This is a genomic window from Amycolatopsis nivea, from assembly GCF_004522235.1.
GTDB lineage: Bacteria > Actinomycetota > Actinomycetes > Mycobacteriales > Pseudonocardiaceae > Amycolatopsis > Amycolatopsis nivea.
The window spans coordinates 1-115,343 of the sequence record NZ_SDLT01000024.1 but is presented as its reverse complement, the minus strand read 5'-3'; the positions used below and the strand labels follow the sequence as shown (position 1 = coordinate 115,343).

The following is a 115,343-nucleotide window of genomic DNA, read 5'->3' as shown; positions in this document are numbered from 1 at the left end:
CCGGAACCGCGCCTTCCTGACTGTCCTCAGTGGACGTCGACGAACGTGGGGTTCCCGTACAGCCACAGGTCTTCGTACGGATTCGCCTGCCCGATCACGTCCACCGCCGGCTCGATCCCGCCCGCGACGTGCCGCTTCCCGTCCGTCCCGCGCACCCGGACGTAGAACGGCTCCCGCACGTTGCGGAACGTGTGTTTGAACGTCACCCGCCGTCCCGCGTAGCCGCGCGAAGGTGTGAACGACTCGACCACTCGCGTACCCGGCGCAGTTATCGTGTCGCGATCCGCCGCCGGGCCGGTGACCGGGCCCGAGATCAGGTCCAGCCGGCCTAGGCGCGGCACCGAACCCGACCCGTTCGGCCGGTATGCGGTCACCGCGGAAACAACGACCATCACCGTCGAGCCCCGGCGCACGCGCAGCCGACCGCCGAACGTCGCGCAGTCGCCGCTGCCGTGCACGCCGACTTCCAGCTGTTGCACCAGACCGCCGTGGGACAGCCAAATCCGGCCCGCGCGCAGGCCTTCCAGCACGCCCTCGAAGCCCGGCCGGGACACGCCGACCACGGTGCGGCTGAACTCGCCGGGGTAGAAATCCGCGTACGGCGCGGACAATTGCGGGACCCCGCTGTCGACCGGGTCCGGGTACTTGCCGGTCTGCTCGTACCAGCCGTCCGGCACCGCCGGGCGCACCAGCTGGTCGCCGCGGTTGTAGTGCGAATCGGAGTTCGTGGTGATCCACCACGGTTTTCCTTCGGCCAGCAGGGAGTCCCACAGCCCGCCGACCTTCGCCGTGGTCCAGTCCCAGCCGCCGAACGTGCGGTACGCCTCGGCGGGGAAGCCGGGCCACGAGTCCGCGCCGGGATTGTTGGCGTAGCCGCCTCGCGCACCGCCATTGCCTTGCGGCTTGGGGAATCCGTCCGCCTGCGCGCCGGGCGCGCCTTCCATGCCGATCACGATTCCGGGTGCGGTGTCGCGGTAGTTGCGCAGTTCGTGCGGCGACACGCGGCCGTTGCGCAGCGGGTGGTTGATCAGCACGACTGGTGCGTGGATCCGGCGCTTGCGTTCCTGCTCGGCAAGCCACCGCAAACCCTTGAGCGCCAACGCTTCGTGCTCCGGGCTGGACGATTCGGAACCCGTCAGCCGCCAGTCGAAGCCGCGCTCGAACTCGCGCAGCACGGTGGCCTGGTCGCGTCCGGCCTGGAAGAACAGCGTCGCGTGCTCTGCGCCCGGCACGTTCCACTCCATGCCTTGCCACAGCAGCAGATCCGGATGCCTCCGCTGCGCGGCGAGCACGTCGCGGCTGGTCGGCTCCACCGACGACTTCTCGTGCGTCGCGTGCCCGTGATCAGTGAAAACGATCCACTTCGCGCCGTGCTCGCGCGCGCCGGACGCGATCCGGTCGATGGTGTACATCGCGTCGTACGAGTACTGGCTGTGCGTGTGGTGATCGCCGACGACCCACTGGTAGCGGCGGCCGAACAGCCAGTCGAGATCGATCCCGAGGTCGAGCCCCAGATCGAGGCCCGCCGCGTCGGCCTGGCCCGAGGCGAGCACCGGGACCCCGGCCGCGACCGCGCCGGCCAGTCCCGCGCGCTTGAGGAATCCGCGACGGCCGACGCCGTCCGGGTTCGTGCTGTTCATCCTGCTCCTGACCTGCTCCGATGATTCGGCAGGACGCTATGGGGCAGTGGTGAACGGCTGGTGCTCAGAAGGTCACGAAGCGCTCGATGTGTCCGGGTTCACGGCGGAGCCGCCCTGCATGGAACAGGGCGGCTCCGCCGAGGCGTTACGCCGGAACTGAAGCGACTCCCTGGGAGAGGAACGGCTTGCCGTTGACCCGCTCGGACACGCCCGCCCGGTCGAGGTACGGCGTGATGCCGCCCAGCCAGAACGGCCAGCCCGCGCCGAGGATCAGGCACAGGTCGATGTCCTGGGCCTCCGCGACCACGCCTTCGTCGAGCATGATCCGGACTTCTTCGGCGATCGCGTTCAGCGCGCGGTCGCGGACCTGCTCGGCGGTGGACGGCTGGTCGCCCTGCGTCCACAGTGCGGCGACCTCCGGGTCGACCGACGGCGTGCCGGTCGCGTCCCAGGTCCAGACGCCCTTCTTGCCCGCCTTCACGAACTTGTCCAGGTTCTCGCTCACGGTGAAGCGGTCCGGGAACGAGCCGTGCAGCGTCTCGCCGACGTGCAGCGCGATGGCCGGGCCGACGAGCTGCATCAGGTTCAGCGGCGACATCGGCAGGCCGAGCGGCTCGAGCGCGGAGTCGGCCACGTCGAACGGCGTGCCCTCGTCCACCGCCACCAGCACCTCGCCGAGGAAGCGCAGCAGCAGCCGGTTCACGACGAACGCCGTCGCGTCCTTCACCAGCACGCTCGACTTCTTCAGCTGCTTGCCGACCGAGAACGCCGTCGCCAACGCCGCGTCGTCGGTCTTCTCGCCGCGCACGATCTCCAGCAGCGGCAGCACGGCCACCGGGTTGAAGAAGTGGAAGCCGACCACGCGCTCCGGGTGCTGCAGCTTCGACGCCATCGCGGTGATCGACAGCGACGAGGTGTTCGTGGCCAGGATCGCCTCGGGGGAGACGTGCTGCTCCAGCTCGGCGAACACCTGCTGCTTCACGCCCAGCTCCTCGAACACGGCCTCGATCACGAAGTCCGCGTCGGCGAACGCGGCCTTGTCGAGCGAGCCGGTGACGAGCGCCTTCAGGCGGTTCGCGCCGTCCGGGGACACGCGCTTCTTGGCCAGAAGCTTGTCGATCTCCTCGTGGACATAGCCGACGCCCTTGTCGATGCGCGCCTGGTCGACGTCGGTGAGCACCACCGGCACCTTGAGGCGGCGCACGAACAGCAGCGCCAGTTGGCTGGCCATCAGGCCCGCGCCGACGATGCCGACCTTGTTCACCTTGCGCGCCAACGACTTGTCCGGCGCACCGGCCGGCCGCTTCGCCCGCTTGTTGACCAGGTTGAACGAGTACAGCCCGGCGCGCAGCACGTCCGACATCAGCAGTTCGGCGAGCCCGTCGGTCTCCGCCGCGTAACCGCGGTCGAGGTCGTTCTCCCGCGCCAGCTCCAGCAGTTCGACGGCCTTGGTCGCGCCCGGCGACGCACCGTGCGTGCGACCGTCCACGATGGACTTGGCCCGTGCGATGGCCGCGTCCCACTCCGCGCCGCGGTCGATTTCCCGGCGAGCCGGGGTGATCTCGCCGTTGACCACCTTGGCCAGCCACAGCAGCGACTGCTCGAGGTAGTCCGCGGAACCGAAGACCTCGTCGACGATGCCGAGTTCGGCGGCCTTGCGCACGTTCAGCATCTTGTTCTGCGCCAGCGCGTTCTCGATGATCACGGTGACGGCGGCGTCCGGGCCGATGAGGTTCGGCAGCAGCTGCGTGCCGCCCCAGCCCGGGAACAGGCCGAGGAACACCTCGGGGAACGCGATCGCCGCGGTGTTCTCCGACAGCGTCCGGTAGTGGCAGGACAGCGCGAGTTCGAGCCCGCCGCCCATCACCGCGCCGTTGACGAACCCGAACGTCGGGATCTTCGACTCGGTGAGCCGGCGGAACACGTCGTGCCCGGTCTGCGCGATCTCGCGCGCCAGCTTCGGGTCCGACACCGCTTCGACGCCGGAAAGGTCCGCGCCGACGGCGAAAATGAAGGGCTTGCCGGTGACCGCGATCGCGGCGGGCTCGGCGGCGAACGCCTCGTCCAGCGCGGTGTTCAGCGCGACGAGACCCTGCGGGCCGAAGGTGTTCGGCCGCGTGTGGTCGTGGCCGTTGTCCAACGTGATCAGTGCGACCGGCTTGTCCAGCCCCGGGACCTTGACCAGGTTCGTGACGGCGTTGGTCACGACCTCGTCCGGGAACGCGGCCTTCGCCTCTTCAGCGGTGAAAGTCATTACTTCGCCCCCTCAGAGCCGTTGTAGGCCGGGTTTTCCCAGATCACGGTGCCGCCCATGCCGATGCCGATGCACATCGTGGTGAGGCCGTAGCGCACGTCGGGGCGCTCGGCGAACTGGCGCGCCAGCTGCGTCATCAGCCGCACGCCGGACGAGGCCAGCGGGTGGCCGCACGCGATCGCGCCGCCCCACTGGTTGACCCGCGGGTCGTCGTCGGCGATGCCGAAGTGGTCGAGGAACGCGAGCACCTGCACCGCGAACGCCTCGTTGATCTCGAACAGGCCGATGTCGTCGATGGACAGGCCGGTGCGCTTGAACAGCTTCTCGGTGGCAGGCACCGGGCCGATGCCCATGACCTCCGGCTCGACGCCCGCGAACGAGTAGCCGACCAGCCGCATCCCGATCGGCAGGCCCAGCTCGCGCGCGGTGTCCTCGTCGGCGAGGATCGCCGCGGTGGCGCCGTCGTTCAGCCCGGCCGCGTTGCCCGCGGTGATCCGGCCGTGCGGGCGGAACGGCGTCTTCAGCTTCGCCAGCTGCTCGACGGTCGTGCCCGGGCGCGGCGGCTCGTCCTCGGTCGCGAGGCCCCAGCCCAGTTCCTTGCTGCGCGTGGCGACCGGAACCAGCTCCGGCCCGATCTTGCCGGTCTTCACGGCCTCGGCGTAGCGCTCCTGGCTGCGCGCGGCGAACGCGTCCGTGCGCTCCTTGGTGATCTCCGGGAAGCGGTCGTGCAGGTTCTCCGCGGTCTGGCCCATCACGAGCGCGGTCGGGTCGACCAGCTTGTCCGCGACGATCCGCGGGTTCGGGTCGACGCCCTCGCCCATCGGGTGGCGGCCCATGTGTTCGACGCCGCCCGCGATGGCGATGTCGTACGCGCCGAAGCCGATGCCGCTCGCGGTGGTGGTCACCGCGGTCATCGCGCCCGCGCACATCCGGTCGATCGCGAAGCCCGGCACGGACTTCGGCAGCCCGGCGAGCAGCGCGGCGGTGCGGCCGATGGTCAGGCCCTGGTCGCCGATCTGCGTCGTCGCGGCGATCGCCACCTCGTCCACTCGCTCGGGCGGCAGCTCCGGATGCCGCCGCAGCAGCTCGCGGATGGCGTTGACGACGAGGTCGTCCGCCCGGGTCCCGGCGTACATGCCCTTGTCGCCCGCCTTGCCGAAGGGCGTGCGTACCCCTTCGACGAAGACGACATTGCGCACCCCTCGCGCGGTGGGCGCGAGCGGCGGCGTTGCTGGTGCGGCCACGAATGCTCCTGAAGTCGAGAGTGTTCCTGTCCCGCACCCTAGCCCTTGTTACCGGTGGGTAACCAGGGGAGTGGCCCGGTCGAGTGGGGGACGGCACACTCCCGGGTTCGCGGGGCAGCCCTGATGGCCCGGCCACGGCTGCTGCTTGCGGAGGCGTTTGGTCCGAAGCATCCGGATGCCGTCGAAGCATCCGGGTGGTTGACGGAGGATTGAACGGCGCAGCAGGCAGACTGTCCAAGTGGGACTCTTCCGCACGAAGCCAGAGCCGGCCGACGAGGTCGCCGCGCTGCAGTCCGCCCTCGCGAAGGCGCGCAACCCGAACAGCGTGCCGAACCTGCGTAGGCGGCTTCTGCTGGGTCAGTCGCTGGTCAAGAACGAGGACTGGCCCGCCGCCGAACGGCACTACGCGGACCTGGTGCCCGCGTTGACGGACGTCTTCGGTCCGCGCGAGCCGAACACCCTTGCCGCGTGGGCGAATCTGGCGTGGTGCCAGACGTCGCAGGGCCGTCCGGCAGAGGCGATCCCGCTGCTGGAACGCACCGCGGAGCTGTTCGAGGAAACGTGGGGCGCGCGCCAGCCCGCGACCTTCAAGACCCAGCTGTTCCTCGCGGAAGCCTATGCCGTGGCGGCGCAGTACGAAGACGCGCTGGCGGTCCTGGACGCGCATGTCGGCTACTGCGCGGCTGAACTCGGCCCGGCGCACCTTCGGACGAAAGCCGGACGACGGCGGAAGATCGCCCTGCTGCGCGCACTCAACCGCTACGAGGCAGTCGAACAATTGCTGTCGGACGAGGATGCGCTCTGCGAGACCGACGAGCAACGGGACGCGATCCGCGGTCTCCGTTTGGTGGTGCAAGCCGAAACCGGGGATCCGGAGGCGGCGATCGCTCCGCTGCGCGAGTTGTACGGGAAGCGGCAAGCTCTGGCGGAAAGCCTGGCGACCGTGCTGCTGAAAGCGGGGCAAGCCGCCGAGGCAGCCGACCTGCTCCGCGAGCTTCTGGTTGAAGCGCGAGGCCGAGGCGCGCTGCTCCTGCGCGGCACCCTCGCGCAAGCCTGCGTCGAGAGCGGCAACCTGGACGAAGCGGAGCACTCCGCGCGAACCGTGCTGGCCGCCGGTGCCTGGCCAGCCGGACACCCCGTGGTACTCGGCCTCCGCGCGACACTGGCCCGAGCCGCCGCCCAACGCGGCGACCGAATGGGTGCTGTGGCCGAGCTGGAAGCCGTGGTGTCCGGCTTCAAAGCGGTTTTCGGCGATGCCCATCCGCGCACCGTCCAGGCAACCGGCTGGCTGAAGGAGTGCTGACGGCCGCGGGCCCGAACCCGCGGCCGTCGAAGGATCACTCCGCCGATTCGTCCTCCGGACGCACCGGAACCGGCGTCCCGTCCCGCAAATGCGGTTCCCGCAGCCGGAAGATCTCCTCGAACTCCCGCATCCGCGCCGCCCGGTAGTCGGGCACCCCGGCCTGGTCGAAGCGGTAGAACCCGGCTCCGTCCTGGAGGCCGCGCCGCTGGCCGGTCATGTTGTCCTCGACGATCGCGGGCGCCTGGAACCGCTCGCCGAGTTCGCCGGTCAGGTAGCGCGAGGCGTAGTACAGGATGTCGCCGCCGCCCCAGTCGATGAATTCCAGCGGGCCCAGCACCGAAAACCGCGGCCCGAGCCCGGCGCGCACGGCGAGGTCGATCTCGGCGGCTCCGGCTACCCCTTCCTCGACCATCCGCGCGGCCTCGTTCATCAGCAGCGCCTGCAGCCGCGGCACGATGTACCCGGCGGCGGGCCCGCACACCACCGGCACCTTGCCGATTTCGCGCAGCAGTTCCACGAGCCGGTCGACCGCGGCCGGGTCGGTGGCGTCGCTGCGGCTGACCTCGACCAGCGGCATCAGCTCGGCCGGGTTGAGCCAGTGCGCGTTGACGACCCGCTCCGGCCGTTCGGCGAGTTCCGCGATCTGCGTGACCAGGAAGGTCGACGTCGTCGAGGCCAGCACCGCCGACTCCGGCACCTGCGAACCGAGCCAGCCGAACACCTCGCGTTTGACGTCCATGACCTCCGGCACGGCCTCGAACACCACGGTCGCGTCGGCGAGTTCCTTCGCCGAACGGTCGCCGAGCGTCAGGCTTTCCAGCGCGTCCGCGTGGCCGAACATCGCGCGGAGCCGGTCGGCGAGACGCTTGCGGACCTCGTCGCGCCGGAGCTGGCGTTCCTCCTCGGTGCGGTTCTTGACGTCCGCGAGCAGCACCGGATGTCCCGCCGCGAGGAAGGCCAGCGCGATGCCCTCGCCCATCCGCCCGGCGCCGACGATGGCGATCACGACTGGACTCCGTCCCGCAGCAGCTCGGTCAGCCCGGCCCGGTCGAGATCCGCCAGGCCGAGGTTCTCGAAAGTCCGTCCCTCGGCGTAGAAATCGCGGCCGGTGATCGCGGAACCGAGCGCCAGCAGGCCTTCCGCGACCGGCGTCGGCACCCCGGCCCACCGGCCCGCGGACACCAGCAGCGACAGCCCGAGCCGGGTGTCTTCCACCATGTAGCGGTGCGTGTGGAGGTCGATCTTCTCGCGCCAGTCGCCGCTGTCGGTGAGCCGCTCGTGCGCCGAGCGGCCGTACATCCACTCGTCGCCGTCGGCGGCGTAGTGATCGGCCAGCGGGAAGTGCGGCGCGCCGTAGCCGAACGCTTCGCGCAGCGCGACCCGCTCGGCGTCCAGCGCGTCGGTGACGCTGCGGATGGACGGCTGTGTGCCCTCGTTGTGGATGTCCCAGGCGGCGAAATGCTCCAGCGGACCGGCGTTCATCGTGATCAGCGGCGGGTGGATGATCGGGCCCGCGTTCATCAGCGCGCCGCTGAGCCCGTCGCCCGCGTCCTCGACGCTCGGGTACGCCTCGCGCAGCGTCTTGAACGCGCTTTCCGCCAGCCGCAACGGGAAAACCCCGGTCGGCAGCCGGGTCGCGTACCCGCTGATCACCACTTCCGCGTCCCCGTGCCGGCGCGCGAGATACGGCAGCGTCCCGGCTTCGGCGAACGCGATCTCCGCACTGCCGCCCGCCGCCGCGACGGCCTTGGCGAACACCATCGAACCGAACGTGCCCGGCGGCATGAACACCACCTGGCCCTCGGTCAGCAGCGGAGCGAGCTGAGGAGCCAGGTCGTCGTGCGTCGTCGACGGCAGCGGGATCACGACCAGGGCCGCGTCGCGCACCGCCTCGGCGAGGTCCGCCACCGGGTTGATCTCCCCGGCGCCGTCGCCCACCGGCACCGATCGGGAACCTCGGTAATCCCGGACGCTCACCGCTCCGGTCGCGCGCACCGCTTCCAGCGCCTCGGCGTTCCGCCGCCACCAGCGCACTTCGTGGCCGTTCTCGGCGAGCTCCGCCACCGTGGCCCAGGAACCGTGTCCGCCCCCGAGAACCGCGATCTTCACTGTCATGTGCTCCTGTCTCGTACTGGTGTGCTGTCGCACTTTCTCACGGATCGACCAGGTCGGTCTCGGCCCACAGCCGATCTTGCTGCTCGCGCACGATCGCCCCGAACTCGCCCGGCACGATCGTCCGGTACGACCCGGATTCGACCGCCACCCGAACGATCGTCTCGACCGCCTGCGCCGGATCGCGTTGCATCGCGAGGAAATCCGAAAAGTCGTGCTCCGAGGCAGGTGCGTTCTCGACGAGTTTTTCGTTGAATCCCGTGGAAAACGGCCCGGGCTCGACGACCCGGACTTCGATCCCGTGCGGCCGCAGTTCCTGGCGAACCGCCTGCGCCATGGCTTCGAGGGCGAACTTGCTCGCCCCGTACGGACCCGCCCCGGGCGCGACGAACAGCCCGGCCACCGACGTCACGAACACGATCCGCCCGCCGCGCCCGGCGGCGACGAGCCGATCGGCGACCAGTCGCGTCAGCTCGAGCGTGCCGAAGACGTTGACCTCGAACGTCTTCCGGACCACGGCGGAATCCGTGCGCAGAAGCGGACCTTCCGCACCGAATCCGGCGTTGTTGAGCAGAACGGACGCGTCGAGCGCCGCCGCTGCCTCGCGATCAGCCGGATCGAGCAGATCGAGCCGGGAGACCTCCGCGGCGAGCCCGCGCTCGGCGAACGCCGCCCGCGTCGGCTCGATCTGGTCGTCCCGTTCGACGGTGGCGAACACCCGATGCCCGCGCGCCGCGAGCGTCAGTCCCGCTCCCAGCCCCAGACCCGATCCCGCCCCGGTGATCACAACTGACTCGCTTGGCCGACCCACGCCCGCAGTGTCGCTTGCGCCGAGGCCCGGCCTCAATCAGACTTCCGCCACATGGAAGCCAGACCCACCGCGGCGGCGCGGCTGCTGTCGGTCCTGGACTGCTTCAGCCCGCGGACGCCGGTCCTTTCCCTGACCGAAATCGCCCAGTCCGCGAGCCTGCCGTTGAGCACGGCACACCGGCTGGTCGGCGAGCTGGCCGACTGGGGAGCGCTGGTCCGCGACGAACGCGGCGGCTATCACCTCGGCCTGAAGCTGTGGGAGCTGGGCTCGCTGTCGCTGGCCAGGGCGTCGATCCGCGAAATCGCCCTGCCGTACCTGGGCGACCTGTTCGACGCGACCGGCGAAAACGTGCACCTGTCCGTGCTGGACGGGACTGACGTCGTGTTCCTGGCCAGGCTGGCCGGACACCGTTCGGTCGGCATCCTGACCACGACCGGCAGCCGCCTTCCCGCGACCACCACCGCCACCGGCCGCGTCCTGCTCGCGCACGCCGCCGCCGACACCCGCGAATCCGCGCTGACCAGCCCGATCGCCGCGGAAACCCCGCACACCACGACCGACCCGGAAACCCTGCGCGCCGAACTCGCCGACATCGCCCGCACCGGCTACTGCGTCGCCGATCGCCAACTCGCCGACGACGCGGTCGCCGTCGCAGCCCCGATCCGCGACGCAACGTCACGGGTCACCGCCGCGGTCGCGGTCGTGGGACGCCGGGAGACGACCTCGGTAGCCCATCTGGTGCCCGCGGTGGTCACCACGGCGACCGGCGTGGCGCGGTCGCTCGGCTACCGCCGACCGACGCGTCGCCGTACGTGAGGTCTCACCTAGAGGTCTGAACCACCCAGCGCAGGTCAGGAAGCCGTGCTGTGCAACGCCTTGCTCAGCACCGCCGCGGTCAGCTCGACCTGCCACGGCCGCGCCCCGCCCGCCCGCAGCGCGTCCGCGACCGAGTCCTCCGCGAGATCGGCCGGGGGACGCCAGCAGGTGCGCCGGACCAAATCCGGCAGCAGGAGGTTCTCCACCGGCAGCTTGCGGTCCTCCGCGATCGCGGCCAACGCGGCACGCGCGGCGGCCAGCCGGGCGGCGGCGTCGGGGTCCTTGTCGGCCCAGCGGTTCACCGGCGGCGGACCGTCGTTGGGCTGGCTCGGGCTCGGCAGCTCGCTCGCCGGCAGCGCTTTGGCCGCCTGGAGGTGCCGCAGCCAGCTGGCGGTGTACTTGCGCTGCACGCGTCCGCTGAACACCGGCAGCGCCTGCAGCTCCTCGACCGTCTTCGGGTCGGAGGTCACCGCGTTGACGATCGCGCTGTCGGGCAGGATCCGGCTCGGCGCGCGGTCGCGTTTGCGGGCCAGTTCGTCGCGGGCCTGCCACATCTCGCGCACCGCGGCGAGGCCGCGCGGACTGCGGATCTTGTGCACCCCGGACGTCCGGCGCCACGGTTCGGCGCGCGGCGCGGGCGGGGGAGCGGTGCGCACGGCCTCGAACTCCTGCTGCGCCCACTCCAGCTTGCCCTGCGCGGCCAGCTCGGTCTCGAGCTTCGCGCGCAGTTCGTTGAGCAGCTCGACGTCGAGCGCGGCGTAGTTGAGCCAGTCGATCGGCAGCGGACGCTTCGACCAGTCCGCGGCGCTGTGGCCCTTTTCGAGGGTGTACCCGAGCAGCAGCTCCACGAGCGTGCCCAGCGCGACGCGTTCGTACCCGGCCAGCCGTCCGGCCAGCTCGGTGTCGAACAGCGAGCGCGGCCGCAGGTCCAGCTCCGCCAGGCACGGCAGATCCTGGGACGCGGCGTGCAGCACCCATTCGGTGTCGTTGAGGACGTCCCGCAGCGGGGCGAGGTCGTCGGCGAGCGCGATCGGGTCGATCAGCACCGTGCCGGAGCCTTCGCGGCGCAGCTGGACGAGATAGGCCTTGGGCCAGTAGCGATAGCCCGACGCCCGTTCGGTGTCGACGGCCACGGCGCCCGAGCCCGCGGCGAGCCGCGCGCACGCCTCGGCGAGCGCGTCGGGATCGGCCACGACCGGTGGGGTGCCCTCCGCCGGTTCCCTGAGCAGCACCGGCGTTCGGGAGTCCCCGGAGGGGTCGGTGGTCTCGTCTCCGGTCCGGGCTCCGTCCGCCTGTGCAGTTCCCATGTCCGACGACCCTACGGGACGGGCGGACCGCGCCTGGTCCGCCCGCCCCGCAGGGACGGGGTTCGTCGTCGTCAGCGGATCACGCCGGCTCGCATCGCCAGCGCGACCATCTGCGCCCGGTCGCCCGTGCCGAGCTTGCGCCCGATGCGGGACAGGTGGGACTTGACGGTGAGCGCGGAGAGGGAAAGCTCCTCCCCGATCTCCTTGTTCGACTGCCCGTCCGCGACGAGCTGGAGCACCTCCACCTCGCGAGCCGACAGCTCGCGCGGGGTGTTGTCGGTGCCCGCCACTCGCGTGCCGGTCGCCAGGACCGGGGCCACGCTCGGGTCGGCGTAAACGCCGCCTTCGAGAACCCGGCGCACGCCGTCGGTGACCACCACCGGCGACGCCGACTTCAGCAGGTACGCCTGAGCTCCGGCCTGGAACGCGGAGCGCACCGCGTACGGGTCGTCGGAGGATGCCAGGACCACCACGCGCGGCCAGCCGTGGCTACGGAGTTCCGTAACCAGTTCGATTCCGCTGCCGTCCGGCAGTCCGAGATCGAGGATCGCCAGGTCGCACGGGCCGGTGGCCTGTGCTCGCGCCCTCGCCTCGGCCACCGTGGCGGCTTCGTGGACAGTGCCCGCACCCATTTGTGCGAGTCGTGCTGCGATTGCCTCCCTCAACAGCGGGTGGTCATCGACCACCAACACGGAAAAAAGCTCTTCCCGCGGGTGCGGAACCATGCTCGCCGGCAAGGCGCCGGCTGGCGTGGATCGGACGGCCTGAGATAAGCCGACGGTAGCCACGTCACTACCTCCCTGGAGTCGGTCGTGCCCCCCGACCGGCACCGGGACCTTCGGCCGTTCAGCCGCGCCAGCTTTAGACCGAAAGTGGTGTCGTCCCAGGCACTGTAGCCGTCCGGACGCCGTTGCGGGGGGATCGAATGGGTATCTATCCGAAACAGTTCGTCACTCAGCGAGGTCGTTGTAACACGATCGGACTAACGATCGAAGTCTTGTTAACAACTGACGACCGGGCTGCGATGCACCTGAGTTACCGGCAATGAAACGGGCGTGCAGATGGCCCGTGCACCTGCGGGTGCTCGCGGAGCCGGGCCGCCGCCCCCGCGATCCGGATCCGGAAATGCGCCCCGGCCGGGGCAAGATCATTTTCTTTCATGTTTTGTCGCCCGCGCCGCGCGGCCGCCCGCTCCTGGCCGGAGTGCCCGGAAAGGGCCCGGAAACCGCGTCGGAGCTGGTTACCGGGGGTTCACTGCCTGTGATCACGCCCGGCCACGAACGTGCAGCATCCGGAGCAGCGCCCGCTGCGGTCCACGATGGACGGTCGGGAGCGGACGCCCGGAAGCCCCGCCGAAGATCCCGCCGGAGCGCCGCGGGGGCCCGGATCCGCCCGGGAAGGCGCGTTCGTGCGCGTGCAAGCGCGGCGGAGACGCTGCCCGACCGGGTGAACTTAGGAAATCAGGAGCTCTGCCGCTGCTCGAACAGCGTGACGCCCACCGGAGGCAGCCCCACGACGCTCGCCATCACCTGGCAGAACGCGAGCCCGTGCGGCCCGAGCGCGCCGTCGGTGGGGGTCCAGGACGCCCGCAGCTCGAGGTCGTCGGTGCGGGCCGGACCGGAGATGTCGCCGAACCGGGCCGAGGACGTCTCGGTGACGGTGCCGCCGAGCGCCTTCCACGACGCTCCGGAGGCCTCCAGCGCGTCGGTGAGCCACGACCAGCCGACCGCCGGGAGGAACGGGTCCGTGGCCAGCTCGCGGTCGAGCTCGGCGCGGACGTACATGACCAGCCGCAGCACGCCGTCCCAGCCCTCCTGGCCGTCCGGGTCGTGCAGCAGCACCAGCCTGCCGGACGCCAGCACGTCTGCGGGCCCGGAAACGTCGCAGCTCAACGCATAGGACCACGGCGCGAGCCGCTGCGGCGCACGCATCGTCTCCAGGCGGATCTCCGGGCGCGGCCGGACGGCTTGCAGCGCCGCGACGGCTTCGCGGAAGAGATCGGGCACTGGCGTCATCGCGGTCACGCTCCGACTGTAGGGCGGCGACACCCGGTTGCGGACGCAGGCGCGCCGAGCGAGACCGACCCGCGACCCACGGGACCGCTTCGGCTGCCCTCCGCCTCCCCTGCGCGGGGCCGCGGCATGTGGAGGTCCGTGACGGAATCAGACCACGGGACGGCTCCGGCGGCCTTCCGCTTCCCTTGCTAGGGGGAGAGGGAATCAGATTCCCCAGAGTTCCCCTCGTGGATTCCCCAGAGTTTCCCCCCGTGGACCTAATCAGCGCGCCGTGCTGGGCGGACCCTCGTTCTGGGGTAGGTGCTGCGCTGTGCTGGGCGGATTCTTGCTCTGGGGCAGATGCGGTGCCGGGTTGGGCGCGTTCCCCCAGGGCTCGCCTCGCGGATCTGCGCGGCCGTGCTGTGCTGGGCGGACCCTCGTTCTGGGGTAGGGGCTGGGTGCGTCTCCAGAGTCCCCCTCGCGGACCTGATCAGCGCGCTGTGCTGGGCGCACCTTCGGTCTGCGGTAGACGCAGCGCCGGGGCTGGGCGCGTTCCCCAGGGTTCCCTCGCGGATCTGCTCGGCCGTGCTGTGCTGGGCGGACTCTCGCTCCGCGGAAGACGCAGCGCCGAGCCAGGGAGCGTTGGGCACGGGGCGGCCCGGGACTGTCGGGCCCGCGTGGGACCATGGGGTTCGTGCCTCAGGTTTCGTCCGCGCCCGTCGGCGCTCCGTCCGTTTCGCCCCGTCGCGCCCTGCCCGGGTCGGCCTTCCTCGCCGCCGCGCGCGGGGAGCGGCCCGCGCACGTTCCGGTGTGGTTCATGCGCCAGGCCGGTCGTTCGCTGCCGGAGTACCGCGCGCTGCGCGAGGGCGTCCCGATGCTCGACGCGTGCTTCGACCCGGAGATGCTCGCCGAGATCACGATGCAGCCGGTCCGCCGGCTGGGCGTCGACGCGGCGATCCTGTTCAGCGACATCGTGGTCCCGCTCAAGGCGGCGGGCGTCGACATCGACATCGTCCCCGGCACCGGCCCGGTCGTGGCCTCGCCGGTGCGCGACGCGGACGCCGTGCGCGCGCTGCCGAAGCTCGAACCGGAGCAGGTCGGCAAGGTCGCCGAGGGCGTCCGTCTGCTGGTGGAGCGGCTCGGCGAAACGCCGCTGATCGGGTTCGCCGGCGCGCCGTTCACGCTGGCCAGCTACCTGATCGAGGGCGGCCCGAGCCGCAACCACGAGCACACCAAAGCCCTGATGCACTCGCAGCCCGAGGTCTGGCACGACCTCGCCGCGCGCCTCGCCGACATCGCCGCCACGTTCCTGCGCGCCCAGCTCGACGCGGGCGTCGACGCGGTGCAGCTGTTCGACTCGTGGGCCGGTGCGCTGTCCGAGCGCGACTACCGCGAGTTCGTGCTGCCGCATTCGACCCGGGTGCTGGCCGTGGCCGGCGAGTACGGCGTGCCGCGGATCCACTTCGGCGTCGGCACCGGCGAACTGCTCGGCGCGATGCGCGAGGCGGGCGCGGACGTGGTCGGCGTCGACTGGCGGATCCCGCTCGACGTCGCGGTCCACCGGCTCGGCGGCAAGGTGTCCGTGCAGGGAAACCTCGACCCGGCGCTGCTGTACGCGTCGTGGCCGGTCCTGGAGGCCGAGGTGCGCCGGATCGTCGAAGAGGGCCGCGCGGCTCGCGGACACGTCTTCAACCTCGGCCACGGCGTGCTGCCGAGCGTCGATCCGGAGGTGCTGAAGCGGGTCGTCGACCTGGTGCACTCGCTGTGAAACACGTCGCGGTCGTCGGCGGCGGGATCTCCGGGCTGGTCGCGGCGTACCGGGTGCGCCGGCTGCTCGGCGACCGGGTGACGATCACCGTTTTCGAGAGCACGCCCGCGATCGGCGGCAAGCTGCGCACGGCGGAGGTCGGCGGGGTCAGCTACGACGTCGGGGCCGAGGCGTTCCTCGCCCGGCGGCCCGAGATGGTTTCGCTGGTCGAGGAGGTTGGCCTCGCCGATCACCTGGTGCATCCGACGAAGGCGCGCGCCAAAATCCACGCCGGCGGTTCGGTGCAGAGCCTGCCGCCCGGCACCGTGATGGGAGTCCCGGCGTCCGCGGACTCGGTCGCGGGCGTGCTGTCCGAGGACGGCCGGAGCGCGGTCGAGAAGGAACGCTCGCTGGGCCCGGTCGAACTGGGCGAGGGCGACGTGCCGCTCGGGCCCTTGCTGCGCACGCGCTTCGGAGATGAGCTGGTAGACCGGCTGGTCGACCCGCTGCTGGGCGGCGTGTACGCGGGCGGTGCCGACGGCCTCGGCCTCCGCGCGACGATGCCTGGCCTGGCCAACGCGATCGAAAGCGGAGCAGGTTCCCTCACCGAGGCCGCAGCGTCGCTGCTGCCGAAAACGCCGGGCACCGCACCGGTTTTCGGCAGCCTCACCGGCGGCTTGCGAGGCTTGCTCGACCGATTGCTGGAGCTTTCCGGTGCCGAACTGCGCACCTCGTCGACGGTCCGCGCGCTGACACGGACGCCGTCCGGATGGCGTCTCGAATTCGGTGCTGCCGCGCCAGCGCACGCGCCTGCCGACAGCCCGGTGGACGCGGACGCGGTGCTGCTCGCCGTGCCCGCGCCAGCCGCCCGGAAACTGCTCGATGGGGTGGTCCCGGCGGCTTCGACCGCGTTCGGCGAGGTGGAACTGGCGTCGATGGCAGTCGTCGCGTTCGCGTTCCCGCCCTGCACTGAGCTGCCGGACGCGTCCGGAATCCTCATCGGCGCGGGGGAGCGGGACGCGGAAGGCGTGCCGTACGCGTCCAAGGCGTTCACGTTTTCGTCGAACAAGTGGGCTCACCTCGGTGCAGCCGGACCGGTGCTGGTGCGCGGTTCGGTCGGCCGGTTCGGCGAGCCCGGCGCGCTGAACGGCGACGACGATGCCCTGGTCGCAGCAGTCCGCGCGGACCTGGCCCGGCTCGCCGGCGTCACTGCGAAGCCGATCGACACCCTGGTGACTCGCTGGGGCGGCGGCCTCCCGCAGTACGGCACCGGCCACCTGGAGCGGGTGACCCGGATCGAGAAGGCAGTCGCGGATGTCCCGGGCCTGGCAGTGGCGGGCGCCACGCTGCACGGCGTCGGCCTGCCCGCGTGCGTGGCCACGGCCGACGCCGCTGCCCGCCGGATCGCGGAGCAGCTCTTCGTGTGACGGAGCCCCATGGCGATCGCCGGGCGAGGAGTGCCAGGATGGAGTCATGGCGCGGCTGAATTACAACGAACTCAACGACACGATCCGCTACACCACGTGGTCGGTCTTCCGGATCGAACCGGGGAAGTTGGGGGAGGACCGCGGCGCCGCGGGCCGGGAGACGGCCGAGTACCTCGACGGGCTCGAGGCCAAGGGCGTCGTCGTCCGGGGCGTGTACGACGTGTCCGGCCTCCGGGCTGACGCGGACTACATGATCTGGTGGCACGCCGAGGAGATCGAGCAGGTCCAGGCCGCCTACACCGGGTTCCGGCGCACGCCGCTCGGCCGCGCGTCCACGCCGGTCTGGAGCCAGACCGCGCTGCACCGTCCCGCCGAGTTCAACAAGAGCCACGTGCCCGCGTTCCTGGCCGGCGAGGAATCGCGCAAGTACATCTGCGTGTACCCGTTCGTCCGGTCCTACGACTGGTACCTGCTGCCTGACGAGGACCGGCGCAAGATGCTGGCCGACCACGGCAAGGAGGCGCGGGACTACCCGGACGTGCGCGCCAACACCGTCGCGTCGTTCGCGCTCGGCGACTACGAGTGGATTCTCGCGTTCGAGGCCGACGAACTGCACCGGATCGTCGACCTGATGCGCCACCTGCGCAACACCGAGGCGCGTCGCCACGTGCGCGTCGAAATCCCGTTCTACACCGGCACGAAGGTGCCGCCCGCCGAACTCGTCGCGGCTCTGCCGTAACCGCCGGTGCAGGACGTACTCGCCGGGGCCTGGCAGTCGCTCGCCGGGGAACCGCTGCCCGCCGTGTCCTTGACCGGCGACGAATCCGTGCTGCCCGGACACTTCCGGGTCCCCGCCATGGCGACCGCGAGCATCGCCGCGGCCACCCTGTCCGCGGGTGAGCTGCTGCGGCTGCGCGGCATCGACCCAGGCACGGTGTCGGTCGACACCCGGCACGCCGCCGCGGCGTTCCGCAGCGAGCAGTTGCTGCGCATCGACGGCGAGCCCGGACCGAGCCCGTGGGGCAGGATCGCGGGCGACTACCGCGCCGCCGACGGCTGGATCAAGCTGCACTGCAACACCTCACGGCACGAGGCAGCGGTCTGCTGGGCGCTCGGCGTCCCGGCAACCCGTGAAGCCGTAACCAAGACCGTGGCCGCGAAATCCATGGCAGAGGTCGAATCCGCCGTGGTGACCGCAGGCGGCGCGGCAGCGTTGATGCGCTCGCGCGAGGACTGGCTGGCACACCCGCAAGGCCAGGCCGTCGCGAACCTGCCGCTGGTCGAGCTGAACCGAATCGGCGACGCCCCAAAGCGCACGCTGTTCGACTCGGACCGTCCGATGGGCGGCGTCCGCGTGCTGGAACTGACGCACGTCCTCGCCGGACCCGTCGCAGGCCGCGTGCTGGCGGCGCACGGCGCGAACGTGTTGCACGTCGGTGCCGCACACCTGCCGCGAATCCCAGTCCTGACCATGGACACCGGCCAGGGCAAGCGTTCGGCGTTCATCGCACTCGACACCGAGGGCGGCCGCGCGAAGCTGAAGAAGCTCATCGCCCGCGCGGACGTCCTGCTCCAGACCTTCCGCCCCGGCGCACTCGCCCGCATCGGCTTCGGCCCGGAAGAGCTCGCCGAACTCCGCCCAGGCCTCGTGGTCGCGGATATCTCGGCATACGGCTGGACCGGCCCGTGGGCCCGCCGCCGCGGCTTCGACAGCCTCGTGCAGATGTCGTCCGGCATCGCCGAGGAGTACGCCACCGACGCCCCGGTGCCGCTGCCCGCGCAAGCACTGGACCACGCCACCGGCTGGCTCACCGCCGCCGCCATCATGACGGCCCTCCGCCGCACCGTCACCGACGGCGGCACCTGGCACGCCCGCCTGTCCCTCGCCGGCACCGGACGGTGGCTGGATTCCTTGGGCCGCAAGGATCCGGAACCGTCCGAAGTGGACTACACGGACGTCCTCGAGACGGTCGACAGCGACTTCGGCCGGATGACCCGCGTCCGGATGGCGGGAGAGCTGCCGGGCGCGCCGCCGCACTGGGACCACCCGTCGCACCGGCCTGGCGCGGATACGCCGGTGTGGTCGCCGGTCGTGGCTCAGCCGGTCTCGTAAGCGACGCCGGACCCGGCGAGCGGCCGCGCTGGCGACGCGGATACCGGTGTGCTGCACCGGCCTCGTGCGCGGCTTCGGCGAGCTGACTCGCGTGCGGATGGTCGGCGAGTTGCCGGGCGAGCGGCCGCACTGGGACCACCCGTCGCACCGGCCTGGCTCGGACACGCCGGTGTGGTCGCCGGTGGTGCCTCAGCCACTCTCGTAAGCGGCGCTAGCCTCGGCGAATGGCCGCGCTGGCGACGCGGACACCGGTGTGCTGCACCGGCCTCGTGCGCGACGTCGGCCAGGTGACCCGCGTGCGGATGGCCGGCGAGCTGCCGGGTGCGCCGCCGCACTGGGACCACCCGTCGCACCGACCCGGGGCGGATCGCCGGTGTGGTCGCCGGTCGTGCCTCAGCCGGTCTCGTAAGCGACGCCAGACCCGTTGAGCGGCCGCGCTGGCGACACGGACACCGGTGTGCTGCACCGGTCTCGTGGGTGCCGCGTTCCGCAAGAGCGCCGTGGTGGTTTCGCGTGGTGCCGCCGGTGTGGTGAGCGCCGTCGGCCCCGCGAGTGTCGCGTCGGTCCGGCGAGCGCCTTGTCAGCCTCGCGTGACACCTGCCAGTCCAGCGAGCACCGCCAGCTCCCGCGCGCCCAGGTCTGCGGTCGTCCCGCCAGTCCCGGCTCGCACGCCGGTCACGCGAGCGCTGCCGTGCCCACCCCCAGCCTCCTGTAGCACCGCCAGCGAACGCCGCCCGTGAAGCAGCGGCTAAATCGGCATAAGCCCTCCTGTAACCCGCTTGTCCGGATAAGCCGCCAGCCCGCCCACCGCGACCAGTTCAGCCGGTCCTGCGCCGCCACCCGCAGCCGCCTGCTGTTCGGCCCGTGCGAGGACCGTCGCCCCCGCAGTCGTCGGCGGCAGCGAACTGACCTTCCGTTCGCCGAACTGCTTGGTGATCCGCTGGCTGCCGGCGAGACAGAGCCAGAGCGTCAGCGCCACCTCGCCGAAAACAAGCACCACCATGGCGTTCAGATGAGACCGGCCCACGTCGTAGACCAGCCGCCCCACCCCGGCCGCCAGCACGACCACGGCCACCGCGGTGAGTGTGTACCCGAGACCCGTCAACGGCCTGCGCCTGCTGACCAGCCGCCGCTGGACGAGATCGGTTTCGAGCGCCCGGATCGCAGGCTTGAGCACCGACGATCGCGCGACCCACGAGGCGAGACGACCGCGACCAGCCGCCTGATGCACGGCTTGCTCAAGCGGCGGCGACGCTGGCGGCGGACCAGCGGCGACGATCTCGCCCAGCGACCCGACCTGCAGCTGGCCGCGCGCGAACAGCGTCGCGATCACGGCCTCGACCAGCCGAGGCCGCCCGCCCGCCAGGTACGCGACGTCGTAGACATCGCGCGGCACGGCGGCCGACTCCGGCGCGGACGCCTGTGTGGCCAGCTTGTCCTTGCCAGTGGCCAAAATGCTCGCCAAACCCGCGGCGGTGGCGACGTAGACGAGCAGCATCGGGCTCACCGCGGCCCAGAATCCGTTCACGACAGGTTCCCTCCCTCCCGGCTCGGCAGAGATCGGATAACACCGCCGTAACCAGACATGTCGTCAGCGTAGCCAGCACCACCGACAAAAACCGAACGGGCTCAGCGCCGGAACCACCTGCGCCGAGGTTTGGGCAGGTCACCGCGGGCGATGAGCCACTCCGCAAACGCGTCGGCATACTCGCGCGCCCGGATCGAAGTCGTCTTCGGACGCTCCGCCGCATACGCGTCGAACAATGGCCGATAGCGCGGACCCAGCGCCTCGGGCAGGTCCGGCCGCAGGTAAGCCACCAGCCGCCGTCGCTTGGCGAGCAGGACGTCCGCTTCGATGCGCAACCGCGAGGCATCGAAGCCGGACGGCGCCTCGGACCCGGTCAGCAAGCTGTCCAGCAGCGCAGCTTGCCGAGCAGCCAGTTCTTCCCGGCTCACAACGTCACCGCGGTCCGCAATGCGACCAGTTCGGCGGCGAGTTCGGAATCGGTGGGATAGTCGTCGTCGCGCTCCAGGAGAACGCCCGGCGGATCCGTGCGACGGCGAAGTTCGGCAAGCAGCTCCAGCACCTCCGGCAGCACCGGATGCGCGTGCGTGTCGTGGTAAACCCCGTCGCGTTCCACGCCGCCCGCCATGTGCACGTACGCGAGCCGTTCCCACGGAATCCCGTCCAGGAACGCCACCGGATCGGTGCCCACGTTGCGCGCGTTCGCGTAGAGGTTCGCGACATCGATGATCAGCAGGCAGCCGGTCCGCTCGGTCAGCTCGGTGAGGAATTGTTCCTCGGTCAGCTCGTTGTCCGGCCACTCCAGCAGCGCGGCGATGTTCTCCAGCGCGAACGGTACGTCCACAATGGACTGTGCGAGCCGGACGTTGTCCACCAGCACGTCCAGCGCCGCACGCGAGCGCGGCAGCGGCATCAGATGTCCGGAGTCGAGCCCGCCCGCGCGGACGAAGCACACGTGGTCGCTGACCAGCGGCGCGTCGAGAGCCCGCGCCAGTTCGGCCAGGTGCTCCACCCGCGCGGTGTCCAGCGGCTCGGCCCCGCCCAGCGACAGCGACACCGCGTGCGGCAGCACCGGCATCCCGCGATCCTTCAGCGCCAGCAGGCTTTCCGGCAGGTGCGGGGCGTGCAGATTCTCCGCGACCACCTCGACCCAGTCCACGCCCGGCAGCCGCGCGATCGACAGGTCCAGTTCCGGCCGCCAGCCGATGCCGATCCCCAACCGGTCAGCCACCGCACCCACCTCCGCCTCCACACCCGCTGCCACCGCCGCAGGACGATCCACCGCCGGACGACGTTCCCGCACCGCTCGTCAACGCCAAGCTTGTCGCATGGTCTGGGTACTGCGCGAACCCGCCCAGCGCGACCAGCGAAGCAGCACCGAACAGCAGCGCGCCGGACTGCGCCCGCTGCGTCACCGGGTCGGTCCGCACCGCGACGACCAGCGCGCGCCCGGCTTTGGTCGGGCGGACTTTCGGCCGCCTGCGACCGGCCACCGCCAGGACCGCCAGAATCGCTGTGATGGCCAGCAGGACGTTCAATCCCGCAGTCGGCCGGTGCAGCCCGGATCCGTTCACTGAGCGCGCCAGACCGACTGCGAACAGGGCGACGTAGACCAGAACCACTCCGGTCGCGAAGGAGGCGGAGGCGACCGTAACCAGACCGCGTGTGCGGAGGTCGTTTCCGATGCTCCGTACCGCTTCCGCGGTACGGAGCATCGAAGCCGTGTGGGGCCGCTTCCGCACGGCCTCGCAGACCGCCTGCTCAACCGGCTCTGTCGGCGCTCCGGAGACGGCCGTGAGCTGGCCCCTCCTGTCGACCCGCAGCAGCCCGCGCTCCAGCAACGCCGCGATCGCCGTGTCGACCGTGCGGTGAGGGCCGCCGACGAGGCAGGCGAGCTGGTAGACGTCGAGCGGACGGTGCACGTCCGCGGGCGCTTGGCGCAGCAGCGGCCAGACCAGCTGCACCGCCAGCGTCAAGGCCAGTGCGGAACCGTAGACCGCCAGGAACTGCGGGCCGGAGATCCCCCAAGGCTCGTGCACGGCGCCTTCCTCCTTCGTCTATCCGCCGCAGCCGCCCCCGCCGCCGCAACTGCTGCCTCCGCCGCACGAAGACCCGCTGCTGCACGAGGAACCGCCACTGCTGCACGACGATCCGCCGCTCGACCCGCCGCCCCCGGTCCAGCTGCCGCCGCCGCTGATCAGCGCTGTGCTCATCTCCTCGTCCGGGTACAGCGCGATTCCGCCGAGCGCGACCACCGCCGCGGCGCCGACGAGCAACGCTCCGTTGCCGTTCCGGTTCGTGGCAGCGAACTCCTCAGGCCGCTCCTCGGCAGCCTTCGCGTCTTCGCGGGCGCGCACGACGATCGCGTGACCCGCGTCGGTCGGGCGGGAGGTCTTCGAGCCCTTGCGGACCGCGTAAGCGATCAACGTCAGGGTCCCGGCCACGACGAGCAACCCGATCAGCCCGCCGATCGGCCGGTCCAGCTGCGCTCCGTTGACCGCGCGGATGATCCCGATCAGCAGCAACACGGCGTACGCGGCCACGATGCCGGCGCGGAAGCCGTCCAGTCCGTCGCCGGCGACGAGCAGCCCGCGTCGTTCGAGGTCCGCGCGGATCTTCTCCACTTCCGGCTGGACCGCCGGCGACTTGCGCACCATGGCGACGGTCGCCGTTCCGCCCTGCGCGGCGTCGTGCACCGCGCGTTCCAGCCTCTTGCGAGCCGGTCGCTTGCCGATCGCGCTCAGCTTGCCCTTGCTGCTCACCCGCAGGAGTTCCTGTTCCAGCAGCGTCGCGATCGCGGTGTCGACCGTGCGGTCCGAGCCGCCGGCCAGGTAAGCGAGTTGGTAGACGTCCGGCTGCAGCGGCGCCTCGACGGTCGCGGGCGCGTTCCCTCGCCGCGACCGCGCGATCGACGGCCAGCTGATCTGCACCAGCAGGACGACGGCCAGCGCCAGGCCGAAGATCAGCAGGAATTGCGGGCCGGAAATGCCCCACGGTTCGTCCACGGCTTCCCCCTCGTTTCAGCGTTGCCGGAACCCTAACCGGCCGGTCGCCGGAGGCTGTCGGCAGAACTGACGCACTCGATGTCCGGTTCGTTCCCGGCTCAGCTGTTCCCGCCGCCGCAGCCCCCGCCGCACCCGCCGCCGCATCCCGACCCGCACCCGGAACCGCCGCATCCGGAGCCGCAGCCCGCTCCGCCGCCGCAGCCAGACCCGCAGCCCGTCCCAGCGGCCCAGTACCCCGCCGGTCCGGCGAACCCGCCCGCGGCTCCCGCGATGGCCGCCCCCGCCCGGCGGGTCGCCGGGAGCCCGCGGAGCAGGGCGACCCGCAGCTCGCGATCCGGATGGTTCGACAGTCCGCCGACCGCGACGCTCCCGGTCAGCCCGCTGATCAGGCTCTGATCCGGCCACGCCGCTTCGGCGGCTTCACGTCCGGCGTCGGTCGGCCGGATCCGCCGGGCCGCCCGGCGACGGGACAGCGCGGCGAACACGAACCACGCGGGCAGCAGAACCGAAATCAGCACGTAGCCGTTCAGCCCGCCGACAAACGCCGCCACACCGGCCGCCGCCAGCACCGCTTCTTCGATCGCGGTCCACTTCCACGCTCGCCGCAGCGCGTGGCCGTCGACCAGCAGTCCGCGCTTGGTGAGGTCGTCGACCAGTTCGCGGACCGTGTCGCCCCAGACGAGACCGCGCAGCACCGTCGCGATCCCGACCCCCGTGCCGGTCAGCTCGGCAGCTTCCCTGCTCAGCGCGTCCGACGGCTCGGTCGGCGTGCGATACAGCCGTCCCACGGAATCCGCGCGCAGTTGCTCCCGCTCCAGCATCGAGGCGACCGTCGTCTCGGCGACGCGGAACGGTCCGTTCGTCAGCAACGCGACCTGCGCCGCGGACGTCAGCCGGGTTTCGGGATGCCTGCCCCGGTGCAGCCGCGCGGCGGTCCGCCGTCCGAGCCACCAGCAGACCAGCGCCAGCACCAGGATCAGCGCGGCCGGCATCGCGCGTTCGATCGTCCAGTCCATCACGGTCCCCCTCCGGATGAACAAACCACGTTACCCGCCTGCCCGGGGTTGCCGCCGGACGAAAAACCGCCCTCCCCGGGAGCGGGAAGGGCGGTTTCGGCGGACCTCGGCGTCAGTCGCCGGAGTCCTCGACGAGCTTCAGGGAAATCGAGTTGATGCAGTACCGCTGGTCGGTCGGGGTCGCGTAGCCCTCGCCCTCGAACACGTGCCCGAGGTGGCTGTGGCACGAGGCGCACAGCACCTCGATGCGCCGCATGCCCATGGTGCGGTCCTCGCGCAGCAGCACCGCGTCGGAGTCCGCCGGATCGTAGAACGACGGCCAGCCGCAGTGGCTTTCGAACTTCGTGTCGCTGCGGAACAGCTCCGCGCCGCAAGCCCGGCACTCGTACACGCCGGTGGTCTTGGTGTCGGTGTACTCGCCGGTGAACGGCCGTTCGGTGCCGGCTTGCCGGAGCACCGCGTACTCCTCGGGGGCAAGCTGCTCCCGCCATTCCTGGTCGGACTTCACCACGCGCGGAGTGGTGCCGACGACGGGTTTCATACCTTTCACCCTTCCCACGTTACCTGGAGAGAAAAGCGACCGTGTGCAGCGCGATGTCCCAGGCGGTGACCAGCAGCCCGAGCACGATCAGCACCACGACCAGCGCGGACACCCAGTAGCGGAGCCCGCCGGTGCGGTTGCTGGACTCGGCGAAGTCGGCGACCTGGTCCAGGCACGCCTCGACGGTGAAAGTCGGCCCGGTGCGCTCCATCCGGTCGAGATGGGCGGCGAACGCACGGGCCTCCGGGTCGTACGGATCCAGCCCGACCAGATCCTCGTGGAACCGAGGATTCCAGCCCGGCGGCAGAGCTCCGTTCTCGGCCATGCTTCAAAGGTAGGCTATTCGTCCCGCTGGACCCACCTCTGCGGCGAGTGTCACTGCGCTGGCGCGCCGCTTCCGAGGCGAGGGTCGCTGTTGATCATCAGCGCGCCGTCCTCCGTGGCGATGACCTGCACGACCTTCTGCGTCTGCGCGCCGTTTTCCGGAATCAGCGTGATCTGAACGTCGGCGGAGCCGTCCGGGTTGTTCTGGCGTTTGTAAACGCTCGCGTTCCGGTAGGTGTTCAACTTGTTCTGTGCCCAGTACGAGGCGAACGCGGCCTGATCGCCGAAGGCTGCCTGCGCCGAGGGGGTCAGCATCGCCCACGCCTCGGGTTTTCCCACAGCCCCGTAAAAATCAATGACCCGATCACCCGCTGGCCCCCACTGCACGGTGCCGTTGGACTTGACCGGCGGCGCAGAGGAACTCGGCGTGCTCGACGGAGACGCCGGAGCGGAGGAGTTCGGCGCGGGCGGCTGCGCGTTCGACGAACTGCCGCCCTTGTCCCGACTGCTGCTCAACACGAGAAACACCACCAACGCCACCGCAACGACCGCCGCGGCACCGCCAGCGAGGAACGCCATCTTCTTCTTCCGCGCCGCAGCAGGCGAAACCCGATCCCCCGACCCGGCACCGGAGTAGTTCGGCGCAGCAGCAGTCGGCGTAGGCCGCACAGCGGGCTGCGGACGCGGCGGAGTGTTCGCCGGGGGAGCGGGACGCGAAGGCGCACCCATCGGCATGAACGCAGCAGTCGGCGTCCGAGGCGGGTTAGACGGAGCCTTCGGCGCAGCAGCGGCAGCCGCCGCCGGAGCGGCCGTACGCGCCCACGGCGGACGGGATCCATTGCTCCCCGGACCGCGATTCCCCGACAGCAACTGCTGCGGCGCGGCCGGTTCCCCGGTCGCCAGCTGAGCCAGCCGCTCCCGTGCCTCGGCCATGCTCGGCCGCTCGGAAGCCTCGCTGCGCAGCAGGCTCATCAGCAACGCGGTCGCCGGACCGGCCTGCGTCGGCGGGTTGACCTGGCCGTTCGCCGCCGCGTAAAGCAGGGCGAGCTGGTTCGTGGTGTTGCCGTACGGCGTCTGCCCCTCGATCGCCTGGTACAGCGTCGCGCCGAGGGCGAAGACGTCCGAGCTGGGCACCGGGTCGGCGCCGCGGGCCAGCTCGGGGGCGAGGTACGCCGGGGTGCCGCCGATGAGGCCGGTCTGGGTGAGCGTCATGTCGCCGGCCGCGCGCGAGATGCCGAAGTCGGTGATCTTCGCGGTGCCGGTTTCGTCGATGAGGATGTTGCCGGGCTTGACGTCCCGGTGCACGATCCCGGCGCGGTGCGCGGCCACGAGCGCCGCGGCGACCTGTTCGCCGATCCGCGCGACCTGGCCGACCGGCAGCGTGCCCTGTTCGGACAGCACCGCGGACAGGCTCGGGCCGTTGAGGTACTCCATCACCAGGCACGGGTCGCCGCCGTGCTCGGCGACGTCGAACACGACGATCGCGTTGGGGTGCTGGAAACGGGCCGCGTTCTTCGCCTCGCGCATCGCGCGCTGGCGCATGTTGTCGCGTTCGGCCTCGGAGACGCCCGGCTGCGGCAGGATCTGCTTGATCGCCACCGACCGCTCCAGGCGCACGTCCACGGCACGCCACACCACGCCCATGGCACCGCTACCAATGTGCTCGACGAGGCGGTAGTGCCCCGCGATCAGCTGCCCGGTGTCGATGACGCCCGCTCCTGACGAAAGTCCCGTGATCGTGGTCGTGCGCAGCGCGGATACCCCTCGCGCACCCGAACGAGTGTAGCGGTCGGAAGTACCTGCCCGCCGTCAGCCAGCCGGTGCCGACGGCACGGGCGCCTCCGGCTCGGCGGCGGGGACGCGCTTCCGCAGCACCCGCACCAATCCTGCCGCGCCGAGCGCGGCGAAGACCGCGTAGCAAGCCAGCAAAGCGGGCGGCGTGTCGCCGGTCAGCGCGTCCGCGAAAACGACCACCGCGATGGTTCCGGGGACGCTCCCGAGCGCCGTTCCGGCAAGGTACGGAACGAGTTTCACGGACGAAACGCCGCACAGGTAGTTCATCGCCGAAAACGGGACGACCGGGATCAACCGCAGCGACGTGATGGCGAGCACGCCTCCGTCGGAGAGCCGGTCGTTGACCGCCCGCACCGGCGCGCGGTGGAGGTGCCGCAGGATCAAGTCGCGGCCGAGCAGCCGGGCCAGCCCGTACGCCAGCCCGGCGGCGATCGTGGTGGCCGCCAAGGCGATGACCACCCCCGCGACGCTCCCGACGAGCAAACCGGCGGCCAGATTGAACACCGTGCGCGGGATCGGCGCGACGGTGAGCAACGAGTAAGCCACGAGGAGCACCAGCGGAGTCATCGATCCGGTCTCCGCGGCCCAGGTGCGCAGTTGCGCCGGTCCCGGAATCGGCAGCCACAGCGCGGCGGCGCCGAGAAGAGCTAGCACGACCAGGGCGGCGATCAGCTTGGTTCTCCCGGACACCCCGCCACGGTACGGCACTCGCGGCTACGGTGGCCGCATGGCCAAAAACGGCGATCCGGTCGAGTACCAGGTGGGGGAGCGCACCGTCCGGGTGTCGAGCCCGGACAAGGTCTACTTCCCCGAACGCGGCATTACGAAGCGGCAGGTGGTCGAGTACTACCTCGCCGTGGCCGATCCGTTGCTGCGCGCGATCGGCGAGCGGCCGACCACTCTGAAACGCTACGTCGACGGCGTCACCGGCGAGTGGTTCTACGCCAAGCGCGTGCCCAAGGGTGCGCCGGACTGGCTCGAGACCGCTCGGATCACCTTCCCGTCCGGCCGCACCGCCGACGAGGTCTGCCCGACCGAACCCGCGGTGTTCGCCTGGGCGGCCAACCTCGGCACGTTCGACTTCCACCCGTGGCCGGTCCGCCGTCCTGACCTGGATCATCCGGACGAGCTGCGGATCGACGTCGACCCGCCGGAGCGCGCCGGGTTCGCCAACGCCGTCGAGGTCGCCGGCGTCGTGCGCGAGGTGCTCGCCGACGCCGGGCTCGCCGGCTACCCGAAGACCTCCGGCGGCCGCGGCGTGCACGTGCTCGTGCGGATCCGCCCGGAATGGGACTTCATCGCGGTGCGGCACGCGGTGATCGCGCTCGGCCGCGAGGTCGAACGGCGGATCCCGGACAAGGCGACGGTCTCCTGGTGGAAGGAGGAACGCGGCGGTCGCGTCTTCCTCGACTACAACCAGGCGGCCCGGGACCGGACGGTCGCCTCCTCCTGGTCGGTGCGCGGCACCCCGCGCGCGACCGTGTCGACCCCGCTGACCTGGGACTTGCTCGCCGACGTCGACCCGGACGACTTCGACGTCCTGACCGTCCCCGGCTTCCTCGCCGAGCACGGTGACCTCCACGCGCCGATGGACGAGAAGGCGTTCGGGCTGGAGACGCTGCTGGAGTGGTACGAACGCGACGACCGCGACCTCGGCGGTGCGGAACTGCCATACCCGCCGGACTACCCGAAAATGCCTGGCGAACCGAAGCGGGTGCAGCCGAGCAAGGCCCGATCCGACCAGGCGTGATCGTCCGATCGCCGGGCGTGTTCACTCTCGGTGATCAACATTGCGGGGAATTTCGCGAATGTTTCCGCAGGTCGTACTGGTTTTTCCGAGGTCGATTACCGTGAGGTGCACCGCTAAGCGGTAACGCGCCGGGGTCGAGGTGCGACTATTGCCGGAACCGGAGGGGAGCCGGGACCGGAGGAGGGAGACGTCGTGGACGACCTGATCGCGTTCCTGGCCGCGCGCGTCGGACAGCGGCAGGCGCTGATCATGCAGGCGGTGCAGAAGGGCAAGGCCGGCGAGTCGCTCAACCGCGGCGAGGCCAAGGTCGGGCTCGAGGAGCGGGTCCGCTCCCTTGGCGACCTCGAACTCGACGTGGTCAACCAGATGATCAACGAGATCGAGGCGACGCGGCGGATCATGCTCGCGCATCGGACCACGGTGTCGGAGAAGGTGCCTGGGTTTCCGTTGTACGGCAGCGAGTATTGGTGTGAGACCTGTCATGTGCCCGCGGATGAGGCCGGGTCGAATTGGTGTTTGACGTTGCGGTTGCTGGCGTTGCCGTATGCGGACCATCCGGATTACAGCGAGCGGTGGAGGCCTTGAGCGGGCTCGGCTCGTCGCCTGGCGGCGACATTGCTTTTGAGGGTTGCGTGGGGCACCCCGAAGCTTGATTGTGCTGACGGTCGGTGGGTGCTTGTCAAGGCGGGAAAGATGCCTTGACAAGCACCCACCGACCGCAGATGAGCTTCGTATCGGGGTGCGGGGGAGGTGTGGGTGCCTCGATGGTTGGGTGCACCGGCTGCGGTTTTAGGGCCGTGAGGGGAACCCTGAGGGAATCAGGGACCGTGAGGGTGGCCCTCACGGACGGTCGTGGGGGCGGGGAATTCGCGCTGTCCGGATGGCGTTGCCGTGGGCGTGGACGTTCCGATTTCCGTGCTGGACCGGTCGCCCGTGCGGCGAGGGCGGGGGACCGCGCAGGCGATCCAGGACACTGTCGCGTTCGCGCGTGACATCGAAGCTCTCGGCTATCACCGGTTCTGGGTTTCCGAACACCATGGCGTACCTGGGGTCGCCGGGTCTTCGCCTGCGGTGCTCGCGTCCGCCGTCGCGTCTGCGACCTCGCGTATCCGGGTCGGGTCCGGGGGCGTGATGTTGCCCAATCATCGGCCGCTCGTGGTTGCTGAGCAGTTCGGGATTCTGGAGTCCTTGTTCCCTGGGCGGATCGATCTCGGGATCGGGCGTTCGGTCGGGTTTATCGAGCCGGTGCGGCGTGCGCTCGGGCAGGGCAAGGATGCGGCCGACGGCTTCGACGGGCAGGTTCGCGAGCTTCTCGCGTTCTTCCGGGGCGAGCACGACGGGGTACACGCGATCCCGGCCGAGGGGTTGTCGGTGCCGGTGTTCTTGCTTGCGACTGGTGCGGGTGCGGATCTCGCGGCTGGGCTCGGGTTGCCGTTGGTGATCGCTCCGGCGCATGGGCAGCGTGCGATGGTCGAGGCGATTTCGCGGTACCGCGAAACGTTCCGGTCCGATGTGGACGATCCCTATGTCGTCGTGTCGACAGCGGTCGCGGTGGCGGACACCGCGGAGGAGGCTCGGCGGCTGCTGGTGCCCGAGGCTTGGTCCACTGTGTACTCGCGCAGCCATGGCGTTTTCCCGCCGCTTTCGCCTGCGGACGAGATTTTGGCGCTGCCGATGACCGACCGCGAACGCCGTCGTCTCGATGACACCTTGGCCGGGCAGATCAGTGGCACCCCGGACGAGGTCGGCGCACGTCTCGCGGATCTGGTCGAGTCGACCGGGGCGGACGAGTTGCTCGTCAGCACCAGTACTTACGAGCCGGCGGCGCGCGTCGAATCGTTTGCCGCGCTTGCTGAGTTGACTGCGGCGGAACGGCTTTCGGTCTAGCCGAGGACGATCGGCAGCTTCTCCGTCAGCGACCCCAATGCCGCTTTTTCCTCGTCGGTTGCGGCACGGCGGCCGGTCGCTACCAGGAGCGCGGTCTGGTCGTCCAGGGTTGGCGGAAGTGGCGAACCGAGGGCAGTCTCGACGGTTCGCCGGGTCGCGGCCAGGCAGTCTGCGTCTGGACCGTCCACTCCGGACAGATGCATGACGAGGTCCAGGTGGTGCAACGTCGCTTCCACGACGTAGGTCTCGAAATAGTCCGCGACCGTGAGCACGTAGTCGCGGGTTTCGACCTTCGACGCCGGGTCCGCGAGCGCGGCGGCGCGTCCGGCTGCCTGGGCGAGGTCGTCGAAGTGGTGCGCCAGCCAGGCGGTGGAGCCGTAGCTGAGCGCCGCGCGGCGGGTGAACAGGCCTTCTTCGTCCATGCCGGTCGGCAGGTCGGTGCCGAGTTCCCAGTATTGCGCGGCGGTGTGCGTCGGCTCGCCTTCGGCGGGGGTCGCGAGCGTGATCAGGATGTCCTGCGCGTCGATGACCAGGTGGAACACCAGATCCTGCACCAGCCAGCCGGTGCATCCCGACGGGGCCAGCCACTGCCCGCCTTCAAGCGATTTCACGGCGTTCTGCAGCGCGTTCCAGGAGCGGAAGAAGAGGTCCACGACGGCACTTTAGCGATCACGAACCCCCGCGGCATCCGATTTACAGCCGCAGCAACAGTTCAGTGAGCAGCCGCTGAGCCGGATCAGTCAGGTCGATCCCGGACACCTCCGACGCCCGCCGCACCCGGTAGCGCACGGTGTTCGGGTGGATGTTCAGCGAGCGCGCGGCCGTGCGGACGTCGCCGAAAGCGTTCAGGTACGCCAGCACAGCGGGGATCAGGATGTCACCGTGATCAGCGTCGTGGGCACGCAGTTGCGCGAGCCGCGGATCACGCAACCGGGGCTGATCTCCCAAGTAGGCCAACACTTCCGACAGCAACACGTCCGCCCGGACGTCAGCCAGCGACGCGACGTCGGACGGCCAATGCCCGCGCGTCATCGCCATCAGCACCCGATCGGCGTCGCCGCGCGACAACGCTGCGTCCGACAGTCTCGGCACGACCCCGCCGAGCGCGGCGCGGACCGGGGCGTCGAGGTGTTTCCGTGCCGCACCAACGATTTCCTTCGCCAACGCCAGCACCGGCGCATCCGAGTGTTCCGGCAGATCCGGGAGCAACGCGTACACCCGGCCGCCGAGCACGCTCACGAGCGCGGTCCGCCGATAGGCCGCGGTGTGCACGGCGATCAGGTGCACCAATTCTGCCCGGCGCAGCAACCGGTCCGAAGCGGCCGTCGTCTGCTGCCGGGAAAGCGTGAACGCCAAAACCTGTGCTGGACGCGCCGGATCGGCCCCGATGTCGTCTGCGACCGACTCGGCGTCGACGCGTCCTTCCAGCAACCCGGCGAGCAAATCCTCGCGCAGCCGAAGCTGCGGATCGGGCAGGGTCCGGGCGCGGATCAGTTGCGGGGCAAGGGTTCTGCTCGCGCCGAGCAGCGCCACCTCGGCTTGTTCGGTCAGCGGCTGCGCGCCTTCCTGGACCCAGATCGTGCCGAGCGGCTGCGATCCGGCGTGGATCCCGGCGGCGATGCGGCGGCGGATTCCCAGTTCCGGGCGTTCGTCCACGCGCACGATTCCTTCACCGGCCCGCAATCGCTGGTAGACGCCCCATTCGCGGAGGATCGCGAGGTACCGCTCCGGTCCTTCGCGGCCCAAGATCGACAACCGCCGCAGTTCGTCGACCTCGTCGCCGGCTCGTGAATACGCCAGGACGCGGCTCGCGGTGTCCTCGATGCTGACCAGGCCGCCGGTGAGCGTCGCGACCGTCTGGGCAAGCGCGAACAGGTCGCCGAGCACCTCGCCGGTCTCCGCTTCGCCGCCCGCGCGGGCCGCGTCGACGACCCCGCGCGCCAGCGCCTCGACCTGCTCCCACCGCGCCTCCGCGCCGACCGTGAGCAGCGCGACGCCGGCGTCCGCCGCGACGTCGGTGCCCCCTTCGCCCTTCACCGCCACCGCGGCCGCTCCGGCGCGTCCGGCTGCCCGGATCGCCGCCGCTGCCGACCGGCCGCGCGCGCCGATCACCAGGACCAGGTCGCCGGGGTGCGTTTCGGGCGGGTCCTCGGGATCGAGGATCACCACGTCCTGCACCGGAACGCCCAGTCCGCGCGGCGCGACGAGCACCCGCACGAGCGGTTCGCCGAGCGTCGCGAGCACGTGCCGCAGCGAGGCGCCGGCGAACGGTTCGGCGGCCGTCATCGCGTAGGCCGATCGGACAAAACCATATGGGCGATTCTAGCCGCTTGAACAAACCCCTGAACGCCGTGCAGCGTTATCTTTCGGGCATCCGACGAGTAAGCCAACAAGGGAGCCGCCGTGGACGCCGTGACCCAGACCCCCGCCCCGAAGAACGAGCCGGTGCTGACGTACGCGCCGGGCAGCGCCGAGCGCGCCGAGCTGGAGGGTGCGCTGAAGAAACTGGGTCAGGCCGGTCCCGTCGACCTGACGGTCACCGTCGGCGGCGAGCAGCGCGCGGGCGGCGGCGAGAAGATCGACGTTGTCCAGCCGCACAACCACGGCCACGTCCTCGGGACCATCCAGAGCGCCACGAAGCAGGACGCGACCGACGCGATCGCTGCCGCCGCGAAGGCCGCTCCGGAGTGGCGCGCGCTGTCCTACGACGACCGTGCGGCGATCCTGCTGCGCGCCGCTGACCTGCTGAGCGGCCCGTGGCGCTCGACGCTGAACGCGGCCACCATGCTCGGTCAGTCGAAGACCGCGACGCAGGCCGAGATCGACTCCGCGTGCGAACTCGCCGACTTCTGGCGCTTCAACGTCGCCTTCGGCCGCAGCATCCTCGACCAGCAGCCGGTCAGCTCGCCGGGCGTGTGGAACCGGATGGAGCACCGTCCGCTCGAGGGCTTCGTGTACGCGATCACGCCCTTCAACTTCACCGCCATCGCCGGCAACCTGCCCACCGCGCCCGCCCTGATGGGCAACACCGTGCTGTGGAAGCCGTCGCCGACGCAGAGCTTCGCCGCGCACCTGACCATGCGGCTGCTCGAAGAGGCCGGCATGCCGCCGGGCGTGATCAACCTGCTGCCGGGCGACGGCAAGGCCGTCTCCGAGGTCGCGCTGACGCACCGCGACCTGGCGGGCATCCACTTCACCGGCTCCACCGCGACCTTCCAGCACCTGTGGGGCACTGTCGGCGCGAACATCGCCGGCTACCGCAGCTACCCGCGTCTCGTCGGCGAGACCGGCGGCAAGGACTTCGTGCTCGCGCACCCGTCGGCCGACATCGACGTGCTTCGCACCGCGCTTGTCCGTGGCGCCTTCGAGTACCAGGGCCAGAAGTGCTCCGCCGCTTCGCGGGCGTACGTGCCGCGCAGCGTCTGGGAGCAGCTGAAGGACGGCCTTGCGTCCGAGACCGCTGCGCTCTCGTACGGCGACGTCACCGACCTGTCGCACTTCGGTGGCGCGGTGATCGACCGTCGGGCCTTCGACAAGCACGCCTCGCTCTTCGAGCGCGTTAAGAACGACAGCGAGGTCGAGATCCTCGTCGGCGGCACTGCGGACGACAGCGTCGGCTACTTCGTGCAGCCGACCGTCCTCGTGTCGACGAACCCGAAGCACGAGATCTTCAGCACCGAGTACTTCGGCCCGATCCTGTCGGTCTACGTGTACGAAGACGCTGACTTCGACGCCGTGCTGCAGCTGGTCGACGAGACCGCTTCGTACGCCCTCACCGGTGCCGTCATCGCGAACGACCGCACGGCCGTCGCGAAGGCTTCGCAGGCGCTGCGGTTCGCCGCGGGCAACTTCTACGTCAACGACAAGCCGACCGGCGCGGTCGTCGGCCAGCAGCCGTTCGGCGGGGCGCGCGCCTCGGGCACGAACGACAAGGCCGGCTCGGTCTTCAACCTGCTCCGCTGGACGAGCCCGCGCTCGATCAAGGAGACGTTCGTGCCGCCGACCTCCGTGCGCTACCCGCACCAGGGCTGAGAAGGAGACACCGTCATGCTGCGTGCCCCGTTGCTCGCCGCCGCTCGTTCGCAGCGGATGCGTGCGCTCGTCGAAGCGGTACCGGTCACCCGGTCCGTAGTGCGCCGGTTCGTGTCCGGCTCGGCTACCGCCGACGCCGTGCGCGCCGCACGGGAACTGGCCGCCGACGGCCGGAAGATCACCATCGACCACCTCGGCGAAGACACCACCGACGCCGCACAGGCCACCGCCACCGTGCAGGCGTACGAGGAGTTGCTGACGGCGCTGTCCGAACAGGGCCTCGCCAAGGGCGCGGACGTCTCGGTAAAGCTGTCCGCGGTCGGGCAGTTCCTGCCGGGCGACGGCGAAGGCGTCGCGCTCGAAAACGCGCGGAAGATCTGCGCGGCGGCCGAAGCGGTCGGCGCGACGGTGACGCTCGACATGGAGGACCACACCACCACGGACTCGACGCTCGGCATCCTCCGCGAGCTGCGCGCCGAGTACCCGTGGGTGGGCGCGGTCCTGCAGGCCTACCTGCACCGCACCGAGCAGGACTGCCGCGAGCTGTCCGGTCCCGGATCGCGCGTGCGGCTGTGCAAGGGCGCTTACGCCGAGCCGGAGTCGGTGGCGTTCCAGGACAAGTCCGAAGTGGACAAGTCCTACGTGCGCTGCCTGCGCGTGCTGATGGAGGGCAAGGGCTACCCGATGGTGGCCTCGCACGACCCGCGGATGATCGCGATCGCGGGCAAGCTCGCCGCCGACGCCGGACGCACGTCCGGCGACCACGAGTACCAGATGCTGTACGGCATCCGGCCCGAGGAGCAGAAGCGGCTCGCGGCCGAAGGCGAGACGATGCGCGTGTACGTGCCCTGCGGCGACGAGTGGTACGGCTACTTCATGCGCCGGCTGGCCGAGCGTCCGGCGAACCTCGCGTTCTTCCTGCGCGGGCTCGTCACCCGGTCCTGAAACGCTGCGAAGGCCCGGCACCCTGGTGGGTGCCGGGCCTTCGTGTTTCCCCGGGTTGCGCCTGTGGCAGCGGGCTCAGGCCTGCTCGGCTTCTTGCGCGGCGGCGGCCTTGCGTACCTCGTCCATGTCGACCTCGCGGGCCTGGCGGATGAGGTCCTCCAGCGCGGCTTCCGGAAGGGCGCCGGGCTGGGAGTAGATGAGGGTCTTGTCGCGGATCACGGCGAGCGTCGGGATCGAGCGGATGTTGAACGCCGCGGCGAGCTGCTGCTCGGCTTCGGTGTCCACCTTCGTGAAGGTGATGTCGCTGTGCTTTTCCGACGCCTTCTCGAACACCGGCGCGAACTGGCGGCACGGGCCGCACCAGCTTGCCCAGAAGTCGATCAGCACGAACTCGTTGTCGGTCACGGTCCGGTCGAAGTTGTCCGCGGTCAGTTCCACTGTGCTCATGGGTGGTCCAACGAACGAACCGGGTGGGGAATTCCCCGGGGCGCGGTAGCGTCCTGGTGGGTGTCCGACGTTTCCTTGGAGGTTGATGTGGCTGACGGGATCTTGGGACGGATCGACGAGCTGATCGCGCAGGAGAAGGAACTGCGCGACCGGGCGATCGGGGTCGGGCTGTCCTCGGACGACCGGGAGCGGCTCCGCCGGGCCGAAGAGGAGCTCGACCAGTGCTGGGACCTGCTGCGGCAGCGCCGGGCCAGGGTCGAGTTCGACGACGATCCGGACGAGGCTTCGGTCCGGTCGGTGGGCGAGGTCGAAGGATACCGGCAGTAGGCTTTTCAAAAGCTAACGGTTAGTTTTTGGCAACCGGTCGGATTTTGTGACTGATAGCATCCGCGGATGACTGAGCCGTCCGGGCGGCGCGAGCGCAAGAAGGCTGCGACCCGCCAGAAGATCGCCGACACCGCGCTCCGGCTGTTCCTCGAGCGCGGGTACGACGAGGTGGGGATCCGGGACATCGCGGCCGAGGCCGACGTCGCCGTGACCACGGTCTTTTCGCATTTCGCCTCGAAGGAAGCGCTGGTCTTCGAGCAGGACTCCAACTTCGAGGAAAACCTGCGCGGCGCGGTCGAGCGGCGCTCGTCGGCGGAGGCGCTGATCCCGGCGTTGCGCGACGAGATCCAGGCGCTGGTGCGGCATTGCACCGCGGACAGCGTCGCGCCGGTCTGGCGGATGATCGACGGGTCGCCCGCGCTGCGGGAGTACGAGGAATCGATGCGGCTGCGGCACGCGGAGTCGCTGGCCGCGGCGATGGCGGCCGATCCCGGTCTCGAGCGGACTCCGACGGCGTGCCGGGCGATCGCGCGGTTCGTGGTCGACGCCTACTCGGTGGCTCGCGAGGCGGCTGACCCGGAGGCCGCGGTGGACGAGGTTTTCCGGATGGTCGAGGCGGCCTGGGCGGCTGCCAGTCCTGCTGTGTCCCGTTAGGACCGTCTCCCGCGCGTTTGCTGCCTTTCTGGTCGCGAGTGGCGGAATTCGGTGCGCTGTCGGCGTTTTCGGCACTCCCGGTGAAAATCTCGGTCTCATGTGGGTGAGCGGATCCCGCCGGGTCTAGCGATGCGCTGTCGAACAGGTGTTCGAGATACTGGATGGGTGTTCGAGACGACTTCGGCGGGACAGCCCCGGTTCCGCCACCTCAGACCTCAGCGGGGATTGCTCAGCCGGATCAGCGGGCTGGTGCGCGGCTGGCGGCGCTATCTCGGCGAGAGGGAGCCGTTCGACAGACGCGCTGCGCACACCACGCGGCGCGAGCGGCTCCGCGCCCAACCTGTTGCTCGGCGACGCCGCGATCACCAAGCGGCCGCACCTGCGGCTGATCACCAAAGAGCAGGCCGACTGCGCGTACTCCGTCTCGCAGGTCGCCGGCCAGGCCGGTCCCTAGGCCGGGCAGAGAGTGCCGTTGTCCGGAATCTTGCCGTCGATCAGGAAGGCTTGCGCGGCTGCGGTGACGCAGGAGGACTGGCCGACCGCGCCATGCGCGACGCCTTGCCACGTGACGGTCACGGCGCTGGGCATCTGGTCCGCGGCCCGGGTCGTGCCGATCTGCGGCGTGACCGGGTCGGTGGCGGTAGCGGCCACCAGCATGGGCGGGGCGCCTGGCGCACCGGCGGGAGGCAGCGCCTCGCGGCGGACCGGCCAAGCGCCGCACCAGGCGAGTTCCTGGGCGACCGCAGCGCCGAACTGCGGGTACTTGGCGCGCATGTTTGCGGCGGCGCGGTCCAGTTGATCGGCGGGCAGCCGCGTGGTCGAGTCGTTGCATCGGGTCGCGATGGTGCCGCCGATGCGCGACGTGCGGCCGCGGACGTCCGCGACGATCGGATTCGCGAAGCTGGCCAGCGCGGTGACGTCACCGTTCTTCGCGGCGTTCAGCGCGTCGGCGAGAGCGGGCCAGTTCGACCGGTCGGCGAGTCCTTGGTACACCGCGTAAGTCGCCACGCCGGGGCTCATCGTCACGCCGTCGTCAGTGTCCACAGGGGACGTACGGAGCCGGTCGGTCACGGTCTTCAGCGCGACCTTCGCATCGCCCATCAGGCAGTTGCGGGCGGCGCAGTCCGCGGAGAAGGCGTCGAACGTCGACTGTGCGCCGGCGGCCACCGCATCGAGCACCGCCGCCCGGTCGGCGCCCGGGTCCGGGATGCCGTCCAGCACCATGCGGCCGACCTGCGCCGGGTAGCGCACCGCGTACTCCGAAAGCACCTTCGAGCCGTCACCGCGGCCGAGCGCGTTCAGCCGGTCAAGGCCGAGTTGTTTGCGCAGCTGGTCGAGGTCCCCGGCGGTACGCCAGCTGTCCAGCGCGGTCTGCGCGGTGTCGAGGTCGAGCGCGCACTGCTGACCGGCCCGGCGAGCCGCGTCGAGCACCTCGCCGAGACCGCCCTGCGCCGGGTCCGCGCCCAGCAGGTCCGAACGCACTTCCAGCGGCACGCACTGCACGCCGCCGGACAGCCCGGTGCCGCGCCGGTCCACGCCGATCAGCGAGAACTTCTTGAGGAACTCCGGCGGAAGCCGGGTCGCCAGGCGCGCGGCGAACAGCGAGCCCGGCTCGCCGCCGACGTCGTTGACCACCACGAGCGGGATCGGTCCGTCGCCCGCCTTCAGCACGAAGATGCGGGCGAGCAGGTGCTGCGAGTCCTCGGGCGCGTCGAGCGGGGACGTCATGCGCGCGCAGCTGACGTGCAGCGAATCGGGCAGCGCCGGAGCGGCCATCCGCTGCCGGGTGTCCGCGTCGCAGTTGGCCCATCGCAGGGCGGATTTCTTGGGCTCGGCCAGCGGCGGCAACGGCACCGCGGCGGTGCTCGGGGGCGGCGCGGTGGTGGCGCGCCCGTCGTTGTCGATCACCGCGGGGCGCACGGAAGGTCCGCTGGTGCACCCGGCCAGCATGAGCACTCCCAGCGTCGCCGCCACCAGCCGGGCGCGCGTACGGGAACGGCTGGGGGAACGGCGGTGCACGGGCTGGTCCTCACGTCTGCTCGGCGGAACTCTCGGACGAGCTTGGCACGCGTGGTGTGGGAAGCCAGTGAGCGGGTCCTGCGGCGTGTCCGGTCAGCGGGTCCGCACGACCTCGCCCCGGAACACCGCCGACAGGTCGTACCGGGCAGGCTCGTCCAGCTGCGAGTAGCCGCACGACGACGGCTCCCGGTCCGGCCGCCAGCGCGCGAACTGGGCGGTGTGGCGGAAGCGCGACGGATAGCCGCCCTCCGTGTGCTCGTACGAGACCTCCACCACGCGCTCCAGCCGCAGCGGCACCCACGGCTGTTCCTTCGACCGCCAGCGCGTGATGCCGCCCGGGATCCGCTGGCTCTCGCGGACCGCGTCGCCCAGCCACGGATGCCCTTCGCCGTCCGTGATCAACGGGGCCAGCTCCTGAGCCAGCTCGCGGCGGCGCGCGACCGGGAACGAACCGACCACGCCGACGTGGTGCAGCAGCCCGTTCTCGTCGTACAAGCCCAGCAGGAACGAGCCGACCGCCTCGCCCGGCTCGCCGTCCACGTGCCAGCGCAGGCCTGCCAGCACGCAGTCCGCGGTGCGGGAATGCTTGTACTTGAACAAAACCCGCTTGCCCGGCGAATACGGCTCGTCCAGCGGCTTGCCGATCACGCCGTCCAATCCGGCCCCTTCGAACAGCTCGAACCAGCGCCGAGCGGTCTCCGGATCGGTCGTCGCCGGCGTCAGCGCGATGCCCGGCAGGGATTCGAGCCGTTCGCGGCGCGCCGAGGTCGGCTCGTCCACAAACGACTCGTCGCCCAGCGCGAGCACGTCGAAAGCCACGAACTGCGCCGGCGATTGCTCGGCGAGCAGCTGGACGCGGCTGTCCGCCGGGTGGATGCGCTCGGTCAGCGCGTCGAAATCGAGCTTGCCGTCGCGGGCCACCACCAGTTCGCCGTCGAGCACGACGCGCTCCGGCAAGGATTCCCGCAGCGCGGCGAGGACTTCCGGGAAATACCGGTTCAGCGGCTTCTCCGCGCGCGACTGCAGGGTGATCTCGTCGCCGTCCCGGAAAACCAGGCAGCGGAACCCGTCCCACTTCGGTTCGAACAGCAGCCCGCCGGAATCGGGAATGGCTTTCGCCGGCTTCGCCAGCATGGGCTTGATCGGTGCCTGCACAGGGAGCGCCATGCGGGCATTCTGGGCGAAACGCGGGATCAGCGCACGCGTGCCGAGCCGGTCGTGTCGAGTTCGAGCCGCACCGCGGTCGGCAGGGTCTCGACGCCGAGCGATTCCCTGGCCCTCGTCAACACGTACGCGTCGAGGCCTTCCCACACCCGCCGGACTTCCGCGCCCTCGGCCAGCCAGAGCGTGATCCGCAACGCCGGATCGGCCACGGTGCCCACCGAACGGACGCGAGCCCGGGTGACCCCGTCAACGCTCTCCGCGTCGGTTTGCACGGCGTTGGCCAGCGCTCCGGCCGTGACGGTGAGTTCAGCGCCGATCGTCTCGTCGAGCTTGAGGTCCGGACGGCGTTCCGGGCGCAGCGAACGGAAAAACCACCATAGGCCGAACACGAGCAGCAGCAGCCCGAGCACTACCGCACCGATCCGCGCGTACAGCGCGTGGTCGCCAAGCCAGCCGACCGCGATCGGATCGAGTACCGGCCGGTGCCCGCGGAACTGCCCGAGCCACCCCATGCCGACCACCAGCGCTCCGGCCCCAGCCAGCACACCGAGCAAGCCGACCAGGGAGGTCAGCGTGCGCTCGGCGCCGTACGAACGGCCTTGCGCGCGACGCGCCGCGGAAGCGCTCATCACCGGTCCTTCGGAGAGTCGACGACCACGGACACCTTCGGACGACGCTGCAGCGGGAGGTCGTCCAGCACCCCTGCGACGGCTTCCAACAGCCGCGGCCGCAGCTGTTCCTCGTTTTCCAACCGGCTTGTCGCGCGCACGCGCACCCGGCGGGAGCTGGCCGTCACGGACGCGCCGCGCACGTTGTCCTCAGCGCGCACCGCCAGCCCGACCAAGCGCGCAAGAGCTCGCGGCGAGGTGTTGACGGTGATGCCATCAGCGGGATCGGTCATCCGCACCGCTCGGTCGCCCGCGCCGAGGGCCAGCAACAGGAGCACGAGCCCGGCGAGCAAGACGATCCCCGCGGTGAGCCGCACTGGCGTGCTGGTCCAGTCCAGCTCGGCGATCGCGGCTTTCCACCGCGGCCACGGCACGAGCAGCGGTTCCTTGTCAGGCTGCCACCAGGCCCACCCGACCTCGAGCGCCAGCAGTGCGCCGCCGGCTGCGACGGCCAGGCCGAGCAGCGTGGACAGAAGACGGACGAGGATGCGCATCATCGCACCCTCGGCGGCACGTCCGGCAGCAACGCGGTGACCGTCACCGCGACCGAACGCACGTGATAGGAGGTGATGCGTTCGACCTCTTCGACGACCTTCTCGCGCACCTGCCCGGTCACCTCGCGCACTGGCACCGGATAACGCAACGCGAGATCGAGGGACAGCTCGACGTCGTTGTCCGAGCCGCCGACCTTCGCGGAGGCGCCGGTGGTCCCGGTGCTGACCCCCGCGACGCGGCGCTCGGTGCGCATCGTCCCGGGAACCTGGTCGGCGGCGTGCTGCGCGACCTTGCGCACCACGGCGTGCGCGATGGTCAGCGAACCGCGCTCGGCGGGCTCCGGAAGGTCGTTGCGGGACGGCCCTGCCTCGACCGCCTGGGTCACTTGTCTCGGCCCTTCCCGAACAGGTCGCCGAGGTCGAGCTCGCCGTCGAGGACCCGGCCGACCACGAGCCCGATGATGCCGACCGCGAAGGTCACCAGGAAAGCGGTGAATCCCTGTGTGGCGGCCAGGCCGAGAATCAGCCCGGCGAGGATCCCGGTCTGCGTAGCGTTCAACGTGCGCCCTCCTGGGATGTCTGTGCTGCGGTGATTACTGGTGCTGCCGGTGTTCGGTTTGGCGGGCGTTTTCGCGGCTGTGGCTCACGCGGTGCTTCAGGACCGCTGCCCGACTTGTGCCCCTGGCGACCGGGCCTGGGCGGGTGCCGCGGCCGAAGCACTGGTCGATCACGAGGTCATTCGACCCGGCTCGACTCGGGTTCGTCTTCCTCGCCGGGCAGGTGGACGTCGTTGACCGCGATGTTGACCTCGATCACCTCGAGCCCGGTGATCTGCTCGACGGAGGTGATGACGTTGCGCCGCACGTCGCGGGCGACCTCCGCGATGCGCGCGCCGTACTCGACGACGACGTCGAGGTCGATCGCGGCCTGCTTCTCGCCGACCTCGACCGAGACGCCCGCGGTGGAGGTCGCGCCCGACCCCGGGATCCGATCCCGGATGGCGCCGATCGCCCGCGACACCCCGCCGCCGAGCGCGTGCACCCCGGCGACCTCGCGCGTCGACAGCACCGCGATCTTCTGCACGACCAGCGACGAGATCGTGGTGCGCCCCGCGGTGTCCGTCTGGTCAGCCGCCGCCAGCGCGGAAGACGGGACAGCAGTAGGCACATCGGGCCGGTTCGCGCTCGGCATGGTTCCTCGCTCCCTGTATGCGGACATGGCGCGTCCAGTGTCACCGCGAGCGGCCCGCGGCGCCGGAGACGTGCCCTCCGAAAGGACCTCCCGACCGGGCGAAAACTCACGCGGCATCCCTCGAATGGGTGAGTCTCCAGTCAGTCCGGCCCGCCCCGCGACGCACCGCATCCGACTGGCAGCCCACCTACTGACCCTCGCGCGATGGCTGCCTCGGCGGAAGCGCCGCTGGTCCGCACGCCGATGACCGACCTCGCCCGCCACGATCCCGCCGCTCCTACCGGACCACGACGCAGCCCGCTCCAGCACAGCGGAACGGCCGCCGCCTCGCTATTCGCGCCGGGCGGTGGCGCACCTTGATCCCACTGCCGCGGTGGCGGGCGACCTCGCAGTTTCCAGCGGCCTGGTCGCGCGGCTTGGTTCAGTACTGCGGCGAGTGGCCACTGCACCGATCTGGCCATGCCGCTTGGCCCGGTGCCCGGCCACTTCGCCGTTTGCGCCGGGCTTGGTCACGCGCCTCGGGCCAGTGCCGCGGTGCTGGGCAATCTGGCCATGCGGCCGGTCTAATCGCGCGGCTCGGATCGGCACCGTGGTGCTGGGCGGCAGCCGCCGTTTGCAGCGGCTTGGTCCACTGCTGCGGTGCCATGCCACTGCGCCGGGAAGATTCGCGTCGCTCGGTCGCTGCTGAGGTACCAGTGACCTCGCCGCTCGCGCTCGTCTGGTCAAGCGGCTGCTCCGGTGCCGCAGTCCCGGGCCGAGCCATTTCGCCACCCACCCCCCCCCGCAGTGCAGACCAGACCCGGCACCAAAGCGCCTGACCAGCGCCGCACCCCGGTGACAGTCACCACACGCAGCCCGCCTTACTGGCCCCCTCTGCGCCCGAAGGCGGCTCCGACCGGCGGATTTGCCCTTCCCCGCCCGGCCGAGGCGCGCCCAAGGGGCCGGGGCCGTCCGGATAGGCTCTTCCACCATGCCCGCAGCTGCGCTGACCGACCGGTTTCCCGAGCTTGGGGCCGACGAGCTGATCGCGTCCCTCGTGCCGCCGCCGCGGTTTGGCGAGGCTCGGTTTTCCACTTACCTGCCCAACCCGGACGAGCCCAGCCAGGCGGCCGCGGTCGAAGCGTGTTCCGCGTTCGCTTCGCGGATCGGGGCGGCGAAGGCCAAAAAATCCCGCCTGCGGTCGCTCTTCGGCGGCGGGGCGGCGATTCCGGACGGGCCGATGGGGCTTTACCTCGACGGCGGCTTCGGCGTCGGCAAAACCCACCTCCTCGCGTCGACGTGGCACGAGACTCCTGGGCCCAAGGCGTACGGGACGTTCGTCGAGCTGACGCACCTCGTCGGCGCGCTGGGGTTCGCCAACGCGGTCGCGCGGCTGTCCGAACACCGGCTGCTGGCGATCGACGAGTTCGAGCTCGACGATCCCGGCGACACCACGCTGGTCAGCCGGCTGCTGCAGGAACTCACCGACGCGGGCGTCTACGTCGCGGCGACCTCCAACACCCTGCCGGACAAGCTCGGCGAGGGGCGGTTCGCGGCGGAGGACTTCCTGCGCGAGATCCAGGCGTTGTCGCGGCGGTTCGGCGTCGTCCGCGTCGACGGGCCCGACTACCGGCACCGCGGGCTGCCGGATGCGCCTCCGCCGGTCAGCGACGAGGAGATTGACGCTTCCGCGGCCGCGCACGAAGGGTCCACTGTGGACGAATTCAGCGCGTTGATGACGCATCTCGAGCGCCTGCACCCCTCGCGCTACGGGAAGCTGCTCGACGGGGTGCGGCGGGTCCACCTCAAGCACGTGACGCCGGTGCCGGACCAGATGGTCGGGCTTCGGCTGGTCGCGTTGGCGGACCGGCTGTACGACCGGGCGATTCCGGTGGTCGTGTCCGGCGTGCCGCTGCCCGAGCTGTTCGGCGAGGAGATGCTGAACGGCGGTTACCGCAAGAAGTACCTGCGTGCGATCAGCCGGTTGACGGCTCTCGCGCGCGACGCGATGACAGCGCCGCCCGCAGCGCGGTGACCACTGCGGGGGCGAAGCAGACGCCGCCGACGATGTCGGTCAGGTAGTGGTAGCCGAGGCCGATCATGCCGATGGCTGCGCAGCAGACCAGCACTGCGCCTACCGCAACGGCGAGAGCCTTGAACCGCACCAGCAGCACTATGACAGTCAGCACGGCTAGCAGGCTGACGGTGTGGCCGCTGGGGTAGGCGAGCGTGCCGCCTTTCCAGCGGTCGAAGGCGGGTTTCAGCGCCCAGCTGTTCAGCGCGATGGCGACGAGTGGGCCTGCCACGGCGAGTAGTGCGTCCAGGCGATTGCGTTGGTAGAGGCAGATTCCGGCGATGACGACGACGGCGGGGATGAGCACGTACGGCTCGGTCGGCAGCACGAGTGTGTTGAGCAGGGCCGGGCTCAGCGTCGAGGCGTGCCTCTCGGCCCATTGGTCCACTGTGCCCGGCGCGTAGGGCGCGACTAGCAGTCCCAACGCAAGCGTGGCGAGCGCGCAGAGCGCGGCGAAGAGGGCGAGAGTCCGCCTAGCGGTCACAGATCGGAGCCTAGTCACATTCACCGCGGCGCGCGGGTCCTTCTTTCGACACTGATTGGGGGGGGGCTGATGGGGGACACCGAAATCCACGGGACTGTCGCGGACGGCTTCGAGGCGGTCCGCGAGGAGTTCGTCACCGCGGCTGAGGCGAGTGCGGGTGTGCAGTTGGCGGTCCGCGTGCACGGGCGGCTGGTGGTTGATCTCTGGGCGGGCGACGTCACGGGCGAGACGCTGACCGGCGTCTATTCCTCGACCAAGGGGGCGACCACGCTGGTGGTGGCGTTGCTCGTGCAGGACGGCGTGCTGGACCTGGACGAGCCGGTCGCGCGCCACTGGCCGGAGTTCGCCGCTGCGGGCAAGGGCGGGATCACGGTGCGCGACGTGCTGACCCATCGTTCCGGCGTGATCGGGGCGGACGGCGGGCTGTCCGCCGAGGAGCTCGCGGACGATCGGGTGATCGCGCGACGGCTGGCCGGGCAGCGGCCGTTCTGGCGGCCGGGATCTGCGTACGGCTACAGCGGATTCGCCGGGTTCGCGATCGTCGCGGAGGTGGTCCGGCGGGTCTCCGGGCGGTCGGTGCAGGAGCACTTCGAGACGCGGATCAGGGAGCCGTACGGCTTGGACCTGTACCTCGGGCTGCCCGAGCAGGAGGATCACCGGTACCGCGAGGTGCTGGCGGGGGAGGCCAGCGCCGAGGAACTCGCGGCGTTCCAGGCGTACGTCCCGAGTCCGTACAGCTTGGGCGGCATCGGCTACGGGCTCGATTCGACGCCGCCGCTTGATCAGGTGGCGTTCGTCAACACGCGGCGGGTGCGGGCGCTCGGGCAGGTTTCCGCTGGTGGGGTCGGCAGCGCGCGGGGGCTGGCTGGGCTGTACGCGGCTGCGGTGTCCGGTTTGGACGGACGGCCGCCGCTGCTCGAACCTGGCACGCTCGGCGAGTTCGCGATGCTTCATTCCACCGGCCGCGACCTGGTGACCGGGGACGCGGGCCAGTACGCGCTCGGGTTTCAGGCGAAGGGGTTGCGGTATCCGTTCCTCAGCGCGAATGCGTTCGGGCACAACGGATCCGCCGGGTCTGAGTCCTTTGTGGATCCGCGCACCGGCATCGCGTTCGGGTACACGCGGCGGCAGTTCTCCGCGACCTGGTCCTATCCCGAACACGACCGGCTGGCTGCGGCAGTCCACGCGGCGGCCAGCCGGTGAGCACCGGGTAACCGCCGTGATGCGATGCTTGTCCCATGTCGCTGTTCTCGCGCCGTCCGGCCGAAACCCCGTCCGGCCCGTTCCGCTTCCGGATCTCCGAGATCTACCAGATCCCGACGCGGGGCATCGTGGTCACCGGCACGGTCACCGACGGCACGGTCCAGGTCGGCGCGAACGCGGTGGTGCAGCTGCCCGGCGGCGCTCGCCAGGTCGTGGTGACGAGGATCGAAACTGCCCGCCGCAAACGGCAGTCCGCGGAAGCCGGTGCCGCGGCCGGGCTTTACCTGTCCGGTCTCAGCACCGGCGACATCCCGACCGTGCCGGGCGGCGACGGGCAGCAGCAGGACAACAACGCGTTGAGCGGCGTCGAGGTGACCTCGACCTGAGGCGGACACTCTGTGTGAGCATCACCTCTGGTGTCTTCACGCGGAGTGCAGTAAACACCCATTGTGCTCAATTCACCCGAACCGCGGCGGTCGCCGGTGATCCGGCTGATCCGCTTCCTGCGGCTGGGGTACGCGGTGCCGCTCGGGCTCGCGATCGCGGGCGTGGTCGGCGGGTTCGTCCTCGGTTACGGCTGGTACATCGCGGCCGGGTCGGTCGGCGTCAGCCTCACGATCATGGTGCTGATCCTCGGCAGCATCGCCCGGTCGCTGCACGGGACCGCGTCCCCGCAGAGCAGGCGGTTCGTCCAGAAGCACGGCGATCGTGCGCTCGCCAAGATCGAACGTCTGAAGACGACTGGGACGCAGGTCAACGACGCCTATGTGACCGAGTTGAAGCTGGTTGTCGCGCCGCCGAACGAGGCCGCGTACCGGGCGACGGCTCGGGAGTTGATCCATCCGGTGCGGTCCGCGGCGTATCAGCCGGGCACGGTCGTCGTGGTCAAGCAGAGTCCGCGGTACGCCGGGGTGGTCGTGGTGGATGCCGACCCGCCGCGGGAATGGACTGAGCGGCCGTGGCAGGTCGGGGTCATCGGCGATGAGCGCACGCCGGAACCCGAAGCGCGGCAAGGGAATGTCGTCGGGCGGCTGGCGATGGCGGTGGTGAGCGCGGTCGTCATCGCGGCGGCGCTGCTGGTGCCTATCCGTGACGACGTCCTCGGTCAGCTTCTCTCCCCGCCGAACCTGTTCACTGCAGAAGATTTGCGCGCTGGAGTGGCGAAGCTGTCCGCCGAGAGCGAGCGTTTCGAAGACCTGACAGTGGAAGCGGACCAGTTGCGCGCCACCGTTCCCGGCGCATTCCTCAGCTATCGCGGCGGCACGGTTAAACGCGACTCGATCAGCACTGGCAAGCCGGACAAGCAATTCGCCGCGAACGAGGTCGATTTCGCCGCGATACCCGGCCTCGTCGCGAGTTTCGGCGGAGACCCGGCGGACGCGCGCGTGAGCATCCGCCGCGAGGACGTCGGGATCACCATGACAGTCCGGTCGGCCAACGACAGCGACCGGCAGTTGGTCGCGGACGCGAAGGGCGTACCGGCGCTCACCGCGGACGCGTTCACGGAGAACGGTTTCCCGCAGGTCGCCGAGTTGCTGACCAAGCTGAGCGGCCGTCAGGAAGCGTACGAGGCGATCATCCGGACCGACCACGTCGAGTTCCAGGTGCCTGGCCCGGGTCCGGGCACTTCGGACGACTACGACTGGTATCGCGGCCGTCTCGTCGAACACCGGCCCTCACCGATCCAGCCGGATCCGGGCGCACCGCTGTTCGCGTTGTCGCAGCTGTCCCCGAAAGCGCTGCCCGCGATTCTCGCGAAGGTGGACGAGCGCATGCCCGGCTTTCCTCGCGACAAGATTTCGGTGGCGCTCAGGGAAAACGACGGAACGTGGAGCCTGACCACGTCCGTCGAGGACGAGTACGGCCGCGGCATCGAGGTGACCGCGTCGCCGGACGGGTCGACGGTCGCGGTGATGCCCACCCGGTGACCGCCGCCCGGAAAACGGCGGTCACCGAGCAGGTCAGCCGCGCACGACCTGGGCGATCGCGTCGATGCCGCGGTCCAGTTCGGCTTCGGTGATCACCAGCGGCGGCGCGACGCGCAGCGTGCGGTCGTGCGTTTCCTTGCACAGCACGCCCAACCCGGCCAACGCCTCGGACGCCTCCCGTCCGGTAGGGCCGCCGGGCGCGATGTCGACGCCTGCCCACAGACCGCGTCCGCGCACCTCCGACACGCCGTCGCCGACCAGCTTCGCGAGCCGTTCGTGCAGGTGCGCTCCGAGTTCGGTGGACCGCTTCTGGTACTCGCCGGTCTGCAGCATCCGCACGACGGCGCGGCCGACCGCGCAAGCCAGCGGGTTGCCGCCGAAGGTCGAGCCGTGTTCGCCGGGCTTCAGCACGCCCAGCACGTCGCGGCCGCCGACCACCGCCGACACCGGGACGATGCCGCCGCCGAGGGCCTTGCCCAGCGTGTACAGGTCAGCGCGGACGCCTTCGTGCTCCAGCGCCAGCACAGTGCCGGTGCGGGCGAGACCGGACTGGATCTCGTCGGCGATCATCAGCACGTTGTTCTCGTCGCACAGCCGTCGCACTGCGGCGAAGAACCCTTCGGGCGGCACGACGACGCCTGCCTCGCCCTGGATCGGCTCCATCAGCACGGCTGCGGTGCGCGGCGTGATGGCTGCCTTCAACGCTTCGGCATCGCCGTACGGCACCTGGACGAAGCCCGGCGTGAAGGGCCCGTAGTCGGCGCGCGCGGTTTCGTCGTCGGAGAACGAGACGATGGTGGTGGTGCGGCCGTGGAAGTTCGACGCCGCGACCACGATTTCCGCCGTGCCCGCCGGAACGCCCTTGACCTGGTACGCCCACTTGCGCGCCACCTTCACCGCGGACTCCACGGCCTCGGCCCCGGAGTTCATCGGCAGCACCATCTCGGTCCCGGTCAGCTCGGCGAGCTCGCGGCAGAACAGGCCCAGCTGGTCGTGGTGGAAGGCGCGGGAGGTGAGCGTGACGCGGCCCAGCTGCTCGGTCGCGGCGGCGATCAGCTCGGGGTTGCGGTGGCCGAAGTTGAGCGCGGAGTAGCCGGACAGGAAGTCCAGATAGGACTTGCCGGCCACGTCGGTCACCGAAGCGCCCTCGGCTTCGGCGATCACGACCGGCAGCGGATGGTAGTTGTGCGTGCTCCATTGCTCGTCGAGCGCGATGAAGCCGTCGGAGGAGGAGGGACGCGCGGTGCCGGCAGGCTGGACGGACGCTGTCATGCGTTCAGGCTAGAGGCCGTTCGCGGGGAGTTCAGCCGGGAAACGTTGCTTTCCCCCGTCGTTCGTTGCGCAATCGAGGGGTCTTGCCGGCGATTCGCTGCGCCGCTCGCTCGACCAGATGACACCGGCGGAGAGGTCCCCGGGATTGTCAGTGCCCGCGGTTATCGTCCCGGGATGGCGAAGAAGCAGCAGAACGGAAACCGGGTCCGCGACGCGCTCCGGGCGGGCGGCGAGCTGCCGGACCCGGCTTCGTCGCCGGTGGGGCCGGAAAAGAAGGCGAAGGGCGGCAAGAAACTCGAGTCCGCCGGGGAACAGCTGGCCGGGTTGCAGGAGGCGCTGTACGCGGAGGGCATCGGCGGCGGTGCCCGCAGCGTGCTGCTCGTGTTGCAGGGCATGGACACTTCCGGCAAGGGCGGCACCGTCGGGCACGTGCTCGGCCTGGTGAACCCGATGGGCGTGCAGTACGCCGGGTTCAAGAAGCCGACGGCCGCCGAGCTCAAGCACGACTTCCTGTGGCGCATCCGCAAGAAGCTCCCGTCGCCGGGCCACCTCGGCGTGTTCGACCGCTCGCATTACGAGGACGTGCTCGTGCCGCGCGTGCTCGGCCAGCTCTCGGCGGCCGAGCGACGGAAGCGCTACACGCAGATCAACGCGTTCGAGAAGGAGCTGACCGACAGCGGCACCGCCGTGGTGAAGGTGTTCCTGCACATCTCGCCGGAGGAGCAGCTTCGCCGGCTCACCGCGCGGCTGGACCGGCCCGAGAAACGATGGAAGTTCGACCCGTCGGACATCGAGGCGCGACGGCAGTGGCCCGCGTATCAGAAGGCGTACGCCGACGTGTTGAAGCGCACGTCGACCGCGCACGCTCCGTGGTACGTCGTGCCAGCCGACCGCAAGTGGTACCGGAATTGGGCAGTTGCGGAGCTGCTGGTCGAGACGCTGACCGACATGGACCCGCAGTTCCCGGAGCCGACCTATGACGTCGAAGAGCAGCGGGCCGCGCTGCAGGGTGTTGGCGTGTCCGGCTGATCATCTGAAAGAGTGCTGGTCGTGACCGATTCTGCACTCGACGACGTTCCGTTCCTCCGCCAGCAGGCCCGCACCCAGCGGTTCACTCTCGGCGCGCCCAAGCAGTTCCGGGTCGCCCCCGACGGTTCGCGGGTGCTGTTCCTGCGCAGCGCCACCGGTACCGACCCGCGGCACAGCCTGTGGTCGTTCGACCTCGCGACCGGCGAGGAGACGAAGCTGATCGACGCGGCCGAGCTGGTGTCCGGCGACGAGGACCTGCCGCCGGAGGAGCGGGCGCGCCGCGAACGGGCCCGGGAGACCGGCGGTGGCGTGGTGGCCTTCGGGGTGGACGACGCGTTCACCGTCGTCACGTTCACGCTGTCGGGCAAGCTGTACACGCTCGACCTCGCGACCGGCGAGACGCGCATCCTGGTCGACGGGTCCGTGATCGACCCGCGGCCGAACCCGACCGGCACGCACGTCGCGTACGTGCGCGAGCGGCGCCTGCACGTGATCGAACTGGCGACCGGCGAAGACCGCGTGCTCGTCGGCGAGGACGACGAAGACGTCACCTGGGGGCTCGCGGAGTTCATCGCGGGCGAGGAGATGGACCGCACGCGCGGCTACTGGTGGGCGCCGGACGGGCGCAGCGTCATCGTGGAGCGCGCGGACCGCGGCCCGGTGCCGCGCTGGACGATCGGCGACCCGGCGAACCCTCAGCAGCCGGCGAACGTCGTGGCGTACCCGGCGGCGGGCTCGCCGAACGCCGAGGTGTCGCTGGCCGTGCTGAGCCTGGACGGCAGCCGCGTCGACGTGGCGCCAGGCGACTGGGAGTACCTGGTCACGGTGCACTGGTCGGCGGGCGGGCAGCCGCTGCTGGCCGTGCAGCCGCGGGACCAGAAGCGGCTGACGGTGCTCGCGCTGGATCCGTCCGACGGTTCGGTCGCCGAGGTGCACACCGAGACCGACGAGCACTGGGTCGAGATCTTCCAGGGCGTGCCCGCGTGGACCGCGGACGGCAAGCTGGTGGTGGAAAGCGCGGCGGACGGCGATCACCGGCTCCTGGTGGACGGCGAACCGGTCACGCCGCCGGGCATGCAGCTGCGGATGGTGCTGCACGTCGGCGAGGAAATCCTGTTCACCGCCTCGGAAAGCGACCCGACGCAGATCCACCTGTACCGCACCGAAGACGGCAAGGTGCGGCGACTGTCCACAACGGACGGTGTGCACGTCGGTTCGGGAAGCGCGGCTCTCACGGTGCTTTCCTCGTGGAGTCTCGACCACAGCGGCCCGAAGGTGACCGTGCTGCGGGACGGCGCCGAGGCGGGGTCGATCGCATCGTCCACTGTGGACCCGGAGATCGTCCCGAACCTGACCTGGCTCACTCTCGGCGAACGCCAGCTGCGCGCGGCGTTGGTGCTGCCGCGCGGTTACGAGCCCGACGAAGGCAAGCTGCCGGTGCTCCTCGACCCGTACGGCGGCCCGCACGCGCAGCGGGTTCTCCAGAGCCGCAACGCTTTCCTCACCCCGCAGTGGCTTGCCGACCAGGGCTTCGCCGTGCTGGTCGTGGACGGTCGCGGGTCGCCCGGGCGCGGACCGGCGTGGGAGAAGGAGATCGCGGGCAAGCTCGCCGACGTCACGCTGGCCGACCAGGTCGACGCACTGCACGCGGCCGCCGCGGCGTACCCCGAACTGGACCTCGAGCGCGTCGCGATCCGCGGCTGGTCCTATGGGGGCTACCTCTCCGCGCTCGCCGTGCTGCGGCGGCCGGACGTGTTCCACGCGGCGGTCGCGGGCGCGCCGGTCACCGACTGGTCGCTGTACGACACCCACTACACCGAGCGCTACCTCGGCAAGCCGGAAGACGAGCCGGAAAGCTATGAGCACAACTCGCTCATCGCGAGTGCCGGTTCGCTCGAACGGGCGCTGCTGATCGTGCACGGCCTCGCCGACGACAACGTCTTCCCGGCGCACGCGCTGCGGCTTTCCTCGGCGTTGCTGGCGAAGGGCCGCGCGCACGGCTTCCTGCCGCTCGCGGGCGCGACGCACATGACGCCGCAGGCCGAGGAGGTCGCGGAGAACCTCATGCGCACCCAGGTCGAGTGGATCCACCGGGAACTGGCCGCTCTCGGGAAGGAGGGCTGAGGTTCGCCGATCCCGGACGATGCCGTGGACTCGCCGATGCAGTCCTCTGTGGACAACGGGCCGACCACGCCCGTGCTCGCGGTGCAGGTGTGCGGGCTGGCTCCGTCGCGCTAACTCCTGCCTTGAAACGGCCGGTGCTCCCCAAGGGGGGCGCCGGCCGTTTCGCTGCCGCGCGGGCCCCGCTCGCAGCGTGCCGGTGGGTATCCGTATTGTTGCGCAGGGTAAGGCAAGGTTACCCTAAGAAAGGCGGTTCCATGGCGGATGCGCCCTCAGCGCCGACGGCCTCGTCCGGCGTGGCTTCGGCGGAGTGGCTCGCGGGCGGCCCCGGCGGTGCGGACCGGCTGGCCCAGCTGCTTCCGGCGGCACTGCGCGGAATGGCGGCGGGCACGGCCGAACGCGGCGGTCCGGTTCCGGCAGGCGGCCCGGCCGCGGTGGCGGCGACCCTCGCCCGCACCCAGTCCGCCGACGGGCTCCCTCGGCACGGGGTGGGCGCCGAACAAGCCCTGGAAGAGCTTTCCGCCCTGCTCGCCGCCGGATCCGCCGACCCGGGCGACCCGGCGTGCGCCGCGCATCTGCACTGCCCGCCGCTGGCCGTTTCCGTCGCCGCGGACGTCGTCGCCTCCGCGCTGAACCCGTCGATGGACTCCTGGGACCAGGCACCGGTCGCGAGCGAGATCGAGCGCGAGTTCGCCACCGGGATCGCTCGGCTCTGCTACCCGGACGCCGCACGCCCGGACGCCGTCATCACCTCCGGCGGCACCGAATCCAACCTTCTCGGCCTCCTGCTCGCCCGGGAATCCGCCGTCACGCGCCCGGTTTGCGGAGCTAATTCGCACCACAGCGTCGCCCGCGCGGCATGGCTGCTCGGACTGCCCGCGCCGGTCGTGGTGCCGTGCGTCGACGACCGGATGGTCCCGTCCGCGCTGGCCGAGGCGTTGGGGCCGCTCGGCGCGCAGGCGGTGGTCGTCGCGACCGCCGGCACCACCAACACCGGCCGGATCGACCCGTTGCCGGAGATCGCCGAAATCTGCCGCCGGACCGGAGCGCGGCTGCACGTCGACGCGGCGTACGGCGGTCTCGCGCTCTGCAGCGAAACCCTTCGCTCGCGCCTCGCCGGTCTGGAGCTGGCCGATTCAGTCGCGCTTGACCTGCACAAATTCGGCTGGCAACCGGTGGCCGCTGGCGTCTTCGCCGCGCGCGGGGAGGCCGATCTGCAGGCGCTCACCGTCCGCGCCGAGTACCTCAACGCCGACGACGACACCGAAGCTGGACTGCCCGATCTGCTCGGCCGTTCGCTGCGCACGTCCCGGCGTCCGGACGCGTTCCGGATGGCGGTCACGCTGCGCGCGCTCGGCACGGCCGGGATTGGGGCACTCGTGGAACGCTGCTGTGCCAACGCTTCCGGCGTGCACGCGATGGTCGAGGACCATCCGGCGCTGCGATCGTGGGGCGAACCCGAACTGTCCACAGTGGTCTTCCGTCCGGTGGCGGCGGACGGAGCGGCCGGAGACGAGTTGGTCGCGCAGGTGCGCCGCACGCTTCTCGAGGACGGCACCGCGGTGATCGGTCGCGGCTCGTTGCCGACCGGACCGGACGGCGAGGCGCAGCTGTGGCTCAAGCTCACCCTCCTGCATCCGCACACCCAACCCGCCGACTACCGCGCGCTGCTCGACGCGGTGGCCACGGTCGCGGCGGACCTGCGCACGAGCGTCACGCGGGAAAGCCCGGTCGCGTCGTGAGGCGTTACGACGTCGCCGGGGTCGGGATCGGGCCGTTCAACCTGTCGCTGGCCGCGCTGGCGGATCCGCTCGACCAGTTGGAAGTCGTGCTGTTCGACGCGCGTCCCGAGTTCCGCTGGCACCCAGGGCTGCTGCTGGACGGCGCGACGCTGCAGGTGCCGTTCCTTGCCGACCTGGTGACGCTCGTCGACCCGACCAACCGCCATTCGTTCCTCAACTACCTGCGCGAACGCGGCCGATTGCTGCCGTTCTACTTCGCCGAGCGGTTCCATCTGCCGCGCGCCGAGTACGACGACTACGGCCGCTGGGCAGCGTCCCGGATGCCGTCGTGCCGGTTCGGGCACGAGGTCACCGGCTTGCGCTGGATCGACCGCGAAGAGGCGTTCGAGCTGACCGTCGAGGGTGCGGAACCGGTGCTGGCGGCGGCGGTCGTGCTCGGCGTCGGCACGCAGCCGAGCGTTCCGAAACCGTTGCAGCCCTTGGTTTCCGCGCCCGACGTGCTCGCGCTGCATTCCGCCGACTACCTCACGCATCGGCCGGAGCTGATCGCTGCGGATTCGGTGACGGTGGTCGGCTCCGGGCAGTCGGGCGCTGAGGTGTTTCTCGACCTGCTGCGTGCGCGATCCACTATGGACGGTCTGCGGTGGCTCGCGCGGACACCGGCGTTCGCGCCGATGGAGTACTCGAAGCTCGGCCTGGAGCAGTTCACCCCCGACTACACGGCGTACTTCCACGGCCTTCCCGAGGCGGTCCGGGACCAGCTTCTCCCCACGCAATGGCAGCTGTACCAAGGAATCGACGCCGAGACGATGGCGGAGATCCACGACGAGCTCTACCGCCGGAGCATCGGCGGCGGCTGGCCGGGTGCGGTGCTGACGCCGGGCGTCGAGGTGGTGTCCGCGACTGTCGGCGACGGGATCGAACTGGGACTGCGCCACGTCCAGCAAGGAACGACCGCGACGCACCGGACGTCCGCGGTGGTGGCTGCTACCGGTTACGCGGAAACGCCGACCGGGCAATTGCTGCAAGGACTTGGCAACGCGGTTCGCCGCGACGCGCAGGGGCGGCTCGTGATCGGTGCCGACTATCGGGTCGAACTCGACGTGCCGGGGCCGTTGTTCGTGCAGAACGCGGAACGGCACACGCACGGTCCCGGCGCGCCGGATCTCGGCCTCGGCGCGTGGCGGGCGGCGGCGATTCTCAACGCGGTATGCGGAAAACCGGTGTACGACCTGCCCGAGCGGACGGCGTTCACCACGTTCGGCCTCGACCAGACGGAGGACCTGTGACCCTGACCGACGACGCTGCTTGGCGGGCCGCTGGCTCGCTCGTCACGCACAAAATGCTCGGCGAGCTGTCCTATGAAGCGATGCTGGTGCCGGAGCCCGGCGAACCGACGCGGGCCGGACACCGCAGCTGGCAGCTCGACCTGCCCGACGGCGTTTCGTACCGTTTCGAAGCACGCCGAGGCGCGTTCGAGTCGTGGACAGTGTTGCCCGGCAGCGCAATCCGGACCGCTGACGGCGTGGAGGCTCCGATGGACGACCCGCGCACGTTGATCGTCGACGCGCGCGAACGGCTCGGTCTCACTGGTCTGCGATTGGCGGACGTCCTCGCCGAGCTGACCTCGACGGTCGCCAATGAGGCAACCCGGTTGCACCGCGCACCGACCGCCGCCGAACTGTCCACGATGGACTACAACCTCGCCGACGGGCACCTGACCGGCCACCCTCGGCTGGTCCTCAACAAGGGCCGCGTCGGCTTTTCCGCTCCTGACCGTGCCCGTTACGCGCCCGAGTCCGGCGCGGATATCCGGCTGCGCTGGTACGCCGTGCACCGGGACCTCGCGCAGTTCCGCAGCGTGGCCGGGCTCGACGCGGAAACCCTGCTGCGCGAGGAGCTGGACGACCAGACCCGCGCCGAGTTCACCGCCCGCACGGCCCAGCTCGGCGCTCCCGCCGACTACGTCTGGGTGCCGGTGCATCCTTGGCAGGCCGACGAAATCATCGGCACGCTCTACGCCGCCGAGCTGGCGACCGGCCGGATGGCCGAGCTGGGGGAGAGCAGCGACGTCTACCGTCCACATCAGACAGTCCGGACCCTCGCCAACCGCTCCCGGCCAGACCGCCGCGACGTGAAAACCGCCGTCTCCGTGCGCAACACGCTCGTCTACCGCGGTCTGAACTCCGCGGCGACGCTCGCCGGGCCGTCGGTCACCGAATGGCTGCGCGGGATCGACGCGGCGGATCCGTTGCTGTCCGAGAAATACCGTTTCGAGCTGCTCGGCGAGGTGGCGAGCGTTTCGGTCCAGCATCCGCTGTTCGGCTCGCTGGAGGAACTGCCGTACCGGTTCCACGAAACGCTCGGTGCGCTGTGGCGCGAACCGCTTGTCGCCCGGCTCGCCGAGGGGGAGCAGGCGATCTCGTTCGCCGCGCTGCCGTACCGCGATGCCGCTGGCGAGACCGTGCTGACCAGGCTGATCACGCAGTCCGGCGACGGTGCGGAGGCGTGGCTGTCCAGGCTGTTCGATCTGCTGCTCACGCCGTTGCTGCACTGGCTGCTCCAGTACGGCGTCGGATTCTGCCCGCACGGCCAGAATCTCGTGCTCGTGGTGGACGCGGACGGCCGCCCGCTGCGCATCGCGATCAAGGATTTCGCCCAGGGCGTCGACCTGCTGGACGAGGAACTGCCCTGCTACGCGGATCTGCCGCCGGACGCCGCCGCCGACATGCTGCGCTGGCCCGCGCACCTGCTCGCGCAGTCGCTGTTCAGCTCGGTTTTCTCCGGGCAGCTGCGGTTCTGGGCGGAACTGCTGCTGGACGATCTCGGGTTGGCGCGCGGCGACTTCTGGGCGCTGGTGCGCGAGGTCGTCGGCCGCTACCGCGACGAAAACCCCGAGGTGGCCGAGCGATTCGACGCCTGCCGGTTGTTCGCGCCGGACGTCGAGCGGGTCACGCTCAACCGCGAGCATCTCGCCGGACAGGGCTTCGACAAGGTGGAACGCGACGACGAGTTCGACGTCCGCTGGGGTCGCGTGCCGAACCCGCTGCACGCGCCCGATCCGGACGGTGCCTGGTGAGCCCGTTCGACCGTCCGGTCGGGCCGAGGTCGCTGGCCGTGCGCGCCGAGGCGGGTACGGCGGCGGCTGAGGTGCTGCGTCGAGTGCTCGCCGAGGACGGTGCTCGGCTGGTGCTTTTGGTGCCCGATCCGCACGCGCGGTTCGCGGCCGTCGAGCTGGCTGCGCCGTTCGCTGCTGAGGTGGTGGACAGCGGATACGGCGTGTGCAGCTACGTCTTCGCCTGGACTCCGGAGCGTGAGCCGCTGCCGGAGACCGCTGCGCTGAAGCCGTATCTCGGCGGGTTCGGCGACCTGCGCGTGCAGCTCGACGCGGCGACAGCGTTTCCGCTCGGCGACCAGACGTGGGCAGTGGTCGGGGACGCGGAGTTTCCGTCCGGCGAACCGGCTGGGCTTGCGCCGCGGACGGTGTTGCGGACGCAGCTGGCGCGCTTGGAGGAGCACGGGCTGGTTCCGTCGATCGGAATCGAGCACGAGGTGGTTTTCCGTAACCTGGCAGGGGATCCGCTCACCGAGCATGGCGTGGACTACGCCCTCGGCGGCACCGAAGGGCTCGCCCCGCTGCTGGCGGATCTGCGGTCGGCGACGGTCGGTCTCGGTGTGGAATCGGCGCGGGCGGAGTGTCATCCGGGGCAGTACGAGGTCGTCCTGCGGCATCGCGACGCGCTCGCGGCCTGCGACGACGCGTTGCTGCTGCAGACGGTGACCCGGCGGGTCGCCGCCCAGCACGATGTGCAGGCCGATTACCTCGCCGCGCCGGAACCCGGTCAGGGGAATTCGTGCCACGTCCATCTGTCACTGTCTACTTCGGACGGACCGGTCGGATTTCCGTTCGCGCTTGGGGCTTTTCTGGCCGGAGTGATGCGGGACGCACGATCGCTGTCCGCGGTGTGGGCGCCGACGTGGAACAGCTACGTCCGGCTGCGCACGGCTCCGTTCTCACCGCGTGAACTGCGGTGGGGACCGGACGACCGGACGTCTTCGGTCCGGTTGTGCGGGACGTCCGCCGCGCCGCGGTTGGAGTTCCGCTTCGCAGGCGCGGACGCCCAGCCGCACCTCGTCGTCGCCGCGCTGATCGCTGCCGGTACCGCTGGCCTGGCCGAACAGCTGTCGCCGCCTGACGCGGGTGCGCTGAGCGGACAGCTGGCGTCGTCGCCGTGGGAGGCGCTGGCACTGCTGGAGAGGGGGCGGTTCGCGGAGTTGCTGGGGGAGGACGTCGCCGCGCAACAGGCTGCGTTGCTGCGCGAGGAGCTCGACGCCGCGCTCGGCTCGGTCACCGATCTGCACCGCCGCCGGGGCGCCTTGCGCTCGTGAGGACTTGCGCCGACCGGCGCGGATGCGCAGGCTCGGGTCCGTGAGCGAATACGAGTACGACCTCATCGTCATCGGCTCGGGCCCGGGAGGGCAGAAAGCCGCCATCGCGGCGGCGAAACTGGGGAAGAAAGTCGCCGTCGTCGACCGCCACGACATGGTCGGCGGCGTGTGCGTCAACACGGGCACCATCCCGTCCAAGACGCTGCGCGAAGCCGTGCTGTACCTGACCGGGATGAACCAGCGCGAGCTGTACGGCGCGAGCTACCGGGTGAAACAGGACATCACCATCGCGGACCTGATGGCGCGCACGCAGCACGTCATCGGGCGCGAGGTGCAGGTGGTCCGCGCGCAGCTGCTGCGCAACCACGTCGACCTGATCGGCGGCATCGGCTCGTTCGCCGACCCGCACACCGTCCTGGTCGACGGCAAACACCGCGGCGACCGGCGCACCATCACCGGCCATTACGTCGTGATCGCGACCGGCACCCGTCCCGCGCGCCCGGACCACGTCGACTTCGACGCCGCGCGCGTGCTCGACTCCGACGAGATCCTGGCGATGGAGGCGATCCCGTCCTCGCTGGTCGTGGTGGGCGCGGGGGTGATCGGGATCGAGTACGCGTCGATGTTCGCCGCGCTCGGTTCGCGGGTGACGGTGGTCGAGCAGCGCGACCAGATGCTCGACTTCTGCGATCCGGAGATCGTGGAATCGCTGAAGTTCCAGCTGCGCGACCTCGGCGTCACGTTCCGGTTCGGGGAGAAGGTCGCGAACGTCGCGGTCTCCGACGACGCCACCGTGACGACGCTGGTCAGCGGCAAGCGGATCCCGGCGGACGCGGTGATGTACTCGGCCGGGCGGCAGGGCATGACCGGTGCGCTGGCGCTGGAGAACGCCGGCCTGACCGCGGACCGCCGCGGTCGGCTGGAGGTCGACGAGCACTATCGGACGTCGGTCGAGCACGTGTATGCGGTCGGCGACGTGATCGGGTTCCCTGCGCTGGCGGCGACGTCGATGGACCAGGGCCGGCTCGCCGCGTACCACGCGTTCGGCGAACCGGCGAACGACATCGGCGCGTTGCAGCCGATCGGGATCTACACGATCCCGGAGATCTCGTACGTCGGCGCGACCGAGGCGCAGCTGACGTCGTCTTCGGTGCCGTACGAGGTCGGTATCGCGCGGTACCGGGAGCTGGCGCGCGGCCAGATTTCCGGGGACAGCTACGGGATGTTGAAGCTCCTGGTGTCGACGGCGGACCGGAAGTTGTTGGGAGTGCACGTCTTCGGCACCGGAGCGACGGATCTCGTCCACATCGGCCAGGCCGTGATGGGCTGCGGCGGGACAGTGGATTACCTGGTGGACGCGGTCTTCAACTACCCGACGCTGTCCGAGGCGTACAAGGTCGCGGCCCTCGACGCGACGAACAAGATCCGCGCGCTGGAGCGGTTCGGCGGCTGAGCCTGCACCTCGCTCGTTCGAGGGGTGTTCGAACATATGTTTGACAGTGCTTTAGAACATGTGTTCGACTGTAGGGGTGCGTTGGGAACAGTTGCGAGCGGGGAAGGAGGAGCCGGCACTCCCCGGTCTCGGTGCCTTCGGGGACGTGGTGCGCTCGGTGCGCGCTCCGGAGTTCGGCGGCGTCACCTTTCACGAGGTGCGCGCCCGGTCCGTGCTGAACCGGGTGCCCGAATCGTCCGCGGTGCCGTTCCGGTGGTCGGTCAATCCGTATCGCGGGTGTTCGCACGCGTGCACGTACTGCCTCGAAGGCGACACGCCGGTGCTGATGGCCGACGGCCGCGCGAAGCCGATCGCCGAGCTGCGCGTGGGCGACCGGATCATGGGCACGCGCGGACACGGCGTCGCGCGCAGGCTCGTGCCCACCGAGGTGCTCGCGCACTGGACCACGGTGCGCCCGGCGTACCGCGTCACGCTCGACGACGGCACCCGGATCGTCGCCGGACCGGACCACCGGTTCCTCAGCTCGCGCGGCTGGAAATACGTCACCGGCAGCAAACTCGGCACCGCGCAGCGGCCGCACCTGGAACCCGGCACCGAACTGGTCGGCGGCGGCCGGTTCACGCGCACGCCGGACGACACGCTCGGCTACCGCGCCGGGTACCTGTGCGGAATGCTGCGCTCAGGCGGGTTCGCTGCGGAATCGGACGCTGCCGCGCGAGCCCTGGCGTATCTGCCGGATTTCGGTTCGTCAGTGGGCTTCATGCGCATCCCGCGCGAACCGGACGCGCACTGGGCGCGCGGTTTCCTGGCCGGACTCTTCGACCTGGCGGGCGGCTACCGGCGCGGCACACTCTCCATCGCGCACGACGAGAACGAAGTGGTGGACATGCTGTTCGCCGCACTGGACCGGTTCTCGTTCGGCTACGACACCGTCGGCCACCGCCAGCACCCCGGTCGCAGGCAAGCGCGCCTCACCGGCGGCACCGGCGAGGTGCTGCGGTTCCTGCACCTGGTCGACCCGGCCGTCGAGTGGAAACGCTCCCTGGACGGCACCGTGATCGGGGGAGTCCGACGCACCGTCGCGACCGTCGCGCCGACGGGGCTGGAGCTGCCGCTGTTCGACATCACGACGGGCACCGGCGATTTCATCGCCGACGGGATGGTGTCGCACAACTGCTTCGCCCGGAACACCCACACGTACCTGGATTTCGACGCCGGCCGCGACTTCGACACCCAGGTCGTGGTCAAGGTCAACGCGCCGGAAGTGCTGGCCGCGCAACTGAAACGGCCGAGCTGGCAACGAGAACCGGTCGCGATGGGCACGAACACCGACCCGTACCAGCGCGTCGAAGGCCGCTACCGGTTGATGCCCGGGATCATCCGCGCCCTCGCCGACTCCGGCACCCCGCTGTCGATTCTCACCAAGGGCACCATGCTGAGCCGCGACCTGCCCCTGCTGGAGTCGGTGGGCAAGGACGTCCCAGTCCACCTGGCCGTGTCACTGGCCCTGCTGGACGGCGACCTGCAGCGCCGCCTGGAACCCGGCACCCCGACCCCGCGCGCCCGACTGGACCTGATCCGCAAAGCCGCCGCGGCGGGTCTGCCGTGCTCGGTGATGGTCGCGCCGGTGCTGCCGTACCTCACAGATTCGCCCGAGGCCCTCGACCCGCTTTTCGCCCAACTGGCCGAAGCCGGGGCGACCAGGGTGACAGTCCTGCCCCTGCACCTCCGGCCGGGCGCGCGGGAGTGGTTCGCCGCGTGGCTGAAGCGCGAATATCCCGAGCTGGCGCCGCGATACCGCCGCCTGTACGCCCGAGGAAGCTACGTCGACCGCGGGTATCGGGAACGCCTGGGCACAGTGGTAGCGCCATTGCTTCGGCGGCACGGTCTGGACCCGCGAGCCCCCAGGGCGCATTCGGAAACCCGGACGGAACCGGACCCGCCGGACACGGAGGTGCCTGAACAACGGGTGGGGGAGGCGGAGCAGTTGCGCCTTCTGTGACCTGCCCGGCGCGCGGGGCGGCATGGTCCAGCCTCGCCGGGGTGCAGACTGCGGTGAGTCCGCTCATCCGCACCCGCCTGAACTCCAGCGCTACGGTCCCGACCAGTCCGCGTCACCCCTGCGTCGGCGCTCCAGTTCCTGCGAATCCGAGCTCTCCGCGCCATCGCGGGCGCTGACTCCGGGGTTTCTCGCCTCTCGCATTGCCTGGTCAGCGAGGTTTGACCTAGCAGCGCTCGAGACCCGCCCCCCGGCGAACCGGAGCCGTCCCAGCCGAAGGCTTACCGGCCTCGGGGAGTCTCGCCCGGTCCTGCCTGCTCGGCTCGCGCCAGCAGCGCTGCCGCCTGGCCGAGCGGCACGGTCCAAGCCGAAGGCTTGCTGGCCTCGGAGAGTCTCGCGCCCGCGTTGCCCGCCCGGCTCGCGCCAGCAGGGCTGCCCCGACGAGCCGGAGCCGTCTCCGTCAAGTGGACACTGCCCGACCCGCGCTGCCCCCGTCGCCCCAAGCCGTCCGCATCGCCCAGGGAAACCTCACCCCGGCCGTGCCAGCCGTCCACCGACCCGAACCCCGTCCCCGCCGCCTCGACCCAAACCTGCCCGCACCCCCGGACACCGAGTTCGTTAGCCTCTGTATCCGGCGAAATGCGTGTTCGGCTCAACCCCGTGCACCCGCCGCACCCGAATCTCGTGGACCTAGGGAGAGCAGTCGCAGTGCTCCGCACTCATCAAGCCGGCACTCTGCGTGCCGGGCAGGCCGGTCAGACCGTCACCCTCACCGGCTGGGTGGCGCGGCGGCGCGATCACGGCGGAGTCATCTTCATCGATCTCCGGGACGCCAGCGGCGTCGCGCAGGTCGTGTTCCGCGAGGGCGAGATGGCCGAGCGCGCGCACGCGCTGCGGTCGGAGTTCTGCGTGAAGGTCGTCGGCGAGGTGTCGAAGCGGCCCGAGGGCAACGCGAACCCGGACATCGCCACCGGCGAGATCGAGGTGCTCGCCACCGAGCTGGAAGTGCTGTCCGAGGCCGCTCCGCTGCCGTTCCCGATCGACGACCGGGTCGACGTCGGCGAGGAGGTCCGGCTCAAGTACCGCTACCTCGACCTGCGCCGCAGCGGTCCGGCGGCCGCGATCCGGCTGCGCAGCGAGGTCAGCCGCACGGCGCGCGAGGTGCTGCACGCGCAGGACTTCGTCGAGATCGAGACGCCGACGATGACCCGCTCCACCCCGGAAGGCGCCCGCGACTTCCTCGTGCCCGCGCGGCTCAAGCCCGGCTCTTGGTACGCGCTCCCGCAGTCGCCGCAGCTGTTCAAGCAGCTGCTCATGGTCGGCGGCATGGAACGCTACTTCCAGATCGCCCGCTGCTACCGCGACGAGGACTTCCGCGCCGACCGCCAGCCCGAGTTCACCCAGCTCGACATCGAGATGAGCTTCGTCGAGCAGGACGACGTCATCGCGGTCGGCGAAGCGATCGTGAAGTCGCTCTGGAAGCTGATCGGCCACGAGATCGCCACCCCGATCCCGCGGATCACCTACCGCGAGTCGATGGCGAAGTACGGCTCCGACAAGCCGGACCTGCGGTTCGACCTCGAGATCACCGAGCTCACCGACTTCTTCTCGGACACGCCGTTCCGTGTGTTCCAGGCCCCGTACGTCGGTGCGGTCGTCATGGCGGGCGGCGCCTCGCAGCCGCGTCGTCAGCTCGACGCCTGGCAGGAATGGGCGAAGCAGCGCGGCGCGAAGGGCCTCGCGTACGTCCTGGTCAACGAGGACGGCACGCTCGGCGGCCCGGTCGCCAAGAACCTCTCCGAGACCGAGCGCGCGAACGTCGCGGAAGCCGCGGGCGCGAAGCCCGGCGACTGCATTTTCTTCGCCGCAGGCAAGGTTTCCGCCGCTCAGCCGCTGCTCGGCGCCGCGCGCGACGAGATCGGCCGCCGGCTCGGCCTGATCGACGAGGACGCCTGGTCGTTCGTGTGGGTCGTGGACGCGCCGCTGTTCGCGCCGGTCGAGGACATCGGCGACGACGTCGCGGTCGGCTCCGGCAAGTGGACCGCCGTGCACCACGCGTTCACCTCGCCGACCCCGGAGTGGATCGACAAGTTCGAGCAGGACCCGGGCAACGCGCTCGCCTACGCCTACGACCTCGTCTGCAACGGCAACGAGATCGGCGGCGGCTCGATCCGTATCCACCGCGAGGACGTCCAGAAGCGCGTGTTCGCGCTGATGGGCCTCGGCGAGGAGGAAGCGCAGGAGAAGTTCGGCTTCCTGCTCGAGGCGTTCCAGTTCGGCGCGCCCCCGCACGGCGGCATCGCGTTCGGCTGGGACCGCATCGTGATGCTGCTGGCCAAGGCCGACTCGCTGCGCGACGTGATCGCGTTCCCGAAGACCGGCGGCGGCTACGACCCGCTCACCGCCGCGCCGGCGCCGATCACCGCGCAGCAGCGCAAGGAAGCCGGGATCGACGCGAAACCAGCGGTCCCGCAGAACAAACCGGCTGCCGCACAGGAGAAGTAGTGGCCGCGCACAGCGGGTCCGTCGAGGGCGGCTGGCGGGGCGGGGCGAGCTAGTGCTGCACCTCAGGGCGATCTGCCCGCCGGAGCGCACTGACGAGACGCTGGAGCTGCTGCGCACCCACCCGGGCGCGGCGCACCTGATCGTGCACCGCGGCGCGTCCGTCTCGCCCGAGGGCGACCTCATCGAGGCGGACGTCGCGCGGGAGGCGGCCGACGACATCGTCGACGCCTTGTGCGCGCTCGGTCTCGACCGCAGCGGCGGCATCACCATGGAATCGCTGGACACAGCGCTGTCCGATGCCGCCGACGCGGCCGAGGAAGCCGCTCCCGGCGAAGGCGCGGACGCGGTCGTGTGGCAGGAGCTGCTCGGCCGCACCGGCGAGGAATCGCGATGGAACGCGACGTTCCAGGCGTTCCTCGCCATCGCGTGCCTGCTCGCCGCGGTCGGCGTGCTGACCGACTCGTCGGTGACGATCGTCGGCGCGATGGTGGTCGGGCCGGAGTTCGGCCCGCTCGCCGCGGTCGCGGTCGGGATGGTGCTGCGCCGCTGGGACCTGGTGCGCCGGGCCGGGGTCGCGCTGGCCGTCGGTTTCCCGGTGTCGATGGCGATCACGCTGCTCGGAGTGCTGCTCGGCAGCTCGGCCGGTCTTTTCGATCCGCACGCGATAGTCAATAACCATCAGGTCGATTTCGTGTATCAGGTCGGACCCGCGTCGTTCGTGGTGGCATTGCTCGCCGGGGCGGCCGGAATGCTCGCGATGACGTCGGCGAAATCGGCCGCGCTCGTCGGCGTGTTCATTTCGGTGACGACGGTCCCCGCGGCCGGTTACGCCATGGTCGCGGCGGTCGCCGGACGCTGGGACCGGACCGGTTTTTCGGTGCTGCAGCTGCTGGTCAACCTCTTCGGAATCGTTCTTGCTGCGGCCATTGTGCTGATAGTTCGCCGACGCAAGCAACGTTCCGACGCGTTGCTGCGTCCGCTTTCCCGTGGGTGATTCCGGGCGCGTCCCGGCGCCCGGAACGTTGTGGTCATGGTTGCTCAGTCACGAGTAGGGTCGGTGACAATGACAGTCGACACCTCCTCCGCCGGCGACGCTGGAGTCCGGGCGGAAGCCGGGGAACTCGCAGTCGCCGCGGCCGTCGCGGCGGGCGAGGCGGTGCTCACGCGCCGGTTTGGGAGCGCGATCACGCTGGTCTCGCCCGAACACCTCTCCGGAAGCGGCCCGGCGACCGTCGTCCGGGCACGGGTCGTGTCTTCCTCCTTCGCTCTGCCGCGCACCCTGGTGGTCAAGCACTATCCGGACCCGCCGGAACCCGGCCGGGTCGACCCGTTCGCCCAGGAAGCCGTGAGCTACCAGCTGTTCACCGCACTGGCGCCGGACGAGCGGATGTGCCCGGAACTCCTGGCCCACGACGGCAGCGACCGCGTGCTGGTGATCGAGGACCTGGGCCGCGCACCCACCCTGCGAGACAAACTGGCCGCCCGGGACTCCCGCGCAGCCGAACGAGCACTGCTCTCGTGGGCCCGCTCGCTGGGCCGCCTGCACGCGAGCACCGCCAGCCGCGAAGCCGATTTCAACGCGCTGCTGCGCCGCCTGGGCGGCCCAGTGCGCACCGACAACGACGGCTTGGCAGGCCTGGCCGACGACGTCGAAGAACTCCTCTCCGAACTGTTGGATGTGCCCGTCCCCGAGTCCGTGCGCGAACGCATCGCCGAAGCCGTCGCCCAAGCCCGGTCGGCCGCCTTCCGCGCGTTCAGCCCGGTCGAACTGGCCCCGGAAAACAACCTGGTCACCGGCTCCGGAGTCCGCTTCCTGGACTTCGAACGCGGCCGGGTCCGAACCGCCCTCGTCGACGCCTCCTGCCTGCGGCTGCCGTTCGTGTCGGACCCGCGCGCGATGGCGCTCCCCGCAGGCATGAGCGAGGCGATGATCGCCGCCTGGCGAGCCGAAATCGTCGACGTCTGGCCGTCCTTCGCCGACGACGTCGAGCTGGCGAAGCAACTCACCATCAGCGAGATGCTGCAAGTCTGGCAAATCACCCGCGAGCTGCTCCCGCAGCTGAACCTGACCAGGCACGCCACCCCAGTCAGCCGCGAGGCCGCCCTCGTCACCTGGTGGCGCGAACTGGCGAGGCACGCCGGCTACTCGCGCCTGACCGAAGTCGCCGAACACTCCACGAGAGTCGCCGCCGCCCTGGCCGCCCGCCTGGGCCCGCACGCCGACCTAGCCTTCTACCCAGCCTTCCGCTGACCCCGCGCGCCCCCTTCGCCGCTTTCCGTGAGGGCCACCCTCATTGACTCTGATTCCGTCAGGGTTCCCCTCACGACCCGCCTCCGGTCGTGAGGGGCCCCTTCACGGACTTGGATTCCCTCAAGGAGTCCTTCACAGCCCACCCGCCAGCCCGCACCCGCCGCGATGCGCCCCAATGCGGCATTTGTTGCGTCAGACGCACCGAACGCCACATTGGGTGCGTCCCACGCACCCAATGCCACATTGGGGCGCTACCCGCACCCCCCCGCGACCCCCGCCTCCAGCTCCCCAAACTGCGCACTTCCACCGCCCAACCGCAGCCGATGCGCCCACCGCCGAGGCGCCACTGCTCCCCGCAGCCGATGCACTAAACGATCGATGCGCCAGCCGCTCCCCGCAGCGATGCACGAGCCGCTCCCGCAGCCGACGTACGGAACGATCAAGCCACCCAGCCGCTCCCGCAGCCGGTGCACCCAACGGTCAGCGCACCCAGCCCTTACCCGCAGCCGATGCACTCAAGCATCGAGGCACCCAGCCCCTCCCGCGCACCCCGATACGAAGCCTCCCTGCGGTTCGGGGGTGCTTGTCAAGGCATCTTTCCCGCCTTGACAAGCACCCCCGAACCGTCAGCACAATCAAGCTTCGGGGTGCCCCACGCAACCACCACGGCAATGTCGCCGCCAGGCGACGAGCCGCCGCACAGACCCCCAACCAGCCCCCGAGTACCGGAAGTTCCCACCTCCGTCCATACCGCGTTACCTCCCCATCACCAGCGGTGAGCCTCCATACCGGATGGTCTTGGTCGTGACCGTGATCAGCGTCGGAGTCACCCCACCCGCAAAACCAACCCCAGCCCCCAGCCCCAAGACCCAGCCCCGACGAGCAACCCGCCTAGCAGTCCTAGGCGACTCCACCGCCGTAGGCCTAGGCGACCCCCTCCCCAACCGAGGCGGCTGGCGAGGCGTAGGCCCCTTGGTCGCGGAAGCCCTGGGCATCACCGAAGACGGCTACCTGAACCCGTCGTTCACCGGTGCCCGCATGTCCTGCGTGCGCACCGACCAACTCCCGCAAACCATCGCCCACCGCCCAGACATCGCCCTGGTCGTAGTAGGCATGAACGACACCCTCCGCCCGGACTTCAACGCGGACAACATCGCAGCGGACCTCACCGCGATCGTCCGCGAACTGGCCGCGGTCGGAACCACCGTCCTCCCGGTGCGTTTCCATGATCACAGCAAGGTCTTCCGCCTCCCGCCGTCCCTGAAGCGAGCCCTCAGCGCCCGCGTAACGGAACTGAACGAGGCAATCGACCGAGTAGTGGAAACAGAAGGCATCGCCTGCCTGAACCTGGACACTCTCCCCGGCGCCTACGACCTCACCGTCTGGAGCGTCGACCGCCTGCACCCTTCCGAACTTGGCCACCGCATGCTCGCAGAAGGCTTCGCGAACCTAGCCGCAGCAGCCGGTTTCGAGGTGCCGCAACCGGTGAGCCTCACCTGCTCCGGCGGAGTCGAACCAAGCGCAGCCGCGCACTTCGGCTGGCTCGTGGCTAAAGGCGTGCCGTGGCTCTGGCGGCGCGGCCGGGAGTTCCTGCCCTACGCCGCGGTCATCATGTGGCGCTCGTTCCGCGAGCGCGTGGGCTGAATACCCGCAACGCCTCCGCGTCCGACGCCGGATTCCGTACGAAATAGTCGTTCCAGTCCTCGATTCCGGGATACTCCGACGTCTCCGCCAACTCCCGGCACACGGCTTCCGCATCGTAAGCAGTACGCCGCAACTCGACGCCAGGGCCGAGCCGTGCCCAGTGTGCACCCGTTGTGCCATAAGGCATTCCGACGCTGCCGGGGTTCACGATCCGGCAGCGGTCGGCCAATCGCAGGAACGGCATGTGGGTATGCCCGCAGACCACCGTCTCCGCCGTGACGCCGTCCAAGACCTCCGCCCAGCGCGACAAGGGGCTGTCCACGAGCGCGACCTCTTCGTCGTCGCGCGGAGTGGCGTGGCAGAACAGCACTTCGCCGAGTCCGTCGATTTCGAGCGTCACCGTCAACGGCAACCCGTCGAGCAGCGCCACCTGACCCGGCCGCAGCTGCGTCGCCGCCCACGGGCCGATCGGGTCCGGGATCTTGGTGGGGCCGCCGCCCGCGAGCGTGACGAGTTCGCGATCGGCGTTGCCGCGGACCCACACCGCGCGGTCGCCGAGCGAAACCAGCCGGTCGAGCGTCTGCCGGGGCAGCGGTCCGGCCGCGAGGTCGCCGCACAGGACCACCAGGTCGGCGGCGTGGACGTCGGGCTCGGCGAGGACCGCGTCGAGCGCGGGCAGCACGCCGTGGATATCGGACAGCACCGCGACCGAGGAGACCATCGCCCCAGTCTGCCCCTCCGGCGGCGCTGCGGGGCCGGGCGAGCGGGATTGTCGGGGTGGTCGGATACCGTCGTCGGCGTGGCACAGGACGAACTCTTCACGGTGAACCCCGACGTGGGGCCGCCGCCGGAACCCTCCGGAGCGAACCAGGCCGAACCGCAGGCCGACCCGGCGACGTCGCCGCTCGCGGTGCGGATGCGGCCGCGCACGCTCGACGAGGTGGTCGGGCAGCAGCACCTGCTGCGCGAAGGGGCCCCGCTGCGCCGGCTGGTCGAGGGGGCCGCTCCGGCGTCCGTGCTGCTCTACGGCCCGCCCGGCACCGGCAAGACCACGCTGGCGAACCTGGTGTCGATCGCCACCGGACGCCGGTTCGTCGCGATGTCCGCGCTGTCGGCGGGCGTCAAGGAGGTGCGCGGCGTCATCGAGGAGGCGCGGCGGCGCAGGCAGTACAACACCGAGAACACCGTCCTGTTCATCGACGAGGTGCACCGGTTCTCCAAGACCCAGCAGGACGCGCTGCTCGGCGCGGTCGAGGACCGCACGGTGCTGCTGGTGGCGGCGACCACGGAGAACCCGTCGTTCTCGGTGGTGTCGCCGCTGTTGTCGCGGTCCTTGGTGCTGCAGTTGCGGCCGCTCACCGACGACGACATCGTCGCGGTGCTGGAGCGCGCGCTGACCGACGAGCGCGGTCTTGGCGGCGAGCTCACACTGACGGATGATGCGCGGGCACACCTCGTGCGGCTGGCTGGCGGTGACGCGCGTCGTGCGCTCACGGCGCTGGAGGCAGCCGCGGATGCCGCGTCCGCTACCGAGAACAAGACGATCGACCTTGCCGTTGTCGAGTCCACTGTGGACAAGGCGGCGGTGCGGTACGATCGCGACGGTGATCAGCACTACGACGTGATCAGTGCGTTCATCAAGTCGATCCGCGGGTCGGATGTCGACGCGGCGTTGCACTACCTGGCGCGGATGATCGAGGCGGGGGAGGATCCCCGGTTCCTCGCGCGGCGGTTGGTGGTGCACGCGAGCGAGGATGTCGGGCTGGCGGATCCGACAGCGTTGCAGGCGGCGGTCGCGGCGGCGCACGCGGTGCAGTTCATCGGGATGCCGGAGGGGCGGCTCGCGCTGGCGCAGGCGACGATCCATCTGGCTACGGCGCCTAAGTCGAACGCGGTGGTCACGGCCATTGATACGGCGTTGAGCGACGTTCGGTCGGGGGCTATCGGGACGGTGCCACCGCATCTGCGGGACGGGCACTACGCGGGGGCGAAGCAACTCGGCAACGCTCAGGGGTACCGGTATCCGCACAACGTGCCGGAGGGGGTGCTGGCTCAGCAGTATCCGCCGGACGAGCTGGTGGGGCGGGATTACTACGAGCCTACGCAGCGTGGCGGGGAGCGGACGCTGGCTGAGCGGGTGCCTCGGTTGCGGCGGACGATCCGGGGCGAGCGGCAGGGGTGAGTGTGCCGGTCAGCGGTCGGTGAGTGAAGGTCGCCACTTTCTTCCGGTGGCGGGGGAACATTCGGGGGTCTCGTCGGTTGCTCCTCTTCAAGGAGAGGGGGCGGCGATGACGTTGTTGACCGTCTGGCCTGATGACCAGCCTGGGCATGTGCTGCTGCGGACTGAGGACACTGGGGCGATTGTCGCCGAGTTGGGGCGGGTGGGGGCTGGGTTCGCTCGGTGGCCCCTGGTTGAGGACGGTTCTGACGGCTCCGACGGCTCCGGTGGGGACTTGGTGGGTCGGTATCGGGAGTTGATCGACTCGCTGGGGGGTGGGTCGGTGGATGTGGTTGGTGGGGAGACCTCGCTGGTGGAGCGCAGCTGGGGTGGGGTTGAGGATCGGTTTTTCGTTCGGGGGGCTGCGGTTTGGTATCTGCATGCTGGGCGTGCGGTGCATGCGGTGTTGTGTGAGCCGGGGGATGTGCTGACTGTTCCCGCCGGGGTTCGGCATTGGCAGGACGGGGCGGCGGGGTGTGTGACTGTTCGGGTTCGGCGGGCTGGGGCTGTTCGGGGTGGGGTGGTTCGGGACTTGGTGCCGGGGGAGTTTCCTGGGTTTGCGGAGTTGGTTGCTGAGCGGGTTGGGGTGGGTCGGTGATCGGCTCGTCGCCTGGCGGCGACATTGCCTGCCTTGGTTGCGTGGGGCACCCCGAAGGTTGATTGTGCTGACGGTTCGGGGGTGCTTGTCAAGGCGGGAAAGATGCCTTGACAAGCACCCCCGAACCGCAGGGGAGCTTCGTATCGGGGTTGGGGGAGGGGCTGGGTGCCTCGCTCGTTGGGTGCACTGGCTGCGGTTTGGGTGGGGGGCGCTGATCGTCGGGTGCACCAGCTGCGGTGGAGGGCTGGGTGCACTGATCGTTGGGTGCATCGGCTGCGGTGGGGCTGGGTGACTCGATAGCGGGTGCATCGGCTGCGGGGGTGGGCTGGGTGCTCGATGTTTGGGGTGCATCGGCTGCCGGTTCTCGGGCGGGGCTTGCGCCCCCATGTGGCATTGGGTGCGTGGGACGCACCCAATGTGGCGTTCGGTGCGTGAGATGCACCCAATGCCGCATTGGGGCGCATCGCTGGCGGGGGCTGCGGCGAGGGTGGTCCGTGAAGGGCTCCTTGAGGGAATCTAGGTCCGTGAAGGGGCCCCTCACCGCCGGTGGCTGGTCGTGAGGGGGGCCCTGACGGAATCAGAGTTCCTCAGGGTGGCCCTCAGGACAGCGGCGGGGCGGTCATCCTGCCGAGGTTTGGGTCTGGCGGCACGATGGCCGGATGACCACAGTCGCATTTCTCGGTACCGGGATCATGGGCCGTCCGATGGCCGCCAATCTTGCTCGTGCTGGGGTGACCGTGCGGGCTTGGAACCGGACTCGGGCCAAGGCTGAGCCGCTTGTCGCGGACGGGGTCACCGTTGTCGGGTCGCCTGGCGAGGCGGTCAAGGGGGCCGATTTCCTGGTCACCATGCTCTCCGACGGGCCTGCGGTTGCTGAGGTGTTTCGCGGGCTCTCCCTCGAACCGGGGACTATTTGGTTGCAGACCAGCACCGTCGGGGTCGAGTGGGCTGATCGGCTTGCTGAGGCGTCCGTCGCGGCGGGGGTGCCGTTTGTCGATTGTCCGGTGATGGGGACGAAAGGACCCGCCGAGCAGGGGAAGCTGCAGGTGCTCGCGGCTGGGCCGGACAACGTGCACGACGGTGCGGCGGAGGTGTTCGACGCGATTGGTTCCACGACTCGCTGGCTCGGCACCGAACCTGGTACGGCGACGCGGCTCAAGCTGGTGATGAACGCGTGGATTCTCGCGCTCACCAACGGTACCGGGGAGAGTCTCGCCCTCGCGAAAGTGCTCGGGGTGGATCCGCAGTTGTTCTTCGACGTCATGAGCGGCACTGGGTTCGACGTGCCTTACGCGCGAGCGAAGGGACCCATGATGCTCGCCGGTGAGTACCCGACCAGTTTCCCGGCATCGCTCGCGGCGAAGGACGCGCGGCTTGTCGTCGAGGCTGCGGGGCACGCGATCGACGTCGGCGGGGCGGCGGCTGCGTTGGCGCATCTGGAGTCTGCGGTCGAGGCGGGGCATGGCGAGGACGACATGGCGGCGGTGTACGAGGGGATCGTCAAGCGTTGAGCAATGACGCGACACGGTCGACGCCGATGCCGGAGACGAGCAGGCGTTCCTTCGCGTTGCCGAGCAACCGTGCGGTCCACGGGGTGAAGCCGCCATCGCCGACGGGGACCAGGCCGGAGCCGAAGTCTGCGGTGACGGTGAAGCAGAGGCCGAAGTAGTAACCGCGGCCGACCGAGCGGTCTGGGGCGTCGGAAACAGCCACGTCGGGCAAGGATTCCTGCACCGAGGCGGCGAAATCGGCGAAGCGGGTGTCCAAAGTGGTCACTTCGAAGCCTGCCGCGCGGGCGCCGGCGGCGCGCACGGCTGTAGTGAGCAGCTGCGCGTGCTCAATCAGGTGTTCGCGTTCGAAGGACAGGCTGCCTCGGTCGCGACCGGCGGTGATGGTGGCGAACAGGGAGAAGTGCGCGAAGAGACCGGGGGCCGGAAGCTGGGCTCGGACGACGCGTTGCACGGTGGTGAGGCGCACCGGCGCGGAACCGGTGCGGCGGACTGCTGCTTCGAGCGCGAGGCCGTTCGTCGGGTCCGCGGCGACTTCTGTGCCGCGTCCAGTGGGGACGACGCGGTGCTGGGCCAGTCCGGCCACTGTGGAATGTGTGCCGAGCGGGGTAACCGGCGAGAGGGTCACTCGATCGAATTCCAGCGGCGCGGCGGAAAGCAGGGAGTCTTCGACCCGCCGCAGAACCTCGAACGGCAAGGGCGCGGGGGTGGTGAAGCGGTCCTCGCGGTAGCGGCGCAGGACGTCCGGCCCGCGCAGTTTCGCGGCTCGGCGGCGGGCTACTTCCAGTTGCAGCGTGGTCAGGTCCGCGCCGGGAAGGCCGGCGAGCACGTCGGCGGCGGGGCCGCCCGGCCCGGCCAGCACGCGGGGGAGCGGGCCGCGTCCGTTCGAGGAGTCCATGGAACGAGCAGACCGGCTCGGACACGCCCGGCGCGAACTGTTTTCCGCGACGGCGACTGCGCTGGGTGACCACTGCGGCGGGGGGTCCCCGCCGAGAAGCGCCGCAGGCGGTAACCTCACACCACCTAAGACCCCGCACCACCCGAGGAGGGCCCGTGTCGGCAGGGCAGATCGCCGCGCTGATCGCCGCAGGAGCTTTCGTACTGCTGGTCTTGCTGCTGGCGATCCCGCTGCTCAAGCTCGGCCGCACGCTGGACGAGGCGACGATCGCGATCCGCAAGGCGCACGAGAACAGCGACCCGATCCTGATCGGGGCCAACGAGACGATCACGCACGTCAACACGCAGCTCGAGCGGGTCGACGGGATCACCTCGAACGCGCAGGCGGTCAGCGGCAACGTCTCGGCGCTCTCGTCGGTCTTCACCGCGACGCTCGGCGGCCCGCTGGTGAAGACCGCCGCGCTTTCCTACGGCATCAGCAAAGCCATCCGCGCGCGCCGCAAGAAGCAGGAAGCCAAGGCCTCGAAGGCGCAGCGCCCGGCCCGCCGGGGGAAGAAGTGAAGCGGCTGTTCTGGCTCGGGGTCGGGGTCGTCGCGGGAGTCGCGCTGAGCCGCAAGGCGAGCGAAACCGCTCGTCAGGCCACGCCGGCCGGGTTAGCATCGAACTTGGGCGACGCCGTGCGGGAACTCGCGGGCGCCGTCGGTTCTTTCGGCGCCGAGGTGCGCGCCGGGATGAACGAACGGGAACAGGAGCTGCACGACATGGTCGAGGAGCGGACCGCCGTCGCGCCGCCTTCGGGCAGGCACGCCGCACGTCGCCCCGCCCGGCGAGCTCGCCGGGCGGAGGGCTGATCTCCGCGCGCCTTCCGCCGCCTCCGACCCCCGTTTCCTTTCCCCGGCCGAAGCCGGGTTCCAGCACAAGGACGTACCCGTGGACACACACGAGATCACCGACCGTTTCCTGCGCCACTTCGAGAGCAGGGGCCACACGCGCGTGCCGAGCGCCCCGCTGATCCTCGACGACCCGAACCTGCTGTTCGTCAACGCGGGCATGGTCCAGTTCAAGCCGTACTTCCTCGGCGAGGCCCCGCCGCCCTACCCGCGCGCGACCTCGGTGCAGAAGTGCGTGCGCACGCCGGACATCGACGAGGTCGGCAAGACCACCCGGCACAACACGTTCTTCCAGATGGCGGGCAACTTCTCGTTCGGCGACTACTTCAAGGAAGGCGCGATCGAGAACGCCTGGGAGCTGATCACCAAGTCCCAGGACGACGGCGGCTTCGGCCTCGACCCGGACCGGATCTGGGCGACCGTCTACGAGAAGGACAGCGAGGCGGCCGGGCTGTGGCGCAAGCTCACCGGCCTGCCCAGCGAGCGGATCCAGGTCCGCGACGGCAAGGACAACTACTGGGACATGGGCGTGCCCGGTCCCGGCGGCCCGTGCTCGGAGATCTACTACGACCGCGGCCCGGCGTACGGCCGCGAGGGCGGCCCGGTCGCCGACGAGGACCGCTACATCGAGATCTGGAACCTCGTCTTCATGCAGGACGTCCGCGGCGACCAGAGCCCGAAGCTGGGCCACCCGCCGATCGGCGAGCTGCCGAAGAAGAACATCGACACCGGCATGGGCGTCGAGCGCGTCGCGACGATCCTGCAGGGCGTCGAGAACGTGTACGAGACCGACCTGGTGCGCCCGGTGATCGGCCGCGCCGAGGAGTTCTCCGGCCGCCGCTATGGCGCCAACCACGCCGACGACGTGCGCTTCCGCGTCATCGCCGACCACGCGCGCACCGGCGTGCTGCTGATCGGCGACGGCGTCACCCCCGGCAACGACGGCCGCGGCTACGTGTTGCGCCGCCTGCTGCGCCGCATCGTGCGCTCCACGCGCCTGCTGGGCGTGCAGGAGCCGGTGCTGCAGGAGTTCGCGAAGGTCGTCAGCCAGACCATGGGCCCGACCTACCCCGAGCTGGTCAGCGGGTTCGACCGGATCTCCGAGGTCGTGCGCGTCGAGGAGGAAGCCTTCCTCGCCACCCTCACCAGCGGTTCGCGCATCTTCGACCTGGCCGCGGCCGAGACGAAGAAGGGCGGCGGCGACGTGCTCGCCGGCGACAAGGCGTTCCAGCTGCACGACACCTACGGCTTCCCGATCGACCTGACGCTGGAGATGGCGTCCGAGCAGGGCCTCACCGTCGACGAGGCCGGGTTCCGCACGCTCATGGAGGAGCAGCGCAAGCGCGCCAAGGCGGACGCGGCGTCGCGCAAGAGCGGCCACGGCGACCTGTCCGAGTACCGCAAGGTGCTGGAGCAGCACGGCGAAACCGAGTTCCTCGGCTACACCGAACTGCAGGCGGACGCGAAGGTCGTCGGCCTGCTCGAGGACGGCCTGCCGGTGCGCAGTGTCGCCGCGGGCCGCAAGGCGGAGCTGGTGCTCGACCGCACCCCGTTCTACGCCGAGAGCGGCGGGCAGATCGCCGACACCGGCGTGCTGGTCGGCGACGGCGTCGAGCTGAAGGTGCTCGACGTGCAGAAGATCGTGCCGGGCCTGTTCGTGCACCGCGTCGAGGTCACCCAGGGCGAGGTCGGGATCGACACCCGGCTCACCGGGTCGGTGGACGCGAACCGCAGGCTCTCGATCGAGCGCTCGCACTCGGCGACGCACCTCGTGCACGCGGCCGTCCGCGGCGCGTACGGCAAGCGCGCGGCGCAGGCCGGTTCGCTCAACGCGCCGGGCCGGATGCGGTTCGACTTCACCACGCCGGGCGCGGTGTCGGCCGACATCCTCACCGAGGTCGAGCAGGAAGTGAACGACTACCTGCAGACCGACGTCGAGGTGCAGAGCTACACCACCACCAAGGACAAGGCGCTCGAGCTGGGCGCGGTCGCGCTGTTCGGCGAGAAGTACGGCAACGACGTCCGCGTCGTCGACATGGGCGAGTACTCCCGCGAGCTGTGCGGCGGCACGCACGTCGGCCGGATCGGCCAGCTGGGCCTGGTCAAGCTGGTGTCGGACGCGTCGGTCGGCTCCGGCGTGCACCGCGTCGAGGCGCTGGTCGGCCCGGACGCGCTCAAGCACGTCCGCAAGGAGCAGCTGCTCGTGTCGCAGCTGGCGAACACGTTCAAGGTGCCGTCGGACGAACTGCCCGGCCGGATCGAGGACGTGCTGTCCCGGCTGAAGAACGCCGAGAAGGAGATCGAGCAGCTGCGCACGCAGCAGGTGCTCGGCTCGGCCGGCGCGCTGGCGGACAAGGCGCAGGACGTCTCCGGCGTCTCGGTGGTCGCCGAGGTCGTGCCGGACGTCGACGGCAACGGCCTGCGCGCGCTCGCCTCGGACATCCGCGGCCGTCTCGGCGACCGCGCCGGGGTCGTCGCGCTGTTCGCGCCCTCGGGGGAGAAGGTGGCCTTCGTGGTCGCCACGACCTCGGCGGCGCGCGACAAGGGAATCGCGGCGGGCAAGCTCGTGCCGTCGTTCGCCGGGGCGATCGGCGGGCGCGGCGGCGGCAAGCCGGACATGGCCCAGGGCGGCGGCAGCAACCCGGCGGGCGCGGAGCAGGCCGTGACGGCGCTGCGCGCGGCGGTCGCGGACCTTGGCCGCTAACCCCCGGAGAGGCCCGGATCGGCCCGGCGAGTCCGATCCGGGACGGGGCAGGCGGCTCGCGGTCGATGTCGGGTCTGTCCGGGTGGGGGTCGCGCTCAGCGATCCCGCCCCCGTGCTCGCGAGCCCGCTCGTTACCCTCTCCCGTGATGCGAAGGACGACAGCGATCTGGACCGGCTTGCCGATCTCGTCACCGAACACGAGGTGGTCGAGGTGATCGTGGGCTTGCCGAGGACGCTGGCGAACCGGCAGGGCGCGGCCGCGGACATCGCGCTCGCGTATGCGGACAAGCTCGCCGGGCGCGTGGGGGACGTGCCTGTGCGGCTGGCAGACGAGCGGTTGACGACGGTCACCGCGTCGCGAATGCTGTCCCAGCGGGGGGTCAAGGGACGCAAGCAGCGCGCCGTGGTGGACCAGGCAGCGGCAGTCGAGATCCTGCAAGCCTGGCTCGACGCCGCCGCCGCGCACCGCGCCCGGAAAGGCGACTCATGACCGACCCCCGCGGCCCCGGCAATCCGGGTGGCCGCCGTCGGCTGCGCAACCCCGACAACCCGGACGTGCCGGACCCCGCGGCGGGTACCGGCGCTCCCGGCGGACGGCGCAGGCGACGCGAGCCCGAAGACGAAGCACCTCCTCGCCGCGCGATGCCGGAAGGCATGCCGCCTGGCGAACGACGACGTCCGCGTGGCGACGTGCCTCAGCGTCCTGCGGAAGGACGCCGGCGCGCGCCTGAGGGAACCCCTCGCCCCGCCGGCGAACCGCCCCGTCGCGTCGCACCGGACGCGATGCCTCCGGCCGAACCGCCGCGTGGCCCGGCCGCCGACGCTCCGCCGACCCGGCGGCGCCGTCCGGTCGCGCCGCAGGACCGGCCGAAGCGGTCGACGGAGAACTGGGACTTGCCGCCGCACGCGGCCGACGACCTTCCCCGCGCCCGGCCGCGCCGCATAACTCCGGACGAGGTACCGGTGGCCGGGAACGACCTCCCGCCCGCGGAAGCCGAGCCGCCCGCCGGTCGACGCCGTCGCCGCGAGGACGTTCCACCGGTCGACGCTCCGGCCGGCCGTCGTCGGCTTGAGGACGCGCCGCCGCCGGTCGATCCTCCGGCTGGCCGTCGCCGTCGGCGCGAGGACATTCCGCCGCCCGTCGACGTCGAGCCGCCGTCCGGCCGTCGTCGCCGGGACGATGTCGAGCTGCCCGCGGAAGCTGCCGCGCCTGGCCGTCGCCGGGCGCCGGAGATGCCGCCGCCCCCTCCGGTCCGGCGCGCTCCCGCTCCGCCGCCGGACGGCTCCATGCCGCCGGATCCCCGGTTCGCCGAGGCTTCGATGCCGCGCGATCCTCGGTTCGCGGACGCGTCGATGCCGCCGGACCCGCGGTTCGCCGAGGCCTCGATGCCGCGCGATCCCCGGTTCGCCGATGCGTCGATGCCGCCGGATCCCCGGTTCGCCGAGGCTTCCATGCCGCGCGACCCGCGTTTCGCGGACGCGTCGATGCCGCGCGACCCGCGCAGCCAGCCGCCGCGCCGGCAGCCGGTCGAGCAGCCCACCGAAGTGATCCCGGCCGTGCCCGCCGCGGCGCACGAACCGGAGCACCCGGACGAGCAGCCGATCGACGGCCTCTTCGAGGACGAGTACGACGAATACGGCGAGTACGAGGACTACGACGGCTACGACGAGGACGGCTACCCCGAAGACGGGGCCGAGCCGCCGGTCGACGAGCCGCCCGCGAAGAAGCCCCGCAAGAAGCGCAAGCGCGCGATCGGCTGGATCGCCGCGGTGCTCGTGCTCGTCCTGCTCAGCGGCGGCGCGTATTTCGGGTATCAGAAGATCTTCGGCTACGCGGACTTCGACGGTTCCGGCGAAGGCGACGCGCTCGTGCAGGTCGAACAGGGCGACACGACGTCCGCGATCGGCGCGAAGCTCACCGACGCGGGCGTGGTCGCGAGTTCCCGGGCGTTCGTGAAGGCGGGCGCGGAAAACACCGCGCTGAGCAAGATCCAGCAGGGTTACTACCTGCTGCGCCAGCACATGTCCGGCGAGAACGCGGTCGACCTCATCACCTCGCCCGCCGCGCGCGTCGGGCGGCTGGAAATCCGGCCGTACACCCAGTTCGACGACATCACCCAGCCCGACGGCAAGGTCACGCCGGGCGTGTTCAGCCTGATGTCGAAGGCCTCGTGCGCGACTTTGAACGGCAAGAGCACCTGCATTCCGGTCGACCAGCTGCGCAAGACCGTCGCCGACGCCGACCTCAAGGCGCTCGGCGCGCCGGAGTGGGCGCTGGCCGACGCGGGCAAGGCGCTGAGCAAGGACAAACGGCTCGAAGGCCTGATCGCGCCCGGCGTGTACGACGTGAAACCCGGCTGGAGCGCGACCGAGCTGATCACCGACCTGGTGAAGCAGTCGGCCGATTCGATCCAGGCGGCCGGGCTCACCGCGCAGAACACCGGGCCGGGGAAATCGCCGTACGAGACGCTGATCATCGCGTCGCTCATCGAACGCGAGGCGATCAAACCGGACTTCGGCAAGATTTCGCGCGTGATCTACAACCGGCTCACGCAGCGCATCCGGCTGCAGCTGGACTCCACGGTCAACTACGTGCTGGACCGCCCGACGCTGCTCACCAAACCCGAGGACCGGGCGAAAGCGGGACCGTACAACACTTACGCCAACTACGGTCTCCCGCCGACGCCGATCGCGGTGCCCAGCATGGACGCGATCAAGGCCGCGGTCAGCCCGACCCCTGGCGACTGGGTGTACTTCGTGAAGTGCGAGAAGGACGGGCATTCCTGCTTCGCGGTCACGAACGACCAGCACAACGCGAACAGGACCCTGGCGGAGCAGCGTGGCGTCATCAAGTGACCGCCCGCGCCGCGCGGCGGTGCTGGGCAAGCCGGTGGCGCATTCGCTGTCGCCGGTGCTGCACCGCGCGGCGTTCGCGGCGCTGGGGCTGGACGGCTGGACCTACGACCGGGTCGAGACCGACGCCGACGAGCTGCCTGGCTTCGTCGACGGTCTCGGTCCGGAATGGGTCGGCCTTTCGGTCACCATGCCGGGCAAGCGGGCCGCGCTCGACCACGCCGTCGAGGTCACTCCGCGCGCGGCCGCGGTCGGTGCGGCGAACACGCTCGTGCGGCGTCCGGACGGCTGGCTCGCCGACTGCACCGATGTCGACGGAGTGACCGGAGCCCTGCGCTACGCCGGCGGCTACTCGCCTTCCGCGAGCGACCAGGCGGTGGTGCTCGGCGCGGGCGGGACGGCTGCGGCCGCGGTGGTCGGATTGGCCACGCTCGGCGTCGCGACGGTGAGTTTGGTGGTGCGGGAACCGGCGCGGGCTTCGGAAACCGTGGACGCGGCCAAGCGCGCGGGCCTCGCTGTGGACGTGCTGCGCTGGTCCGATACGGACTTCGCGGACTTGGCGGACCGCACGGCGGTGCTGGTCAACACGGTGCCGCCGGACGCGGTCGTGCCGCATCTCGCGGAGCTGTCCCGGATCGGCAGTGTGCTCGACGTGATCTACCACCCGTGGCCGACGCCGCTGGCCGAGGCGGTCGAACAGCGCGGCGGACGGCTCGCGACCGGGCTCGACATGTTGCTGCATCAGGCTTTCGGGCAAGCGGAGCACTTCACCGGGCAACCGGCACCGCGTGCGGAAATGAGGGCGGCGCTGCGCGAGGCGAGCGGAAACATCCTGCCGCTGCCGATCTCCTGATATCCTGGCGGGCTGCTTTTCAGCCAGCAACAGGGGGAATCACGGTGACCAGGCAACAGTTCGGCGAGAAAGAAATCCAAGCGGCGTGGGTTGGCGAGGCACCTAAACTCGGCACCACTATCACGCTCGCCGAGTACGACCCGGAATGGCCGCGGCTCTACGAACGCGAGGAACAGCGGATCCGCGCGGCGCTCGGGGATCGCGTGCTCCTGCTCGAACACGTCGGGTCCACCTCGGTGCCGGGGCTCGCCGCCAAACCGATCGTCGACATTCTGCTCGAAGTGCCGGATTCGGACGACGAGGACGCGTACGTCCCCGACCTCGAAGCGGCGGGCTACCGGCTGGTGATCCGCGAGCCGGACTGGGAGAAACACCGCCTGTTCAAGGGCCCGGACACGAACATCAACCTGCACGTCCATTCGCCCGGCAACGGCCAGACCGAGCGCTACCGGCTGTTCCGCGACCGGCTGCGCAGCCATCCGGAGGAACTGGCGCTGTACCTGGCGAAGAAACGCGAACTCGCCGCGCAGGTCTGGGAGTACGTGCAGAACTACGCCGACGCGAAGAACGATGTGATCGACGAGATCATCGAGCGGGCGCGCAACGCCTGACCCGCGGGTTACGGTGGGCGGCATGAAGATCGCGATCCTCGACGACTACCAGAACGTGGCTCTCCAGTGTGCGGACTGGGAGCCGCTCGGGGCGGAGATCGAGGTGTTCACCGAGCCGTTCGCCGGGCCGGACGAGGTCGTCGCGCGGCTGGCCGGGTTCGACGTCGTGGTCGCGATGCGCGAGCGCACGCCGTTCCCGGCCGCGGTGTTCGACCGGTTGCCGGAGCTGAAACTGCTGGTGAGCACCGGCCGGCGGAACGCGGCGATCGATCTGGACGCGGCGAAGCGCCGCGGTGTCGTGGTGTCCGCGACCGGGGCGCTCGCCGCGCCGACCGTCGAACACGCCTGGGCGCTGATCCTGGCCGGTGCGCGCAATCTGCCGCTCGAGTTCCGTTCGATGCGCGAGGGCGGCTGGCAGGTCGGTCTCGGGATGGCGTTGCGGGAGAAGACGCTCGGCCTGCTCGGGCTCGGCAGGCTGGGAGCCGAGGTCGCGCGGATCGGCCAGGCGTTCGGGATGAAACCGATTGCGTGGAGCCAGAATCTCACTCCGGAGCGGGCTGCCGAGCACGGGGTCACCGCAGTGTCCAAAGAGGACCTGTTCGCGCAGTCCGATGTTCTGTCGGTCCACTTGGTCCTGTCCGAGCGCACTCGCGGTTTGGTCGGTGCTGCCGAACTCGCCGCGATGAAGCCGACCGCACTCCTGGTGAACACTTCGCGCGGGCCGATTGTCGACGAATCGGCGTTGGTGGAGGCGCTGCGCGGCAAGACGATCGCGGCGGCCGCCCTGGACGTCTATGACGTAGAGCCGCTGCCCTCAGATCACCCGCTGCGGACGTTGGACAACGCGATCCTGACGCCGCACATCGGTTACGTGAGCCGGGAAACGTACGAGATCTTCTACGGCGGCGCGGTCGAGGACATCGCCGCGTTCCAAGCGGGCGAGCCGATCAACGTGCTGAACGGCTAGGGGAACGGCCGGACCTCCGGCGGGTAGACCGTCCCTTCCGGAGGCACCGTCAGATCGGTGAAATACCGTGCCATCGCTGCGGAAGCGGCTGTGCTGGGCACGTCGAGCGTGGTGTGTCCGGCACCGTCGACCACGACTACGTGACCGTCGCCGAGTTCCCGTGCGGTGGCCTGGGCGTTGGCAAGCGGGGTGACCGGGTCGTTCCGGTTGGCCAGGATCAGGATCGGATGCTGCCGCGGCCGGTTCCACGGTCCGAGGTACCGGTCTTCGTCCCGGGCGGGCCAGCCGACGCACTGCGCCATCGAAAACACTGGCGCGACACCGAAATACGGCTGCCGTTTCGCTTCTTCCGCAGCGAGTTGGGCGTACTTGGCGGTGTCCTGCGGCAGTTCGCTGTCCAGGCACTGCACCGCCAGGAACCCGGGCGAATGCGTCGGCACGCGCGGATCCAGCACGGGCACGGGGGAGACTGGCGACGACGGCACGAGCGCGGCGAGCGTCTTCGCCAGCCGCGGCCACCGGGACGACTGATACAACGCCCGGTCGATCGTTTCCATCAGCGACGCCACCGTCATGCCGCCGACCGGACCGTGCGTCAGCCGGTCGAACACCGCGGCGAATTTCTGCTTCAGGTCACCTCCGGCGAACGCGCATTTGCCCGGCCCCGCCGCGTTGCAGGCAGCGAAGAACGCTTCGAGTTCCTGTTGCTGGGCAGTCGCGACGTCGGCGCGCACGTCGACCGGTTTCTGCTGCTGGCCCGGCTGTCCGGTGGAATTCGCGACGAGGTCGAGCGTTCCGTCGAGGACCATCGCGCGCAGCTTGCCGGGGAACAGGTTCGCGTAGGTGCCGCCGAGATACGTGCCGTAGGAATAGCCGTAGAAGTTCAGCTGCTGCTCGCCCAGCGCCTGCCTCAGCAAATCCATGTCCCGCGCGACATTCGCCGTCGACAGGTGCGACAGCTCGGCACCGGTGCCAGCCGCGCACGCCTTGCCGACGGCCGCGCTGGCGGTCCAGAACGCCGCGCTGTCCCGCAGCGGCGAACCGGCGGCGGGCGGAGTCCCCGGGCACTGCACCGGGGCGCTGCCGCCGATTCCGCGCGGATCGAAGCTCACCAGGTCGAACTTGGCCCGCAGCTGTTCGGGGTACCGCGGGCCGAACCGCATCAGCTCGCCGACGCCGTCAGTGCCCGGCCCGCCGAAATTGATCATCAGCGACCCGACGCGATGCGCGGGATCGGTGGCGGGCATGCGGATCACCGAGAGATTCAGCTTCGCGCCGTCGGGTTCGCGGTAGCTCAACGGAACCGGTGCCGTCGCGCACTGGAAACTGCCATGGCACGGTGCCCAGTCGAGTTTCGGTGCCGCGGCCCCGTTGGTGCCCAACGGAAGCGGCGCGTCCGGCGCGGGCAATGCTTGGGGCGCTTGGGTTTGCGCGGCCGGTGCGGAACAACCCGCGACGAGCAGCAGAGCGGCCAGCGCCCAGCGGAGTCTCACGCGGAGAGTTCCGCCAGCACGGCGTCAGTGAACGGCGGCCACACTTGCGCCGCCCACGGCCCGAACGAACGGTCGGCGAGCGCGACGCAGGCGTGTCCCGCTTCCGGGTCCACCCACAGGAAGGTGCCGGACTGCCCGAAGTGACCGAACGTGCGCGGCGAACTGTTCGCGCCCGTCCAGTGCGGGCTCTTGTGGTCGCGCAACTCGAAGCCGAGGCCCCAGTCGTTCGGCTTCTGGTGCCCGAAGCCGGGCAGCACGCCGTTCAGTCCGGGGAACGCGATTTCCGTGGCCGCACTGAGGGTTTCCGGCGCGAGCAGCTTGGGCGCCTGCAGTTCCGCGGCGAACCGGAGCAGATCGTCCAATGTGGACACCGCGCCCGCGGCGGGGGAGCCGTCCAGCCGGGTCGACGTCATGCCCAGCGGTTCGAAAAGCGCTTCCCGCTGGTACTCGGCGAAGGCGATGCCGGAGTGCTCGGCCAGCGCGTCGGCGAGTTCCTCGAACCCGGCGTTGGAGTACAGCCTGCGCGTGCCCGGCTCGGCCATCGCCTTGTGCGCGTCGAAGGCGAGCCCGGAGGTGTGCGCGAGCAGATGCGCGACGGTGGAGCCTTCCGGCCCGGCAGGCGTGTCGAGTTCGACGACGCCCTCTTCGATCGCGATGTGCGCGGCGTAGGCGGTGAGCAGTTTGGTGACCGACGCGAGCCGGAACGGGCGGGCCGGGTCGCCGTGGCGTCCGCGCACCTCGCCGGAAGCGGAGACCGCTCCGGCCGCGGCGTTGTCCACTGGCCATTCGTCGATCAGGCGCAGACTCTCCATGCCCGCCAGCGTAATAGGACCCGCCGCCGGGCTGTTCCGCAGTGCCCCGGCGCGAACGAACCGTGCGGGGCCCCGGAAGTCCGGGAGCCCCGCACGGTTCGTGTTTTCCCCGTGGAGCGGTATCGCTACTGAGCGTCGAGATCGGTGGCGACCAGCTCGGCGACGGCCTCGACCGCCGCCTCGGCACCGTCTCCCTCGGCGCTGATGACGACCTCGTCGCCGTACGCGGCGGCGAGGGTCATCAGGTTGAGGACGCTGCCGGCGGCCACCGGGTCGCCGCCGTCCTTGGCGATCTGGACCGCGACGGGCTGGGCCGCGGCCGCCTTGGCGACCAGTGCGGCCGGCCGGGCGTGCAGCCCCACCTTGCTGGCCACGGTGACGCGTTTCTCCGGCATGGTGTACCTCTCTTGCTTTTCTCGGGTGTTACTTCGCGGCCGTGCGCTCGAGGTCGCCCTCGATCGAGTCGTCCTCGCGGCCCGGCGTGCGCAGGTTGAACTTGGTGATCACGACGCGGAACACGACGTAGTAGATCACGGCGAACACGAGCCCGATCGGGATCAGCAGCCACGCCTTGTGCGCGGTGTCCAGCGACGAGTTCAGCGCGAAGTCGATCGCGCCGCCGGAGAACGAGAAGCCGAGGTGGATGCCCAGCGCGTTGCAGACCGCGAGCGAGACGCCGGTCATCACCGCGTGGAAGATGTACAGCGGCCACGCGACGAACATGAACGCGAACTCGATCGGCTCGGTGACGCCGGTGATGAAGGCGGTGAGCGCGGCCGAGATCATGATGCTGCCGACGAGCTTGCGCTGGCCGGGACGCGCGGTGTGCACGATCGCGAACGCCGCCGCCGGGAGGGCGAACATCATGATCGGGAAGAACCCGGTCATGAACGCGCCGGAGCCCTGCACGTGGTGGAAGAAGTTGGTGAGGTCGCCGCCGCCGAAGATGAACCACACCGGCACGTTCAGCAGCTGGTGCAGGCCGATCGGGATGAGCAGGCGGTTGAGCAGGCCGTAGATGCCGCCGCCGAGGACCGGCGAGCCGACGACGGCCTCGCCCGCCGAGGTGATGCCCTGGTCGACGTACTTGAAGAGCAGGCCGAAGATCACGCCGAGCACGATCATCGCCAGCGCGGTGATGATCGGCACGAACCGGCGGCCGCCGAAGAAGGCCAGCCAGGACGGCAGCTTGATCCGGTGGTAGCGCTGCCACAGCAGGGCCGCCACGATGCCGGACACGATGCCGGTCAGCACGCTGTAGGGCCAGTGGATCGGCGCGAGGTCCCAGCCGGGCTTGTAGCCCTGCTGGCTCTTGATCGGGGCGATCGCCTGGATCACCTTGTTGAACACGACCCAGCCGATGACGGCCGCGACGGCGGTCGACCCGTCGCCCTTGCGGGCGAAGCCGACCGCGATGCCGATCGCGAAGATCAGCGGCAGCCAGTCGAAGATGCCGCCGCCCGCCGCGCCGATCACGTCGGCGGCCTTGCCCCAGTTCAGGCCGTCCTTGCCGAGGACGTCGTCCTGGCCGAGCCGGTTCAGCAGACCGGCCGCGGGCAGCGTGGCGATCGGCAGCATGAGGCTGCGGCCGAAGCGCTGCAGCCCGGCAAGGCCGCCGCCGCCCTTCTTCTTCCCGCTGGCCCCAGCCGCGGTGGTGGCGCTCATCGGATACCTCCATTGTGGGGTTGGTCGCCGGAACCCGGGGAGTTCCGGTCCAGCTGCATGGTCACCTGGTAGTGGTCGCCCCGGTACCAGGACGTCATGTCCTCGACCGGTTCGCCGCCGGAGCTGGAAACCCGGCGGAACACCAGGAGCGGACTGCCGGTGCGCATGCCGAGCAGGCGCGCCGTTTCGCGGTCCGCGGATTCGGCCCACACCGTCTGGTACGCCTGGTCCGGCCGGAGCGAGAACGCGTCGGCCAGCTGGGCGTACAGCGAACGGGTCAGGTCGAGGTCGAGCAGGCCGGGAGTCCGGCCCGCGTGGTACCAGCCGCGCTCCACGGCCAGCGGGACGCCGTCGGCGCGCCGCAGCCGCACGAGCCGGTGCGCCGCCACGCCCTCGGCGAGGCCGAGCGCGTGCGCCGAAGTCACCGGCGGGACCTCGGTCGAGGTCGAGATCACTTCGGTGGTCGGGGTGAGCCCGCGCCGGCGCATGTCGTCGGTGAACGACATCAGGTACACCTGCAGTTCCATCCGCCGGGCGGCGGTGAAGGTGCCCTTGCCCCTGACCCGGGCCAGCAGTCCTTCCTCGACGAGCTTCCCGATCGCCGAGCGGACGGTGAGCCTCGAAACGCCGTAGTGCTGCGCGAGCTCTCGCTCGGACGGGATCGGCGAGCCCGGCGGGAGCTCGCGCTCCACCAGGCGGCGCAGGATCTCCCGCAGCTGGGCGTGCTTCGGGGTCGGCCCGTTGACGACGCGGTCGGCGGGGTCGGACGGCGGAATGTGCGCGGCCGCACTCATCTCGGTGTCACCCTCCCTCGCTTCTCGCGCACCGGGGCCGGTGCTCGCGTCCGCGCCGGAAGATTGGTACGTTCCGGTCTAGACCAATGATCTGATGGGGCAGGATGCTCCGCAGCGCGAGCAGGTGTCAACCACCGTTATCCGTTCGTGGCCGGGCTCGCTCGGCAACGTGGCAAACGGCGTAGTAATGGTGGCGGAGCGCACCTGTTCCAGGTGGAAAACCAACGGGATACGAGGAGGCCGCGATGGCGGATGACAGGCCGGAAAAGATTCTCGCGGCGCTCGGCGGCGCGGACAATCTCGTCGAGATCGAGGGCTGCATCACGCGGCTGCGGTGCGAGATCGAGGACATGTCCTTGGTGGACGAGGCCGCGCTGAAGTCGGCCGGCGCGATGGGCGTCGTGAAGATGGGCTCGGCGGTCCAGGTCATCGTCGGCCCGGAGGCGGACACCATCGCCAGCGACATCGAGGACTTGATGTGAGCCTGCCGATCCTGAGCCCGGTTACCGGCGATGTCGTCGCGATCACCGAGGTGCCGGACCCGGTGTTCGCCGAGGCGATGGTCGGCCCCGGCATCGCGGTGAAGCCGTCCGGCGGCCGCGCCGACGCGGTCGCCCCGGTCGACGGGACCGTGGTGACGCTGCACCCGCACGCGTACGTCGTGGCCACTGAGGACGGCCGCGCGGTGCTCGTGCACCTCGGCATCGACACGGTCAAGGAGAAGGGCGAGGGGTTCACCCTGCACGTCGTCAAGGGCGAGAAGGTGCGGGCTGGCCAGCCGATCGTGGGCTGGGACCCGGAGGCGGTCGCCGCCAAGGGCTACTCGCCGATCGTCCCGGTCGTCGGGCTCGACGCGTCCGCCGACGTCCTCGCCGGCCTCGAAGGCGGCCGCACGGTCGCCGCCGGGGACGAGCTTTTCACCTGGAACGATTGAGCCGAACGCCCTTTGTGGACGGTGAGCGTCCACAAAGGGCGATTCCGGTCATGCGGAGACGATGTCCCCGTTCTGGATCTTCACCGCCACTGCGGCCAGTGGCGTGCTCGCCGGTCCCTGCTTCACCGCGCCGGTCAACGCGTCGAATACCGAACCGTGGCAAGGGCAGCGCACCTGGCCGTTCTGCGGCGGGTTCACTTCGCAGCCTTGATGCGTGCAGACGGCGCTGAAACAGACGACCTTCCCCGCTGTCGGCTGCGCGACGACCACGTTGTCGCCGTTCATCAGCTTCGCGTATTTCGCTTGTCCCACCGGCACTTCCGCCAGTGCGATCACCTTCCCGCCCGGCTTCGGCGGGGCCGACTTGGGCTCTTGGCCCCCGGCCCCGCACGCGGCGAGGGTGACGGTGCCCGCGACGGTCGCCCCGCAGGCGAGGGCGGCGCGGCGGGAGTGCAGTTCGGCAGTCATGCCCAGTGCAACGAACCGCGGCGGTCCGAGTTGCCCGTGAACCGCCGCGGCCTTCCGTGCGTGTAGTCCGTATCCGGCTTTCCGCACGGAAGGAGACGCCCATGCTGACGACCTGGATGCGCGCACTCGGCGCGGCTGGCCTGGCGGGCTCGGCGGCGATCCACTTCTATCTGTATTGGGGCAGCGGCTACGCGGACATCCCGGTGGTGGGGCCGCTTTTCCTGGTGAACGGCGTCGCTGGCGTGGTGATCGCGATCGCGCTGCTCGCCTGGCGGCATTGGCTGCCGGCGTTCTTCACGCTGGGCTTCGGCGGCGTGACGCTGCTGGCGTACCTGCTGTCGGTGACGGTCGGCTTCTACGGCGTGCGCGACCAGTTCAACAGCCAGTACGAGTACTGGGGCGTGATCACCGAAGCGGTGTGCGTGGTCTGCGGTCTGGTGCTGCTGGTGCGGGAGGTCCGCGGACGGGTCAGAACGCGTAGCGGTGCACTTTCTCCGGGTGAATGACGATCCGGACCTGCGGCAGCTCTTCGAGGATCTTGAGCCCGGCCGCGCCCTCGTCGGTGCTGAGGTCCCAGTACCGGGCGGCGAGCCTGCGGGCGAGGTCGTGCCCGCCGTCTTCCTCGATCGTGACGCGCCCGGCGACGGACACCCAGCGCTCCGGTTCGCCGACCGGAGCCGCGACGACGATCGACGCGCGCGGATCCTCGCGCAGCTGGCGGATCTTCGCCGAGTCCGGCGCGGTGAACAGCTGGATCGTCCCGTCATCGGCGGCCTCGAACCACACCGGCCGCGGCTGCGGCGGACGCGGTCCGGCGGCGACGGTCAGGAAGCCGTGCAGGGGACGGCGGAGGAACTCGAGATCATGGTCGGTCAGCGTGCTCATGGCTGGGATTTAACCGGGCTTTCTCGGACGATCCCATAGGCGATACGCCGGATTGCCTGTCCATTCGTCTAACCTCGGGCAGGTGGATGCCTTCAGCGATTTGATCCGCGGGGTCCGGGCGCACGGTTCGTTGTTCGGCTGCACGGCCCTGTCCGCGCCGTGGTCGCTGCGCTTCGTGGACGGCCCTCCGCTGACCCTGTGCACGCTGTTGAGCGGCGAGGGCTGGATCGTGCCGGAAGACCATCCGCCCGAGCTGCTGCGCGCCCGCGAGACCATTCTCGTCCGCGGCCCGTTCTCCTTCGTGGACCGCCCGGACACCCCCGCCGCCCCCGTCGAATGCGGCGAGTTCTGCGCCACCCCCGACCAGGGCGGCACCCAGCACCACCTGGGCTGGAACGACCCGTTCTACGGCGAAACCAACCTGATCGTCGGCGCGTATCCCGGACACAGCCGCAGCCGCATGGCCGCGCTGCTGGACGCACTGCCGGTAGTGGTCCGGCCGCCTTCCTCGGACGCGGAAGACCCGGTGCTGGACCACCTGGCCGCCGAACTGGCCGTCGACGCGCCCGGTCAGCAAGTCGTCCTGGACCGCCTCCTGGACTGGATGCTGGTCTGCCTGCTGCGCGACTGGTTCGACCGCCCAGGCGGCACCCCGCCGCCGTGGTGGGCAGCCCAGCGAGACCCGGTGGTGGGCGCCGCGCTGCGCCTGCTGCACGCGGACCCGGCAGCCCCGTGGACGGTCGTCACACTGGCCGCCCGAGCCGGAGTCTCGCGGTCCACCCTGGCCAAACGCTTCGCGGACCTGGTAGGGGAGCCGCCGATGACGTACCTGACCCGATGGCGGATGACCCTGGCCGCGGACCTCCTGACGGAACAGCCGTCAATGCCGATCGCGGAGGTGGCCTGCGCGGTGGGCTACTCGGACGCGTTCGGCTTCAGCGCGGCCTTCAAACGCTTGCGGGGCGTCAATCCGTCGGGATACCGGCGGGCTTTCCTGGCCGGGGAGTTGGTCTCTTCCCACGGATGATCTCAGCGGGCTGTGGCTTCTACCCTGGCTGGTGCTTTCCCCACTGCCGATCTCGGTGGGGCTGTTGCTTCGTCCGCCCGGCTGATGCTTTGTCCCGCGGCTGACCTCGCCGAGGCGTTGGCCTCTTCCCCCGGCTGATGCTTTCGCCCATGGGCTGATCTCGGTGGGGTTGTGGCTTCTCCCCTCCGGCTCATGCTTTTTCCGCCGCGTTCCTCGCCGGAGGCTCTGGCTTCTTCCCCCAGCTGATTCTGCCTCTGTCGAGTGAACCTTCCGGCGTGTCGCGCACGAGGGGTCCCCTCGCGCAGTGGTTTGTTTGCCCTGGTCCAGGCGTTGGCGACAGGCTGGTCGCATGGTTTTGACAGCAGTGCTCGCAGCCGGGGCGGTGGTCCCCGTGCTGCTGGTGATGACGAAGAAAGCCGGTGCCCCGGTCTCCGCGGTGCTGGGCATGACCACCGCCGTGGCGGCAGCCGCCGTGGCCGCGTCCCGCGCCGACGCGGGTGCACTCCCGGCTTGGTGGCTCCCCGTGGCGTGGCTGGTCTCGGTGCTCGGCGTACCCCTCGCGCTGGCTGACGCCCGGCACCGTCGTCTCCCGGACGTCCTGACCCTGCCCGCTTACCCCGCCGTCGCCCTGACCCTCACCCTCGCCGCCCTGAGCGGCGGAGGCTGGCGCTTGGCCGCTGGCGCCCTCCTGGGCTGCCTGCTGTTCGGCGGAACACACCTGATCGTCCACCGACTGTCGGCGGGCGGCCTCGGCCCAGGGGACGTGAAACTGGCCGGGTCCTTCGGCGCTGTCCTAGGCGCAGTCGGCGGAATGGCCCCAGCGGTGGCGGCGGTTCTGGCGGCGCTGGTGAGCGTGGCGGCTTTCGTGCCGATGTGGCTGACACGCCGGATCCGTCAACTGCGCGGGTCCGCTCGACTGCCCGCGTTCGCTCCGCCCTTGTCCGCCATCAGTTCGACCGCGACCGCAGGAGGACTCCAGGAACCCGCCCCAACCCAGGTCGCTTCCGCGCCACCAGCGACTAACCCCACCCGCCGCGTCGGTCACCCACCGTCGGCGACCGACGTCCCCCTCGCGTCAACCGACTCAGCTCCGTCGCCGACGGCCGTTGCCCTCTCGCCGACCGACGTCGATCCCGTGCCGCTCGCTCCCGCTGCGCCGTCTGGTCCGGCCCCCACGCCAACCGGCACCGCCCTCCCGCCGAGGCCTGCCTCGTCCGCATCGTCGACCGGCCCCGCTACCGCGCCGTCTGCTCCAGCCCCCACGTCAACCGGCGTCGCCGTCCCGCCGAGGCCCGCCTCGTCCGCATCGCCGACCAGCCTCGCTTCCGCGCCGCCCGCTCCCGCTGCCGCGCCGCCTGCTCCAGCCCCCACACCAACCGGTGCCGCCGTCCCGCCGAGGCCCGCCCAATCCGCACCGCCGCCCGACCCCGCCGTCTCCCGAATCCGCGCCGGCCCCCTCCGCGTCCCCTACGGCCCGGGCTTGGTTCTGGCCACCTGGGCGTGCGCGGTCTTCCCAGCCGCTGGAACGGGCATCGCCTGAGGCCAGGGGCTCTGCCAGGCCGCCGGACGCGCCGTGACAGGATTGGCCGGTGCTGCGCTGGATCACCGCTGGAGAATCGCACGGACCCGCCCTCGCCGCTGTGCTCGAAGGGCTGCCTGCCGGGGTGGAGGTGACGACCTCGGACCTCTCCGCGCAGCTCGCGCGGCGCCGGCTCGGGTTCGGCCGCAGCCCCCGGATGGGCTTCGAGACCGACCAGGTCCAGTTCCTCGGCGGGGTCCGGCACGGGGTCACCCAGGGCGGCCCGATCGCCGTCCAGATCGAGAACGCCGAGTGGCCCAAGTGGGAGAAGGTCATGGCGACCGATCCGGTCGACGAGGCTGAACTCGCCGGGCTTGCCCGCAACGAGCCGCTGACCCGGCCCCGCCCGGGGCACGCCGACCTGCCCGGCATGCAGAAGTACGGCTTCGACGAGGCCCGTCCCGTCCTGGAGCGCGCCAGCGCTCGCGAGACGGCCTCGCGGACCGCGCTCGGCACGGTCGCGCGGAACTTCCTGCGGCAGCTGCTCGGGGCCGAGGTGCTGAGCCACGTCGTCTCCATCGGCGGCGCGGACGCTCCCGACGGCCCGCTCCCGCAGCCGGGCGACCTCGCGGCGATCGACGAGAGCCCGGTGCGCGCGTTCTCGGCCGAGGGGACCGAGGCGATGGTCGCCGAGGTCGACGCGGTGCGGAAGGCAGGCGACACCGTCGGCGGCGTGATCGAGGTGATCGTCTACGGGCTGCCGCCGGGCCTCGGCTCGCACGTGCACTGGGACCGCCGTCTCGACGCGCGGCTCGCCGGCGCGCTCATGGGCGTGCAGGCGATGAAGGGCGTCGAGGTCGGCGACGGCTTCACCACCGCCCGCCGCTGGGGAAGCCAGGCGCACGACGAGATCGACCGCGGCACCGGACCGGTCGGCGTCACGCGCCGGTCGAACCGCGCGGGCGGGCTCGAAGGCGGCATCACCAACGGCGAACCGCTGCGGGTGCGCGTCGCGATGAAGCCGATCTCGACCGTGCCCAAGGCACTGTCCACAGTGGACGTCCGGACCGGCGAGCCAGCCGTGGCGATCCACCAGCGTTCCGACGTGTGCGCAGTGCCGCGCGCGGGCGTGGTGCTGGAGTCGGTCGTGGCGCTGGTCGTCGCGGACGCGGCACTGGAGAAGTTCGGCGGCGACTCGCTGGCCGAGACCCGGCGCAACGCGCAGTCGTACTTGAAGGCGCTCGAGGAGCGCTGGTGAGCCCGCGCGCGGTCGTCATCGGACCGCCGGGCTCGGGCAAGAGCACGGTCGGCCCGCTGCTGGCCGCCGCGCTCGGCGTGTCCTTCCGCGACACCGACGACGACATCGTCGCCCGCGCCGGACGCGCCATCTCGGACATCTTCGCCGACGACGGCGAACCCGCCTTCCGCGCGCTCGAGGAGGAAGCGGTCGCCACCGCCCTCGCCGAACACGACGGAGTCCTCTCCCTCGGCGGCGGCGCCCCGCTCACCCCCGGGACCCGCGCCCGGCTTCAGGACCACACGGTGGTCTTCCTGAACGTCGGGCTCGCCGCGGGCGTGCAGCGCACCGGGATGTCCAGCGCCCGCCCGCTGCTCGCCGGCATCAACCCGCGCGCCACCTTCAAAGCCCTGCTCGACCAGCGGCTGCCGGTGTACCGCGAGGTGGCGACCGTCGAGATCGAGACCGACAAACGCACGCCAGAAGAGGTCGTCGCGGCCGCCGTCGCCGCCCTCGAACCCGACCGGGTCCGCGAACAGTGACCCGCCACCGGCCCGGACCCAGCCAGCGGAGCCAGCCCGGCCCCGCCTGGCTGACCGCGCTGAGCCAAGTGCGGCCCGCCGGGTCGCGCCGGATCGGTTGGCCGAGTCCGCTGGCCCCGCCGAGCCGACTGCGGCCCGCCGAGTCGAGCCGAACCGGCTGGCCGGTTCGATGGCCCTGCCGGAGAATCGGTCAGCGAGGTCCGAGTGCGGCTGCCCGGTCGGCCGCGCCGAGCCGCGTTGTCGGAGACCGGCCAGCGGGAGCGCCTAGGCCGGTCAGCCACGCCGAACCGCGCGCCGCGGGCCGAATCGTGCCGACCGGTTCGCCGGATCTGCTGGCCTCGGCCGTCCCCGGCGCGAACCAGCACCCCGCCGCGGACCAGCACCCCACCGCCAGTCACCCCGTCCGCACCAGCCTCGGCCGCACCCAGCCGATGCCGTTGAGTCACCACCCCGCCCAGGACCTCCCGGTCCGGGAGCAGTGAGGAGAACCGTGTCCGCCACCCCGCCCGTCCGGATCCGGGTCGCCACCGCGCAGCCGTACGACGTGCTCGTGGGGCGCGGCCTGCTCGGCGAACTCACCGAGCAGCTCGCCGACGCGTCGAAGGTCGCGCTGATCCACCCGCCGACGCTCACCGCCACCGCCGAGGCCGTTCGCGACGAGCTGGCCGCGGCCGGGCTCGACGCGCACCGCGTCGAGATTCCCGACGCGGAGGACGGCAAGGCGTTCTCGGTCGCCAGTTTCTGCTGGGAGGTGCTCGGCCGGATCGGGCTGGACCGGCGCGGCGTGGTCGTCGCGCTCGGCGGCGGGGCGGTCACCGACCTCGCCGGGTTCGTCGCGGGCACCTGGATGCGCGGCGTCCGGCTGGTGAACGTGCCGACGACGCTGCTCGGCATGGTCGACGCGGCGGTCGGCGGGAAGACCGGCATCAACACCGAAGCGGGCAAGAACCTCGTCGGCGTCTTCCACGAGCCCTCGGCCGTCCTGGTCGACCTCGCGACGCTGGAATCCTTGCCGCGCAACGAACTCGTCGCCGGCATGGCCGAGATCGTCAAGACCGGTTTCATCGCCGACCCGCGCATCCTCGAACTGATCGAGGCCGACCCGGAGCAGGCGCTCGACCCGACCGGCGACGTGCTCGCTGAACTGGTCCGCCGCTCGATCCAGGTGAAGGCCGACGTCGTCGCGGCCGACCTGCGCGAGTCCGACCTGCGCGAAATCCTCAACTACGGCCACACCCTCGGCCACGCCATCGAACGCCGCGAGCGCTACCGCTGGCGTCACGGCGCGGCGGTCAGCGTCGGCCTGGTGTTCGCGGCGGAACTGGCCCGCCTCGCCGGACGCCTCGACGACGCCACCGCCGACCGCCACGCCTCGGTGCTCAAACTGATCGGCCTGCCCACCGCCTACGACCCGGACGCGCTGTCGCAGCTGCTGGAAACCATGAAGGGCGACAAGAAAACCCGCTCCGGCGTGCTGCGCTTCGTCGTCCTCGACGGGCTCGCCAAACCCGGCAGGCTGGAAGGCCCCGACCCGTCGCTGCTCGCCGCCGCGTACTCGGCGATCGCGGCCGAGCCCTCCGGAAACGGCGGGAGCGTGCTGCTGTGAAGACGTTCGTGTTCAACGGCCCCAACCTGGGCCGCCTCGGCAAACGCGAGCCGGATGTCTACGGCTCCACCACTCATGACGACCTCGCGCAACTGTGCGTCTCGACCGGCCAGGAACTGGGCCTCGACGTCGAGGTGCGTCAGACCGACCACGAGGGCGAACTGGTCGGCTGGCTGCACGAGGCCGCCGACGCGGGCGCGCCGGTCGTGCTGAACGCGGGCGCGTGGACCCACTACTCGATCGCCGTCCGCGACGCCGCCGCGCAGCTCACCGCACCGCTGATCGAACTGCACATCAGCAACGTGCACAAACGCGAGGAATTCCGGCACCACAGCGTGCTTTCCGACATCGCGACCGGGGTGATCGTCGGCCTCGGCGTGGACGGTTACGGGCTCGCGTTGCGCTGGATTGCCGCGCACGCGTCCTGACGTCGCGGCGGGAGCTTCGGGACCGGCGTGATCGCTGGTTTGGGGCGGATGGTCACGGGCTCGCGTTGCACTGGATTGCCGCGCACGCGTCCTGACCTCCCCGCGGAACCCCCGCAACCGGCGGGATCGCTGGTTTTGGGGCGGGTAGCCAAGGGCACGCATTGAGCTGGATTGTGGTGCACACGTCCCGACCTCGCGGCGGGAGCTGTGACGAGGTGGTTTCGGGCGCACGGCGGGCTTTCGTGCATCGCGACCGGCGGGATCGCTGGCGTTGAGGCGGATGGTTGCGGGTTCGTGTTGCGCTGGATTGCCGCGCGCTCGTCCTGACTTTGCGGCGGGGCGGTTCAGGCAGCAGGGCGGGCTTTCAGAGACCCCGCGCCCGCAACAACCGCCAGACTTGGCGCGGACAGCCATGCCCCGCCCGACGCCAGGCAGCCACCCCAGGCCAGCGGGCGAAAGACCACCGCGCACCAGCCGAAAAGCAAGCCCCCGGTAAACCCGCCGTCTGACCGGCGGATGCGCGACGTGGTTCACCCATCCGGTGCCGCTGTCGCTACACTCGGCGATCATGCACCCGTTTCGTCGTGGGGGTCGGCGACCCGTGCGTCAGCTGCTCTCGCTGCTGATCGCCGGATCCCTCGTTTCCGGGTGCAGTCAGACGTTGGCCCAGCCGCAGGCCGAGGGCACCGGGCACGGCGGCATCGCGGGCGGGGCGCCCCAAACGCCGAAGGATCCGCCTCGGGCGGCGGACGTCGCGCTCGCCTCGGGGGCCAGCAGGCAGAGCGGCGGCGTCGTGGCGGCGGGGGCCGCGGACGCGTCCTACAACTACGGCCCCACCGTGATGGTCGAGAACGGCCGCACCCGGATCTGGTGGTGCAGCCAGTACAGCAGCGCCCCGCCGCCGGGGGACGACATCCTCTACGCCGAAGGTCCCTCGGCCGACGGACCCTTCACCGGGCCGGGCGGCGGCGCGCCAGCGGCGGTCCTGTCCGGCGCGCCCGGCAACTTCGACGGCATGCACACCTGCGATCCGTCCGTGCTGCGGGTCGGCGGCACCTACTTCATGTACTACACCGGCGCGGCGGGCGACCACGCGCTCGGCAACGCGATCGGCATGGCCACCAGCCCGGACGGCATCCACTGGACCCGTTCGAACGGCGGCAAACCGATTCTCGGCGCGTCCCACGACGTCCACCGCGCCAACGTCTACGGCGCCGGCCAGCCCTCGGTGGTCTTCCTCGACGGCTGGTACTACCTGATGTTCACCGACACCACCGGCCGCGCGGCGGGGTGGAACGGGGCGGGCCAGTTCGTGATCCGGGCGCACGACCCGGCGTTCCGCGAGGGCGTGGAAGCGTTGGGGGAGAAGGGCTTCGAGCCCACCGCGACCACCGCCGCGCCGCGGACCCGTTCGGTGGTCGACGCGTTCAGCGTCGACCTGGAGTGGGTCGGCGCGCTCGACGCCTTCGCCATCGCGCACGAAACCGCGGACGGCACCACGATCACCTTCTGGGACCGCGATTTCACGATGCAGCCGTACAAACCGGTCGTGATCCCGGGCGCGTGGAAGGAAGGCCCCGGTCTCGTCCGCCGTCCCGACGGGCACGCGCCGACGTCGGTCAGCGACCCGTGCGACCTGGTTTCGCTGGACGTCGTGCGCGCCACCGAGATCGGCCCGTCGGGCGCGCCGACCGGGCTGAAGCACTTCGGGCTCGACGTGAAGGGCGCGGGCGGCTGCTCGACCCCGGCGCGCAGCACGGCGACCTTCGACGGCGTCGCGATGCCCTCGCCGGACCGCATGATCGACCTCTTCCGCCGCGGCGAGCGGATCCGGATCGACCGGCGTTCAGTCGCCGAGGTGCTCGCCGGGGAACTGGTGAACCGGCCGTTGCCGCAGGTGCCGGAGGTGCCGGTGAAAACCCGCCTGCGTTCGGGGGCGACCGTCGTGCACGCGTACGGCCGCGGCTACGGCATGGTGCTCGACGGGCAGCTTTACGGCCTGCCGGACACGACGATCGTGTCGCTCAACGGTTCCGGGGTGCAGGAGATCGACCCGCAACAGTGGGACGGCGCCGCGCGCGGTTTGCCGCTTGGCGGCTGACCGGAGACGGCTTCGGCTTCTCGGCCGGCGGCTTCTCCTCCCGCGGGGCCGGGCTCGGCGGGAGTTCGAGTTCGCCGGAACGGCTGCCGGTGCCGTCCTCGTCCTCGTCGTCGGGCTCCGGCTCGGAGTCGGCATCGGCATCCTCGGCCGGACGCCGGATCCGGCCGCCGACGAACAATCCCAGCCCGGCGGGCACCAGCACCAGCAGCGCGGAGAACGCCGCCCCGCCGGTGAGCGCGGCTCCCAGCTCGGAAACCCCGGTCTGGTCGACGAAAATCGCCCGCCCGATCACGTACAGGATGCCCGAGCACACGCCCGCGACCAGGGAGGCGATGAACCACGCGCGCCCTCTGTCGCGCAGGCCGCGCCAGCCGTCGATCGCGCTCCACAGCGCCGCCACGCCGACCAGCACGGCGATGGCGAGCGACGTGAACAGCGTCTGGCCGGTCGGGTGGAACACGGACCACTTGGCGAGCAGCGTCATCGCGGCGGCGTGCACGACCGCCATGACCAGCCCGCGCGTCAACCAGGCACCCAGCATGGACGGAGTGTAGGCGCGCCGAAGTTAACCGCCAGTAGGCCGTCCTCCCCGCCGCGCCGGAACCGTGCCGGAGCCGCGCTGAAACCGTGCCCGAACAGGGGTCGGAAGCCGCTGGTTAAGCTGGTCGCGTGCCGGAAATCCACGCTCGCCGCCGCGCCGCGCTCGCCGCCCTGCTCCACGAGAACGGGGTCGACGCGCTGCTGGTCACCGATCTGCTCAACATCCGCTACCTGACCGGGTTCACCGGGTCGAACGCCGCGCTGCTGCTGCACGCGGCAGGCGACGCGAAGACCCTGTTCTGCACCGACGGGCGCTACACGACCCAGTCGGAGTCGGAGGTGCCCGACCTGGAGCGCGTGCTCGACCGCGCCAGCGCCCGCGCGCTCGCGGTGCACGCCGCGGAGCAGGGCTACGGCCGGACCGGGTTCGAGAGCCAGCACGTGAGCGTCGAGGAGCACGAGAACCTCAAGGTGCGCTTCGACCGGGTCGAACTGGTCCGCACGCCGGGCCTGGTCGAGCAGCTGCGAGTGGTCAAGGACGAGGTCGAGGTCGCCGCCCTGCGCGCCGCGTGCGCCGCCGCCGACCGCGCGCTCGCCGCCCTGATCGAGGCCGGGGGAGTGCGGCCGGGCCGGACCGAACTGGAAGTGGCCCGCGACCTGGAGAACCGGATGCTGGAGCACGGTTCGTCCGGGATCTCCTTCGAATCCATCGTCGCCGCCGGGCCGAACTCGGCGATTCCGCACCACCGCCCGACCGGGGCCGAACTGAACCGCGGCGACTTCGTGAAATTCGACTTCGGCGCCACCGTCGACGGCTACCACTCGGACATGACCCGCATGGTCGTCATCGGCGAACCCGCGGACTGGCAGCGCGAGATCTACGACCTGGTGCACCGCGCGCAGGCGGCGGGCTGCGAGGCCGTCCAGCCCGGCGCTGTGGTGTCCGAAGTGGACGCCGCGGCCCGCTCGGTGATCGCCGACGCGGGGTACGGCGAGCAGTTCGCGCACGGTCTCGGGCACGGCGTCGGGCTGGAAGTGCATGAGGCACCGAGTCTCGCCGCAGCGGGCGTCGGTACACTGTCCGCCGGTATGGCGGTCACCGTCGAGCCCGGCGTGTACCTCGCGGGGCGCGGTGGCGTGCGCATCGAGGACACGCTCGTCGTGCGGGACTCCGGACCCGAACTCCTCACCCTGAGCACCAAGGACCTCGTGGCCGTCTGACGGCCGCGGCCGAAGAGATCGAACACAGGAGACCTGAAGACTCGTGGCCACCACCAACGACCTGAAGAACGGACTCGTCCTCAAGCTGGACGGCCAGCTGTGGAGCGTCACCGCGTTCCAGCACGTCAAGCCGGGCAAGGGCGGTGCGTTCGTGCGCACCACGCTCAAGCACGTGCTGACCGGCAAGGTCGTCGACAAGACCTTCAACGCGGGCACGAAGGTCGAGACGGCCACGGTGGACCGCCGGAACATGACGTACCTGTACAAGGACGGCGCGGACTTCGTCTTCATGGACGGCGACACCTACGACCAGATCACCGTGCCCGCCGAGACCGTCGGCGACAACGCGAACTACATGCTCGAGAACACCGAGGTCCAGGTCGCGGTGCACGAGAGCGAGCCGCTGTACGTCGAGCTGCCGACCTCGGTCGAGCTGGTCGTCCAGCACACCGACCCGGGCCTGCAGGGCGACCGCTCCACCGGCGGCACCAAGCCGGCGACGCTCGAGACCGGCGCGGAGATCCAGGTCCCGCTGTTCCTCACGACCGGCGAGAAGATCAAGGTCGACACCCGCGACGGCCGTTACCTCGGCCGCGTCTCCAGCTGATGGCGGACAAGCTTCCCCCGCACCCGAACCGCGGCGGCGCGATCAGCAGGCGGCAGGCGCGCCGGCGCGCGGTCGAGATGTTGTACGAGGCCGCCCAGCGGTCCGCCGACGCGGTCACGCTGCTGGCCGACCGGGTCGGCGCGGTCGAGGTCGACCCGGTCGCGGACTACACGATCACCGTCGTGGAGGGCGTCACGGCCCACCGCGAGCGGATCGACGAACTTCTCGCGGAACACTCGCAGGGCTGGACCCTCGAGCGGATGCCGCCGGTGGACTTGGCGGTCCTGCGCGTCGGCGTGTACGAGATGCTGTGGTCGGGCGACGTCCCCGACGCGGTCGCGATCGACGAAGCGGTCGGCCTCGCGAAGGAACTTTCGACGGACGACTCGCCGCGGTTCATCAACGGCGTCCTCGGCCGCATCGGCACGATCGCCGACCGGCTGCGCGCGGTCCTGTAGCCCTCGCGGCTCGGTAGTCGGAGGTAACCCGGCTGGGGGAAAGCGGCCACCTGATTGGCCGCTGCCTGATCGGGTCACCGCCGGACCGCGGCGGCCGGCGCGAGGGGCGTCCGGGAGAAAATTGATCACCGAGCGGAATCAGAACCGGTCGGCGGGCGCCCTTCGCGGCGGCAGAATCCGGGCGGGCGCGCGGCGAGCCGGGGCGGCGGTCTTCCGGATTCGCTGCGGTGAGTGAGCAACCCGCCGGAGCGGTGCCGCGCATGCTGCCGGGGAAACCGCGACGGGGCAACGGTTTCCGGGCGGGGGAGCGGGAACCGCTGCCCGGAGCAGGAATGTCGCGGGCGGGAAAGCAGCGGGACCGGACAGCCGCCGATGCCGGGAGAGCGTGTCTGGGGCGGAAAACCGGTCGCGAGCGGGCGAAATGCTCAGCGCGGAATTACCTCACTGCTTGGTCTCGGCGATTCAGGTTCGCGGCGGCGGGCAAGCGATCGGCGCGAAACCGCAAGCCAGGCAAGGGAATCCGCTCGGGCGTCCGAAGCTCGGAGCTGGGGAGCGGCCGCGAGGAAAAGTCCTGGGCGGCGCTGCGGTGCGAAGCGGAAATGCGCCGGAATCCGGAACGAATCCGGGTTCTCAACACGGAAAACGTGGGCAATTACGGCGTTTGCCGAAGAGCGGAACACAGCAGGTCAACGGTCGCGGGCACCCCGGATCGCCCGAGGCCCGGCCGGGCAGCGCGGAACCGCGGCGGTCGGAGCCTCACCCGAAGCGCGGCGGGCGTTCCCGGTTCCCCGGGTGCGGGAAGCCCGCCGCGTCGTGCACGGCCGTTGCCGCCATCAGTGCTCAGTCCTCTTTGGACGGGCGGGCTTCCGGCGGGAGGACGCCCCAGTCGATGAGCTGCTCGGTCAGCTCGCCGGGGGTCATGTCGTAGATGATGGCGAGCGAGCGCAGGTCCTCGGTGCGGATGGAGAGCACCTTGCCGTTGTAGTCGCCGCGCTGGCTCTGGATCGTCGCCGCGTACCGGGCGAGCGGGCCGACCTTCTCCGCGGGGAGCTGCTGGAGCCGCTCCAGGTTGATCACGATCTTCGTGGCGGGCTCGGCTCCCGAGGGGACCCGGCCCTCCGGCAGCAGTTCGACCACCGGCACGCCGTAGAAGTCCGCCAGCTCGGCCAGCTTCTGGACGGTGACCGCCCGGTCGCCGCGCTCGTACGAGCCGACCACGACGGCCTTCCAGCGTCCGCCGGACTTCTGCTCGACCCCGTGCAGGGACAGGCCTTGCTGCTGGCGGATCCCGCGGAGCTTGGCCCCGAGCGCCTTGGCGTAATCGCCCATCTGGTGGTTCTCCGTTTCATCGCCCCTGCCCGGCCGGGAGGACCGGAGCCGGGGACTCCTCGAGTCGAATACTCAGAGTAATGGTTACGCATAGTTGTCACCAGGTCAAGCAGAAGGTCGGTCCGCGCAGGTGGCGGCCGTGCGCGTACCACCCGGAAGACTGATTGACCGGTCCTGCTACTGTCGGTGCGGTTTCCGGCAGCAGCCGGTTGCCGACGTCCTTTAAGGACCCGTCCAGAGAGGCGGGGAAGGAGGTCCGCCTTGTCGTCACGTCCGCGTGGCGCGGCGGAGCCGGCGGGAGAGCGCGAGCTGCTTTCTGCCGGCGATGTCGCGCGCACGATCGCGAGGATGGCCCACCAGGTCATCGAGAAGACCGCTCTCGGAGCCGGTCCGCCGGAGCAGTACCCGGTGCTGCTCGGCATCCCCACCCGCGGCACTCCGCTCGCCGCGCGCCTCGCCGGGAAGATCGGCGAGTTCGCCGGGGCCGAGCCGCCGCACGGCGCCCTCGACGTCACCCTCTACCGCGACGATCTCCGCCGCCGTCCGCCGCGCGCGCTCGAGCAGACGCAGCTGCCGCCGGGCGGGATCGACAACCGGGTCGTCATCCTCGTCGACGACGTCCTGTTCTCCGGCCGCACCATCCGCGCCGCCCTCGACGCCCTGCGCGACCACGGCCGCCCGCGTGCCGTCCAGCTCGCCGTGCTCGTCGACCGCGGCCACCGCGAGCTGCCGATCCGCGCCGACTACGTCGGCAAGAACGTGCCCACCGCGCGCGCCGAAGGCGTCTCCGTGCTGCTGTCCGAAACCGACGGCCGGGACGCGGTGCTGCTGCGCGCGCCGGAAGGAGAAACCCGGTGAAGCACCTGCTCGCCACCGACGGGCTCGACGCGGACACCGCGACCGCCGTGCTCGACACCGCCGACGAGCTGAAGCACACGCTGCTCGGCCGCGAGGTCAAGAAGCTGCCGACGCTGCGCGGCCGCACCGTGATCACGCTGTTCTACGAAAACTCGACGCGCACCCGGGTGTCGTTCGAGATCGCCGGGAAGTGGATGAGCGCGGACGTGATCAACGTCTCGGCGTCCAGTTCCTCGGTGAACAAGGGCGAATCGCTGCGGGACACCGCGCTCACGCTGGCCGCCGCGGGCGCCGACTGCGTGATCATCCGGCACCCCGCCTCGGGGGCCGCGCACCGGCTGTCGGGCTGGCTCGCCGGACCGGGCACCGCGGTGGTCAACGCGGGCGACGGCATGCACGAGCACCCCACCCAGGCGCTGCTGGACGCGGCGACGCTGCGCGAACGTCTCGGTTCCCTGAAGGACCGGCGGATCGCGATCGTCGGCGACGTCCTGCACAGCCGGGTCGCGCGCTCGAACATCCACCTGCTCAGCACGCTCGGCGCGGAGGTGGTGCTCGTCGCGCCGCCGACGCTGCTGCCGGTCGGCGTCGAAAAGCTGCCGGTCACCGTGTCGCACGACCTCGACGCCGAGTTGCCCGCGGTCGACGCGGTGATGATGCTGCGCGTCCAAGCGGAACGGATGCACGGCGGGTTCTTCCCGTCCGCGCGTGAGTATTCGATCTCCTACGGGCTTTCCGAGCGCCGCCAGGCGCTGCTGCCGGACCACGCCGTCGTGCTGCACCCCGGCCCGATGCTGCGCGGCATGGAGATCGCCTCCGCGGTCGCGGATTCCCCGTCCTCAGCCATTACCGAACAGGTCCGCAACGGCGTCCACGTGCGCATGGCGGTCCTCTACCACCTGCTGGCCAGTGAAGGAGCTGCCGCGTGAGCATCGTGATCAAGGGTGCCCGCCCGTACGGCGAGGGCGAGCCGGTGGACGTCCTGGTCGAGGACGGCGTGATCGCCGCGATCGGCGAGGTGGACGTTCCCGAAGGCGCCGAGGTGCTCGACGCCGAGGGCCAGGTCCTGCTGCCCGGGTTCGTCGACCTGCACACGCACCTGCGCGAGCCGGGCCGCGAAGACACCGAGACCATCGACAGCGGATCCGCCGCGGCCGCGCTCGGCGGCTACACCGCCGTGTTCGCCATGGCCAACACCGATCCGGTCGCCGACAACTCGCTCGTCACCGACCACGTGTGGCGGCGCGGGCAGGAGGTCGGCCTGGTCGACGTCCACCCGGTCGGCGCGGTCACCGTCGGGCTCAAGGGCGAGAAGCTCGCCGAACTGGGCACGATGGCCAAGGGCACCGCGGCCGTGCGCGTCTTCTCCGACGACGGCGTGTGCGTCGCGGACCCGCTGCTGATGCGCCGCGCGCTGGAGTACTCGACCGCGCTCGACGCGGTGATCGCCCAGCACGCCGAAGAACCGCGGCTCACCGTCGGCGCGCAGGCGCACGAGGGCGAGCAGGCGTCGCGGCTGGGCTACGCGGGCTGGCCGGCGTCGGCGGAGGAATCGATCGTCGCGCGCGACTGCCTGCTGGCGCTGCACGCGAACGCGCGGCTGCACGTCTGCCACGTCTCCACCGCGGGCACGGTCGACGTCCTGCGCTGGGCGAAGGAACGCGGCACGAAGGTGTCGGCCGAGGTCACGCCGCACCACCTGCTGCTGACCGACGACCGGCTGGAGACCTACGACCCGGTCAACAAGGTCAACCCGCCGCTGCGCACCGGTGGCGACGCGGAGAAGCTGCGCGCCGCGCTGGCCGAGGGCGTCGTGGACTGCGTCGCCACCGACCACGCGCCGCACGCGGTGCAGGACAAGGACACCGAGTGGGCGGCGGCCCGGCCCGGCATGCTCGGCCTGCAGACCGCGCTGTCGGTGGTCGTCGAGACGATGGTCAAGACCGGCCTGCTCGACTGGCGCGGCGTCGCCCGGGTGATGAGCGAGCGGCCCGCGGAGATCGGGAACCTGTCCGGGCACGGCCGTCCGATCGAAGCGGGCGAACCGGCGAACCTGACGCTGGTCGACCCGGACGCCGAATGGACCGTGCGCGGGGCCGAACTGGCCAGCATCGCGGCCAACACCCCGTACGAGGGAATGCGGTTGCCCGGCGTGGTGACGGCGACCCTGCTGCGCGGGCGGATCACCGCGCGCGAGGGGAAGATCTGCTGATGGAGCGGTTGCTGCTGACGCTGGGGATCGTCGCGTTCTTCCTGCTGTGCCTGTGGGGCATGTGGATGGGCTGGCGGCGCAAGGCGCGTTCGCAGAGCGCGCGGATCGCCCCGTTCCCGGAAATCCCGGCCGACGCCGGCGAGTTCCAGTTGGAATCGACGGGCGTGTACGTGGGCACCACGACCGCGGGCAACTGGCAGGACCGCATCGTCACGCGCGGCGCGGGCCCGCGGTCCGGCGCGGTCTGGCGGCTGCACCCGGACGGGGTGGCCGTGGAACGCGGCGGGCTCCCGGACTTCTGGATCCCGCGCGCCTCGATCACCGGGATCCGCCGCGACTCCCGGCTCGCCGGGAAGGTCACCGGCACCGACGTGCTGCTGGTGATCACCTGGCAGCTCGGCGACGTCGCGCTGGACACCGGGTTCCGCGGCGACGATCTCGACGACTATCCATTGTGGATCAACGAACTTTCCGATCACGACATCAAGGGAGGTGCCCAGTGAGCACCGGCACTCGCGGCCCCGCCGCCCTGGTTCTCGAAGACGGCCGGGTGTTCCGCGGCGCGGCATACGGCGCGCGCGGGCGGACCCTCGGCGAGGCGGTGTTCTGCACCGGCATGACGGGCTACCAGGAAACGCTGACCGATCCGTCCTACCGCCGGCAGATCGTGGTGCAGACCGCGCCGCAGATCGGCAACACGGGCTGGAACGACGAGGACGACGAATCGGCCCGGATCTGGGTTTCCGGTTACGTGGTGCGGGATCCCGCGCGCACGCCGTCGAACTGGCGCTCGAAGCGGTCGCTGGACGAGGAACTGGTGCGCCAGGGCGTGGTCGGGATTTCCGAAGTGGACACCCGCACGCTGACGCGGCATCTGCGTGAGCAGGGCGCGATGCGCGCGGGCGTGTTCTCGGGCGACGCGCTGGGCAGCGACGAGCAGATGGTCGCGGAGGTGCTGGAGAGCCCGCAGATGAAGGGCGCGGACCTCGCGGGCGAGGTCTCCACGGACCAGCCGTATGTCGTTGCGGCGCAAGGGGAGAAGCGGTTCCGGGTCGCGGCGCTGGACTTGGGGATCAAGTCGAACACGCCGCGGCTGATGACGCAGCGGGGCATCGAGGTGCACGTGCTGCCCTCGAGCACGAGCGCGGAGGAACTGCTGGCGCTGGAGCCGGACGGGGTGTTCCTTTCCAACGGCCCGGGCGACCCGGCGACGACCGCGCACGCGACGGCGTTGACGAAAACCGTTCTGGAGCAGCGGATTCCGCTGTTCGGGATCTGCTTCGGCAACCAGATCCTGGGCCGTGCCTTGGGATTGGGCACCTACAAGATGCGCTACGGGCACCGGGGGATCAACATCCCGGTGATCGACGTGGCGACCGGGCGGGTCGCGATCACCGCGCAGAACCACGGTTTCGCCCTCGAAGGCGAACCGGGCCAGCGGTTCGATTCCCCTTACGGGGCCGCGCAGATCAGCCACTACTGCCCGAACGACGACACGGTCGAGGGCGTGCGCGCGTTCGACGTGCCCGCGTTTTCCGTGCAGTACCACCCCGAAGCGGCCGCGGGTCCGCACGACGCCGCGCCCCTGTTCGATGAATTCGTTGAGTTGATGGAGAAGAAGGCCTGATGCCGAAGAGGACGGACATCCAGCACGTGCTGGTGATCGGCTCCGGGCCGATCGTGATCGGGCAGGCGGCCGAGTTCGACTACTCGGGCACGCAGGCCTGCCGGGTGCTGCGGGCCGAGGGCCTGCGGGTGTCGCTGGTGAACTCGAACCCGGCGACGATCATGACGGATCCGGAGTTCGCGGACGCGACCTACATCGAGCCGGTGACGCCGGACTTCGTGGAGAAGGTCATCGCGGCGGAGCGCCCGGACGCGCTGCTGGCGACGCTGGGCGGGCAGACCGCGCTGAACTGCGCGGTCGCGTTGCACGAGCGCGGCGTGCTGGAGAAGTACGGCGTGGAGCTGATCGGCGCGGACATCGACGCGATCCAGCGGGGCGAGGACCGGCAGAAGTTCAAGGACATCGTGCGCACGGTCGGCGCGGACGTGCCGCGGTCGCGGGTGTGCCACGACATGGACGAGGTTCGTTCCACGGTCGAGGAACTCGGGCTGCCGGTGGTCATCCGGCCGTCGTTCACGATGGGCGGCCTCGGCTCGGGCATGGCGCACACGCCCGAAGACCTGGAGCGGCTGGCGTCGACCGGGCTCACGGAGTCCCCGGTGACCGAGGTGCTGATCGAGGAGAGCGTGCTCGGCTGGAAGGAGTACGAGCTCGAGCTGATGCGCGACAAGCACGACAACGTGGTGGTCGTGTGCTCGATCGAGAACGTGGACGCGATGGGCGTGCACACCGGCGACTCGGTCACCGTCGCGCCCACGATGACGCTGACCGACCGCGAGTACCAGGTGATGCGGGACGTCGGGATCGCGGTGCTGCGCGAGGTCGGCGTGGACACCGGCGGCTGCAACATCCAGTTCGCGTTCAACCCGGACGACGGCCGGATGGTCGTGATCGAGATGAACCCGCGCGTGTCGCGAAGCAGTGCGCTGGCGTCGAAGGCGACCGGTTTCCCGATCGCGAAGATCGCGGCGAAGCTGGCGATCGGCTACACCCTCGACGAGATCCGCAACGACATCACCGGCGAGACCCCGGCGTCGTTCGAGCCCGCGCTGGACTACGTGGTGGTGAAGGTCCCGCGGTTCGCGTTCGAGAAGTTCCCCGGCGCGGACCCGACGCTGACCACGACCATGAAGTCGGTCGGCGAGGCGATGTCGTTCGGCCGCAGCTTCCCCGAAGCCCTCGGGAAGGCGATGCGGTCGATCGAGACCAAGGCGACCGGGTTCTGGACCCAGCCCGACCCCGAGGGCGCGACGGCCGAGTCCACGCTGGACTCGCTGCGCACCCCGCACGAAGGCCGTCTCTACGAGGTGGAGCTGGCGCTTCGCCTCGGCGCCACCGTCGAGCAGGTGCACGAGGCGTCGGGGATCGACCCGTGGTTCATCGACCAGATCGCCCTCATCGGCGAGGTCGGCGCTGAGGTCCGCGACGCACCGGTGCTGGACGGCGACCTGCTGCGGCGGGCGAAGCGCACCGGCCTGTCCGACCGCCAGATCGCCGCGCTGCGGCCGGAGCTGGCGGGCGAGGACGGCGTGCGGGCGCTGCGGCACCGGCTGGGGGTGCGGCCGGTGTTCAAGACGGTCGACACCTGCGCGGCGGAGTTCGCGGCGAAGACCCCGTACCACTACTCGGCCTACGAGACCGACCCCGCCGCAACCTCCGAGGTCGCGGTGCAGTCGGACAAGCCGAAGGTGCTGATCCTCGGCTCCGGGCCGAACCGGATCGGGCAGGGCATCGAGTTCGACTACTCCTGCGTGCACGCGGCGATCGCGTTGCGCGAGGCCGGGTTCGAGGCCGTGATGGTCAACTGCAACCCGGAAACCGTGTCCACCGACTACGACACCAGCGACCGGCTGTACTTCGAGCCGCTGTCGTTCGAGGACGTGCTGGAGGTCGTGCACGCCGAGCAGCAGTCCGGCACGGTCGCCGGCGTGATCGTGCAGCTGGGCGGGCAGACCCCGCTCGGGCTCGCGCAGCGCCTCGCCGACGCCGGGGTGCCGGTGGTCGGGACGCCGCCGGAGGCGATCGACCTGGCCGAGGACCGCGGCGCGTTCGGCGAGGTCCTCACCGCCGCCGGGCTGCCCGCGCCGAAGTACGGGACGGCGACCTCGTTCGAGGGCGCGAAGCGGATCGCCGACGAGATCGGCTACCCGGTCCTGGTCCGCCCGTCCTACGTGCTGGGCGGGCGCGGCATGGAGATCGTCTACGACGAGGAGTCCCTGGCCGGCTACATCCGCCGGGCGACCGAGGTCACCCCTGAGCACCCGGTGCTGGTCGACCGGTTCCTCGACGACGCGATCGAGATCGACGTCGACGCGCTGTTCGACGGCGAGGACCTCTACCTCGGCGGCGTGATGGAGCACATCGAGGAAGCCGGGATCCACTCCGGCGACTCCTCGTGCGCGCTGCCGCCGATCACCCTCGGCGCGCAGGACCTCGACGCGGTCCGCCGCTCCACCGAGGCCATCGCGCGCGGCGTCGGCGTCCGCGGCCTGCTCAACGTGCAGTACGCGCTCAAGGACGACGTGCTGTACGTCCTGGAGGCGAACCCGCGTGCCTCGCGCACCGTCCCGTTCGTCTCCAAGGCCACCGCCGTCCCGCTGGCGAAGGCCGCGGCGCTGGTGATGACCGGCTCGACGATCAAGGACCTGCGCGCCTCCGGAGTCCTGCCCGCCGAGGGCGACGGCGGCCGGATGCCCGCCGACTCCCCGGTCGCGGTCAAGGAAGCCGTGCTGCCGTTCCACCGGTTCCGCACGCCGGAAGGACACGGCGTCGACTCCCTGCTCGGCCCGGAAATGAAATCCACCGGCGAAGTCATGGGCGTCGACACCTCCTTCGGGAAAGCATTCGCGAAATCGCAAAGCGGCGCCTACGGATCGCTGCCCACCTCGGGCCGGGTATTCGTCTCCGTCGCCAACCGCGACAAGCGTTCGCTGGTCTTCCCGGTGAAGCGGCTCGCTGATCTCGGCTTCGAGATCCTCGCCACCTCCGGTACCGCGGAAGTGTTGCGGCGCAACGGAGTTGCCTGTTCGGTGGTGCGCAAGCACTCCGAGCCGGACCCGGGCACCGGCGAGCCGAACATCGTCGACGTGATCCTCGCCGGCGACGTCAACATGGTGATCAACACGCCGTACGGAAACAGCGGACCGCGCGTGGACGGTTACGAAATCCGGACTGCCGCGGTGTCGCGCGACATTCCGTGCGTCACCACGGTGCAGGGCGCCGCGGCTGCGGTGCACGGCATCGAAGCGCTTATCCGCGGCGACATCGGCGTGCGCAGCCTGCAGGACCTCCAGGCGGCGCTGAAGGCGACGTCGTGACCGCGCGATTCGGGGCGCGGCTCGCCGAAGCGGTGGCCGCGCGCGGGTCGCTCTGCGCCGGGATCGACCCGCATCCGGGCCTGATCGAGGCGTGGGGCCTGCCGCTCGACGCGAGCGGGCTCGAACGCTTCGCGCTCAGCGCCGCGGAGGTGCTGGGCGAGGTGGCGGCGATCGTGAAGCCGCAGTCGGCGTTCTTCGAGGCGTTCGGGCCCGCCGGGGTGGCGGTGCTCGAACGCGTCGTGGACGTCGCTCACGACGCCGGAGCGCTCGTCCTGCTGGACGTGAAGCGCGGTGACATCGGCTCGACCATGGCGGCCTACACGGCGGCGTACGTGGCCGAAAAGGCGGCTTTCACCGCCGACGCGGCCACGGTGTCGCCCTACCTCGGCTTCGGCGCGCTCGACGCGGCTGTCGCGGCGGCGCGCGAAGCGGGCAACGGCCTCTTCGTGCTCGCGCGCACGTCCAACCCGGAAGCGGACGCGTTGCAGCGCGCGCGGCTCGAAGACGGCCGTACGGTCGCTCAGAGCGTCGTAGACGCTGCGGCGGACCACAACGCAGGTGCTGAGCCGTACGGCGACGTCGGCGTGGTCGTAGGGGCCACTGTGGCTCCTGGGGAAGTCGACCTGAGCCGGCTCAACGGACCGGTGCTCGCGCCCGGTTTCGGGGCGCAGGGGGCAACCGAGGCGGATTTGCGGGCAGTCTTCGGGGAAGGCCTCCCTGGCCTGCTCCCGGCGTCTTCGCGCGACCTGCTGCGGCACGGCCCGGACACGGCGGCGTTACGCCGTGCGGCCCAAGAGGTGAACGGCCGGTTGGCGGGACTGCGCGGAAAAGGCCAATAGCAGGCCCCGGAATCGCGCTCCACCAGCCACCCCCGCATTGTGGCCCCTGCTCAGGGGTGGGTACCGTCGCGTCACCCACCCAGATGTGAGAACTACCGGAGGAAAACGTGGCACTTCCCCAGCTGACAGAGGAACAGCGTGCTGCGGCGCTGGAGAAGGCCGCCGCCGCCCGCCGCATCCGTGCTGAGCTGAAGGAGCGGCTGAAGCGGGGCGGTACCACTCTGGTCGACGTGCTGAAGCAGGCCGAGGAGAACGAAGTCCTCGGCAAGATGAAGGTTTCGGCTTTGCTCGAGGCGCTCCCCGGCGTCGGCAAGGTCCGTGCCCAGCAGACGATGGAACGACTGGAGATCGCCCCCAGCCGCAGGCTCCGCGGGCTCGGCGACCGGCAGCGCAAGGCGCTGCTGGCCGAGTTCAGCGGCGAGTGAGCGGCGTCGGTCAGGACTACCCGGTGACCCGGGGCGCCGACCGCGGCAGTGAGCCGGTGGCGGGGGACATCTCCCGCCCCCGGCTCACGGTCGTCTCCGGCCCTTCCGGCGTCGGGAAGTCGAGTGTGGTGGGACAGCTGCGCCGGCTCGAGCCGAACCTGTACTTCAGCGTTTCGGTGACGACGCGGGCGCCGCGGCCGGGCGAGGTCGACGGAAACCATTACCACTTCGTGGATTCCGCCGAATTCGACCGGATGGTGGCCGGGAACCGGCTGCTGGAATGGGCCGAGTTCGCGGGCAACCGGTACGGGACGCCGCGCGAGCCGGTCGAGAAGGCGCTGGCGGACGGCCGTCCGGCGGTGCTGGAGATCGAACTGCAGGGCGCGCGCCAGGTCCGGGCCGCGATGCCGGAGGCGCGGCTGGTCATGCTGATGCCGCCGTCCTGGGAGGAACTGGTCGGCAGGCTCACCGGCCGGGGCACCGAGACCGAGGCCGCGGTGGCCGCCCGGCTGGCCGAGGCGGAACGCGAACTGGCGGCGGCCGGGGAGTTCGACGAACGGGTCGTGAACGCCGACGTCGAGGTCGCCGCGCGGCGGTTGCTAGACTTGATTACCGGCGGTGGCGATTCTGCCGCCGATCGATGTGACGATACGGAGCACCACGAGTGACTGTGCAACAGGCGACGCTGGAAGAGCTCGAAGGCATCACCAACCCGCCGATCGACGACCTGCTCGAAAAGGTCTCCTCGAAGTACGCGCTGGTGATCTACTCGGCCAAGCGGGCCCGGCAGATCAACGACTACTACGCGCAGCTGGGCGAGGGCCTGCTGGAGTACGTGGGCCCGCTGGTCGAGCCCGGCCCCCGCGAGAAGCCGCTGTCGATCGCGCTGCGCGAGATCCACGGCGGGCTGCTCGAGCACACCGAGGGTGAATGACGCCAAGCCCAGGGTCGTCCTGGGCGTGGGCGGCGGCATCGCCGCCTACAAGGCGTGCGAGGTCCTGCGGGGCCTTACCGAATCCGGGCACGACGTCCGCGTCGTGCCCACCGAGGCCGCGCTGAACTTCGTCGGTGCGGCGACCTTCGAGGCACTGTCCGGGAACCCGGTGCACACCGGGGTTTTCACCGAGGTGCCCGAGGTGCAGCACGTGCGGGTCGGCAAAGAGGCCGACCTCGTGCTGGTCGTCCCGGCGACCGCGAACCTGCTGGCCAAGGCCGCGCACGGGCTCGCCGACGACCTCCTCACCAACACCCTGCTCACCGCCCGGTGCCCGGTCGCCTTCTTCCCGGCGATGCACACCGAGATGTGGGAGCACCCGGCCACCCGCGACAACGTGGCGCTGCTGCGCTCGCGCGGCATGGTCGTCACCGAACCCGCGGCGGGCCGGTTGACGGGCGTCGACACCGGCAAGGGACGGCTCGCCGACCCGGCCGAGATCGTCGACCTGGCCCGGCTGCTGCTCGCCGAGCCGCGCGCGCTGCCGCGGGACCTCGAAGGCCTGCGCGTGGTGATCTCCGCGGGCGGCACCCGCGAGCCGCTGGACCCGGTCCGCTTCCTGGGCAACCGCTCGTCCGGCAAACAGGGCTTCGCGCTCGCCCGGGTCGCCGCGCAGCGCGGCGCCGAGGTGACGCTGGTCGCCGGGCACACCGACGAACTGCCGTCCCCGGCGGGCGCGACGCTGCAGCGGGTGTCCACCGCGGAGGAAATGCGCAAAGCGGTGCACGCCGCCGCGGCGGACGCGGATGTGGTCGTGATGGCCGCCGCGGTCGCGGATTTCCGGCCCGCGACGCTGGCCGACCACAAGATCAAGAAGTCCGACGACAGCCCGGACCCGGTCATCACGCTCGACCGCAACGCCGACATCCTCGCCGAATTGGTGCGAGAACGGCGTTCCGGGCAGATCGTGGTGGGCTTCGCCGCGGAAACCGGCGACGAGAACGGCAGTGTGCTCGACCACGCCCGCGCCAAGCTCCGCCGCAAAGGCGCGGATCTGCTCGTGGTCAACGCGGTCGGCGACGGCAAAGCCTTCGGCACCGAGGACAATTCGGGCTGGCTGCTCGCCGCGGACGGCACCGAGCAGGTCATCTCGCAAGGCGCTAAAGCCCGGCTGGCGGCCACATTGTGGGATGCCGTAACAGCGTTGATCGAACGTCGACTCTAGCTACAGGCCCGCTGGGTAGGGTGGGCTGTGCCAGGAGCGCCTGAAATACCGGTGGGGCGCCATCGCTTGACCGAGGGAAGTGACGAGGTCGTGTCTGCGTCCACGAAGAGGCTGTTCACGTCGGAATCCGTGACGGAAGGCCACCCCGACAAGATCTGTGACGCCATCAGCGACTCGATCCTCGACGGCCTGCTCACCAAGGACCCGCGCAGCCGGGTCGCCGTCGAGACCCTGATCACGACGGGCCAGGTGCACGTCGCGGGCGAGGTCACGACCGAGGCCTACGCGGACATCCCCACCATCGTGCGGGACGTCATCCTGCGCATCGGCTACGACTCGTCGGCCAAGGGCTTCGACGGCAACTCCTGCGGCGTGAACGTGGCGATCGGCTCGCAGTCCCCGGACATCGCCCAGGGCGTCGACACCGCGTACGAGTCGCGGGTCGAATCGGACGAGGACGAGATCAACCGCCAGGGCGCGGGCGACCAGGGCCTGATGTTCGGCTACGCCTGCTCGGACACGCCCGAGCTGATGCCGCTCCCGATCGCGCTCGCGCACCGCCTGTCGCGCCGGCTGACCGCGGTCCGCAAGGACGGCGTGCTGCCGTACCTGCGCCCGGACGGCAAGACCCAGGTCACCATCGAGTACGCGGGCGAACAGCCGGTGCGGCTCGACACCGTCGTGGTGTCCACCCAGCACGCGGACGGGATCGACCTGGAGCAGATGCTCGGCGTCGACGTGCGCAAGCACGTCGTGGAGCCGGAGCTGGCCGAACTGGGCCTCGACACCGACAGCACCCGCCTCCTGGTGAACCCCACCGGCCGCTTCGTGATCGGCGGCCCGATGGGCGACGCCGGGCTCACCGGCCGCAAAATCATCGTCGACACCTACGGCGGCATGGCCCGCCACGGCGGCGGCGCGTTCTCCGGCAAGGACCCGTCCAAGGTGGACCGCTCGGCCGCGTACGCGATGCGCTGGGTGGCGAAGAACGTGGTCGCCGCGGGCCTGGCCGGACGGGTCGAGGTGCAGGTGGCGTACGCGATCGGCAAGGCCGCCCCCGTGGGCCTGTTCGTCGAGACGTTCGGCACCGAAACGGTCGACCCGACCAAGATCCAGTCGGCCATCAGCGAGGTCTTCGACCTGCGCCCCGCCGCGATCATCCGCGACCTGGACCTGCTGCGCCCGATCTACGCCCCGACCGCAGCGTACGGCCACTTCGGCCGCCCCGACCTGAACCTCCCGTGGGAAAGCACCGCCCGCGCTGACGCCCTGCGCTCACTCGCCGGCGCCTGATCCGTTTCGGTCCGTGAAGGGCTCCTTGAGGGAATCCCATTCCCTCAAGGAGCCCTTCACGGCTTTCGGCCCCGGTCGCGGTTCGTGCGGGCCACCCTCATTGACTCTGATTCCCTCAGGGTTCCCCTCACGACCGACCCGCTCGCCTCACGCCCACCCGCCGCCGGGATGCCGCCCCAACGCGGCATTGGGTGCATGGGACGCACCGAACGCCACATTGGGTG

General features: G+C 70.6%; 106 protein-coding genes and 1 pseudogene. 65 read left to right on the top strand and 42 right to left on the bottom strand.

The window, feature by feature from the left end; genetic code table 11:
* Positions 1-26: 26 nt before the first annotated feature.
* The 3 genes from EIZ44_RS26345 to EIZ44_RS26335 form a co-directional block, all read right to left on the bottom strand.
* The gene (locus EIZ44_RS26345) at positions 27-1,640 is read right to left on the bottom strand and encodes a PHP domain-containing protein (protein WP_134731816.1); all 1,614 of its coding nucleotides are present in this window, start codon (positions 1,638-1,640) and stop codon (positions 27-29) included.
* A gap of 145 nt (positions 1,641-1,785) precedes the next feature.
* Positions 1,786-3,894, bottom strand: a complete 2,109-nt coding sequence (locus tag EIZ44_RS26340; RefSeq protein ID WP_134666421.1) for a 3-hydroxyacyl-CoA dehydrogenase NAD-binding domain-containing protein — start codon at positions 3,892-3,894, stop codon at positions 1,786-1,788.
* The gene (locus tag EIZ44_RS26335; RefSeq protein WP_037819076.1) at positions 3,894-5,093 is read right to left on the bottom strand and encodes a thiolase family protein; all 1,200 of its coding nucleotides are present in this window, start codon (positions 5,091-5,093) and stop codon (positions 3,894-3,896) included. The genes EIZ44_RS26340 and EIZ44_RS26335 overlap by 1 nt, the downstream gene beginning before the upstream one ends.
* A 283-nt stretch (positions 5,094-5,376) precedes the next feature.
* Between EIZ44_RS26335 and EIZ44_RS26330 the strand changes: the two genes are divergently transcribed.
* Positions 5,377-6,441 (top strand): tetratricopeptide repeat protein, encoded by a 1,065-nt coding sequence (locus EIZ44_RS26330; protein WP_205673306.1) that lies wholly within the window; start codon positions 5,377-5,379, stop codon positions 6,439-6,441.
* 34 nt (positions 6,442-6,475) lie between these two features.
* Here EIZ44_RS26330 and EIZ44_RS26325 read toward each other — a convergent pair whose 3' ends face one another.
* Genes EIZ44_RS26325 through EIZ44_RS26315 form a run of 3 tightly spaced genes read right to left on the bottom strand, consistent with a single transcriptional unit; the run spans position 6,476 to position 9,340 of the window.
* Positions 6,476-7,447 carry a 3-hydroxyacyl-CoA dehydrogenase NAD-binding domain-containing protein gene (locus EIZ44_RS26325; RefSeq protein WP_134731812.1) on the bottom strand — a complete coding sequence of 324 codons (972 nt, stop codon included), beginning with the start codon at positions 7,445-7,447 and terminating at the stop codon, positions 6,476-6,478.
* Entirely contained in the window at positions 7,444-8,556 is a 1,113-nt protein-coding gene (locus EIZ44_RS26320; RefSeq protein ID WP_240690770.1) for an NAD/NADP-dependent octopine/nopaline dehydrogenase family protein, read from the bottom strand. The genes EIZ44_RS26325 and EIZ44_RS26320 overlap by 4 nt, the downstream gene beginning before the upstream one ends.
* Before the next feature lie 37 nt (positions 8,557-8,593).
* Positions 8,594-9,340, bottom strand: coding sequence for an SDR family NAD(P)-dependent oxidoreductase (locus EIZ44_RS26315; protein WP_167754281.1), 747 nt, complete (start codon positions 9,338-9,340; stop codon positions 8,594-8,596).
* Positions 9,341-9,415: 75 nt separating this feature from the next.
* Here EIZ44_RS26315 and EIZ44_RS26310 point away from each other — a divergent pair, with 75 nt between their 5' ends.
* Complete coding sequence (locus EIZ44_RS26310) at positions 9,416-10,180, top strand: IclR family transcriptional regulator (RefSeq protein ID WP_134731808.1); 765 nt, start codon at positions 9,416-9,418, stop codon at positions 10,178-10,180.
* A 35-nt stretch (positions 10,181-10,215) separates the two neighbouring features.
* Here the strand turns inward: EIZ44_RS26310 and EIZ44_RS26305 are convergent, their stop codons facing one another.
* The 3 genes from EIZ44_RS26305 to EIZ44_RS26295 form a co-directional block, all read right to left on the bottom strand.
* A complete protein-coding gene (locus EIZ44_RS26305; RefSeq protein ID WP_240691421.1) occupies positions 10,216-11,487 on the bottom strand; it encodes a ribonuclease D in 1,272 nt (423 codons plus the stop codon).
* Positions 11,488-11,558: 71 nt separating this feature from the next.
* Positions 11,559-12,275 (bottom strand): response regulator transcription factor, encoded by a 717-nt coding sequence (locus tag EIZ44_RS26300; RefSeq protein ID WP_033291604.1) that lies wholly within the window; start codon positions 12,273-12,275, stop codon positions 11,559-11,561.
* 672 nt (positions 12,276-12,947) lie between these two features.
* Positions 12,948-13,511 (bottom strand): DUF3000 domain-containing protein, encoded by a 564-nt coding sequence (locus EIZ44_RS26295; RefSeq protein ID WP_037819065.1) that lies wholly within the window; start codon positions 13,509-13,511, stop codon positions 12,948-12,950.
* A 655-nt stretch (positions 13,512-14,166) separates the two neighbouring features.
* On the opposite strand from EIZ44_RS26295, the gene hemE reads away from it, so the two are divergent.
* The 4 genes from hemE to EIZ44_RS26275 are packed head-to-tail and all read left to right on the top strand — an operon-like array spanning position 14,167 to position 18,768.
* On the top strand, positions 14,167-15,249 hold the full coding sequence (hemE, locus tag EIZ44_RS26290) for a uroporphyrinogen decarboxylase (RefSeq protein ID WP_134666411.1): 1,083 nt from the start codon (positions 14,167-14,169) through the stop codon (positions 15,247-15,249).
* Positions 15,246-16,655 (top strand): protoporphyrinogen oxidase, encoded by a 1,410-nt coding sequence (gene hemG / locus EIZ44_RS26285; protein WP_134731806.1) that lies wholly within the window; start codon positions 15,246-15,248, stop codon positions 16,653-16,655. The genes hemE and hemG overlap by 4 nt, the downstream gene beginning before the upstream one ends.
* 46 nt (positions 16,656-16,701) lie before the next feature.
* Positions 16,702-17,394: a hydrogen peroxide-dependent heme synthase gene (gene hemQ / locus EIZ44_RS26280; RefSeq protein WP_134731804.1), complete on the top strand. Its 693-nt coding sequence runs from the start codon at positions 16,702-16,704 to the stop codon at positions 17,392-17,394.
* Between the two features lie 6 nt (positions 17,395-17,400).
* Positions 17,401-18,768 (top strand): CoA transferase, encoded by a 1,368-nt coding sequence (locus EIZ44_RS26275; protein ID WP_134731802.1) that lies wholly within the window; start codon positions 17,401-17,403, stop codon positions 18,766-18,768.
* A gap of 748 nt (positions 18,769-19,516) precedes the next feature.
* Here EIZ44_RS26275 and EIZ44_RS26270 read toward each other — a convergent pair.
* The 10 genes from EIZ44_RS26270 to EIZ44_RS26225 all read right to left on the bottom strand — a co-directional run bounded on the left by EIZ44_RS26270 (position 19,517) and on the right by EIZ44_RS26225 (position 27,663).
* Complete coding sequence (locus tag EIZ44_RS26270; RefSeq protein WP_134731800.1) at positions 19,517-20,296, bottom strand: TIGR04222 domain-containing membrane protein; 780 nt, start codon at positions 20,294-20,296, stop codon at positions 19,517-19,519.
* 101 nt (positions 20,297-20,397) lie between these two features.
* Positions 20,398-20,724, bottom strand: a complete 327-nt coding sequence (locus EIZ44_RS26265) for an SCO6045 C-terminal-like domain-containing protein (RefSeq protein ID WP_134731798.1) — start codon at positions 20,722-20,724, stop codon at positions 20,398-20,400.
* Positions 20,721-21,524: an MbnB/TglH/ChrH family RiPP precursor modification enzyme gene (locus EIZ44_RS26260; protein ID WP_167754280.1), complete on the bottom strand. Its 804-nt coding sequence runs from the start codon at positions 21,522-21,524 to the stop codon at positions 20,721-20,723. The genes EIZ44_RS26265 and EIZ44_RS26260 overlap by 4 nt, the downstream gene beginning before the upstream one ends.
* Positions 21,517-22,332: a TIGR04222 domain-containing membrane protein gene (locus tag EIZ44_RS26255; RefSeq protein ID WP_134731796.1), complete on the bottom strand. Its 816-nt coding sequence runs from the start codon at positions 22,330-22,332 to the stop codon at positions 21,517-21,519. The genes EIZ44_RS26260 and EIZ44_RS26255 overlap by 8 nt, the downstream gene beginning before the upstream one ends.
* An 18-nt stretch (positions 22,333-22,350) precedes the next feature.
* A complete protein-coding gene (locus EIZ44_RS26250) occupies positions 22,351-23,298 on the bottom strand; it encodes a TIGR04222 domain-containing membrane protein (protein ID WP_134731794.1) in 948 nt (315 codons plus the stop codon).
* 98 nt (positions 23,299-23,396) lie between these two features.
* Entirely contained in the window at positions 23,397-24,314 is a 918-nt protein-coding gene (locus EIZ44_RS26245; RefSeq protein WP_134731793.1) for a TIGR04222 domain-containing membrane protein, read from the bottom strand.
* 112 nt (positions 24,315-24,426) lie between these two features.
* Complete coding sequence (msrB, locus tag EIZ44_RS26240; protein ID WP_037819046.1) at positions 24,427-24,855, bottom strand: peptide-methionine (R)-S-oxide reductase MsrB; 429 nt, start codon at positions 24,853-24,855, stop codon at positions 24,427-24,429.
* A gap of 19 nt (positions 24,856-24,874) precedes the next feature.
* Entirely contained in the window at positions 24,875-25,180 is a 306-nt protein-coding gene (locus EIZ44_RS26235; RefSeq protein WP_009075657.1) for a hypothetical protein, read from the bottom strand.
* 50 nt (positions 25,181-25,230) lie between these two features.
* Positions 25,231-26,871 (bottom strand): serine/threonine-protein kinase, encoded by a 1,641-nt coding sequence (locus EIZ44_RS26230; protein ID WP_205673310.1) that lies wholly within the window; start codon positions 26,869-26,871, stop codon positions 25,231-25,233.
* Between the two features lie 117 nt (positions 26,872-26,988).
* Positions 26,989-27,663: a TVP38/TMEM64 family protein gene (locus EIZ44_RS26225; RefSeq protein WP_037819040.1), complete on the bottom strand. Its 675-nt coding sequence runs from the start codon at positions 27,661-27,663 to the stop codon at positions 26,989-26,991.
* A 37-nt stretch (positions 27,664-27,700) separates the two neighbouring features.
* Here EIZ44_RS26225 and EIZ44_RS26220 point away from each other — a divergent pair, with 37 nt between their 5' ends.
* The 3 genes from EIZ44_RS26220 to EIZ44_RS26210 all read left to right on the top strand — a co-directional run bounded on the left by EIZ44_RS26220 (position 27,701) and on the right by EIZ44_RS26210 (position 30,610).
* The gene (locus tag EIZ44_RS26220; protein WP_134731789.1) at positions 27,701-28,723 is read left to right on the top strand and encodes a DNA polymerase domain-containing protein; all 1,023 of its coding nucleotides are present in this window, start codon (positions 27,701-27,703) and stop codon (positions 28,721-28,723) included.
* Positions 28,724-28,915: 192 nt separating this feature from the next.
* The gene (locus EIZ44_RS26215; RefSeq protein WP_134666391.1) at positions 28,916-29,308 is read left to right on the top strand and encodes a DUF6221 family protein; all 393 of its coding nucleotides are present in this window, start codon (positions 28,916-28,918) and stop codon (positions 29,306-29,308) included.
* 306 nt (positions 29,309-29,614) lie between these two features.
* Positions 29,615-30,610, top strand: a complete 996-nt coding sequence (locus EIZ44_RS26210) for an LLM class flavin-dependent oxidoreductase (RefSeq protein ID WP_134731787.1) — start codon at positions 29,615-29,617, stop codon at positions 30,608-30,610.
* Here EIZ44_RS26210 and EIZ44_RS26205 read toward each other — a convergent pair.
* Together EIZ44_RS26205 and EIZ44_RS26200 are read right to left on the bottom strand one after the other, a co-directional pair.
* Positions 30,607-31,263, bottom strand: coding sequence for a maleylpyruvate isomerase N-terminal domain-containing protein (locus EIZ44_RS26205; RefSeq protein WP_134731785.1), 657 nt, complete (start codon positions 31,261-31,263; stop codon positions 30,607-30,609). The two genes, EIZ44_RS26210 and EIZ44_RS26205, sit on opposite strands and share 4 nt — an antisense overlap.
* Positions 31,264-31,303: 40 nt before the next feature.
* Complete coding sequence (locus EIZ44_RS26200; RefSeq protein ID WP_134731782.1) at positions 31,304-32,896, bottom strand: PucR family transcriptional regulator; 1,593 nt, start codon at positions 32,894-32,896, stop codon at positions 31,304-31,306.
* 117 nt (positions 32,897-33,013) lie between these two features.
* Between EIZ44_RS26200 and pruA the strand changes: the two genes are divergently transcribed.
* Together pruA and EIZ44_RS26190 are read left to right on the top strand one after the other, a co-directional pair.
* Complete coding sequence (pruA, locus tag EIZ44_RS26195; RefSeq protein ID WP_043838313.1) at positions 33,014-34,642, top strand: L-glutamate gamma-semialdehyde dehydrogenase; 1,629 nt, start codon at positions 33,014-33,016, stop codon at positions 34,640-34,642.
* A gap of 15 nt (positions 34,643-34,657) precedes the next feature.
* Entirely contained in the window at positions 34,658-35,587 is a 930-nt protein-coding gene (locus EIZ44_RS26190) for a proline dehydrogenase family protein (RefSeq protein WP_043838311.1), read from the top strand.
* Between the two features lie 75 nt (positions 35,588-35,662).
* On the opposite strand, the gene trxA is transcribed toward EIZ44_RS26190, so the two are convergent.
* Positions 35,663-36,034 carry a thioredoxin gene (gene trxA / locus EIZ44_RS26185; RefSeq protein ID WP_134731780.1) on the bottom strand — a complete coding sequence of 124 codons (372 nt, stop codon included), beginning with the start codon at positions 36,032-36,034 and terminating at the stop codon, positions 35,663-35,665.
* 87 nt (positions 36,035-36,121) lie between these two features.
* Between trxA and EIZ44_RS26180 the strand changes: the two genes are divergently transcribed.
* Positions 36,122-36,361, top strand: coding sequence for a DUF2630 family protein (locus tag EIZ44_RS26180; protein WP_037819206.1), 240 nt, complete (start codon positions 36,122-36,124; stop codon positions 36,359-36,361).
* A gap of 66 nt (positions 36,362-36,427) precedes the next feature.
* On the top strand, positions 36,428-37,015 hold the full coding sequence (locus tag EIZ44_RS26175; RefSeq protein WP_134731778.1) for a TetR/AcrR family transcriptional regulator: 588 nt from the start codon (positions 36,428-36,430) through the stop codon (positions 37,013-37,015).
* Positions 37,016-37,465: 450 nt separating this feature from the next.
* On the opposite strand, the gene EIZ44_RS26170 is transcribed toward EIZ44_RS26175, so the two are convergent.
* From EIZ44_RS26170 to EIZ44_RS26140, 7 genes are all read right to left on the bottom strand, one after another.
* Complete coding sequence (locus EIZ44_RS26170; protein ID WP_167754284.1) at positions 37,466-38,965, bottom strand: alpha/beta hydrolase; 1,500 nt, start codon at positions 38,963-38,965, stop codon at positions 37,466-37,468.
* A 162-nt stretch (positions 38,966-39,127) separates the two neighbouring features.
* Complete coding sequence (locus tag EIZ44_RS26165) at positions 39,128-40,201, bottom strand: ATP-dependent DNA ligase (protein ID WP_134731776.1); 1,074 nt, start codon at positions 40,199-40,201, stop codon at positions 39,128-39,130.
* 26 nt (positions 40,202-40,227) lie between these two features.
* The gene (locus tag EIZ44_RS26160) at positions 40,228-40,827 is read right to left on the bottom strand and encodes an Asp23/Gls24 family envelope stress response protein (RefSeq protein WP_134731774.1); all 600 of its coding nucleotides are present in this window, start codon (positions 40,825-40,827) and stop codon (positions 40,228-40,230) included.
* Positions 40,827-41,360 (bottom strand): DUF6286 domain-containing protein, encoded by a 534-nt coding sequence (locus tag EIZ44_RS26155; protein ID WP_134731773.1) that lies wholly within the window; start codon positions 41,358-41,360, stop codon positions 40,827-40,829. Before EIZ44_RS26155 ends, EIZ44_RS26160 begins: the two co-directional genes overlap by 1 nt.
* Entirely contained in the window at positions 41,360-41,746 is a 387-nt protein-coding gene (locus tag EIZ44_RS26150; protein WP_134731771.1) for an Asp23/Gls24 family envelope stress response protein, read from the bottom strand. Before EIZ44_RS26150 ends, EIZ44_RS26155 begins: the two co-directional genes overlap by 1 nt.
* Positions 41,743-41,919 carry a hypothetical protein gene (locus EIZ44_RS26145; RefSeq protein ID WP_009075692.1) on the bottom strand — a complete coding sequence of 59 codons (177 nt, stop codon included), beginning with the start codon at positions 41,917-41,919 and terminating at the stop codon, positions 41,743-41,745. The genes EIZ44_RS26150 and EIZ44_RS26145 overlap by 4 nt, the downstream gene beginning before the upstream one ends.
* A gap of 176 nt (positions 41,920-42,095) precedes the next feature.
* Positions 42,096-42,551, bottom strand: a complete 456-nt coding sequence (locus tag EIZ44_RS26140) for an Asp23/Gls24 family envelope stress response protein (RefSeq protein ID WP_205673305.1) — start codon at positions 42,549-42,551, stop codon at positions 42,096-42,098.
* A gap of 970 nt (positions 42,552-43,521) precedes the next feature.
* Between EIZ44_RS26140 and zapE the strand changes: the two genes are divergently transcribed.
* Positions 43,522-44,565: a cell division protein ZapE gene (gene zapE, locus EIZ44_RS26135; protein ID WP_134731769.1), complete on the top strand. Its 1,044-nt coding sequence runs from the start codon at positions 43,522-43,524 to the stop codon at positions 44,563-44,565.
* Here zapE and EIZ44_RS26130 read toward each other — a convergent pair.
* The gene (locus EIZ44_RS26130; RefSeq protein ID WP_240691419.1) at positions 44,507-45,088 is read right to left on the bottom strand and encodes a phosphatase PAP2 family protein; all 582 of its coding nucleotides are present in this window, start codon (positions 45,086-45,088) and stop codon (positions 44,507-44,509) included. The two genes, zapE and EIZ44_RS26130, sit on opposite strands and share 59 nt — an antisense overlap.
* 69 nt (positions 45,089-45,157) lie before the next feature.
* Here EIZ44_RS26130 and EIZ44_RS26125 point away from each other — a divergent pair, with 69 nt between their 5' ends.
* The 3 genes from EIZ44_RS26125 to EIZ44_RS26115 all read left to right on the top strand — a co-directional run bounded on the left by EIZ44_RS26125 (position 45,158) and on the right by EIZ44_RS26115 (position 48,219).
* A complete protein-coding gene (locus EIZ44_RS26125; protein ID WP_134731765.1) occupies positions 45,158-46,291 on the top strand; it encodes a serine hydrolase domain-containing protein in 1,134 nt (377 codons plus the stop codon).
* Between the two features lie 35 nt (positions 46,292-46,326).
* Complete coding sequence (locus tag EIZ44_RS26120) at positions 46,327-46,677, top strand: hypothetical protein (RefSeq protein WP_134731763.1); 351 nt, start codon at positions 46,327-46,329, stop codon at positions 46,675-46,677.
* A 63-nt stretch (positions 46,678-46,740) separates the two neighbouring features.
* Positions 46,741-48,219, top strand: coding sequence for a hypothetical protein (locus tag EIZ44_RS26115; protein ID WP_134731761.1), 1,479 nt, complete (start codon positions 46,741-46,743; stop codon positions 48,217-48,219).
* A 33-nt stretch (positions 48,220-48,252) separates the two neighbouring features.
* On the opposite strand, the gene rocD is transcribed toward EIZ44_RS26115, so the two are convergent.
* Positions 48,253-49,491, bottom strand: coding sequence for an ornithine--oxo-acid transaminase (gene rocD / locus EIZ44_RS26110; RefSeq protein ID WP_134731759.1), 1,239 nt, complete (start codon positions 49,489-49,491; stop codon positions 48,253-48,255).
* A gap of 174 nt (positions 49,492-49,665) precedes the next feature.
* On the opposite strand from rocD, the gene EIZ44_RS26105 reads away from it, so the two are divergent.
* From EIZ44_RS26105 to EIZ44_RS26045, 12 genes are all read left to right on the top strand, one after another.
* Complete coding sequence (locus EIZ44_RS26105) at positions 49,666-50,520, top strand: PPK2 family polyphosphate kinase (RefSeq protein WP_134666363.1); 855 nt, start codon at positions 49,666-49,668, stop codon at positions 50,518-50,520.
* Between the two features lie 21 nt (positions 50,521-50,541).
* Positions 50,542-52,644, top strand: coding sequence for a S9 family peptidase (locus EIZ44_RS26100; protein WP_134731757.1), 2,103 nt, complete (start codon positions 50,542-50,544; stop codon positions 52,642-52,644).
* Positions 52,645-52,898: 254 nt separating this feature from the next.
* Positions 52,899-54,383, top strand: a complete 1,485-nt coding sequence (locus EIZ44_RS26095; RefSeq protein WP_134731755.1) for a pyridoxal phosphate-dependent decarboxylase family protein — start codon at positions 52,899-52,901, stop codon at positions 54,381-54,383.
* Positions 54,380-55,672, top strand: a complete 1,293-nt coding sequence (locus tag EIZ44_RS26090) for a lysine N(6)-hydroxylase/L-ornithine N(5)-oxygenase family protein (protein WP_134731753.1) — start codon at positions 54,380-54,382, stop codon at positions 55,670-55,672. Before EIZ44_RS26095 ends, EIZ44_RS26090 begins: the two co-directional genes overlap by 4 nt.
* A complete protein-coding gene (locus EIZ44_RS26085) occupies positions 55,669-57,462 on the top strand; it encodes an IucA/IucC family protein (RefSeq protein ID WP_134731751.1) in 1,794 nt (597 codons plus the stop codon). The genes EIZ44_RS26090 and EIZ44_RS26085 overlap by 4 nt, the downstream gene beginning before the upstream one ends.
* The gene (locus EIZ44_RS26080) at positions 57,459-58,772 is read left to right on the top strand and encodes a type I glutamate--ammonia ligase (RefSeq protein WP_134731749.1); all 1,314 of its coding nucleotides are present in this window, start codon (positions 57,459-57,461) and stop codon (positions 58,770-58,772) included. The genes EIZ44_RS26085 and EIZ44_RS26080 overlap by 4 nt, the downstream gene beginning before the upstream one ends.
* Before the next feature lie 22 nt (positions 58,773-58,794).
* On the top strand, positions 58,795-60,225 hold the full coding sequence (sthA, locus tag EIZ44_RS26075; protein WP_167754279.1) for a Si-specific NAD(P)(+) transhydrogenase: 1,431 nt from the start codon (positions 58,795-58,797) through the stop codon (positions 60,223-60,225).
* 76 nt (positions 60,226-60,301) lie between these two features.
* Complete coding sequence (locus tag EIZ44_RS26070) at positions 60,302-62,227, top strand: intein-containing Rv2578c family radical SAM protein (protein ID WP_205673304.1); 1,926 nt, start codon at positions 60,302-60,304, stop codon at positions 62,225-62,227.
* Between the two features lie 705 nt (positions 62,228-62,932).
* Positions 62,933-64,729 carry an aspartate--tRNA ligase gene (gene aspS, locus EIZ44_RS26065; RefSeq protein WP_134666349.1) on the top strand — a complete coding sequence of 599 codons (1,797 nt, stop codon included), beginning with the start codon at positions 62,933-62,935 and terminating at the stop codon, positions 64,727-64,729.
* A 52-nt stretch (positions 64,730-64,781) separates the two neighbouring features.
* Entirely contained in the window at positions 64,782-65,723 is a 942-nt protein-coding gene (locus EIZ44_RS26060) for a DUF389 domain-containing protein (RefSeq protein ID WP_134731745.1), read from the top strand.
* A 69-nt stretch (positions 65,724-65,792) separates the two neighbouring features.
* Entirely contained in the window at positions 65,793-66,980 is a 1,188-nt protein-coding gene (locus EIZ44_RS26055) for a phosphotransferase (protein ID WP_134731743.1), read from the top strand.
* Between the two features lie 792 nt (positions 66,981-67,772).
* Positions 67,773-68,624: an SGNH/GDSL hydrolase family protein gene (locus tag EIZ44_RS26045; RefSeq protein ID WP_134731739.1), complete on the top strand. Its 852-nt coding sequence runs from the start codon at positions 67,773-67,775 to the stop codon at positions 68,622-68,624.
* Here the strand turns inward: EIZ44_RS26045 and EIZ44_RS26040 are convergent.
* Entirely contained in the window at positions 68,590-69,345 is a 756-nt protein-coding gene (locus EIZ44_RS26040; protein ID WP_134731737.1) for a metallophosphoesterase family protein, read from the bottom strand. The two genes, EIZ44_RS26045 and EIZ44_RS26040, sit on opposite strands and share 35 nt — an antisense overlap.
* Positions 69,346-69,423: 78 nt before the next feature.
* On the opposite strand from EIZ44_RS26040, the gene EIZ44_RS26035 reads away from it, so the two are divergent.
* Both EIZ44_RS26035 and EIZ44_RS26025 read left to right on the top strand, forming a co-directional pair.
* On the top strand, positions 69,424-70,806 hold the full coding sequence (locus tag EIZ44_RS26035) for a replication-associated recombination protein A (protein ID WP_037818985.1): 1,383 nt from the start codon (positions 69,424-69,426) through the stop codon (positions 70,804-70,806).
* Positions 70,807-72,099: 1,293 nt separating this feature from the next.
* Positions 72,100-72,951: an NAD(P)-dependent oxidoreductase gene (locus EIZ44_RS26025; protein ID WP_134666339.1), complete on the top strand. Its 852-nt coding sequence runs from the start codon at positions 72,100-72,102 to the stop codon at positions 72,949-72,951.
* Here EIZ44_RS26025 and EIZ44_RS26020 read toward each other — a convergent pair.
* Positions 72,941-73,846, bottom strand: a complete 906-nt coding sequence (locus EIZ44_RS26020) for a hypothetical protein (protein WP_205673303.1) — start codon at positions 73,844-73,846, stop codon at positions 72,941-72,943. The two genes, EIZ44_RS26025 and EIZ44_RS26020, sit on opposite strands and share 11 nt — an antisense overlap.
* Before the next feature lie 155 nt (positions 73,847-74,001).
* Between EIZ44_RS26020 and EIZ44_RS26015 the strand changes: the two genes are divergently transcribed.
* The 8 genes and pseudogenes from EIZ44_RS26015 to EIZ44_RS25980 all read left to right on the top strand — a co-directional run bounded on the left by EIZ44_RS26015 (position 74,002) and on the right by EIZ44_RS25980 (position 82,723).
* Positions 74,002-74,406, top strand: coding sequence for a DUF948 domain-containing protein (locus EIZ44_RS26015; RefSeq protein ID WP_037818980.1), 405 nt, complete (start codon positions 74,002-74,004; stop codon positions 74,404-74,406).
* Positions 74,403-74,696, top strand: a complete 294-nt coding sequence (locus EIZ44_RS26010; RefSeq protein WP_037818978.1) for a hypothetical protein — start codon at positions 74,403-74,405, stop codon at positions 74,694-74,696. Before EIZ44_RS26015 ends, EIZ44_RS26010 begins: the two co-directional genes overlap by 4 nt.
* A gap of 79 nt (positions 74,697-74,775) precedes the next feature.
* Entirely contained in the window at positions 74,776-77,439 is a 2,664-nt protein-coding gene (gene alaS / locus EIZ44_RS26005; RefSeq protein WP_037818976.1) for an alanine--tRNA ligase, read from the top strand.
* Entirely contained in the window at positions 77,429-77,929 is a 501-nt protein-coding gene (gene ruvX, locus EIZ44_RS26000; protein ID WP_037818975.1) for a Holliday junction resolvase RuvX, read from the top strand. The genes alaS and ruvX overlap by 11 nt, the downstream gene beginning before the upstream one ends.
* Complete coding sequence (gene mltG / locus EIZ44_RS45985) at positions 77,926-80,295, top strand: endolytic transglycosylase MltG (protein WP_276323751.1); 2,370 nt, start codon at positions 77,926-77,928, stop codon at positions 80,293-80,295. The genes ruvX and mltG overlap by 4 nt, the downstream gene beginning before the upstream one ends.
* Positions 80,279-81,145, top strand: coding sequence for a shikimate dehydrogenase (locus EIZ44_RS25990; RefSeq protein ID WP_078870738.1), 867 nt, complete (start codon positions 80,279-80,281; stop codon positions 81,143-81,145). The genes mltG and EIZ44_RS25990 overlap by 17 nt, the downstream gene beginning before the upstream one ends.
* A 44-nt stretch (positions 81,146-81,189) precedes the next feature.
* A pseudogene (locus EIZ44_RS25985) lies at positions 81,190-81,753 on the top strand (GrpB family protein); the annotation flags it as partial.
* 25 nt (positions 81,754-81,778) lie between these two features.
* Complete coding sequence (locus tag EIZ44_RS25980) at positions 81,779-82,723, top strand: D-2-hydroxyacid dehydrogenase family protein (RefSeq protein ID WP_037818972.1); 945 nt, start codon at positions 81,779-81,781, stop codon at positions 82,721-82,723.
* Here the strand turns inward: EIZ44_RS25980 and EIZ44_RS25975 are convergent.
* The 5 genes from EIZ44_RS25975 to EIZ44_RS25955 form a co-directional block, all read right to left on the bottom strand.
* The gene (locus EIZ44_RS25975) at positions 82,720-84,216 is read right to left on the bottom strand and encodes an alpha/beta hydrolase (RefSeq protein WP_037818971.1); all 1,497 of its coding nucleotides are present in this window, start codon (positions 84,214-84,216) and stop codon (positions 82,720-82,722) included. The two genes, EIZ44_RS25980 and EIZ44_RS25975, sit on opposite strands and share 4 nt — an antisense overlap.
* Positions 84,213-85,028 (bottom strand): serine hydrolase domain-containing protein, encoded by an 816-nt coding sequence (locus EIZ44_RS25970; RefSeq protein WP_037818969.1) that lies wholly within the window; start codon positions 85,026-85,028, stop codon positions 84,213-84,215. The genes EIZ44_RS25975 and EIZ44_RS25970 overlap by 4 nt, the downstream gene beginning before the upstream one ends.
* Positions 85,029-85,153: 125 nt before the next feature.
* Positions 85,154-85,423 carry an HPr family phosphocarrier protein gene (locus EIZ44_RS25965; RefSeq protein ID WP_037818967.1) on the bottom strand — a complete coding sequence of 90 codons (270 nt, stop codon included), beginning with the start codon at positions 85,421-85,423 and terminating at the stop codon, positions 85,154-85,156.
* A gap of 28 nt (positions 85,424-85,451) precedes the next feature.
* Positions 85,452-86,693, bottom strand: coding sequence for a PTS transporter subunit EIIC (locus EIZ44_RS25960; protein ID WP_037818965.1), 1,242 nt, complete (start codon positions 86,691-86,693; stop codon positions 85,452-85,454).
* On the bottom strand, positions 86,690-87,487 hold the full coding sequence (locus EIZ44_RS25955) for a GntR family transcriptional regulator (protein ID WP_037818964.1): 798 nt from the start codon (positions 87,485-87,487) through the stop codon (positions 86,690-86,692). Before EIZ44_RS25955 ends, EIZ44_RS25960 begins: the two co-directional genes overlap by 4 nt.
* A 245-nt stretch (positions 87,488-87,732) precedes the next feature.
* Here EIZ44_RS25955 and EIZ44_RS25950 point away from each other — a divergent pair, with 245 nt between their 5' ends.
* On the top strand, positions 87,733-87,969 hold the full coding sequence (locus EIZ44_RS25950; protein WP_037818963.1) for a PTS sugar transporter subunit IIB: 237 nt from the start codon (positions 87,733-87,735) through the stop codon (positions 87,967-87,969).
* On the top strand, positions 87,966-88,421 hold the full coding sequence (locus EIZ44_RS25945) for a PTS sugar transporter subunit IIA (RefSeq protein ID WP_134731732.1): 456 nt from the start codon (positions 87,966-87,968) through the stop codon (positions 88,419-88,421). The genes EIZ44_RS25950 and EIZ44_RS25945 overlap by 4 nt, the downstream gene beginning before the upstream one ends.
* Before the next feature lie 48 nt (positions 88,422-88,469).
* Here EIZ44_RS25945 and EIZ44_RS25940 read toward each other — a convergent pair whose 3' ends face one another.
* Positions 88,470-88,889, bottom strand: coding sequence for a Rieske (2Fe-2S) protein (locus EIZ44_RS25940; protein ID WP_037818961.1), 420 nt, complete (start codon positions 88,887-88,889; stop codon positions 88,470-88,472).
* A 101-nt stretch (positions 88,890-88,990) separates the two neighbouring features.
* Here EIZ44_RS25940 and EIZ44_RS25935 point away from each other — a divergent pair, with 101 nt between their 5' ends.
* Positions 88,991-89,395, top strand: a complete 405-nt coding sequence (locus tag EIZ44_RS25935; protein WP_134731730.1) for a hypothetical protein — start codon at positions 88,991-88,993, stop codon at positions 89,393-89,395.
* Here the strand turns inward: EIZ44_RS25935 and EIZ44_RS25930 are convergent.
* Entirely contained in the window at positions 89,358-89,774 is a 417-nt protein-coding gene (locus EIZ44_RS25930; protein ID WP_134731728.1) for a pyridoxamine 5'-phosphate oxidase family protein, read from the bottom strand. The genes EIZ44_RS25935 and EIZ44_RS25930 overlap by 38 nt on opposite strands.
* Before the next feature lie 82 nt (positions 89,775-89,856).
* On the opposite strand from EIZ44_RS25930, the gene EIZ44_RS25925 reads away from it, so the two are divergent.
* From EIZ44_RS25925 to EIZ44_RS25895, 8 genes are all read left to right on the top strand, one after another.
* Positions 89,857-90,801 carry an AraC family transcriptional regulator gene (locus EIZ44_RS25925; protein ID WP_134731725.1) on the top strand — a complete coding sequence of 315 codons (945 nt, stop codon included), beginning with the start codon at positions 89,857-89,859 and terminating at the stop codon, positions 90,799-90,801.
* Between the two features lie 349 nt (positions 90,802-91,150).
* Positions 91,151-92,341: a prepilin peptidase gene (locus tag EIZ44_RS45980; protein WP_134731723.1), complete on the top strand. Its 1,191-nt coding sequence runs from the start codon at positions 91,151-91,153 to the stop codon at positions 92,339-92,341.
* A gap of 49 nt (positions 92,342-92,390) precedes the next feature.
* Positions 92,391-93,578, top strand: a complete 1,188-nt coding sequence (aroC, locus tag EIZ44_RS25915) for a chorismate synthase (protein WP_037818955.1) — start codon at positions 92,391-92,393, stop codon at positions 93,576-93,578.
* Positions 93,575-94,099, top strand: coding sequence for a shikimate kinase (locus EIZ44_RS25910; RefSeq protein ID WP_205670102.1), 525 nt, complete (start codon positions 93,575-93,577; stop codon positions 94,097-94,099). The genes aroC and EIZ44_RS25910 overlap by 4 nt, the downstream gene beginning before the upstream one ends.
* A gap of 308 nt (positions 94,100-94,407) precedes the next feature.
* Positions 94,408-94,581: a hypothetical protein gene (locus EIZ44_RS44865; protein WP_167754278.1), complete on the top strand. Its 174-nt coding sequence runs from the start codon at positions 94,408-94,410 to the stop codon at positions 94,579-94,581.
* An 8-nt stretch (positions 94,582-94,589) separates the two neighbouring features.
* Entirely contained in the window at positions 94,590-95,705 is a 1,116-nt protein-coding gene (gene aroB / locus EIZ44_RS25905; protein ID WP_134666321.1) for a 3-dehydroquinate synthase, read from the top strand.
* Positions 95,702-96,133: a type II 3-dehydroquinate dehydratase gene (gene aroQ, locus EIZ44_RS25900; protein ID WP_037818952.1), complete on the top strand. Its 432-nt coding sequence runs from the start codon at positions 95,702-95,704 to the stop codon at positions 96,131-96,133. Before aroB ends, aroQ begins: the two co-directional genes overlap by 4 nt.
* Positions 96,134-96,743: 610 nt before the next feature.
* Complete coding sequence (locus EIZ44_RS25895; protein WP_037819198.1) at positions 96,744-98,234, top strand: glycoside hydrolase family protein; 1,491 nt, start codon at positions 96,744-96,746, stop codon at positions 98,232-98,234.
* Here EIZ44_RS25895 and EIZ44_RS25890 read toward each other — a convergent pair.
* Positions 98,158-98,775, bottom strand: coding sequence for a B-4DMT family transporter (locus EIZ44_RS25890; RefSeq protein WP_037818950.1), 618 nt, complete (start codon positions 98,773-98,775; stop codon positions 98,158-98,160). The genes EIZ44_RS25895 and EIZ44_RS25890 overlap by 77 nt on opposite strands.
* Before the next feature lie 128 nt (positions 98,776-98,903).
* On the opposite strand from EIZ44_RS25890, the gene EIZ44_RS25885 reads away from it, so the two are divergent.
* The 3 genes from EIZ44_RS25885 to nusB are packed head-to-tail and all read left to right on the top strand — an operon-like array spanning position 98,904 to position 101,060.
* Positions 98,904-99,995, top strand: coding sequence for a M24 family metallopeptidase (locus EIZ44_RS25885; RefSeq protein WP_037818948.1), 1,092 nt, complete (start codon positions 98,904-98,906; stop codon positions 99,993-99,995).
* 43 nt (positions 99,996-100,038) lie between these two features.
* Positions 100,039-100,602 (top strand): elongation factor P, encoded by a 564-nt coding sequence (efp, locus tag EIZ44_RS25880; protein ID WP_134666313.1) that lies wholly within the window; start codon positions 100,039-100,041, stop codon positions 100,600-100,602.
* A complete protein-coding gene (gene nusB / locus EIZ44_RS25875; RefSeq protein ID WP_037818946.1) occupies positions 100,602-101,060 on the top strand; it encodes a transcription antitermination factor NusB in 459 nt (152 codons plus the stop codon). Before efp ends, nusB begins: the two co-directional genes overlap by 1 nt.
* Before the next feature lie 840 nt (positions 101,061-101,900).
* On the opposite strand, the gene bldD is transcribed toward nusB, so the two are convergent.
* Positions 101,901-102,389, bottom strand: a complete 489-nt coding sequence (gene bldD, locus EIZ44_RS25870) for a transcriptional regulator BldD (protein ID WP_003096372.1) — start codon at positions 102,387-102,389, stop codon at positions 101,901-101,903.
* 261 nt (positions 102,390-102,650) lie between these two features.
* Between bldD and pyrR the strand changes: the two genes are divergently transcribed.
* The 12 genes from pyrR (at position 102,651) to metK (ending at position 115,119) form a co-directional block, all read left to right on the top strand.
* Positions 102,651-103,247 carry a bifunctional pyr operon transcriptional regulator/uracil phosphoribosyltransferase PyrR gene (pyrR, locus tag EIZ44_RS25865; protein ID WP_009075803.1) on the top strand — a complete coding sequence of 199 codons (597 nt, stop codon included), beginning with the start codon at positions 102,651-102,653 and terminating at the stop codon, positions 103,245-103,247.
* Positions 103,244-104,176, top strand: coding sequence for an aspartate carbamoyltransferase catalytic subunit (locus tag EIZ44_RS25860; RefSeq protein WP_037818941.1), 933 nt, complete (start codon positions 103,244-103,246; stop codon positions 104,174-104,176). Before pyrR ends, EIZ44_RS25860 begins: the two co-directional genes overlap by 4 nt.
* Positions 104,173-105,459 carry a dihydroorotase gene (locus EIZ44_RS25855; protein WP_134731721.1) on the top strand — a complete coding sequence of 429 codons (1,287 nt, stop codon included), beginning with the start codon at positions 104,173-104,175 and terminating at the stop codon, positions 105,457-105,459. The genes EIZ44_RS25860 and EIZ44_RS25855 overlap by 4 nt, the downstream gene beginning before the upstream one ends.
* Positions 105,459-105,962 (top strand): PH-like domain-containing protein, encoded by a 504-nt coding sequence (locus EIZ44_RS25850; RefSeq protein ID WP_134731719.1) that lies wholly within the window; start codon positions 105,459-105,461, stop codon positions 105,960-105,962. The genes EIZ44_RS25855 and EIZ44_RS25850 overlap by 1 nt, the downstream gene beginning before the upstream one ends.
* On the top strand, positions 105,959-107,086 hold the full coding sequence (carA, locus tag EIZ44_RS25845; RefSeq protein WP_134731717.1) for a glutamine-hydrolyzing carbamoyl-phosphate synthase small subunit: 1,128 nt from the start codon (positions 105,959-105,961) through the stop codon (positions 107,084-107,086). Before EIZ44_RS25850 ends, carA begins: the two co-directional genes overlap by 4 nt.
* On the top strand, positions 107,086-110,403 hold the full coding sequence (gene carB, locus EIZ44_RS25840; RefSeq protein ID WP_134731715.1) for a carbamoyl-phosphate synthase large subunit: 3,318 nt from the start codon (positions 107,086-107,088) through the stop codon (positions 110,401-110,403). The genes carA and carB overlap by 1 nt, the downstream gene beginning before the upstream one ends.
* Positions 110,400-111,242, top strand: a complete 843-nt coding sequence (gene pyrF / locus EIZ44_RS25835; RefSeq protein ID WP_043838225.1) for an orotidine-5'-phosphate decarboxylase — start codon at positions 110,400-110,402, stop codon at positions 111,240-111,242. The genes carB and pyrF overlap by 4 nt, the downstream gene beginning before the upstream one ends.
* 107 nt (positions 111,243-111,349) lie before the next feature.
* Positions 111,350-111,667 (top strand): integration host factor, actinobacterial type, encoded by a 318-nt coding sequence (gene mihF, locus EIZ44_RS25830; RefSeq protein ID WP_003096398.1) that lies wholly within the window; start codon positions 111,350-111,352, stop codon positions 111,665-111,667.
* The gene (gene gmk, locus EIZ44_RS25825) at positions 111,664-112,335 is read left to right on the top strand and encodes a guanylate kinase (protein WP_037818934.1); all 672 of its coding nucleotides are present in this window, start codon (positions 111,664-111,666) and stop codon (positions 112,333-112,335) included. Before mihF ends, gmk begins: the two co-directional genes overlap by 4 nt.
* Entirely contained in the window at positions 112,332-112,601 is a 270-nt protein-coding gene (rpoZ, locus tag EIZ44_RS25820; RefSeq protein WP_020658117.1) for a DNA-directed RNA polymerase subunit omega, read from the top strand. The genes gmk and rpoZ overlap by 4 nt, the downstream gene beginning before the upstream one ends.
* Positions 112,594-113,826 (top strand): bifunctional phosphopantothenoylcysteine decarboxylase/phosphopantothenate--cysteine ligase CoaBC, encoded by a 1,233-nt coding sequence (gene coaBC / locus EIZ44_RS25815; RefSeq protein WP_078870735.1) that lies wholly within the window; start codon positions 112,594-112,596, stop codon positions 113,824-113,826. Before rpoZ ends, coaBC begins: the two co-directional genes overlap by 8 nt.
* Positions 113,827-113,916: 90 nt before the next feature.
* Positions 113,917-115,119 (top strand): methionine adenosyltransferase, encoded by a 1,203-nt coding sequence (gene metK / locus EIZ44_RS25810; protein WP_037819197.1) that lies wholly within the window; start codon positions 113,917-113,919, stop codon positions 115,117-115,119.
* Positions 115,120-115,343: the final 224 nt, after the last annotated feature.

Bases quoted from the DNA above. Each gene is read 5' to 3' on its own strand.
- EIZ44_RS26140 (WP_205673305.1), bottom strand. From the start codon at position 42,551: ATGCCGAGCGCGAACCGGCCCGATGTGCCTACTGCTGTCCCGTCTTCC.
- EIZ44_RS25930 (WP_134731728.1), bottom strand. From the start codon at position 89,774: ATGAGCACGCTGACCGACCATGATCTCGAGTTCCTCCGCCGTCCCCTG.
- EIZ44_RS25980 (WP_037818972.1), top strand. From the start codon at position 81,779: ATGAAGATCGCGATCCTCGACGACTACCAGAACGTGGCTCTCCAGTGT.
- EIZ44_RS25850 (WP_134731719.1), top strand. From the start codon at position 105,459: ATGGAGCGGTTGCTGCTGACGCTGGGGATCGTCGCGTTCTTCCTGCTG.
- EIZ44_RS45980 (WP_134731723.1), top strand. From the start codon at position 91,151: ATGGTTTTGACAGCAGTGCTCGCAGCCGGGGCGGTGGTCCCCGTGCTG.
- EIZ44_RS26340 (WP_134666421.1), bottom strand. From the start codon at position 3,894: ATGACTTTCACCGCTGAAGAGGCGAAGGCCGCGTTCCCGGACGAGGTC.
- EIZ44_RS26345 (WP_134731816.1), bottom strand. From the start codon at position 1,640: ATGAACAGCACGAACCCGGACGGCGTCGGCCGTCGCGGATTCCTCAAG.
- EIZ44_RS26125 (WP_134731765.1), top strand. From the start codon at position 45,158: ATGGGGGACACCGAAATCCACGGGACTGTCGCGGACGGCTTCGAGGCG.
- EIZ44_RS26320 (WP_240690770.1), bottom strand. From the start codon at position 8,556: ATGACAGTGAAGATCGCGGTTCTCGGGGGCGGACACGGTTCCTGGGCC.
- nusB (WP_037818946.1), top strand. From the start codon at position 100,602: ATGGCGGACAAGCTTCCCCCGCACCCGAACCGCGGCGGCGCGATCAGC.
- mltG (WP_276323751.1), top strand. From the start codon at position 77,926: ATGACCGACCCCCGCGGCCCCGGCAATCCGGGTGGCCGCCGTCGGCTG.
- hemQ (WP_134731804.1), top strand. From the start codon at position 16,702: ATGGCGCGGCTGAATTACAACGAACTCAACGACACGATCCGCTACACC.
- EIZ44_RS25965 (WP_037818967.1), bottom strand. From the start codon at position 85,423: ATGCCGGAGAAACGCGTCACCGTGGCCAGCAAGGTGGGGCTGCACGCC.
- EIZ44_RS26165 (WP_134731776.1), bottom strand. From the start codon at position 40,201: ATGGCGCTCCCTGTGCAGGCACCGATCAAGCCCATGCTGGCGAAGCCG.
- EIZ44_RS26040 (WP_134731737.1), bottom strand. From the start codon at position 69,345: ATGGTCTCCTCGGTCGCGGTGCTGTCCGATATCCACGGCGTGCTGCCC.
- EIZ44_RS25960 (WP_037818965.1), bottom strand. From the start codon at position 86,693: ATGAGCGCCACCACCGCGGCTGGGGCCAGCGGGAAGAAGAAGGGCGGC.
- hemE (WP_134666411.1), top strand. From the start codon at position 14,167: ATGGGGTTCGTGCCTCAGGTTTCGTCCGCGCCCGTCGGCGCTCCGTCC.
- EIZ44_RS26095 (WP_134731755.1), top strand. From the start codon at position 52,899: ATGGCGGATGCGCCCTCAGCGCCGACGGCCTCGTCCGGCGTGGCTTCG.
- EIZ44_RS26025 (WP_134666339.1), top strand. From the start codon at position 72,100: ATGACCACAGTCGCATTTCTCGGTACCGGGATCATGGGCCGTCCGATG.
- EIZ44_RS26020 (WP_205673303.1), bottom strand. From the start codon at position 73,846: ATGGACTCCTCGAACGGACGCGGCCCGCTCCCCCGCGTGCTGGCCGGG.
- EIZ44_RS25955 (WP_037818964.1), bottom strand. From the start codon at position 87,487: ATGAGTGCGGCCGCGCACATTCCGCCGTCCGACCCCGCCGACCGCGTC.
- EIZ44_RS25970 (WP_037818969.1), bottom strand. From the start codon at position 85,028: ATGGAGAGTCTGCGCCTGATCGACGAATGGCCAGTGGACAACGCCGCG.
- EIZ44_RS25890 (WP_037818950.1), bottom strand. From the start codon at position 98,775: ATGCTGGGTGCCTGGTTGACGCGCGGGCTGGTCATGGCGGTCGTGCAC.
- EIZ44_RS26120 (WP_134731763.1), top strand. From the start codon at position 46,327: ATGTCGCTGTTCTCGCGCCGTCCGGCCGAAACCCCGTCCGGCCCGTTC.
- EIZ44_RS26160 (WP_134731774.1), bottom strand. From the start codon at position 40,827: ATGAGCGCTTCCGCGGCGCGTCGCGCGCAAGGCCGTTCGTACGGCGCC.
- EIZ44_RS26055 (WP_134731743.1), top strand. From the start codon at position 65,793: ATGACAGTCGACACCTCCTCCGCCGGCGACGCTGGAGTCCGGGCGGAA.
- EIZ44_RS26045 (WP_134731739.1), top strand. From the start codon at position 67,773: ATGGTCTTGGTCGTGACCGTGATCAGCGTCGGAGTCACCCCACCCGCA.
- EIZ44_RS26155 (WP_134731773.1), bottom strand. From the start codon at position 41,360: ATGCGCATCCTCGTCCGTCTTCTGTCCACGCTGCTCGGCCTGGCCGTC.
- EIZ44_RS26305 (WP_240691421.1), bottom strand. From the start codon at position 11,487: ATGGGAACTGCACAGGCGGACGGAGCCCGGACCGGAGACGAGACCACC.
- EIZ44_RS26310 (WP_134731808.1), top strand. From the start codon at position 9,416: ATGGAAGCCAGACCCACCGCGGCGGCGCGGCTGCTGTCGGTCCTGGAC.
- msrB (WP_037819046.1), bottom strand. From the start codon at position 24,855: ATGAAACCCGTCGTCGGCACCACTCCGCGCGTGGTGAAGTCCGACCAG.
- EIZ44_RS26190 (WP_043838311.1), top strand. From the start codon at position 34,658: ATGCTGCGTGCCCCGTTGCTCGCCGCCGCTCGTTCGCAGCGGATGCGT.
- sthA (WP_167754279.1), top strand. From the start codon at position 58,795: ATGCGCAGGCTCGGGTCCGTGAGCGAATACGAGTACGACCTCATCGTC.
- EIZ44_RS26220 (WP_134731789.1), top strand. From the start codon at position 27,701: ATGGCCAAAAACGGCGATCCGGTCGAGTACCAGGTGGGGGAGCGCACC.
- EIZ44_RS26235 (WP_009075657.1), bottom strand. From the start codon at position 25,180: ATGGCCGAGAACGGAGCTCTGCCGCCGGGCTGGAATCCTCGGTTCCAC.
- zapE (WP_134731769.1), top strand. From the start codon at position 43,522: ATGCCCGCAGCTGCGCTGACCGACCGGTTTCCCGAGCTTGGGGCCGAC.
- trxA (WP_134731780.1), bottom strand. From the start codon at position 36,034: ATGAGCACAGTGGAACTGACCGCGGACAACTTCGACCGGACCGTGACC.
- EIZ44_RS26105 (WP_134666363.1), top strand. From the start codon at position 49,666: ATGGCGAAGAAGCAGCAGAACGGAAACCGGGTCCGCGACGCGCTCCGG.
- rocD (WP_134731759.1), bottom strand. From the start codon at position 49,491: ATGACAGCGTCCGTCCAGCCTGCCGGCACCGCGCGTCCCTCCTCCTCC.
- EIZ44_RS25940 (WP_037818961.1), bottom strand. From the start codon at position 88,889: ATGACTGCCGAACTGCACTCCCGCCGCGCCGCCCTCGCCTGCGGGGCG.
- EIZ44_RS25935 (WP_134731730.1), top strand. From the start codon at position 88,991: ATGCTGACGACCTGGATGCGCGCACTCGGCGCGGCTGGCCTGGCGGGC.
- bldD (WP_003096372.1), bottom strand. From the start codon at position 102,389: ATGGGCGATTACGCCAAGGCGCTCGGGGCCAAGCTCCGCGGGATCCGC.
- EIZ44_RS26170 (WP_167754284.1), bottom strand. From the start codon at position 38,965: ATGCTGGCCGGGTGCACCAGCGGACCTTCCGTGCGCCCCGCGGTGATC.
- EIZ44_RS26245 (WP_134731793.1), bottom strand. From the start codon at position 24,314: ATGGACTGGACGATCGAACGCGCGATGCCGGCCGCGCTGATCCTGGTG.
- carB (WP_134731715.1), top strand. From the start codon at position 107,086: ATGCCGAAGAGGACGGACATCCAGCACGTGCTGGTGATCGGCTCCGGG.
- EIZ44_RS26200 (WP_134731782.1), bottom strand. From the start codon at position 32,896: ATGACGGCCGCCGAACCGTTCGCCGGCGCCTCGCTGCGGCACGTGCTC.
- EIZ44_RS25950 (WP_037818963.1), top strand. From the start codon at position 87,733: ATGGCGGATGACAGGCCGGAAAAGATTCTCGCGGCGCTCGGCGGCGCG.
- EIZ44_RS26175 (WP_134731778.1), top strand. From the start codon at position 36,428: ATGACTGAGCCGTCCGGGCGGCGCGAGCGCAAGAAGGCTGCGACCCGC.